Origin of the sequence: Sorangium sp. So ce887 (genome assembly GCF_051521455.1) — a bacterium.
GTDB lineage: Bacteria > Myxococcota_A > Polyangia > Polyangiales > Polyangiaceae > Sorangium.
In genome coordinates, this window is record NZ_CP150354.1 from 2018504 (window position 1) to 2133846 (window position 115343).

The 115343-nt window shown below is 70.1% G+C and carries 85 protein-coding genes and 1 pseudogene (1 of these 86 cut by a window edge); 41 read left to right on the plus strand and 45 right to left on the minus strand.

Annotation, left to right across the window (positions count from 1 at the left end; all coding sequences use genetic code 11):
• The 6 genes from WMF36_RS07610 to WMF36_RS07635 form a co-directional block, all read left to right on the plus strand.
• On the plus strand, positions 1–1122 hold the 3' portion of the coding sequence (locus WMF36_RS07610; RefSeq protein WP_437578940.1) for an amino acid adenylation domain-containing protein. Its footprint begins 11175 nt before the window's first position; only the last 1122 of its 12297 coding nucleotides appear in the window; its start codon lies beyond the left edge, outside the window; it ends in the stop codon at positions 1120–1122.
• Positions 1123–7086, plus strand: a complete 5964-nt coding sequence (locus tag WMF36_RS07615; protein ID WP_437578941.1) for an SDR family NAD(P)-dependent oxidoreductase — start codon at positions 1123–1125, stop codon at positions 7084–7086.
• 27 nt (positions 7087–7113) lie between these two features.
• Positions 7114–8325 (plus strand): acyl-CoA dehydrogenase family protein, encoded by a 1212-nt coding sequence (locus WMF36_RS07620; protein ID WP_437578942.1) that lies wholly within the window; start codon positions 7114–7116, stop codon positions 8323–8325.
• Positions 8322–9386: a phosphotransferase family protein gene (locus tag WMF36_RS07625; RefSeq protein WP_437578943.1), complete on the plus strand. Its 1065-nt coding sequence runs from the start codon at positions 8322–8324 to the stop codon at positions 9384–9386. Before WMF36_RS07620 ends, WMF36_RS07625 begins: the two co-directional genes overlap by 4 nt.
• A gap of 33 nt (positions 9387–9419) precedes the next feature.
• Positions 9420–11915, plus strand: a complete 2496-nt coding sequence (locus WMF36_RS07630) for a condensation domain-containing protein (RefSeq protein WP_437578944.1) — start codon at positions 9420–9422, stop codon at positions 11913–11915.
• A gap of 203 nt (positions 11916–12118) precedes the next feature.
• Positions 12119–13027 carry an aspartyl/asparaginyl beta-hydroxylase domain-containing protein gene (locus WMF36_RS07635; RefSeq protein ID WP_437578945.1) on the plus strand — a complete coding sequence of 303 codons (909 nt, stop codon included), beginning with the start codon at positions 12119–12121 and terminating at the stop codon, positions 13025–13027.
• A gap of 740 nt (positions 13028–13767) precedes the next feature.
• Here the strand turns inward: WMF36_RS07635 and WMF36_RS07640 are convergent.
• The 3 genes from WMF36_RS07640 to WMF36_RS07650 form a co-directional block, all read right to left on the minus strand.
• Positions 13768–14466 carry a GNAT family N-acetyltransferase gene (locus WMF36_RS07640; RefSeq protein WP_437578946.1) on the minus strand — a complete coding sequence of 233 codons (699 nt, stop codon included), beginning with the start codon at positions 14464–14466 and terminating at the stop codon, positions 13768–13770.
• Between the two features lie 93 nt (positions 14467–14559).
• Positions 14560–16239, minus strand: a complete 1680-nt coding sequence (locus WMF36_RS07645) for a rhomboid family intramembrane serine protease (protein ID WP_437578947.1) — start codon at positions 16237–16239, stop codon at positions 14560–14562.
• A 106-nt stretch (positions 16240–16345) separates the two neighbouring features.
• Positions 16346–17119 carry an endonuclease/exonuclease/phosphatase family protein gene (locus WMF36_RS07650; RefSeq protein WP_437581866.1) on the minus strand — a complete coding sequence of 258 codons (774 nt, stop codon included), beginning with the start codon at positions 17117–17119 and terminating at the stop codon, positions 16346–16348.
• A gap of 79 nt (positions 17120–17198) precedes the next feature.
• On the opposite strand from WMF36_RS07650, the gene WMF36_RS07655 reads away from it, so the two are divergent.
• Both WMF36_RS07655 and WMF36_RS07660 read left to right on the plus strand, forming a co-directional pair.
• On the plus strand, positions 17199–17669 hold the full coding sequence (locus WMF36_RS07655; RefSeq protein ID WP_437578948.1) for a GNAT family N-acetyltransferase: 471 nt from the start codon (positions 17199–17201) through the stop codon (positions 17667–17669).
• Between the two features lie 195 nt (positions 17670–17864).
• Positions 17865–18725, plus strand: a complete 861-nt coding sequence (locus tag WMF36_RS07660; protein WP_437578949.1) for an SDR family oxidoreductase — start codon at positions 17865–17867, stop codon at positions 18723–18725.
• A 244-nt stretch (positions 18726–18969) separates the two neighbouring features.
• Here WMF36_RS07660 and WMF36_RS07665 read toward each other — a convergent pair whose 3' ends face one another.
• The 5 genes from WMF36_RS07665 to otsB form a co-directional block, all read right to left on the minus strand.
• Positions 18970–20562 (minus strand): FAD-binding oxidoreductase, encoded by a 1593-nt coding sequence (locus tag WMF36_RS07665; protein WP_437578951.1) that lies wholly within the window; start codon positions 20560–20562, stop codon positions 18970–18972.
• A 122-nt stretch (positions 20563–20684) separates the two neighbouring features.
• Complete coding sequence (locus WMF36_RS07670; protein WP_437578953.1) at positions 20685–21638, minus strand: hypothetical protein; 954 nt, start codon at positions 21636–21638, stop codon at positions 20685–20687.
• A 42-nt stretch (positions 21639–21680) separates the two neighbouring features.
• Positions 21681–22517, minus strand: a complete 837-nt coding sequence (locus WMF36_RS07675; protein WP_437578954.1) for a DUF692 domain-containing protein — start codon at positions 22515–22517, stop codon at positions 21681–21683.
• 862 nt (positions 22518–23379) lie between these two features.
• Complete coding sequence (locus WMF36_RS07680; RefSeq protein ID WP_437578955.1) at positions 23380–24225, minus strand: PPK2 family polyphosphate kinase; 846 nt, start codon at positions 24223–24225, stop codon at positions 23380–23382.
• Positions 24226–24323: 98 nt separating this feature from the next.
• Positions 24324–25130, minus strand: a complete 807-nt coding sequence (gene otsB / locus WMF36_RS07685; RefSeq protein WP_437578957.1) for a trehalose-phosphatase — start codon at positions 25128–25130, stop codon at positions 24324–24326.
• A 305-nt stretch (positions 25131–25435) separates the two neighbouring features.
• Here otsB and WMF36_RS07690 point away from each other — a divergent pair, with 305 nt between their 5' ends.
• On the plus strand, positions 25436–26620 hold the full coding sequence (locus tag WMF36_RS07690; RefSeq protein ID WP_437578958.1) for an MFS transporter: 1185 nt from the start codon (positions 25436–25438) through the stop codon (positions 26618–26620).
• A 93-nt stretch (positions 26621–26713) separates the two neighbouring features.
• Entirely contained in the window at positions 26714–27778 is a 1065-nt protein-coding gene (locus tag WMF36_RS07695) for an ABC transporter substrate-binding protein (RefSeq protein WP_437578959.1), read from the plus strand.
• Between the two features lie 33 nt (positions 27779–27811).
• On the opposite strand, the gene WMF36_RS07700 is transcribed toward WMF36_RS07695, so the two are convergent.
• Both WMF36_RS07700 and WMF36_RS07705 read right to left on the minus strand, forming a co-directional pair.
• Positions 27812–29065, minus strand: coding sequence for an efflux RND transporter periplasmic adaptor subunit (locus tag WMF36_RS07700; protein WP_437578960.1), 1254 nt, complete (start codon positions 29063–29065; stop codon positions 27812–27814).
• Positions 29062–32244 (minus strand): efflux RND transporter permease subunit, encoded by a 3183-nt coding sequence (locus WMF36_RS07705; RefSeq protein WP_437581867.1) that lies wholly within the window; start codon positions 32242–32244, stop codon positions 29062–29064. Before WMF36_RS07705 ends, WMF36_RS07700 begins: the two co-directional genes overlap by 4 nt.
• A gap of 126 nt (positions 32245–32370) precedes the next feature.
• Here WMF36_RS07705 and WMF36_RS07710 point away from each other — a divergent pair, with 126 nt between their 5' ends.
• The gene (locus WMF36_RS07710) at positions 32371–33348 is read left to right on the plus strand and encodes a LysR substrate-binding domain-containing protein (protein WP_437578961.1); all 978 of its coding nucleotides are present in this window, start codon (positions 32371–32373) and stop codon (positions 33346–33348) included.
• Between the two features lie 483 nt (positions 33349–33831).
• Here WMF36_RS07710 and WMF36_RS07715 read toward each other — a convergent pair whose 3' ends face one another.
• Entirely contained in the window at positions 33832–35961 is a 2130-nt protein-coding gene (locus tag WMF36_RS07715; protein ID WP_437578962.1) for a substrate-binding domain-containing protein, read from the minus strand.
• A gap of 476 nt (positions 35962–36437) precedes the next feature.
• Positions 36438–37007, minus strand: coding sequence for a hypothetical protein (locus WMF36_RS07720; RefSeq protein ID WP_437578963.1), 570 nt, complete (start codon positions 37005–37007; stop codon positions 36438–36440).
• A gap of 62 nt (positions 37008–37069) precedes the next feature.
• Between WMF36_RS07720 and WMF36_RS07725 the strand changes: the two genes are divergently transcribed.
• Together WMF36_RS07725 and WMF36_RS07730 are read left to right on the plus strand one after the other, a co-directional pair.
• Positions 37070–38755, plus strand: coding sequence for a hypothetical protein (locus tag WMF36_RS07725; protein WP_437578964.1), 1686 nt, complete (start codon positions 37070–37072; stop codon positions 38753–38755).
• Between the two features lie 246 nt (positions 38756–39001).
• Positions 39002–40243 (plus strand): hypothetical protein, encoded by a 1242-nt coding sequence (locus WMF36_RS07730; RefSeq protein ID WP_437578965.1) that lies wholly within the window; start codon positions 39002–39004, stop codon positions 40241–40243.
• A 50-nt stretch (positions 40244–40293) separates the two neighbouring features.
• On the opposite strand, the gene WMF36_RS07735 is transcribed toward WMF36_RS07730, so the two are convergent.
• Positions 40294–45309 carry a sigma 54-interacting transcriptional regulator gene (locus WMF36_RS07735; protein WP_437578966.1) on the minus strand — a complete coding sequence of 1672 codons (5016 nt, stop codon included), beginning with the start codon at positions 45307–45309 and terminating at the stop codon, positions 40294–40296.
• Between the two features lie 111 nt (positions 45310–45420).
• On the opposite strand from WMF36_RS07735, the gene WMF36_RS07740 reads away from it, so the two are divergent.
• The 5 genes from WMF36_RS07740 (at position 45421) to speB (ending at position 52712) form a co-directional block, all read left to right on the plus strand.
• Entirely contained in the window at positions 45421–46152 is a 732-nt protein-coding gene (locus WMF36_RS07740; protein WP_437578967.1) for a hypothetical protein, read from the plus strand.
• A gap of 105 nt (positions 46153–46257) precedes the next feature.
• Entirely contained in the window at positions 46258–46932 is a 675-nt protein-coding gene (locus tag WMF36_RS07745; RefSeq protein ID WP_437578968.1) for a hypothetical protein, read from the plus strand.
• A 353-nt stretch (positions 46933–47285) separates the two neighbouring features.
• On the plus strand, positions 47286–49406 hold the full coding sequence (locus WMF36_RS07750; RefSeq protein ID WP_437578969.1) for a substrate-binding domain-containing protein: 2121 nt from the start codon (positions 47286–47288) through the stop codon (positions 49404–49406).
• Positions 49407–49480: 74 nt separating this feature from the next.
• Positions 49481–51598 carry a substrate-binding domain-containing protein gene (locus WMF36_RS07755; protein ID WP_437578970.1) on the plus strand — a complete coding sequence of 706 codons (2118 nt, stop codon included), beginning with the start codon at positions 49481–49483 and terminating at the stop codon, positions 51596–51598.
• 136 nt (positions 51599–51734) lie between these two features.
• Positions 51735–52712 (plus strand): agmatinase, encoded by a 978-nt coding sequence (gene speB / locus WMF36_RS07760; RefSeq protein WP_437578971.1) that lies wholly within the window; start codon positions 51735–51737, stop codon positions 52710–52712.
• Positions 52713–52989: 277 nt separating this feature from the next.
• Here speB and WMF36_RS07765 read toward each other — a convergent pair whose 3' ends face one another.
• The 3 genes from WMF36_RS07765 to nrfH all read right to left on the minus strand — a co-directional run bounded on the left by WMF36_RS07765 (position 52990) and on the right by nrfH (position 56647).
• Positions 52990–54303: a M28 family metallopeptidase gene (locus WMF36_RS07765; protein WP_437578972.1), complete on the minus strand. Its 1314-nt coding sequence runs from the start codon at positions 54301–54303 to the stop codon at positions 52990–52992.
• A 265-nt stretch (positions 54304–54568) separates the two neighbouring features.
• Positions 54569–56077 (minus strand): ammonia-forming cytochrome c nitrite reductase subunit c552, encoded by a 1509-nt coding sequence (locus tag WMF36_RS07770; protein ID WP_437578973.1) that lies wholly within the window; start codon positions 56075–56077, stop codon positions 54569–54571.
• Positions 56078–56107: 30 nt separating this feature from the next.
• Entirely contained in the window at positions 56108–56647 is a 540-nt protein-coding gene (gene nrfH / locus WMF36_RS07775; protein ID WP_437578974.1) for a cytochrome c nitrite reductase small subunit, read from the minus strand.
• Between the two features lie 264 nt (positions 56648–56911).
• Between nrfH and WMF36_RS07780 the strand changes: the two genes are divergently transcribed.
• The 6 genes from WMF36_RS07780 to WMF36_RS07805 all read left to right on the plus strand — a co-directional run bounded on the left by WMF36_RS07780 (position 56912) and on the right by WMF36_RS07805 (position 62767).
• A complete protein-coding gene (locus WMF36_RS07780; protein ID WP_437578975.1) occupies positions 56912–57763 on the plus strand; it encodes a phytanoyl-CoA dioxygenase family protein in 852 nt (283 codons plus the stop codon).
• An 8-nt stretch (positions 57764–57771) separates the two neighbouring features.
• On the plus strand, positions 57772–58911 hold the full coding sequence (locus WMF36_RS07785) for a hypothetical protein (protein WP_437578976.1): 1140 nt from the start codon (positions 57772–57774) through the stop codon (positions 58909–58911).
• A gap of 1 nt (position 58912) precedes the next feature.
• Complete coding sequence (locus WMF36_RS07790; RefSeq protein WP_437578977.1) at positions 58913–60157, plus strand: MFS transporter; 1245 nt, start codon at positions 58913–58915, stop codon at positions 60155–60157.
• A 600-nt stretch (positions 60158–60757) separates the two neighbouring features.
• Entirely contained in the window at positions 60758–61477 is a 720-nt protein-coding gene (locus WMF36_RS07795) for a hypothetical protein (protein WP_437578978.1), read from the plus strand.
• A gap of 11 nt (positions 61478–61488) precedes the next feature.
• Positions 61489–62292, plus strand: coding sequence for a hypothetical protein (locus WMF36_RS07800; protein WP_437578979.1), 804 nt, complete (start codon positions 61489–61491; stop codon positions 62290–62292).
• On the plus strand, positions 62267–62767 hold the full coding sequence (locus WMF36_RS07805) for a hypothetical protein (RefSeq protein ID WP_437578980.1): 501 nt from the start codon (positions 62267–62269) through the stop codon (positions 62765–62767). Before WMF36_RS07800 ends, WMF36_RS07805 begins: the two co-directional genes overlap by 26 nt.
• 135 nt (positions 62768–62902) lie before the next feature.
• Here WMF36_RS07805 and WMF36_RS07810 read toward each other — a convergent pair whose 3' ends face one another.
• The 10 genes from WMF36_RS07810 to WMF36_RS07855 all read right to left on the minus strand — a co-directional run bounded on the left by WMF36_RS07810 (position 62903) and on the right by WMF36_RS07855 (position 75251).
• A complete protein-coding gene (locus WMF36_RS07810; RefSeq protein ID WP_437578981.1) occupies positions 62903–63898 on the minus strand; it encodes a zinc-dependent alcohol dehydrogenase family protein in 996 nt (331 codons plus the stop codon).
• Between the two features lie 345 nt (positions 63899–64243).
• A complete protein-coding gene (locus WMF36_RS07815; RefSeq protein WP_437578982.1) occupies positions 64244–67618 on the minus strand; it encodes a hypothetical protein in 3375 nt (1124 codons plus the stop codon).
• A 281-nt stretch (positions 67619–67899) separates the two neighbouring features.
• Positions 67900–68922, minus strand: a complete 1023-nt coding sequence (locus WMF36_RS07820; protein WP_437578983.1) for a cellulose binding domain-containing protein — start codon at positions 68920–68922, stop codon at positions 67900–67902.
• Between the two features lie 807 nt (positions 68923–69729).
• Positions 69730–70848 carry an alpha/beta hydrolase gene (locus tag WMF36_RS07825; RefSeq protein ID WP_437578984.1) on the minus strand — a complete coding sequence of 373 codons (1119 nt, stop codon included), beginning with the start codon at positions 70846–70848 and terminating at the stop codon, positions 69730–69732.
• A gap of 127 nt (positions 70849–70975) precedes the next feature.
• Entirely contained in the window at positions 70976–71629 is a 654-nt protein-coding gene (locus WMF36_RS07830) for a YIP1 family protein (RefSeq protein WP_437578985.1), read from the minus strand.
• Entirely contained in the window at positions 71626–71991 is a 366-nt protein-coding gene (locus WMF36_RS07835) for a DUF2089 domain-containing protein (protein WP_437578986.1), read from the minus strand. Before WMF36_RS07835 ends, WMF36_RS07830 begins: the two co-directional genes overlap by 4 nt.
• A gap of 184 nt (positions 71992–72175) precedes the next feature.
• Entirely contained in the window at positions 72176–73228 is a 1053-nt protein-coding gene (locus tag WMF36_RS07840) for a heparin lyase I family protein (RefSeq protein ID WP_437578987.1), read from the minus strand.
• 231 nt (positions 73229–73459) lie between these two features.
• On the minus strand, positions 73460–74341 hold the full coding sequence (locus WMF36_RS07845; protein ID WP_437578988.1) for a galactose mutarotase: 882 nt from the start codon (positions 74339–74341) through the stop codon (positions 73460–73462).
• Positions 74342–74360: 19 nt separating this feature from the next.
• Positions 74361–74648, minus strand: a complete 288-nt coding sequence (locus WMF36_RS07850) for a hypothetical protein (RefSeq protein WP_437578989.1) — start codon at positions 74646–74648, stop codon at positions 74361–74363.
• A gap of 111 nt (positions 74649–74759) precedes the next feature.
• Positions 74760–75251, minus strand: coding sequence for an LEA type 2 family protein (locus WMF36_RS07855; RefSeq protein ID WP_437578990.1), 492 nt, complete (start codon positions 75249–75251; stop codon positions 74760–74762).
• Between the two features lie 173 nt (positions 75252–75424).
• On the opposite strand from WMF36_RS07855, the gene WMF36_RS07860 reads away from it, so the two are divergent.
• Entirely contained in the window at positions 75425–76387 is a 963-nt protein-coding gene (locus tag WMF36_RS07860) for an alpha/beta fold hydrolase (protein ID WP_437578991.1), read from the plus strand.
• Here the strand turns inward: WMF36_RS07860 and WMF36_RS07865 are convergent.
• Both WMF36_RS07865 and WMF36_RS07870 read right to left on the minus strand, forming a co-directional pair.
• Positions 76325–77326 (minus strand): penicillin-binding transpeptidase domain-containing protein, encoded by a 1002-nt coding sequence (locus tag WMF36_RS07865; protein WP_437578992.1) that lies wholly within the window; start codon positions 77324–77326, stop codon positions 76325–76327. The genes WMF36_RS07860 and WMF36_RS07865 overlap by 63 nt on opposite strands.
• A 29-nt stretch (positions 77327–77355) precedes the next feature.
• Positions 77356–79332, minus strand: coding sequence for a MutS-related protein (locus WMF36_RS07870; protein WP_437578993.1), 1977 nt, complete (start codon positions 79330–79332; stop codon positions 77356–77358).
• A 114-nt stretch (positions 79333–79446) separates the two neighbouring features.
• Between WMF36_RS07870 and WMF36_RS07875 the strand changes: the two genes are divergently transcribed.
• The 9 genes from WMF36_RS07875 (at position 79447) to WMF36_RS07915 (ending at position 88103) form a co-directional block, all read left to right on the plus strand.
• Positions 79447–80436 carry a transaldolase gene (locus WMF36_RS07875; protein ID WP_437487940.1) on the plus strand — a complete coding sequence of 330 codons (990 nt, stop codon included), beginning with the start codon at positions 79447–79449 and terminating at the stop codon, positions 80434–80436.
• Between the two features lie 301 nt (positions 80437–80737).
• Complete coding sequence (locus WMF36_RS07880; RefSeq protein ID WP_437578994.1) at positions 80738–81502, plus strand: class I SAM-dependent methyltransferase; 765 nt, start codon at positions 80738–80740, stop codon at positions 81500–81502.
• Positions 81503–81512: 10 nt separating this feature from the next.
• The gene (locus WMF36_RS07885; protein WP_437578995.1) at positions 81513–82361 is read left to right on the plus strand and encodes a class I SAM-dependent methyltransferase; all 849 of its coding nucleotides are present in this window, start codon (positions 81513–81515) and stop codon (positions 82359–82361) included.
• Positions 82354–83409 carry a polysaccharide deacetylase family protein gene (locus tag WMF36_RS07890; protein WP_437578996.1) on the plus strand — a complete coding sequence of 352 codons (1056 nt, stop codon included), beginning with the start codon at positions 82354–82356 and terminating at the stop codon, positions 83407–83409. Before WMF36_RS07885 ends, WMF36_RS07890 begins: the two co-directional genes overlap by 8 nt.
• Before the next feature lie 156 nt (positions 83410–83565).
• Complete coding sequence (locus WMF36_RS07895) at positions 83566–84567, plus strand: hypothetical protein (RefSeq protein WP_437578997.1); 1002 nt, start codon at positions 83566–83568, stop codon at positions 84565–84567.
• A gap of 162 nt (positions 84568–84729) precedes the next feature.
• Positions 84730–85056 (plus strand): acyl carrier protein, encoded by a 327-nt coding sequence (locus WMF36_RS07900; protein WP_437578998.1) that lies wholly within the window; start codon positions 84730–84732, stop codon positions 85054–85056.
• Complete coding sequence (locus WMF36_RS07905; protein ID WP_437578999.1) at positions 85053–85997, plus strand: SAM-dependent methyltransferase; 945 nt, start codon at positions 85053–85055, stop codon at positions 85995–85997. Before WMF36_RS07900 ends, WMF36_RS07905 begins: the two co-directional genes overlap by 4 nt.
• Positions 85994–87667 (plus strand): AMP-binding protein, encoded by a 1674-nt coding sequence (locus WMF36_RS07910; RefSeq protein ID WP_437579000.1) that lies wholly within the window; start codon positions 85994–85996, stop codon positions 87665–87667. Before WMF36_RS07905 ends, WMF36_RS07910 begins: the two co-directional genes overlap by 4 nt.
• A 250-nt stretch (positions 87668–87917) precedes the next feature.
• Positions 87918–88103 (plus strand): hypothetical protein, encoded by a 186-nt coding sequence (locus WMF36_RS07915; RefSeq protein ID WP_437487961.1) that lies wholly within the window; start codon positions 87918–87920, stop codon positions 88101–88103.
• 118 nt (positions 88104–88221) lie between these two features.
• On the opposite strand, the gene WMF36_RS07920 is transcribed toward WMF36_RS07915, so the two are convergent.
• Both WMF36_RS07920 and WMF36_RS07925 read right to left on the minus strand, forming a co-directional pair.
• A complete protein-coding gene (locus tag WMF36_RS07920) occupies positions 88222–89370 on the minus strand; it encodes a glycoside hydrolase family 5 protein (RefSeq protein WP_437579001.1) in 1149 nt (382 codons plus the stop codon).
• A gap of 488 nt (positions 89371–89858) precedes the next feature.
• Complete coding sequence (locus WMF36_RS07925) at positions 89859–91346, minus strand: carboxypeptidase regulatory-like domain-containing protein (RefSeq protein ID WP_437579002.1); 1488 nt, start codon at positions 91344–91346, stop codon at positions 89859–89861.
• Positions 91347–91763: 417 nt separating this feature from the next.
• On the opposite strand from WMF36_RS07925, the gene WMF36_RS07930 reads away from it, so the two are divergent.
• Positions 91764–93149 (plus strand): MATE family efflux transporter, encoded by a 1386-nt coding sequence (locus WMF36_RS07930; protein WP_437579003.1) that lies wholly within the window; start codon positions 91764–91766, stop codon positions 93147–93149.
• A gap of 83 nt (positions 93150–93232) precedes the next feature.
• Positions 93233–93610 (plus strand): hypothetical protein, encoded by a 378-nt coding sequence (locus WMF36_RS07935; protein ID WP_437579004.1) that lies wholly within the window; start codon positions 93233–93235, stop codon positions 93608–93610.
• A 54-nt stretch (positions 93611–93664) separates the two neighbouring features.
• On the opposite strand, the gene WMF36_RS07940 is transcribed toward WMF36_RS07935, so the two are convergent.
• The 3 genes from WMF36_RS07940 to WMF36_RS07950 form a co-directional block, all read right to left on the minus strand.
• Positions 93665–94303 (minus strand): hypothetical protein, encoded by a 639-nt coding sequence (locus tag WMF36_RS07940; protein ID WP_437579005.1) that lies wholly within the window; start codon positions 94301–94303, stop codon positions 93665–93667.
• A 113-nt stretch (positions 94304–94416) separates the two neighbouring features.
• On the minus strand, positions 94417–95847 hold the full coding sequence (locus WMF36_RS07945; RefSeq protein ID WP_437579006.1) for a sigma 54-interacting transcriptional regulator: 1431 nt from the start codon (positions 95845–95847) through the stop codon (positions 94417–94419).
• 54 nt (positions 95848–95901) lie between these two features.
• Positions 95902–96315 (minus strand): Smr/MutS family protein, encoded by a 414-nt coding sequence (locus WMF36_RS07950; RefSeq protein ID WP_437579007.1) that lies wholly within the window; start codon positions 96313–96315, stop codon positions 95902–95904.
• A 131-nt stretch (positions 96316–96446) separates the two neighbouring features.
• Between WMF36_RS07950 and WMF36_RS07955 the strand changes: the two genes are divergently transcribed.
• Together WMF36_RS07955 and WMF36_RS07960 are read left to right on the plus strand one after the other, a co-directional pair.
• Positions 96447–97022 carry a PadR family transcriptional regulator gene (locus tag WMF36_RS07955; RefSeq protein WP_437579008.1) on the plus strand — a complete coding sequence of 192 codons (576 nt, stop codon included), beginning with the start codon at positions 96447–96449 and terminating at the stop codon, positions 97020–97022.
• Positions 97001–97804, plus strand: coding sequence for an SDR family NAD(P)-dependent oxidoreductase (locus tag WMF36_RS07960; RefSeq protein ID WP_437579009.1), 804 nt, complete (start codon positions 97001–97003; stop codon positions 97802–97804). Before WMF36_RS07955 ends, WMF36_RS07960 begins: the two co-directional genes overlap by 22 nt.
• A gap of 422 nt (positions 97805–98226) precedes the next feature.
• Here WMF36_RS07960 and WMF36_RS07965 read toward each other — a convergent pair.
• From WMF36_RS07965 to WMF36_RS07980, 4 genes and pseudogenes are all read right to left on the minus strand, one after another.
• Positions 98227–99359: pseudogene (locus WMF36_RS07965) on the minus strand (MBL fold metallo-hydrolase).
• Positions 99296–99808: an SDR family NAD(P)-dependent oxidoreductase gene (locus WMF36_RS07970; RefSeq protein ID WP_437579010.1), complete on the minus strand. Its 513-nt coding sequence runs from the start codon at positions 99806–99808 to the stop codon at positions 99296–99298. The pseudogene WMF36_RS07965 and the gene WMF36_RS07970 overlap by 64 nt, the downstream one beginning before the upstream one ends.
• Complete coding sequence (locus WMF36_RS07975) at positions 99765–100637, minus strand: SDR family NAD(P)-dependent oxidoreductase (RefSeq protein ID WP_437480114.1); 873 nt, start codon at positions 100635–100637, stop codon at positions 99765–99767. Before WMF36_RS07975 ends, WMF36_RS07970 begins: the two co-directional genes overlap by 44 nt.
• Positions 100634–101200 (minus strand): TetR/AcrR family transcriptional regulator, encoded by a 567-nt coding sequence (locus WMF36_RS07980; protein ID WP_437579011.1) that lies wholly within the window; start codon positions 101198–101200, stop codon positions 100634–100636. The genes WMF36_RS07975 and WMF36_RS07980 overlap by 4 nt, the downstream gene beginning before the upstream one ends.
• 1599 nt (positions 101201–102799) lie before the next feature.
• Between WMF36_RS07980 and WMF36_RS07985 the strand changes: the two genes are divergently transcribed.
• The 3 genes from WMF36_RS07985 (at position 102800) to WMF36_RS07995 (ending at position 106645) form a co-directional block, all read left to right on the plus strand.
• Positions 102800–103516, plus strand: coding sequence for a PD-(D/E)XK nuclease family protein (locus WMF36_RS07985; RefSeq protein ID WP_437579012.1), 717 nt, complete (start codon positions 102800–102802; stop codon positions 103514–103516).
• Positions 103513–104100 carry a hypothetical protein gene (locus WMF36_RS07990; RefSeq protein WP_437579013.1) on the plus strand — a complete coding sequence of 196 codons (588 nt, stop codon included), beginning with the start codon at positions 103513–103515 and terminating at the stop codon, positions 104098–104100. The genes WMF36_RS07985 and WMF36_RS07990 overlap by 4 nt, the downstream gene beginning before the upstream one ends.
• A 916-nt stretch (positions 104101–105016) precedes the next feature.
• A complete protein-coding gene (locus WMF36_RS07995; protein ID WP_437579014.1) occupies positions 105017–106645 on the plus strand; it encodes a glycoside hydrolase family 43 protein in 1629 nt (542 codons plus the stop codon).
• 88 nt (positions 106646–106733) lie between these two features.
• Here WMF36_RS07995 and WMF36_RS08000 read toward each other — a convergent pair whose 3' ends face one another.
• From WMF36_RS08000 to WMF36_RS08035, 8 genes are all read right to left on the minus strand, one after another.
• Positions 106734–107612 carry a PAS domain-containing protein gene (locus tag WMF36_RS08000; RefSeq protein ID WP_437579015.1) on the minus strand — a complete coding sequence of 293 codons (879 nt, stop codon included), beginning with the start codon at positions 107610–107612 and terminating at the stop codon, positions 106734–106736.
• A 63-nt stretch (positions 107613–107675) separates the two neighbouring features.
• Entirely contained in the window at positions 107676–107840 is a 165-nt protein-coding gene (locus tag WMF36_RS08005) for a hypothetical protein (RefSeq protein ID WP_437579016.1), read from the minus strand.
• 143 nt (positions 107841–107983) lie between these two features.
• Positions 107984–109321 carry an extracellular catalytic domain type 1 short-chain-length polyhydroxyalkanoate depolymerase gene (locus WMF36_RS08010; protein WP_437579017.1) on the minus strand — a complete coding sequence of 446 codons (1338 nt, stop codon included), beginning with the start codon at positions 109319–109321 and terminating at the stop codon, positions 107984–107986.
• Between the two features lie 139 nt (positions 109322–109460).
• Positions 109461–110198, minus strand: coding sequence for an alpha/beta hydrolase family esterase (locus WMF36_RS08015; RefSeq protein WP_437579018.1), 738 nt, complete (start codon positions 110196–110198; stop codon positions 109461–109463).
• Between the two features lie 407 nt (positions 110199–110605).
• A complete protein-coding gene (locus WMF36_RS08020; protein ID WP_437579019.1) occupies positions 110606–111658 on the minus strand; it encodes a poly(ethylene terephthalate) hydrolase family protein in 1053 nt (350 codons plus the stop codon).
• 342 nt (positions 111659–112000) lie between these two features.
• Entirely contained in the window at positions 112001–113257 is a 1257-nt protein-coding gene (locus WMF36_RS08025) for a glycoside hydrolase family 5 protein (protein WP_437579020.1), read from the minus strand.
• Positions 113257–113583, minus strand: a complete 327-nt coding sequence (locus WMF36_RS08030) for a transposase family protein (protein WP_437581868.1) — start codon at positions 113581–113583, stop codon at positions 113257–113259. Before WMF36_RS08030 ends, WMF36_RS08025 begins: the two co-directional genes overlap by 1 nt.
• Before the next feature lie 74 nt (positions 113584–113657).
• Complete coding sequence (locus tag WMF36_RS08035; protein ID WP_437579021.1) at positions 113658–114530, minus strand: alpha/beta hydrolase family esterase; 873 nt, start codon at positions 114528–114530, stop codon at positions 113658–113660.
• Positions 114531–115343: the final 813 nt, after the last annotated feature.

A 115343-nucleotide genomic window follows, 5' to 3' on the forward strand; every position in this document is an offset into this window, starting at 1 on the left:
GATGCAGCAGCTGGCGGAGAGGACGCCGGATTGGCTCTCCGGCTGGTCATCTTGGCTGGCGAGGCGCTCGATCTCGAGAGCCTGCGACCCTGGTTCAAGCGCCACGGTGACCGCGCACCTGAGCTCGTGAACATGTACGGGATCACGGAAACCACCGTGCTCGTCACCTGCCGGCCGCTGGTCGCAGAGGACGTCGACGGCGCATCGGTGAGCCCCATCGGACGTCCAATCCCCGATCTCAGCGTGTACGTGCTCGACCAGAACCGCGCTCTCTTGCCCATCGGAGTCCCAGGTGAGCTCTATGTCGGCGGCGCCGGCGTGGCTCGCGGGTATCTGAACCGCCCCGAGCTGAGCTTGGACAGGTTCGTTCCTGACCCCTTCTGTGGAGACGCCGGCGGCCGTCTTTACAAGTCGGGCGACCTTTGCCGGTGGTTACCGGACGGCAGCCTGGAGTACCTGGGGCGAATCGATCATCAGGTAAAGATTCGAGGGTACCGGATCGAGCTCGGCGAGGTCGAAAATGTGCTGAAGCAGCACCCCGCCATCCATGACGCGGCGGTGATGGCGCGCGACTACGCGCCTGGAGACAAGCGCCTCGTGGCGTACCTGGTGGCGCGTGACGCCACGCCGCCGAGCGTGGCCGAGCTGCGCAAGCACCTGCAGGGCGAGCTGCCGGATTACATGATTCCGGCTGGATTCATGTGGCTCGACGCCCTGCCGCTGTCGTTCAACGGCAAGGTCGACCGCAAGGCCCTGCCGGCGCCCGAGGTGGCGCGCCCCGAGCAAAGCGAGGCCTATGCGCCGCCCCGCACACGGACCGAAGAGCAGATCGCGAGCGTCTGGGCCAGCCTCCTGCAGATTGAGCGGATCGGCATCCACGACAACTTCTTCGATCTGGGCGGGCACTCTCTGCTGTTGGTTCGCATGCACGCACAGCTCCGGAGCCTCGGGCACGAGCTCAAGCTGGTGGATCTCTTCCAGTTTTCTACCGTGAGCCGTCTCGCCGAGCACCTGGAGCGCGCTCCGCCGCAGCCGGCGCGCTTCGAAGCGATCGAGAAGAGGGTCGACCGGGGCCGGGAAGTGCTTGAGCGCATCCGGCGTGAAAAAGGAAGGAGGCGCTGAATGAGTGACTTGCCTGTGGGTTGCACCGCGGTCATCGGCATGGCTGGGCGATTCCCCGGCGCTGCAGATCTCGACCAGTTCTGGACCAACCTCCGCGACGGAGTGGAATCGATCAGGTTCTTCGACGGCGGCGGAGCGGCCGGCGAGGCAGGGGGACATCCGCGCGTCGTCCGCGCAGCCGGCGCGCTCGACGACATCGACAGGTTCGCCGCGGAGTTCTTCGGCGTCTCGCCGCGCGAGGCCGAGCTCATGGACCCGCAGCATCGGCTCTTTCTCGAGAGCGCGTGGGAGGCGCTCGAGAGCGCCGGCTATAACGCCGCCTCCTATCCCGGTCGCATCGGCGTCTATGCGGGCACGGGCCCGAGCGACTACCTGATGAAGAACATCGCCATGGCGCCATCTCTTGTCCACACAGCGGGCGAGTTGCCGATCATGCTCGGCAACGACCCCGCGTTCCTGGCGACACGGGTCTCCTACAAGCTCGACCTCAGGGGACCCGCCATGTACGTGGGCACAGCCTGCTCGTCATCGCTGGTCGCCGTGCAGCTCGCGACCCACGCGCTCGCCACGTACCAGTGTGATATGGCGCTCGCTGGCGGCGTCAGGATCGGCGTGTTCCCGGAACGAGGTTACGTGTTCCAGGAGGGCGGAATCCTGTCCCCCGATGGGCACTGTCGGGCGTTCGACGCGCGAGCGCGCGGAACGGTGCCCGGCAGCGGCGTGGGGGTCGTCCTGCTCAAGCGATTGGAAGAGGCCCTCGCCGACGGCGACGTCATCCTCGCCGTCATCAGGGGAGCTGCCGTCAACAACGACGGCGCTCAGAAGGTTGGCTATACGGCGCCGAACGTAGCCGCGCAGTCCGAGGTGATCGCCGAGGCTCAGGCGGCCGCTGGCGTCCAGCCCAATGAAATCACCTACATCGAGGCCCACGGGACAGGCACGCCCCTCGGTGATCCCATCGAGATCGCGGCGCTGACGCGCGCGTTTGGCGCCGCGACGAGCAGGCGCGGCTTCTGCGCGATAGGATCGCTGAAGACGAACATCGGCCACCTGGATGCGGCCGCCGGCATTGCAGGGCTGATCAAGGTCGTCCTGGCGTTACGCCACAGGCTGTTACCCGCGAGCCTCCATTTTGAGTCATCCAACCCCGAGATCGATTTTGCTGGCAGCCCCTTCTACGTGAACACCGTCCTCTCTCCGTGGGACGCAGGCGCCGCGCCGCGCCGTGCGGGCGTGAGCTCGTTCGGTATCGGAGGGACCAACGTGCACGTGGTGCTGGAGGAGGCGCCCGCGCTCCCGCCATCAGGGCCGTCGAGGCCGTCTCAGCTCTTGGTCCTGTCTGCGGAGACGAGCGACGCGCTGAAGAAGGTGACTGCGAACCTCGCCGACCACCTCCGGCGAAACCCGAGCGTCAACCTCGCCGACGTCGCCTTCACGCTGAGCACAGGCCGCAAGGCCTTCGCTCACCGCAGCGCGTTCGTGTGCCACGATTCGGCCGACGCCGCGGGCGCGCTGAGCACAGCAGATCCGCGTCAGTTGATCGGGTCGGACGTCGTCACCAGGGAGTGTGTCCCAGCGTTCGTGTTCTCCGGGCAAGGCTCCCAGTACGAGGGCATGGCGCGCGAGCTCTACGAGCGAGAAGCGGTGTTCCGAGCCCACGTCGACCACGCTGCGGACATCCTGATGCGTCGTCACCGCGCGTTCGATCTGCTCGGCGCGCTCTATCCGCGCGATCCGCGCGCGGATAAAGCGGATCCAAAGCGGACGCTCGACCGAACCGAGCTCGCGCAACCCGCGCTCTTCGTGCTCGAGTACGCGCTCGCGCGAACCTTGATGGACTGGGGGATCCACCCGCAGGTCATGATCGGGTACAGCATCGGCGAGTACGTCGCTGCGTGTTTGGCCGGCGTGTTTACGCTGGAGGATGCGCTACAGATCGTGGTCGAGCGGGGTCGCCTCGTGGGGGAGCTCCCGGAGGGGTCGATGCTCGCGATCCGCCTGTCGGAGCGGGAAGCGCGCGCGGTGATCGGCGACGATCTGTGCCTCGCGGCCGTCCTCGGACCGTCCGACTGCGTGGTGGCGGGCGAGACGCCCGCGATTGAGGCCCTCGCGCGTCGCCTCGCGGAAGGCGGCATCAGCAGCACGCGCCTCGCGACGTCCCACGCGTTCCACTCCCGGATGATGGCGCCCGCTGTCGATCGCCTGGCCGATGTGGTCGCGGGGGTCAGCCTCCATCCTCCCGCGATCCCTGTCCTGTCGAACGTCACCGGACGGTGGATGACAGCGGAAGAGGCCACCAGCCCGCGCTACTGGGCGGATCACCTTCGGCAGACTGTCCGCTTCGCGGAAGGGATGGTGGAGATGCTCTCGGACGAACGGCGCGTGCTGATCGAGGTCGGACCGGGGCGAACGTTGGCGCCATGGCTGGAGCGGAGCGCTCGTGGCGGCGATCGGCCGCGCGCCGTGTCCCTCCTGAGGCGGCCGCGCGATCCCAGCTCGGATCAGAGCTTCCTTCTTGGCGCGCTGGGGCGGCTATGGCTCGCGGGGCTCTCGATCAACTGGAGCGGGCTGTTCGCCGGCGAGCATCGCCGCCGCAGCACGCTTCCTACCTATCCTTTCGAGCGTCGTCGCTACTGGATCGAGCCTTCGGCGTGGGGCTCCAAGGCGAGCATGCTCGCGCCGGGGGCCGACATCGCTCGTTGGTTCTACGTCCCCGTGTGGAAGCAATCGATCTCCACCCTGGCGCGTGCGGGCCGGCGAACGCCGCGGGCGAGCGGGCGCTCCTGGCTCGTCTTCGGCGGCGAGCGCGGCGTGGGACGCGAAGTCGTCACGCGCTTGCGCGCGTCCGGTGACGACGTGGTGGTCGTGGCGCGAGGCGGGCAGTTCGCGAAGCTCGGAGAGCATGCCTACACGCTCGATCCCGCGCGCCCGAGCGACTACATCCATCTCCTCGACGAGACCCAGTTCGCCAGCCGCTCACGCCGAGCCGTCCTTCATTTCGGCGCCGCGCTCGAAGAGCGCGGGCCCGCGGAGGCCGAGCGCTTCCACGAGCTGCTTGGCCTCGCGCAGGCGCTCGGCGAGCGGCTCGTCCTGTCCTCTCTCGGCGCGGGAGTGGACGAATCGCAAACCCCGTTCTTCGTCGTGACGAGCGGGCTCCATGACGTCACGGGTGGAGAGCGCCCGCGCCCCCACGACGCCACCGTGCTCGGCCCGGTCCGCGTGATCAACCAAGAGTATCCGGGCATCCTGTGCCGCAACATCGACGTCGATCCCGCCGGAGGCCTAGGGGTCGCCCAGCTCCTCGCGGAGATAGAGGACGTGCCGTCCGATCTCCTGGTCGCCTACCGCGGCGAGCACCGTTGGGTCCAGGCGTTCGAGCCGGTCTCGCTCGAGCCGCCCGCTGGCGAACCGCCGCTCCTCCGACGACAAGGCGTCTATCTCATCACGGGTGGTCTCGGCGGTATAGCGCTCGTGCTGGCTGGGTACCTCGCGAGCGCCGTGGCGGCCAAGCTCGTGCTGGTGGGCCGCTCGGACTTCCCGCCGGAGGAGCGCTGGGACGATCTGCTGGCGAGCAGCGGCGGCTCGGGAGCTCCAGAACGCACGCGAGAGCGGATTCGCGCGCTCCGGGCGCTCCAGGCGTCCGGCGCGGAGCTGCTCGTGCTGCGCGCAGACGTGGCCGACGAGGCTTCGATGCGTGAGGTGCGGCAGCGCGCGCAGGGGCGGTTCGGCGCGATTCACGGCGTGATCCATGCGGCCGGGCTCCCGCCCGATGGGCTCATTCACACGAAGACACGGGAGGCCGCCGAGCGCGTCCTGGCACCCAAGGTGCGGGGAGGACACGTCATCGAGGCCGTCTTCGGCGGTGATGCTCTCGATTTCATCGTGCTCTGCTCCTCGATTCAGGCTTACATGGGCGCCCCTGGGAGCGTCGATTATTGCGCAGCCAACATCGCGCTCGACGCGCTCGCGGTGCGGCTGTGCAGGGTCTATGGGCATACGGCGATCTCCGTGGCGTGGGACGGCTGGGGTAAGCTCGGAATGGGCGCCGACGCGTCGGATATGTCGCGCTACCTCCCAGCGGACCTGGCTCGCGGCGGCATGACGCCTGGCGAAGGGATCGAGGTCTTCCGTCGTATCCTGGCGAGCCCTCGGCCTCACGTGATCGTGTCCACCCGCGACTTCGATAGCCTCCTCCAGCGAACCCGGGAAGCCGTCTCCGTGGCCGCGCTGATCGCGCCTACCGAGAAGCGCCTCGCAGGCCGGAACGCGCGCCAGCCCCGCCCCGCGCTGACCAGCGAGTACGTCGCGCCGAAGAGCCCCATTGAACGCGCGCTCGCGGACATCCTCGGTGAGCTCCTCGGCTTCGCGGACATCGGCGTTCACGACAATTTCTTCGAGCTCGGGGCTGACTCGCTCAGTTTCGTGCAGATGGTCGCGCGGGCCCACGAACGAGGCATAAGGCTGGATTCGCGGAAGCTGTTCGAGCTCGACACCATCGCTGCGCTGGCGCCGACGCTGGAACTCTCTCCCGCCCGCCGGACGCCGGCGAAGCGGGAGCTAGGACCGGTCCCGCTCACGCCCATCCAGCGCGCGTTTTTCGCTCAGGGCGTCGACGATGCCCGCCATTTCGATCTCACCGTCGTGCTGGAGAGTCCCGCCGAGCTGGTCCAGGAGCGCATCGAGCGCGCGCTGGAGTGCGTCTTGGAGCACCACGACGCCTTCCGCCTGCGCTTCCGCCGCCATGACGACGAGTGGACCCAAGAGCAGATCGGCGCGACGCACCTCGCCGGCGTCAATTACATCGACCTCGGCGGTAGCCCCCCCGCCGTGCACCAGGCCGCCGCCGCTGCCGCCGCCATGAGCCTGCGGTGGGAGCTCGATCCAGTGAACGGACCGCTCGTTCGTGCCGCCCTGTTCTCATTGGGTGGCGACTGCGGAAGCCGCTTGCTCCTCGTCGTTCATCACCTGGTAGCGGACATCATGAGTCTGCGGATCTTCGTACAGGACCTGGAGCACGCCTACCGGCAGCTCACGCTCGGCCAGCCGGTTCAGCTCCCCGCCGCGACGGCATCGTTCCGGAGCTGGGCGGAGAAGGTGGATGAGTTGGCGCGCGCGGGTGCGTTCCGCGACGAGCTGGATTACTGGCTTTCTCAGGGTCGGGCGGGTGCCGAGGATCTGCCCGGCGATAGCCCTCTCCCGGCAGAGACGAGAGTAGCGAGCGCCTCGCTCGTCCTCGCCGAGGCCGAGACCCGTGCCCTGCTCGAGGCAGCGCGGCGCTTGCGGGTGAGCATGGGTGACCTCTGCCTCTCCAGCTTGGCTCTCGCGCTTGCCGCGCGAACGAATCGGACCGCGCATCTCGTGGACGTGGAGGGGCTCGGGCGTGACGCTGCGCTCGCGGGCGAGGATCTCGACGTCTCTCGCACGATCGGTTGGTTCACTGCCATCTTCCCGATCCTCATCGATCTCGGCCGCGCGCGCGACCTGAGCGAGGCCCTTCCGGTGATCCGCGCACGACTCGCCGAGATTCCGCGTGGTGGTGTCGGCTATGGCGTGCTCCGCTGCATCGACCCGGATCCCGAGATCAGGACCCGGCTGCAGGCGCTGCCGCGCGCGGCGGTGAGCTTCCTCTACATGGGCCACATCGACGCGGGCGGGGATCATGACGCCCTCTTCCTCCCGGTGCGAGAGACGATCGCTCCTGACCCCGACGCGCGTACGCTGGGGGTGTACCGGCTGAGCCTCACTGCGGGTGTGTTCGCCGGTGCCCTCCGTCTCGACTGGACGTACCGTGAGCCAGGCTTCGACGAGGCAGCGGTCACGGAGATCGGCCAGCACATCGCAGGCTCGTTACGAGCCTTCGCCGCTGCACCGAAGCTCACCGAGCCGGCGGAGGCCTCGTTGAGCGCGCGCCAGATGAGATCGCTTATAGCGCAGATCGGCGTCGTCGACGCGAACGACTTTTGACGAGGCGCTTCCTGTGAGGTGGACCACGTGGAGTTCTCGATCCCCAAACATATCGCCGATCTCTCGCAGGAGATCCGTGCATTCATCGACGCCCAGGTCATCCCGCTCGAAGCCGATCTCGCGACGAGACCGTTCCTCGAGATCGAGAGAGCCTTGGATCGCGTGCGCGCTGACGCCAGGAGGCGGGGGCTCTGGCTCCCGCAGCTCCCCGAGAAGCACGGCGGCATGAACCTCGGTGTGCTCGGCTTTGCCCTCATCAGCGAGCAGCTCGGCCGAAGCCCTCTCGGGCATTACGCCTTGAACTGCCAGGTGCCGGACGCAGGGAACATGGAAATCCTCATCGAACATGGGACTCCGGAGCAGCAGGAAAGGTGGCTTCGCCCCCTCCTCGCAGGGGAGATCCGGAGCTGCTTCTCGCTCACGGAGCCGGAGCACCCTGGCTCGAACCCTCTGTGGCTGGATACGACCGCGTCGCCTCGCGACGGCGGGTGGGTGTTGAACGGCCGTAAGTGGTTCTCCACCGGAGCCGATGGCGCCGCGTTCGCGCTCGTCGTCGCCAGCACCGATCCCGCCGCGGAGCCCCATGCTCGCCAGAGCGTATTCATCGTCCCGACCAGCGCACCGGGGTACCGTCTCGTCCGCAACCTATCCATCATGGGGCAGACCGGCAGCGGCTGGACGAGCCACGCCGAGATCGTCTACGAGGACTGTCGCCTCCCTGCCGAGAGCCTCCTCGGGTCGCGCGGCGCTGGCGCCCTGATTACCCAGTCGCGCCTCGGTACCGGGCGCATCCATCACTGCATGCGCTGGATCGGCGTCGCTGAGCGCGCGTTCTCGATGATGTGTGAGCGCGCCGCGCGCCGTGAGCTCGCCCCTGGCGACCCGCTCGGGAGCCGCCAGATCGTACAGACGTGGATCGCCGAGAGCCGCGCCGAGATCGACGCCGCGCGTCTGCTCGTGCTGCATTCCGCCTGGAAGCTCGAGGCCCGCGGGATACACGAGGCTCGGACGGACGTGTCGCTGGTCAAGTTCCACGTGGCGGACGTGATGGCGAAGGTGCTGGATCGTGCGCTCCAGGTGCACGGCGCCTTGGGGATGACAGACGATACCATACTGTCGTTCTTCTACCGTCAGGAGCGCGGCGCGCGGATCTATGACGGGCCGGACGAGATCCACAAGACCCTCGTCGCGAGGCGGATCCTCGCCGGCGCTGGGCTCCGTAAGGACGAGCATCGATGAGCGCGCTGCTGGACGAACCGGCAGAGCCGCGACCCGGCGAGGGGCTCGACGTCGCTGCGCTCGCCGGGTGGCTCCGCGCCAGCGCACCGGAGCGGCGCGGGGCGATCGAGATCGCGCAGTTTCACGGCGGCTATTCCAACCTGACCTACCTCGTGACGGTGGGAGGGCGTGAAATGGTGTTGCGGCGCGCTCCCGACGCGGCCGAGGGGCGCGGCGCGCGTGACGTCATGCGGGAGTACGTTGTGCTCGCGCGGCTTTGCGAGGTCTACCCGCTGGCACCGCGCCCCATCTGCCGCTGCGATGATCGTTCGGTGATCGGCGCGCCATTTTATCTCATGGATCGGAGACGAGGTCTTGTCTTGCGGCGTCAGCTTCCCGCCGGGCTCGCGCTCGGCGTCACGGAGGCACGCCGCCTCTCCGAGGTGTTCATCGACACGTTGGCGCACCTGCACAGCATTGATGGCGAGGCGGCTGGTCTTACCCGCCTGACGGCCTCTGAGGGCTATGCGGGACGCCAGGTGCGGGAATGGATCTTGCGCTACAAGCGTTCTGCGGTGGACTCCCAGGTCGACATGGCTGACATCGCGCGCTGGCTGGAGGCCGAGCTTCCCCCCGACGGCGCGGCGGCGATGATCCACAATGATTACAAGTACGATAACCTCATGTTCGATCCCGGCGATCTCACGCGCGTGGTCGCCGTGCTGGACTGGGAGATGGGGAGCGTCGGCGATCCGCGCATGGATCTCGGAACCGCGCTGGCCTACTGGCAAGAGCGTGACGACCCGGGTCATCGCCTCCTGGCGGTCGGCCCGACGTATCTCCCCGGCAGCCTGACCCGGCGCCAGCTCGTGGAGCGCTACGAGCAGCGGACCGGCCGGCCGGTCGCGCGCGCAGTGTATTACTATGTCTTCGGGCTCTTCAAGGTCGCGGTGATCGCGCAGCGTCTCCATGAGCGATACTTGCGTGGCGAGACGAGAAATCCGCGCCTTGCCGGGCTAGGGCGCCACGTGACGCTGCTTTCGCGGGCGGCGGCCGAAGCGGCGGGGAGCGGGCGCTGCTAAGCCCTGCGGCCCAGGCTTCGGGGGAGATCTCTCATGGACCAAGATCGAATTGAAGGTATCTACTTCCTCTCATCGACGCAAAAGGGCATGTTGCTCGAGGCGCTCTCTTCGCCGAAGTCGGGCATCTGCGTGGAGCAGTGCGTCTTGCATCTGCGCCCCACCGTGGATCGAGAGGTCTTTCTCCATGCCTGGCAGCAGCTCGTCGCGGAGCAGCCGATCTTGCGGACATGCTTCGCATGGATGGACCTGGAGGAGCCACGCCAGGTCGTCCTCCGCTCCGTGAAGGTTCCCGTTCACGAGGAAGACTGGAGCGACCTCCCCGAGGACGCCGTGGAGGAGCGGCTTCAGCGTTATCTCGCCGAGGATCGGGTCCGCGGGTTCCCCCTGAACAAGGCCCCGCTCGTGCGCCTCGCGCTGTTCTGCGCGCGCGGCGGCGGCTCCTGGTTCGTCTGGACGCACCATCACCTTGTCACAGATGGCTGGTCGGTCTCGATTATCCTGAGCGAGGTGCAGCGTCTTTACCTCGCGTTGCAGCAGGGCCGGGCGCTGCTCCCGCCGCGGCGGTTCTACTGGCATTACCTGGCGTGGCTCGAGAAGCAGCAGATGGCCGAGACCGAGGCATTCTGGCGACGCAGGCTGGCTGGCTTCGTCCGACCCAACCGGCTCGGCGTGCCTGCCGAGGCCCTCGGCGCTCTCCCGGCGGAGCCATACGGGGAGCGAGGAGCGGTGCTCTCGGCGGAGACGACGGCGGCGCTCACGCGCCTGGCCCGCGGCCACCGCGTGACCATGAACATCCTGATCCAGGGGATGTGGGCGCTGCTCCTCGGCCGGTATGGGGGCGAGACCGACGTCGTCTTCGGCGCCACGTGCTCGGGTCGGCCGCCCGACCTGCCCGGGGTAGAGCAAATCATCGGGCTATTCATCACTACGCTCCCTGTGCGCAGGCTCATTCGGCCGGAGGCCCAGCTATGGGACTGGCTGTCGGAGGCACATGGCGAGCAGCTTCGCCAGCGAGGCCATGAATATTGCTCGGCGGGGCAGATCCACGCGTGGAGCGAGATGCGGAGCGCTCAGCGCCTCTACGACACCCTCGTCGTCTTCGACAACGTGTCGACCCGATCCGCCGCTCCGCTGGATCTGGCTGCGTTCGTGGACCCGGGGCAATCCCGCATGGTTGGATCCCGGACCAAGCACGCGCTCACGCTGCTCGTGTCGCAGGGTGAGAGCGTGCGCCTGTCCCTCCTCCACGACCGGCGTCGCTTCGCGGATCAGGATGCCTCCCGGATTCTCGATCACCTCTGTCTTTTCGCGTCGATGATCGCGGCGAGCCCAGAGCCCTCGCTAGGCTCGCTGTTGGCCGCGATCCGCGACGACGAGCTCCCCAGGGTGGCGCCGGTCTCACGGAACATCGATCGCGTGTTCGTCCCGCCGCGCGATCCGCTGGAGCGCCGCGTCGCGCGTATGTGCGAGCAGCTCCTCGATGTTCAGCCCGTGGGGGCGCTCGACGACTTCTTCGAGAGCGGAGGGCATTCGCTGCTCGCCCTCCGGCTCGTGGCGTCCCTTCGCGAGGAGTTTGGGAAAGAGGTGCCATTTTCCATTCTGCTGCAGAATCCCACGGTCGAGGGCCTCGCCGCCGCCCTGCGCGTCGATGCTGCCCAGGAGCCCTGGCCAACGCTGGTCGCCCTGCGGGCGCAGGGGTCGAAGCGGCCATTTTTCTGCGTGCCGGGCGCAGGAGGGAGCGTTCTTTACCTCCACCGGCTCGCGACGCACCTCGGCGCCGACCGGCCCTTCTACGGCCTGCAGGCGCGCGGGCTTGACGGCCTCTCCGAGCCCCAGCGGTCCGTCGAGGAGATGGCAATGCACTATCTTGACGAGATCCGGGCGGCGCAGCCGCGCGGCCCCTACCTCTTGGGCGGCCACTCGTTCGGCGGCTTCGTCTCCTTCGAGATCGCTCGCCGCCTCGTCCTCGGCGGGGAGCGGGTGGCGTTGCTCGCGCTCTTCGACACAGTAGCTCCGCTGGAAGGGTTCGCTCCCGAGCCCAACATCGAGACGGAGGAAGAAACGATGAGGGGGGTCGCTGACATGGTAGAGCAGCTTTTTGGCCGGGGAGAGGCGTCCCCGCGCCAGCCTTTGCACGGCGCGCCCATGGAGGTGCTCCGGCGCCGCATCGCGGATGCTCGGATCGCCACGCAAAGCGCCTCGGCAGACCAGATCCGTGGTTTTCTCTCTGTTTTCACCGCCAATCACCGCACCCGCTACCGGCCTACGAGCGGATGCTCGGTGCCGACCGTCCTCTTCCGCGCCACGGAGTGTCTGCAGGAAGCAGGCAGCGCGCTGCCCGGCTCCTCGGGCGACCCGACGAATGGATGGAGCGGACTTTGCAGCGGCCCGGTGGAGGTGCGCTGGGTACCGGGCGATCATCTTTCGATGATGACCGAGCCGCACGTCGGTGTGCTCGCAGCCGCGCTGAACCGAAGCATCGAGAGCATCGCGGAGCGACGTGATTCAACGTCGGCTGCCGAGCCGTGAGACCGCGGAGCAAGGTCCCTGCCAGAGGTCGTCCTTCGACGGGACCCGGCCACCGTCGATCGGCCGCGGCTGTCACCTCGACGTCGCCGGGTGGGGAGGGCACGATGACTCATGGTTTTACCGATGTATTCAAACGAGGCAGAAGCCGGCGGTCGGCCGTGCATGCACGCTGACCGTAGTTTCGGCTCCCAAGACGAGGAACGATGATTACCGATACAGCAGGTTTGATCCGGGAGATCACCGCACGGACTGCGCGCAGCCCACGAAGCTCGGCGCTGCTGTCGGCATTGCTTGGCGCATACCAGTCCTTCGCGCCGCTCACGGAGAGGCTTGTCCGTGTGGCGGCCACCGCCCCGCGATATCGACGGCTCACGGAGTTCACGCTCAACTTGTGCGACTGGCTCTGTAGGACGGGCCGTTTCTCCGCGGGCGGCAGCGACGAGCCGCTGTTTCCCGGGCTCGCGCGCGAAGCGTTCTATGAGAGCGAGGAGATCCCCTGGATCGGCGACGTCGAGCGCGCTGCAGACGTGGTGAGGCGGGAGCTCCTCGCGCTGCGGGGCAAGGAGGCGTTCCGTGTCTATCAGCAGCCGCACGGTGCGGAGCTGCCGGTTCATGGCCAATGGAACACCTTCAACTTCTATCACTCGGGGCATACGTTCGAGGACAACTGCCAGCGGTGCCCTGAGACAACGAAGCTGCTCGCAAGCGTCCCCGGGTGCTTTCCGGCCCCTGGGATCGCCAAATTCTCAGCGCTCGCGCCAGGGACGCACATCACAGCTCACCAGGGGTTCGGCAACTTCAAGCTGCGGTGTCATCTGGCGCTCACCGACAGCCGGGGATGCGAGATGCGGGTGGCAGACGAGGTGCGTGGGTGGGAGGATGGCAAGTGCCTGGTGTTCGACGACTCGCTCGAACATGAGGTCTGGAATCGAGGCAGCCTGACGCGCGTCGTCCTGCTGTTTGATTTCTGGCACCCCGAGCTCGATCTGTACGAGCTTGAGCTCCTTCAGGACATCATTGCTTTTTTTCACCAACTGCGTTTTTTTGATGAATGGAAAGCGAGTCAGACTACGATGTTGCCCGCGCGGGGTGAGGATCATTGGTGGGTTTGACAGGCATCGATCACCTCTCCGCCTCAGCGAGGGCACGTGGTGGTCAACGAGATACCACGAGCCGTGTGTCGTGGGGTGCCGCACTTTCAACGTGAACTTCGGTGCGCCAGGCGAAGCCTGGACGAGGAGGATGCCACGTTGTTGCCGCGTCTTTACGGTAGTGGATATCCCAAGGCGAAGGGCTGCCGGACCTGCTGATGCGGCGAGGGGGCCACGTGACCTACAAGCCGAACCTCCGAGGGGGCGTGTTCGCGGGCGGAGAGCGCCTGACCGGAGAGCCGAGCGGTAGCTCGATTTCTACGTTGAAGTCTCCCGGGTCGCCGGCGCCACCCGTGCCATTCGGAGCGGGAGCATCGCCGCCGCAGCCGGGAGCCAAGGCGACGACCGGCAGCATCGCGGCCATGAGCGCGACGAGCGGGCGTACGGCGCGGATGAGGCGAATCCCGGGGCGCTCGGGGTCGCAGATTCCGAAGGTTCGACGATGCCATAGCATAGGGAGCCGTACGAGATTGGACCGTGCTCCCTCGCGTCCAGGTCCTCCGCAGCGCTCCGGCCCGCTGCGCGGGCGGGCGGAGCTAGAGCACCAATCATGTTGAAACCGGGAGAAATTTCACAGGGAGGCGGGGAGGCGGGGAGGAAGAAAAAAAAGAATCTCTCCCTCTCGCCGTCTCTCCCTCCCCGCCTCCTCGCCTCCCTGTGAAATTTCTGCTTTTTTTCGGGATTTCAACCCGTTTGTCGCTTTAGCCGGGGACCGGGGAGCCCATGAGCGCCGAGAGGCTCTGCCGCTGGCGGCCCGATCCGTCGAAGTTCGACGGGTCGAGCCAGCGCTCGAACGCCGCCTTCGCCGCCGGCCACTCCCTGTCGAGGATCGCGTGCCACGCGGTGTCGCGGTTGCGCCCCTTGACCACGGTGGCCTGCCGGAACACGCCCTCGAAGCGGAACCCGAGCCTCGCCGCCGCCGCCCGCGAGCCGGCGTTGAGCGCGTCGCACTTCCACTCGTAGCGCCGGTAGCCGAGCTCATCGAACGCCCGCCGCATCATCAGGTGCATCGCCTCCGTCGCGGCCGGCGTCCTCTGGAGGAGCGGCGCGTAGTGGAGGTGCCCGACCTCGATGACGCCGTTTCGGGGGTCGATCCGCAGGTAGCTCGCGACGCCGACCGCCCGCCCCGTCGTCCCGTCGATGATCGCGTGGAACAGGGGATCATCGCCCAGGCACGTGGCCTCCATCCAGGCGCGGTAGTCGTTCAGCGTCGCGAACGGCCCATAGGGCAGGTAAGTCCAGCTTCGCCCCTCCGCATCCGCCAGGTTGGCCGCATGGAGATCCGCGGCGTGCCGGTCAGGGTCGAGCGGCTCGACCCGGCAGGCCCGCCCGATCAGGGGCTCGCGCGGCGGCAATGGCCGCGGCGTCCAGCCGGGGAGGGGGTGACCGATCGGCTGCATCAGAGAATTCGTGTGCTCCACAGGGGAAGGCCTCCGCAGGTTGTTCGCTCACCACGCCCGCCGCGGGCGTCGCCCGCCGCGTCCTGCCGCATCTCATCGCAGTCCAATCGTCGCTGCCACCTTGTCCTCGATCCCGTTCCAGGACGCCGGCCGATCCTTCGTCGAATAGGCCTGGAGGATCACCTCGCGGTCCCCGAGCACGAGGACGTAGCTCACCCTCTGCAGCCCGTTCTTGAGCTCGCTCCTGAGGCTCACCGCGGGGCGACCGCCCAGGTCGATGCGCGTGGCCGGGCCCTTCGTTGTGCTGTTCGCCGGCCGGTGCTCGTCGAGCTGCTTGCGCTCCTGCTCGAGGAGCTCGTCCACCTGATCGGGCGCCACCTCGCCCCCGAGCGGGAAGACGGCGAGCTGGAACATCATCGGCGTCTCGGGCAGCCGCCCGTACGTGTGGAAGCGGACGCCGTTCAGATCCTCCACGGACGCGGCCCTCGCGAGCGACTCCGGCAGGTCCAGCGCGACGCCCGTGTCCGCGACCGCGGTGCGCGTCATCGCCGGCGGCGCGCGGAGCTCCCAGGGGCGGCCGGCGGCGAGCGCAACGGCCACGGACACCACCATCGCCGCGGCCGTGAGGGCCGCCGCCACCGCGAGCAGGGGGCGCGGCCTCGGCTCCGCGTCCGCCGCGCGCGCGCGCTGCTCCACCGGCGTGAGGCCCCGGAGCAGGACGGTGACGACGAGCGCGAAGCCGACGACGCCGCCGCCGAGGTGCGCGAGCAGATCGATGCCGGGCTGCAGGCTGTAGATGAGGTTCAGCCCCAGCGGCCACCACGCGCGGCTGCGCATCTGCGCGATCATCGCGGGGGGCAGGAGCCCGTGCGGCCGGAGCGCGATGCCGATGCCCGCCATCATGAGGCCCCAGATCGCGCCCGACGCGCCGACGCTCCATCGGTCCACAAGCATCGCGCTCGCGAGCGACCCGCCCAGCGCCGACGCCCCGTAGAGCAGGAGAAAGCGCCGCGGGCCGAGGAGCGCCTCGAGCATCGGGCCGAACGACCAGAGCGCCAGCATGTTGACGAACAGGTGCACCGGATCGGCGTGCAGGAAGGCCGAGGCGAGGAGCCGGTAGAGCTCGCCGCGGCGCACCGCCTCGCCGCTGTTCGCGCCCATGCGCCAGAGCGCCGCCTCGTGGGTGCCGGAGCCGAAGGCGTAGCTCACGGCGAGGAGCACGGCGCACGCGATCACGAGCGTCGCCGTGACGCGGCGGCTGCCCGTCAGCCGGTCCACGATCGCGCGCTCCTGCTGCGCCAGCGCCTGTCCCTGCGCGAGCGCCTCGTCGATGCCATCGGGGCCGAGCGGGCCCACCTCGCCGAGGCGCCTGTGGGCGTCCTCCAGGGCCGGCAGGGCCGGCCCCTTCACGCGCGTGAGCGCGCCCGTCGCGTCGAGGTGGTGGAAGCCCATCCGCACGGCCTGCACGAGCGGCGCCGCCTTGGTGAGCGCGGCCCGGCCGGCGGCGGCGTCGCCGCCCACCACGACGAAGTGCGCGGGCGGCCCCCCGGGGCGCGCCAGCTTCACCAGGGGCGCGATCCGGGCGTGGAGCGGGTCGGCCGAGGCGTCGCCGGCCGCCGTGATCAGCACGATCCGGAGAGGCGTCGCCCCGCCGACCATCTCCGCCACGGCCGCGTCGCAGCGGAGGAGCACGAAGGCGTCCGGCCCGTGGAGCAGCGCGGCGAGCAGGCGGTCGCGCCGATCCAGCATCTCGTCTTCGGGCGCACGGTCCATGATCGGCTGCTCCACCAAGGTCTCTTCTCCTGCGCCTGCGAGAGGTCGCGCGGCGAGCGTAGCGGAAAGGCGGCGCGCGCTGGCTCACGAAGCGCGCCGCGCGGCCTCAGGCGATCTCGGCGACGACGGCGTGGTGGTCGGACGCGGCGCCGACGTCGACGATGTCGGCCAGCGCGAGCCGCCCGGCGAGCGGCGGCGAGAGCAGCACGTAGTCGGTCCGCGTCTCGACCTGCGCGCCGGCGCGCCCGCGCAGCGCGGTGGCCCAGCGCCCGGAGCGCGGCCGGAGGAGCAGGGCGTCGGACCAGCCGGACGCCTCGAGGGTGTCCATCGTGTCGAATCGCGGCGGGCTCCCGTACTTCTCGATGCCGGCGGTCGCGAGGCGCGCGTCGAGGTCCGCGGGGTAGGGGTCGCGCCGCGAGAGCGCGTTGAGGTCGCCGACGAGCGCCCAGAGGCCCGCGGCGAGCCGGGCGGGAGGCACGAGCGAGAGCAGCCAGCGGGCCTCGCTGACCCGGCGGTCCTCGCTGCCGGCGTTGAGGTGGGTGCCGAGCACGAAGAGCGGCTCGCCGCCGAGCGAGAGCTCGACCTCGACGAGGCAGTGGGCCAGCGCCTCGGGCGCGTGCACGCGCGCCTTCACGAGCGGCGCCCGGCTGACCACGCCGATGTGGTTTCGCCGGCCGCTCGGCCGCGGATTGGCGCTCCCCAGGACGGCGTGCCGCTCGCCCGCGGGCGCGCCGATCGCCTCGGCGACGGCCCGGAGCCGGGCGCCGTCCTCCCAGCCGACGCACTCCTGGAGGACGAGCAGGTCCGGGCGCGCGGCGGCGACGATCGCGAGGATCGCCTCGAAGCGATCCTCGCCGCCGGAGAGGATGTTGAAGGTCATGATCTTCACGGTGGGATCAGGCTAGCTCGTCCGGGCTGAGCAGCTCCAGGGCGCGCTGAATCCGGTGGACGCGGCGCTCGTGACAGAGCACGAATCGGGCATGGCCGAGCGCGCGATGGCCCGCAAGATCCTCCCGATCCGCAGCGACTCGCCACTCTACGCCGGCGCGCTCCGCCTGCGGTACGAGGTCTTCGTCGTCGAGCAGGCCGTGCCCGAGGACATCGAGGTCGACGAGCTCGACGAAGGCGCGCAGCACTTCGTCGTCCTGGACGGCGACGAGGTGGTCGCGACGATGCGGATCGTGCCGTGCGAGGGCGCGCTCAAGGTGGGCCGCGTCGCCGTCCGGAAGGACCTTCGCGGCGCCGGCCTCGGGCGGCGGCTGCTCGAGGAGGCGATCCGCATCGGCGCCGCGCAGGGCGCGCGCGCTCTGGTCCTGAACGCCCAGGTCGTCGCCGCGCCGTTCTATCGCAAGCTCGGCTTCGCCGAGGAGGGGCCGATCTTCGACGAGGCCGGGATCCCGCACACCAGGATGGTCCGGCGGATGACCTGAGCCCGCTGTCGATTGACACGTTGTGTCTGCGCGGCGCGTCCGCCGGAGCCGCCGTGAGACCTGCCTGTCCGCCGGCAGATCGCGTGATCCTTGACGTCGACGCCGACATGCTGGAAAGGCTTGTGTCGCTGCGCGGCTGGCCCGGGAGCGACGGAGCGCTCCCGGGCGCCGCGCTCGAAAGGAACGGGTGCCCCGATGACTGTGCAGCGGATCCTCCTCGCCGGCGCCACGGGCGTGGTCGGCACCGAGCTCTTGCGCTTGCTCCGCGCGCGGGAGCAGTTCGTGCGCACGCTCTCTCGCTCCCAGGGCAACGCGGCGCGCCTCCGCGGCCTCGCCTCGGAGGTCGTCGTCGCCGACGCTGCGGAGCCCGGGGCCGTGAGCGCCGCGCTCGAGGGCATCGATACGGTCATCTCGTGTCTCGGCGCGAATGTGTCGATGACGCTGCGCGAGCGCAGGAGCTACCATGACGTCGATGTCGTGGCGAACACGAGCCTGCTCGAGGCGGCGAAGCGGGCGGGGGTGAAGCGCTTTGTTTACCTCTCCGCGCAACCGGGCCCCGGCTATGCCCACACCCGCTATCTCGCCGCCCATCTCCAGGTGGAGGAGCGCATTCGCGCCTCGGGTCTCTCGTTCTCGTTCGTGCGCCCGACCGGCATCTTCTCCGCGCTGAACGACATGGTCGCGATGGCCCGCGCCGGCGTGGGCACGGTGCCCGGCGACGGCCTGGCGAGGACCAACCCGGTTCACCCGGTGGACGTCGCGGAGGCCCTCGCCGAGGTGCTCGCCGGGGGCCCTGACGTGGTGCCCGTGGGCGGTCCCGACGTCATGACCCGCGACGAGGTGATGCGCCTGGCCTTCGACGCCGTCGGGAAGAAGGGGTATATCGTGCACATCCCCGCGGGGGTGTTCCGGTCCACGAGCGTGCTGCTCGAGGGCATCCATCCGCGGATGTCGGATCTGCTGGAGTTCGTGGCGGCCGTCATGACGTCCGACTCGGTCGCGCCCGCGCGCGGGACACGGCCTCTGCGCGCCTGGTTCGAGGCGCTCGCCAGGTGAGCGCCGCCGTGGCCGCGCGCGGCGCGCGAGCGAGAGCTAGCCGAGAGATCATCGAGCACGTGACGTCGTCGAGCGTGGGCGCCGTGCGGTGCCGAGGCGGGAGATGGTCCCGGCGAGATCGACCATCACGCCGCCGGGCGGGTTGCTCGCGCCATCTGCCGGACATCCAGGGACAGCGCTCGCGTGGCTCGTTGACATGGCGAGCGAGCGCCGCGAGCATCGTGCGGTGACGTGGACGCGCGGATCACCGCGTTCCTGCGCGTCGCCTTCGCGACGCCTCGGGCCAGATGCCCTGCTTGCCGGGCGACAGGATGCCGTTCGGGTCCAGCGCATCTTTTAGAGTCTCGTTCAAGCGCCGGAGCGCGTGCTCGTTGAAGCTGTACTGATCGCCGATCAGGTCCATGAAGGCCAGGTGCGCCCGGTACTCGCCGATCCCCTGCTTCCCCAGTTCCCTGATCAAGGCGTCGAGCAGCGCGGCGGCGTTGCTCGTCTGCTCCGCGTCGTGCTTCTCGTAGAGGATCGGGAAGACGTGGTTCATGTGGCGCACGCTGGCGGTGAAGCCGGCCAAGTAGTCGATTCCGTGCTCGCGGGCCCGCGCCTTCACACATTCGTAAACCCTCACCGCCTCGCGCCCGCTGGACGCTACGATCGGCGAAAAATCGAGGTGCCCACAGTCGTCGCCGCGGAACTTCAGCACATTCAAAGCGAAGAATCCCGGCACGCCCGCCAGGCGGCCGGCCGGTCCCTCGACCTCCCAGGCGTAGAGGCCGTCCGAGCCCGAGGCGAGCTGCTTGCGGCCCATGATCTCCGCGCCGGGGATCCTTGAAAATGCTCGCTGGACGATCTTGAACCGAGCATCCAGCAATTCCTCGTCGCCGTAGAGGCCGAAGCGCAGGATCCACCACCATCCTATGCCCAGATCCGTGCGGATCTTTTCGAGCACCTCATCGGGCATGGCGCCGGGGCCGTCGTACCAGCGCGAGCGCGGATAGCGGTGCGCCACCTCGCGCACGACATTGCCCAGCTGGGCGTTGCTCTGGATGATCTCCCGGCGGCGCAGCGAAGCCAGCACATCGATGGCCGCCTCCAGGTCGGACTCCCTCTGGAAGTGCACGGTGCACGACGTTATTCCGTCCGGCTGCGGCATCAACCAGAGCCCCAGCTTGGTCACGATCCCGAAGTTGGACTGCAGGAACAGCCCGTCCAGCGACGGGCCATACCCGCCCTTGTACACCTGCCAGGTGTTGGCGCCGGGCAACGCACCCATGCCGGTGCGCACGACGTCGCCGTTCGCCAGGACCACCTCCAGCCCGCAGATCTGGGCGGCATGATCGCCGTAGGGGGTGTAGCCGATGCCCCGCTCCAGGGCATTGCCGACGACGCTACCCCAACCCAGCGACGGCGCGGAAATCCACAGCTTCAGCCGATGCTCGCGGAGATACCCATAGAGGTCCACGAACCTCACTCCGGGCTCGACCAGGGCGTAGCCGTGCTCCTCGTCGACCTCCAGGATCCGGTTCATCCGCTGCATGTCCAGCACGATGGCCCCGTTCACCCGCGGCGCCGCGCCCCCGTACCCGAGGTTCCGCCCGGCGGACACGGTCCAGAGCGGAATGCCGTGCTGATTGGCGACGGCCAGGACAGCCTGTGCCTCCTCGACCGACTTCGGCAGCACCGCCCCAGAGCACCGGAAGTCCTCGGAGCTGCCGAATGCATAGGGGTCCTCGTAGGCTGAGAGATCCGAGCCTGGGCCGAGGACCGCGTCGTCGCCCAGCACGGCTGCGAGGTGCCTGTAAGCCGAGTTGAGCCGGCCGGATGAAAGAAATGCTCCGTTCATTGGGTCCTTCGAGGGAGCGGAAACCGCTGCAGGTGCGAAATGAAAATGTCGCGCGGCCCCCCTCATGCCGCGCTCCGCGGCACCGCGTCATCGTCCCCGCCGCACGCGCTCGGCCCGACGCATTACTCGATCGTCACGAAGCTCAGCGCGTAGAGCTTTTGCAGCACCCGGCAGCAATCATGCTCGATGGCGTCCCGCGCGGCGCGATCGATCTGCGGTTCGAGTATCTCCGCGAGGATCTCCCGGGTAGGCTTTCCGCCGCCGGCGTGCATGAGAAACGACTTCATCATCCGCCCCACGCGGGCCTTCTGGACGCGATCGGTCACCGCGATCCTTCCGAACAGGATCAGCGTCGGCGCGGGCTTTGGCTCGAGCGGCGCCTCGCCGTCGACGAGCGTCTGGATGAACGGCAAGACATCGCACGAGAACTCGTGCAGCACGACGTGCCGGCCCGCGCGCACGGCGCCGTCGAGCAGCTGCTCCTCGGTGACGCTCGGCCTCGACGCGTTCCGCGACTTGAAATCGTTCGCGCTCTCGACGCACGCGGCATCGGACCACAGCATGAACTCGGCGCGCTCGCAGCGCAGCACGTCGATGAGGTAGGGGATATCAAGCTCCCCGTGGTCGACGTGCCGCTCGACGAGCTCGGCGAACCAGACGGCGTCGCGGAACGCGCGGATCAGGCGTTCGGACTTGATGGGGCGGTATGTCGCGATGAGGCTCCGCTCCACCTTCCCCAACGCCCTGTGGCGCCGGAGCAGCGCGAACGTGGCGGGGAAGTACGTCTCGACGAGGAAAAAGCGCTTGACGCCCAGCGAGGTCGAAATCCAGCGTAGCCGGTTCCTGTCGAGGGACTGGAGCGCGGACATCTGTCCGGCGCTCAGCGCGCTCTCCTCGGCGAAGCACGCCGGGTTGTCGTAGAAACGCTCGAACGCCAGGGGATCGGTGATCAACCGCGCGAACGCCGTCTGAAACGCTGAGGTATCCGTATCCATCGTCCGCCCCTCCGCTGCGTGATCCATCGTCCGCCCCTCCGCTGCGTGATCCATCGTCCGCCCCTCCGCTGTACGATTCATTGCACGTTCCGTCGTCCGCCCCGCGGCTACGCGAGGAATGCCTTAAGCCAGGATAGCCCTCGCGTGCTCGACCTCTTCCAGCATCTCGGCGAAGTCGTCCGGCGGATTCACGTCGCGCTCGATGAGGATGCCGCGTACGGGCGCTCTCCGGCAGAGATAGTCGAGCAGGTCCCAGACCTCAGGATGGCTGTCGATCGGGTGGCTGTGCGTGTCTAGCCACATCTCGTCTTCGTAAATTCCGCCGGCCAGGTGGACTTGCACGACGCGATCAAGCGGGATGCGGTCGATGAACTCATACGGATCGTAGTGGAGGTTCTGGGAGTTCATGTACAGGTTCGTGAGGTCGAGCAAGATGCCGCAATCAGCCTCGTTCACGACCTTGCTGATGAAATCCGCCTCCGTCATGGTGCCTCCGGGGATCGCCAGGTGATAGGTGATGTTCTCGAGGAGCAGCGGGACCCCCAGCATGTCCTGGAACTGCCGGGCCTTGGCGGCGCAGCGCGCCGCGGAGCGCTCGGTGAACGCGATCGGGGTGAGCTGGCCAAGCTCGATCCGGGAGACCTGCGTGAAGCAGAGGTGATCGCTGTACCAGGGGGCGCGGACTGCCTTCGCGAGCCGCGCAACCTCACCGCAATATTCCATGTCGAGCGGCGCGTCGGTGCCTATGGATAGCTCGAGACCATGGGGCGCTATGGGCAGACGCTGGCTCAGCTCGACCGCGCGCGCGAGCCGCCCCTCCGTCCGCGAGATGTAATGATCGGCGCAGATCTCGATCCAGTCGATCCGATCGCGGTGCTGTTCGATATCGCGCGCGAAAGAGGGCCGGTAGGCGAGCCCAGCGCCGAGGCGCGGCAGATCGAATCTTGGCTTCGCACACATGAGCAGCTCCTTGCGCGCAGGTGAAATGAGGCGCCCAGGCAGCGCAGCGAACGCGCCTGGGCGCCGGCGGCAGGGGGCGCGCCCCCCCGCCGGTTATCGCGATGTCACTCGTCGTTCACGTAGCCGCACCCGCAGCAGTGCAGCGAGACCTCCCTCGTCTCCAGTTCGGCGCGTTCGTCAGGGGTGATCAGCTCGAAATCGAATCCGTTTTTGTCAGTGTTCATGCGATGTTTCTTCCTTCGTCCGAGGCAGGTTGGCCTCCTCGGTCAGGGACAGCTCGGCAGGCGTCTCGTGCGGAGTGAAGCCCGCCCGTTTTGCGCCCACCGACTCTCTGTCCGGGCAAAGGCCTAATCAAGAGCCGTGCCGCTCGAGCAGTCGGCATACCAGGCGTGCATGCACAGCCGCGAAGATGCCGCCCTGCCCTGCGGCGTACACATGGCGGTGGTGGCGTTGAAATGGCTGGGGAACGACTCGGATCGGCGGGGTTCAACGGTCGACTTCGCATGAGAGGTACAGGGGCGGCGGGGCGGGTGTGACGGGTGCTGTGGTCGCCCATCCGCTCGTTGAAGTCCCGCTGAGGAGCGCGAAATCTTACTGAGGAAGGCAAAGTCCCGCTGGAGGAAGGCAAACTCTTGCCGAGGAAGGCCTGCTGAGCGTGGTCGCCGTGGTGAGGTGACGGCCGACGACGAGCTCGGGAAGGTGGTGCGCTGGAACGATCTCCCTCGCCTGCACAACCTCTACTTCGACGCGAAGTGGGAGGAGTGCCCCACGTCGTCGGACAGGTTCGCGTGCGACCCAGCGACCGTGCGCGGCAGCGCGCGCACGCGCCGCATGTCGCCCGAGGATCCCGTCGCTCGCCCGCTCACCCCTTGTGCCGCACGCCCTTCGATCTCCGGTACTCCTCGAGCTCCTCGCGGCCCGCCTTCCCGTTCCGCTCGAGCGTCTTCAGCCAGTCGTCGCGGTATTCCCGCATCGTCTCGGCCACGGTCTCGGCGACGACGAGGTTGCGGTACCACTTGGCGTCCGCCGGGACGATGCACCAGGGCGCGTGTCGCGAGGCGCAGCGCCGGAAGACGTCCTCGTAGGCCTCGGTGTACTCGTCCCAGTGCTCCCGCTCCTTCCAGTCGTTCACGTTGAGCTTCCAGGCCGTCGAGGGGTTCTCCTCGCGCTCCAGGAGCCGCTTCTCCTGCTCCTTCTTGCTGATGTGCAAGAAGAACTTGATCACGAGGGTCCCGTGCTCGGCGAGCAGCTCCTCGAAGTCGTTGATATGGTCGTAGCGCTCGCCCCACAGCGACTTCGGCGCCAGGTCGTGCACGCGCACGACGAGCACGTCCTCGTAATGAGAGCGGTTGAAGATGGCGAACTCCCCTGCGCGCGGCGCGTGCCGGTGAATCCGCCAGAGAAAGTCGTGCTCCCGCTCCTCCGTGGTCGGCACGCCGAAGGAGCTCACGCTGACGCCGCGCGGGTTCAGCGCGCCGACGACGTTCTTGATCGCGCCGTCCTTGCCGGCCGCGTCGCGGCCCTGAAGGACGATGAGGACGCTGTGCGTCCTCGCGCCCCACATGAGCTCCTGGAGCTCGAGCAGCTCCTTGCCGAGCTCCTGGAGCCGCTCGGCCGCCTCCTGCTTTGTCGCGTCGCGCGGCGGGTCGGTCGAGATGTCATCGAGGCGAAACTTCGAATCGGCCTTCGTGAGTCGCGTGATGGGCATGCCCGCGAGCGTACACGATCCTGCCTGGGTGCCTTCCCTGGAGCGACGGCGAGCGGCCGCGGCGAGGCGCGCCGCCGGCCTCGGCGTTCACCGGCCCTTCACGCCGGGCGCAGCGACGCGCTGGTCAGGCCGCCGCGCCGCGCCGCGAGCTCCTTGAGCAGCGCGATCCACGCCCCGGGGTCGCCCAGCGTCAGGTCGGGCTCGACCCCGGCGTCCGGCCGCTCGGACGAGGCGATGTACACCCCCACGCCCCCGTTCGCCCGGGCGTAGGTGATCGCCGGCTCATCGGTCGTGTCGTCGCCCGCGTAGACCACCAGCGTCCCCGGCGGCAGCCGCGCCAGCAGGAAAGAGAGGGCGCCGCCCTTGTCGTGCGCGGCGTCCCTGGCCTCGTGGATGCTGCGCCCCTTCATGACCACGAGCCCCTTCCGGTGCGCCGCGTCCGACCACGCCTCGAGCGCATCGAAGGCCGCCGGCCGATCCTCCGCCGAGACGAGCCGCCAGTGGAGCGCGAGCGAGCAGCGCTTGCGCTCGACCCAGAGCGCAGGGACCCGCCGCGCGATCTCGTCCGCGTCCCGCTCGAGCGCGTCGAGCGCCTCGGCCGGCGCCTCCGCCTGGTACAGGAGCGCCCCGCCCGGCGCCGCGATCTCGGCCCCGTGCTCGCCCACGCGCCAGGCCGCTTCGAGGGCCGCCGTGCGCGCCGCGACGTCGTGGATCGTCCTGCCCGACACGAGCGCCACGGCCGTGCCCGGCGCGCGCGAGAGCGCCTTCAACGCCTTGATGGCGCCCTGGTCGGCGACCGCCCCGCCCGAGACCGCGGCGATCTCGGAGATGGTCCCGTCGAAATCCGTCGCGAGGAGCAACGACGGCGCTGCCGCCGCGCGCTCGATGAGCTGGCCAACGTCCATGCTGTCCGGATCTTACCGTGAGCGGGGCCCCGACTCGAGCCATCGATCATCGAGCGCGGCGGCGTCGTCCTGCTCGCGCCGGAGCAGCGGATCACCACCGCGTGCTGCCAGGGCAGCAGCGCGAGCGCGGGCTGCCTCGAAATGCGGCGCGCGGCGGCGCGGCACGGGCGTTGCTGATCGTCGCCGGCGCTGGCGCTGGCACGCGGTGACGGCTGCTGATCGCTGGCGCGGATCAACAGGACTGCTTCGAGCCGTGCCCCGAGGTCAAGCTGCGCTCCTTCATCGACAAGAACCGCTTTCTTCTGGTGTTCGCGGCGCTGTCCTCGGTCATGGGCATCAGCGTCGGCGTGGCCAAGGTGACCACGACGCTCTACGCGCTGGAGCTCAAGGCGAACGAGGCGCTGCTCGGCCTCATCGCCGGGTCGCAGAGCATCGGGGTGCTGCTCATGAGCATCCCGATCGGGCTCCTCGTGGAGCACCTCGGGCCGGCGCGGCTGTTCGTGCTGGGGAGCCTCGTGGCCGGGACCCTCTACATGGCCTTGCCGGCGGTCCCGTCTCCGGTGTTCCTGCTGGCCTGCACGACGGCGATCAGCTTCTTCATGCCGCTGCGCTTCGTCTCGCTGAGCACCGTGTTCATGCAGCAGCTCGAGACGGTGGGTGAGGGCAAGGCCGGCTGGTACCGCGGCACCCATATGGTCGGCATGTTCCTGCTCGGCCCCATGCTCGCGGCCACCCTCACCAAGGCCCTGGGTTTCCGGGGCACCTACTGGCTCATCGGGGTGTGTTTCCTGGTCACGGTCTTCATGTCGCCGATCGTCTTCGGTCGTTATGCGGCGCGGTCCCCCTCCCCTCGAGCGCTCCGGCTCTCCGGCGTCCGGTCCGACCTCGCCCTGCTCGCGCAGGACATCGAGCTGCGCAGCGTGTGCATGATCGAGTTCGCGGCCCAGTCGGTCAATTCGTTCTTCATGTTCTTCATCATCCCGATCGGCATCACCGTCGCCCAGCTGACGGCGACCGACGCCTCAGGGCTGCTCGCCTGGCAGGGCGTGACCTACATCTTCGCGCTGTTCGCGCTGGGCGGCCTGGTGGGCCGGCTGGGGCACGAGCGCGTCTATCTCGCCAGCTTCGTCCTCGTCCCGAGCGCGCTCTTGCTGCTCGGCCTCTCGCGCGATCTGACCCTGCTCCGGTCCGGTGGCCTGCTCCTCGGCCTCGGCCTCGGCCTCTTGCAGATCGCGAACCTCACCCGCATCGCCCGGATCGGCGCGCGGGTGGGGCGGGGGAAGGTGGCCGGCCTGCACGCCCTTGTGGGGCCGTCAGGAGGTCTGTTCGGCAGCACCGTGGGCGGCCTCGTGGGCAAGAGCCTGGGGCTCCAGTCCATGTTCCTGCTCCTGACCGTGCTCTTCGGCCTGCTCCTCGCCCTGGCGCGCAGGACGTCGAGCGCGGTGGTGGCGGTGCACCCCGCGTCCACCGAGCCCGCGGCCGCCGAGTAGAGGCGCGCGCCGCCGCGAGCGTCGAGGGGGCCCCGGCAGAAGAGAGATGAGCCAGACCAAGCGCCGACGCACGGCGCACAGAGGCCCTGCATCATGAGTGAACTCGACAGCCCAGCTCCGTTCTCCGCCACCCGCCGCGCGTTCGCGGCGGCGCTCTGCGCCGCGCTCGCGCTCGCGGCCTGCTCGAAGGCCGAGCCCGGCGGCGGCAAGGGCGACGGGGGCGCCGGCGACCACGAGGTGCTGGAGCTGCGCTATCAGGGGTTCTCCGGCGTGGTCACGCTGCCCGAGCTGGCGGAGGACCTCGGGTACCTCGCCCCGATCCAGCTGAGCTATGTCGGCAACACGATCAGCGGCCCGCAGGACATCCAGACGGTGGTCACCGGAGACACAGATTTCGGGCAGGCGTTCAACGGCGCCGTGATCAAGCTGATCGCCGCCGGCGCGCCGCTCCGGGCGGTGGTGGGCGGCTACGGGGTCGACGCGAAGCGGTGGAGCGGCTTCTACGTGACCGAGGACAGCGCCATCCGGGGGCCGCGGGATCTGCTCGGCAAGAAGGTCGCCATGAACACGCTGGGCGCGCACCACGAGCTCATGCTGAAGGAGTACCTGTCGCGTCACGGGCTGACGAGCGACGAGATCGCGCAGGTCACGCTGGTGGTGCTGCCGCCCGTGAGCGCGGAGCAGGCGCTTCGGCAGGGGCAGGTCGACGTCTCGGTCCTCGGCGACATCCTGCGCGACAAGGCGCTCGAGCGCGGCGGCCTCCGGGCGCTGTTCTCGGATCACGAGCTGTTCGGGGAGTTCACCGCCGGCAGCTACGTGCTGACAAAGCGCTTCCTAAAGGAGAGCCCGAACAGCGCCCGCAAGCTCGTGGACGCGGTGGCGCGCGCCATCGAGTGGGCCCGGACCACCCCGCGCGAGGAGGTGGTGGCCCGCCTGGAGCGCATCATCGCGCGGCGGGGCCGCAACGAGGACGCGTCGCTGGTCAAGTACTGGACAAGCATGGGTGTCGCCGGCAAAGGCGGGCTCCTGTCGGCCAAGGAATACCAGGTCTGGATCGACTGGCTGGTGAAGGACGGCGAGCTCAAGGCGGGGCAGCTCAAGGCCGAGGACCTGTTCACGAACGAGCTCAACCCGTTCGCGACGACACAGGTCCAGTGACGGCGCAAGCCCCGGCGAGGCCCTCCCGGGGCGTCACGGCACGACGTCGACCGCCATCCCCTCGGTCAGCTCCGCGCTCGCGAGCTTCACGATGCGCTCGCTCCCGTCGAGCCCGGTCGACACCTGGATCGTCGCGCCCGTGTCGCGCTCGACGGTGATGGGCACGAAGCGGATCTTGCCCCCGGCCTCCACGACGGCCACGCGGAGCCCCTTGGCGTCGTTGTAGAGCGCCGTCGCCGGGATCTCGAGCACGCGGTGCGGCGTGGGCAAGGTCAGCGCGACCTCGGCGTACATGCCCGCGAGGAGCCGCCCGTCAGGGTTCGGCACCCGCACCTCCGTGTTCATCGTCCGCGTCGCCGCGTCGAGCGCGCCGGCCGTGCGCGCGATCGTGCCCTGGAACGGCTGCGCCGCGAACTCGCGCACCGTCACCTTCGCCGGGGCGTCGACCCGCACGCTGGGCGCCACGTCCTGCGGGACGCCCACGAAGACGCGCACCGGGTCGGTCGCGGAGATCCGGAAGAGCGGCGTCCCGTTGCCCGCGGTGACCAGCGCCCCGCGCTCGATCGTCCGCGAGGTGACCGTCCCCGCGAACGGCGCGGCGATCTTCGCGAACTTCTTGAGATCCAGGAGGCGCTGGATGCTCGCCTTCTGCGCGGTGATCGCCGCCTGCGCCACGGTGACGCCCGCCTCGGCGACGTGCGCCTGCCCCTGCCGCTCCTCGAGCTCCTCCTGCGGCGCCACGCCCGCGGGGACGAGCTGCTCGTAGCGCTTCACGCTCGACCGCGACACGTCGCGGCTCGCCTGCGCCTGCACGAGGCCGGCGCTCGCTTGAACGAGCTGCGCGCGGGCCTGCGCGAGCTCCTGATCGAGCTCGGGCGTGTCGATCTCGGCGAGGACCTGCCCCTCCTCGACCCTGTCGCCGATGTCCACGGTCCACCTCCGCACGTAGCCGCTCACGCGCGGGTAGACGACCGTCTCCTCGAGGGGCTGGATGCTCCCCGGCAGGGCGAGCGCCCGGTCGCTCGACACAGGCTGCGGCGCGACGACCACGACGCGCGGGGCGGCGCCCTCGGTGGCCCGCACGCCCTCCTCGAGCGCCGCGCGGGCGCTCCGGCGGGGCAGGTAGGCCGCGGCGAACGCGGCCCCGAGCACGACGACGAGGCCCACGCCGAGGGCGACGCCGCGCGTCCGCGTCATCGCGGCGGGCGGCGGCAGATCGAAGCCGAGATCGTCGGCGGGAGGGCCCGGGGGCGGCGCGGGGGCAAGAGCGGGGTCGGGGGGGCTCATAGGTCCTCTGCGAGCAGGTCTCGGGCCGGGGCCTTGTTCCGGAGGAGGCTGTACATCACCGGCACGAAGAAGAGCGTGCTCAGCGTCGCGACGAGCAGGCCGCCGATGACCGCGCGGCCCAGCGGGGCGTTCTGCTCGCCGCCCTCGCCGAGGCCGAGCGACATGGGCAGCATGCCGAAGATCATCGCGAGCGCGGTCATGAGCACCGGCCGCAGGCGCGTCATGCCCGCGGCGAGCGCCGCGGTGCCCGCGTCGCGGCCCAGCTTGCGCTGCTCGTTCGCGAACGTCACGACGAGGATGCTGTTGGCCGTGGCGACGCCGACGCACATGATCGACCCCATGAGCGCGGGCACGCTCAGCGTCGTGTGCGTCACGAAGAGCATCCACGCGATGCCCGCCACCGCGCCCGGGAGCGCCATCAGGATGATGAGCGGGTCGAGCCACGACTGGAAGTTCACGACCATCAGCAGGTAAACGAGCACGACCGCGAAGAGGAGCCCGTAGCCGAGCCCGGTGAACGAGGAGTCCATGCTCTCCGCCTGCCCCTTGAGGGTCACCTTGGTCCCGCGCGGCATCTCGGGCCTGAGCTCGTCGACGACGCGCGCGACCGCGCCCGCGACCGAGCCGAGGTCGGTGCCGTCGACGTTCGCCTGGACGTCGAACGTCCTCGCGACGTTGTAGTGGGTGATGTTCGCCGGCCCCGTCGTGCGCGACAGCGACGCGACGTTCGACAGGAGCTGGGGGCGGCCGTCGCCGGTCGACAGCGGCGTCGCGTTCACGTCGTCGATGGACCCGATCGCGTACTGGGGCGTCTGCACGGCGACGAGGTACTGCACGCCGCGCTTGTCGAGCCAGTAGGTCGGCGACGTCTGCCCGCTCGACGAGAGCGAGACCAGGACGTCGCTCGCCACGTCGCGCTGGGTGAGCCCCATCTGGTCGGCCATCGTGCGGTCGACGTCGATGCGGAGCTGCGGCCTCGCCGGCACCTGCGCCATGTGGACGTCGACCGCGCCGGGGATCTTCTCCATGCGGTCGGCGATCCGCAGCGCGACCGCGTAGGTCTCGTCCTCCTTGCCGATCGGGCCCACGACCTGGACGTTGATCGGCGCCGCGAGGCCGAAGTTCAGCACCTGCGTCGAGATGTCGGGGGCGAGGAAGAAGAACGTCGACTCGGGGTACGTCGCGTTGAGCTTCGCGCGGAGCTTCCGGACGTAGTCGGCGGTCAGCTGGTGGTGCTCCTCGAGCGCGATGAAGATCTGCCCGTCGGCCGACGAGATCTGCGCGCCCTCGCTCAGCGACAGGTTGATGCCGCTCGCCGGGATCCCGAGGTTGTCGAGCATCGTGCGGATCTCGCCCGGCGGGATCACCTCGCGGATGGTCTCCTGGATCTGGGCGAAGCGCCGCTCGCTCTCCTCGAGGCGGGTGCCCGGCGCGCCGCGCACGTGGAGCTTGATGAGCCCGGCGTCGACGGTCGGGAAGAAGTCGCGGCCGAGGAGCGGGATCAGCGCGATCGAGGCGGCGACGAACACAAGGAACGCCCCGACGAACCCGGCGCGGTGCGCGAGCGCCCACGCGAGCCACCCGCCGTACGCCCCCCGCAGCCGGTCGAAGGCGCGGTTGAACGCGGCGAAGGCGCGCCCGAAGAGGCTCTTCGCGTTCGCCGTCCCCTCCGGCCCATGGCCGCTGGCGTGCTCCGCCGCCTCGCGCTCGAGCAACAGGCGCACGAGGGTCGGGACGAGCGTCCGCGACAGGAAGTACGACATGAGCATGGCGAAGACGACCGCCATGGCCATCGGCACGAAGAGCGACTTCGCGGCGCCGGTGATGAAGACCACCGGCACGAAGACGATGCAGATGCAGAGCGTGGAGACGAGCGCCGGGAGGGCGATCTCCTGCGCCCCGTCGACGATGGCCCGGATGAACGGCTTCCGCTGCCCCAGGTGGCGGTGGATGTTCTCGATGGACACGGTCGCGTCGTCGACGAGGATGCCGACCGCGAGCGCCATCCCGCCGAGCGTCATCACGTTGAGCGTGTGGCCCAGGGCGTTGAGGGCGATGATCGAGACGAGGATCGAGAGCGGGATGCTGAGGATGACGATGAGCGTGCTGCGCCAGCTCCCGAGGAACAGCAGGATCATGAGCGCGGTGAGCCCCGCGGCGATGAGCGCCTCGTGCACTACCCCGTCGACCGCCGCGCGCACGAACACCGACTGATCGAAGAGCAGCGAGACCTTGAGCTCCTTCGGGAGCTTCTCCAGCGTGGCCGGCAGCATCGCGTGGATGCGCGAGGTGACGTCGAGCGTGCTCGCGCTCCCGTTCTTGAGGATGCTCAGGAGCACGCTGCGCTTGCCCTCCACGTGCACCATGTTCGTCTGCGGCGCGTTCCCGTCGCGGACGCTCGCGACGTCGCGGAGGTACACGGTCGTCCCGTTGACGGTCTTGAGCGGCAGCTTGCCGAGGTCCTCGAAGGCCTCGGGGCTGCTGTTCATGAGGACGGGGTACTCGTTCTCCCCCATCTTCGCCGTGCCGGAGGGCAGGATGACGTTCTGCAGCCCGAGCGCGGCGTTCACGTCGCGCGGCGACAGCCCCCAGGCGAAGAGGCGCTGCGGGTCGATGTCGACCATGATCTGGCGCTGCTTGCCGCCGTAAGGCCAGGGGATCTGCGTGCCCCGGATCGTGGCGATGTCGGCGCGGATGAAGTTGACCGCGTAATCGAAGAGCTGCTGCTCGCTCAGCGAATCGCTCTCGAGCGCGGCCTGGAGGATGGGCACGCTGGAGGCGCTGTAACGGATGATGAGCGGCGGGCTGATGCCGGGCGGCATCATGCGGATGGCGGTCTGCGAGACCGCCGTGACCTGCGCGGTGGCGGCCTCGATGCTGGCGCCCGGCTGGAGGTAGATCTTGATGATCGCGATGCCGGTGAGCGACTGGCTCTCGATGTGGTCGATGTCGTTGACCGTGGTCGTCAGGAAGCGCTCGTAGTTGTTGACGATGCGCTTCTCCATCTCCTCGGGAGGGAGTCCGCCGTAGTTGAAGATGACGGACAGGACCGGGATGTCGATGTCGGGGAAGATGTCCGTCGGCATCCGGGTGATGGTGAACACGCCCAGGATGACGATGAGCATCGACATCACGATGAACGTGTACGTGCGTTGCAGCGCGATCCGGACGAGCCACATGGGCCATTTCCCGTCCCCCTCCGGAGCGCCCCGGCCGGGGCGGCGCCCGGAGGGCAGGCTTCGCATTTAGGGTGCCCCAGACGTTCGTCCAATCTATTCTTTCGTATCACACGATACCTTCAAGGTATGGATCTGCGCCACCTCCGGTACTTCACGGCCGTCGCCGAGGAGCGGCATTTCGGCCGCGCGGCGCAGCGGCTCGGCATCGCCCAGCCCCCGCTGAGCCGGCAGATCCAGGATCTCGAGTCCGAGCTCGGGTTCTCGCTCTTCGATCGCTCGCGGCGGCGGGTCGAGCTGACGCCGGCGGGCACGGTCTTCCTCGCCCACGTCCGGCGGGTCTTCGACGCGCTCGAGCTCGCGGTGCACGAGGCCAGGCGCGCGAGCGTCGGCGAGACCGGGCGCCTTGTCGTCGGGTACCTGTCGTCGCTCGCCTACAGCGGCATCACCGAGCTGGTCCGCGCCTTTCGCACGGACTTCCCGTCGGTGGAGCTCGCGCTGCGCGAGATGCCGCCGCAGGAGCAGATCGACGCGCTCAAGGACGGGCGCATCGACGTCGGGTTCGTGAGGGCGCCGCTCAACGACGCCCGGCTCGCCTCCGAGTGCGTCCGGCGCGAGCCGCTCCTGGTCGCCCTGCCGGCGGATCACCCGCTCGCGGGGCTCAAGCGCATCCCGCTCGAGCTCCTGTCGCACGAGCCGTTCGTCGTGTTCCCGCGCCAGCGCGGGTCGGCCTTCTTCGACCTGGTGATGGGGCTCTGCCGCGAGGCGGGCTTCTCTCCGCGCATCGTGCAGGAGGCGCTGCACCTCGACATCCTGAGCCTCGTGGCGGCGGGCTTCGGCGTCTCTATCCTGCCGGAATCCATCAAGAATATCCGGCGCGGCGGGCTCGCGCTGCGGCCGATCGTGGGCGCGCCGTCGACGGTCCTCCTCGTCGCGTGGCGCGCCGACGACGCCTCGCCCACGCTCGGGCAGTTCCTCTCGTTCGTGCGGCGGGTGGGCGTCAGTCGGAGCAAGCCGCGCGCGCCGCGCCGCGCACCCGGCGAAGGCGAGCGCGGCGCGCCGGCCCGCGGGGCAGGGGCGGCGGAGCCAGACGTGGAGGCGTCGTAGAGGAGCCGAGCGCGCGCCTGCCGTTCGGAGCCCGACGGCGGGGTGAGCTCATCGGGCTTGCGAGCAGCTCTCGACTTTCTGATCGACCGAGTCGCACACTACCAAGCACACATCGATGGCACGTCGGCAACAGCCGTCGGCGGTACACTGCCCAGCGCGCCCTGCAAACCCGCCGTTGCACCGGACGACCCAGAAAGGGCAATCCTCGGTGGTGCTGCACTCGATGGGATCCTCGTCGCACTCCTCGCCTGCGCACCCGCTGGTGCTTGTGACGAGCACGCCGACGTGCATCGCGACGGCCGCGAGCGCTGTCGCGGCGGACAGACGTACAAGGTTCGACATGGCTTGCTCCTCCGGGGGGCAGCCTCCTCTACCCGGCGCGATCAGGTCAACGACAATGTGGACCCACGCACGGCGAGGTCAGCGCCGGTCCGCCGCGCAGGCGGCCGCTCCGGGGAGCGCCGGGCGCTGCCGGGCGGCGGCTCAGGCGCGGGGCACCCGGGGTCCGGTGATCGGCTGTCGCCTGCGGCGCAGCGCCGAGAGCGCGCTGGCGACGGTCGGGTAAAGCGTCATCCCCTCGAGATCGATGCCGAGCTGGGTGAACTCCTGCGCGACCTGCGGCCGCATCCCCACGACGATGACCTCGGCGCCGAGCAGGAGGGCGGCGCGGGTCGTCTTCCTCAGCGACGCTGCGACCTGCATGTCGGCGAAGGGCACGCCGGTGATATCCATCAGCAACACCTCGGCTTCCTGGCGGCTGAGCTCCGCGAGCACCACCTCGAGCACGTGGCTCGCGCGCTCCAGATCGATGGCCCCGACGAGCGGCACGAGCAGCACCCCCTTGTCGAGCGGGATGACCGGGCACCCGATCCGGCGCACGGCGTCGGCGAGGGCGCGCTCGCGCTCGTAGGCGGCGCGCGTCTGCTTCTCCTGCTCGATCAGCGACTCGATCAGCGACGCGCGCTCGAATGTCGCGGTGAGCATCGCCACCCACATGTCCATGTCCCGGTGATCCAGCCCGAGCGGGCTGCTCACCGGAGCGCAGATGGCCAGGACGCCGCGATCCTCACCCTGGCTGCGGAGCGGGATGAGCCGGATGACGTGGTCGCCGTCGACCTGGACTGCGGCAGGTAGCCAGTCGCCGCGCGGGAACTCCGCCGTCGCGATGCGCGTGTCCGCCGCCGGCGAGGCGATCGGCATGCCGGGGCAGGAGCTCTCGACGATCCGCAGCATCGGACCGGCGTCCCCGGGCTCTTCCCACACGGCGAGGCAGCCCCAGCTCATCTGCACCGCGGAGAGCCAGCTCAGCTTGCTCCCGCCGTTGTCGGCGTGCTCGAGGAGCGTCTCCCGGACAACGAGGTTGATGTCGAGGAGGCTGTTCAGGTAATCGGCGCGGGTCGCTTCGAGCGCCACCCGGCCTTCCATCATGTCGTGGCGAGCCCTCCTGATGTAGCCCGTGACGCGCCGCTTCGCGGCGGCGTCCCCGGCGCCGCGGAGCATCGCCTGGCCCGCTTGCTCCAGCCGGTCGATCATCGCCAGGAGCAGGTCGATATGGGGCATCTGCTCCGCGGCCTCCCGCCATGCCCGCTCCAGCGCCGCCGGAGGGGGGCCAGGCCTCCCCTGGGCGGCCGCCTCGAGCCCGAGGACCACGTCCGTCACGCCAGGCCAGGTATCCGTCGGCGGCGCGCTCCGGTCGAGCGCCGACGAGAAGGTGGCGAGAGCGACCAGCTCCCGAGCGAGCGTGTCGGCCTGGTCCGCGGCGCCCTCGGCCGACGCGGGCGCCTCGCGCTGCTCCGGGGCGGGCGAGCAGCCGCACGAGCGGCGCACGACAAGGAGCGTCGGCGCGATGTGCCCCGCGCTCGGGACATCCCGTCCAGCGAGGAGATCGATGAGCAGCTGGGCGGCCGTCCTGCCGATCCAGTCGAACCGCTGGCGGACCGTGGTCAGCGGCGGCGAGGCGTACCTGGCCGCCTCGATGTCGTCGAACCCGACGAGGGCGAGGTCCTCGGGGACGCGGACGCCCGCCTCGGAGAGCGCGTCGATGGCCCCGAGCGCCCCCTGGTCGGTGGCCATGAACATCGCGGTGCAGGACACGCCCGATTCGACGAGGCGGTGCGCGGCGAACCGCCCGCTCACCCTCTCGTTGTTCGGGAGCTCGATGACGAGGGCGGGATCGAATGGAATCCCGCGCTCCTCGAGCGCGTCCCGGTAGGCCTGGAAGCGCTGCCGGATATCCTCGTGCGCCATGTTGCCCGCGAAGACGATCCGCCTGTGCCCGTGCTCGATCAGGTGACGCACGGCCGCCAGGGCGCCGCCGTGGTTGTCGGGCAGGACGTACGGGCAGCGCCCGTCCCTGGAGCGCGCGCTGAGGGTCACGACCGGCCGGCCGTCGTCGAGGAAGAGCTCGATGTCCGTCGGATCGATCAGGGCGATCCACCCGTCGATCGGGTCCCGCGCGAGCTTCAGCCGGTGAACGTCTCGCGGCGACGACTTGACGGCGATCACGCGATATCCGGCGTGCCCTGCGGCCGACTGGATACCGCCGAGCACCTCGCAGAAATACGTGCCCCAGATGTCGTGACACATGAGGCCGATGGCTCTATCGAGCGACATGGTGGCAGAATCCTCGGTTGTCCCCAGCACCGGCATTCCGCCGCGCCGCCGTCATAAACCGGTACGTTTAGCACGGAACGCACGCGTGCGTCATGCCGCTCGGCGGCGCGGTTACGGCGGAGGCACGGCGGAGGCACGGCGGAGGCGCGGCCGGGGCTCACGCGCCGTGCGGCGAGCGTTGCTAGAGCGACAAACGGGTTGAAACCCCTAAAAAAGCAGGAATTTCACAGGGAGGCGGGGAGGCGGGGAGCGAGAGACGGCGAGAGGGAGAGATTCTTTTTTTTCTTCCTCCCCGCCTCCCCGCCTCCCTGTGAAAATTCTCCGGGTTTCAACATGATAGGTGTTCTAGTACTACAGCCGCACGTCGGTGAGCACCGAACGAGCTGGGCTCCATCCGTGTGCGGAGGAGCCAAGCGTCACGATCGTCCGCCCGCTCATCGAAATCCGCGGAGATTCCGCGACGTGCGGCTGTAGTACTAGGAGTCGCCCGTGAACGGGAATGCCTGCTGCTCGAGGGGCACCCGCCCCTTGCGCTTCGGCCGGCGCGGCGGCGCCCCGGCGTCCGGCTCGGCCGGCGCTGCCTCGGTCCGCTCGGAGCAGCGCGGGCAGAGCGCCGGCGGGGGCTCGTCCGGCTCCGGCGCGGCGGCGGCCCGGGGCGGCTCCGGCGCCGCCTCGGGCACCGATGGCTCGACCGGCTCCGGCTCGGCCCTCTCCAGCTCGGCGCGGCCGCGCGCGTGCTCGGCGGTGACCAGGGCGCGGAGGGCGCGGGCGGCGGCCCGGTGCTCGGCGGCGGCCCGGCGCAGGCGCGCGACGAGCTCGAGCGCGGCGCGCGGCGGCGCGTGGAAGCGGGCGCGCTCGCGGTGAGCGCAGCTGTCGTGCGCGCCGCCGCTGCTGCCGCAGTCGATGCAGATCCGATCGAGCGAGAGCGGCTCTCCTGCGGCGGAGAACGCCTCGTCCGCCGCGGTGTCGTCGGGTGGGATCGCGTCGACGGGGTCCTCGTCGGGCGGTAGCTCTTCGACGACGGCGGCGGCCTTGCGGGAGCGCATGCCTGTCGGCTAGCAGAGGAATGAACGGATGTACAGTGCATGCGGCGTGATAGCCTGCTGCCATGATCCTCCTGCTCACGCCGGTCGCGCAGAGGAGCGCGCTGACCCGGCGAGCCCGGCTCGCGCGCGCGGCCTGCCTCGTGGGGGCGGCCGCAGCCTGCCTTGCGCTCGGCTGCCAGGGAATCCTCGGCATTCACGATGTCTCGCTCGACGGTGCCGGCGGCGCCGGCGGCAACGGCGCCGGCGGTGACGGCGGCGCCGCGTCGGGCGAGGGCGGCAGCGGCGGCGGGCCCGCGCACGGCAGCGGCGGCGGGGCGCCCCAGTCGGGCTTCTCGATCGCGCTCGACCCGGCGGCGGCGCGCGTCGTGCGCGGCGGCTCGGCGGAGCTCACGGTCACGGTCACGCGCTCGAGCGGCTTCGCGGGCGACGTCGAGCTCTCGCTGTCGGATCTGCCGAGCGGGGTCACGGCGAGCCCGGTCGTGGTCCCGGGCGACGCGACCACCGGCGTGCTCACGCTGGCCGCGGAGCCGCTCGCGCTCGTGGGCGGCGCCGCGCCGTCGCTCCGCGCCAGCGCGTCCGGGCAGGAGGACCGCCTGCTGCCTGTCTCGCTGCTCGTCGCCGACCCGCCGGGGACGCTCGATCAGTCGTTCGACGGCGACGGGATCGCCACAAGCGGCACGCCCCACGAGGCGCGCGCCGTCGTCGTCCAGGAGGACGACAAGATCCTCGTCGCCGGCATCGACGGAGACACCTGGGGGCTCGCGCGTTTCCTGCCGAGCGGCGCGCTCGATCCCGAGTTCGGCGCCGGGGGCCTCGTCGTCGGCCGGGAGGGAGCGGTCGCGTCGCTGGCCCTGCAGCCGGACGGGCGCATCCTCGCGGTGGGGACGCGCAACGACCAGCTCTCGGTCGTCCGGTTCAACGCGAGCGGCGGGATCGATCAGGCCTTCGGGGCGAGCGGGGTCGCGGCGCTCGGGCCTCAATCGATCAGCAGCTCCCGGGGCTTCGACGTCGCCGTCCAGGGCACCGGCGCGATCATCGCTGTCGGCGTCGGCCCCGGCAACAGCGGTATCGTCGTGAGGTTCTCTTCCACGGGTGACCTCGACCCGAGCTTCGGCAGCCTCGGCGTCGTCTCCATGGAGGAGCGTCCGCTGCGCTCGGTCGCCCTCGGCGAGGGCGACCACATCGTGGCCGGAGGGAGGGAGCGGACCGCCGGCCCGAGCCTCCTCGCGGCGCGGCTCGATCGCGACGGGAGCTTCGATCCGGGCTTCGGGACCGGCGGCGTCGCCTATCTCAGCGCCACGCCGTACACCGACAGCGATCTCGCCCTCGGGAGGGACGGCAAGCCGGTCGTCGTGGGGTACGCGCTCGACGGCGTGAACCTGTACGCGTTCGGGCGCTTCAACGCGGATGGCTCGGCGGACTCCACGTTTGGCGCGAGCGGCATGGTGACCGCGAGCACGGGAGAGACCCAGTACATGCGAGGCCATGGCGTCGCCCTCCAGGCAGACGGCAAGATCCTCGGCGCGGCCTCGGGGGGCACGTCGGCCTCGGGCCTGACCGCCAAGATCCTCCGGCTCCTGCCGGACGGCACGGCGGACGCCGGGTTCGGCACCTCGGGCGCCGTCGTGCTGGACGACCATCCGGACGCCAACTACCTCTACGCCGTCGCCGTCCAGCGCGATGGCCGGATCGTCGCCGCCGGGAAGCGGTCGAGCCTCGGGCTCATGGTGGTGCGCGCCTGGGATTAGCGCCGTCGCCCAAGGTCGAGGGCGCTGCCGCCGATGACAGGCCTGCGGGGAGGGCGGTGGCATGGCGGTCGAGCTCATGTGATAACGTGCGCCCATGAAGCGCTGCACCCCCGCATTTTCCGGCCCGAGGACCCGCGGAGGAGACAGGAATCGAGATATCCACTTGCCATACCCTTCGAGTTGTCCTCGAGCTAACCAACCATTCATCCTCTCCTCGCCACAAGAGAGAGCACCTGGAGTCGACCGATGCGAACACGCCTGCTGGTTCTGATTTCTTCCTCTGTCGCCGCTGCGCTGGTCGCCTGCGGCCCACCCGGTGAGGACACGACGTCGGCGGGGGCTGGCGGCGCCTCCGCGACGGGCACCACGACCGGTGTCGCCGGCGGCGGAGGCGGCGAGTGTGAGCTCCTGCCCGAGATCATCGACGCGGACACGGCCGTCGGCCCCGGGTGTGTGCGCCTCGATCGCACCACGGTGGGAAGCGCAACGCTGACCATTGCCCCCGGAACGACGATCCTGGTCGGACCGTCGGGGTACCTGTCGCTGGGCAATGAGAGCGGCTCTACCCTGGTCGCCAGGGGCACCGAGGACGACCCGATCGTCTTCAGGTCGGAAGCGGACTCGCCCGCGCCGGGCGACTGGCAGTGCGTCTACCTGGGCGCCGGGGCTGCGGCTTCCGAGCTCGAATACGCGACGTTCGCGCACGGCGGGCAGCCCTGCGCGGCGACGGGAGCGAACCCCGAGGCGGCCCTCGTGGTCATGGCGCCGGTACGCAGGATCGCGCAGGTCACGGTCGAGGACAGCCGGCATCACGGCATCCTCATCGGGCCTGACGCCGGCGTGCGCGCGTTCGAGCAGAACACGTTCTCCCGCAACGGCAAGGCGTCGATCAACGTGGCGCTCCGGCAGGTGCTGAGCCTCGGGGCGCCGAACACGTTCTCTGACGCGGACGACTTCATCGAGATCGACAGCACGTTCTCCCTGGAGGCGGACGGCACCTGGCGCAAGCAGGCCGTGCCGTTCCGCGCGGGGGGCCTCCAGATCAACCCGGACAGCGAGGTCACCATCGAGGCGGGGACGCGGATCGAGCTCACCGGCGGCAGCATCGAAGCGTTCTCCGCCACGCTGAACCTCGCCGGCACGGAGGAAGAGCCCGTGGTGATCACGTCGGCTCATCCGGAGCCGCAGGCCGGGGACTGGGGATGCCTGATCTACAGCAGCGCGAGCGAGCTCACGCCGACCCTCGATCACGCCATCATCGAGTATGGCGGCAACGGTCAGGGCTGCTCGGGCTCGAACGAGCCGACCTTGCTCTGGGTGCCGCCGACGGCCCGGATCACGAACAGCGTGTTCCGGCACAGCGAGGGGACAGCGATCAAGGGCAGCGGAGAGTGCGACACGGCGGCGTGGTGCACGAACCAGTTCGAGGCCATCGCGTCCGGCCCGCTCGAGTGCGGCACCGCGAGCGACGAGACCGCGTGCCCGTGAGCTGACCCCGCGGCGCCGGCCGCGGCGCCGTCCCGCGACACGGCTGACGCTCACGCCTTCCGCAGCAGCCCGTAGCGCGCGAGCTTCCGGTAGAGGGTCATCCTCGGGATCCCGAGGCTCCGCGACACCTCGCACACGTTCCAGCGGGCCAGATCGAGCGCGGCGCGGATCCGCTCCGCCTCGGCGCCCCGGTAGTCCGCGCGCGACCGGGATCGCGGCGCGGGCGCCGCCGCCGGCAGCAGGATGTCGGCCGGGCCGATCTCGGGGCCCGGCGCGAGCACGCACGCGCGCGAGAGGACGTTCTCGAGCTGCCTCACGTTGCCGGGCCAGCCGTACGACATGAGCCGCCGGAGCGCGCCCCGCGACAGCCGGAAGGCCGGGCGGCCCTGGCGCGCCGCGAGCTTCTCGACGATCGCCTGCGCGATCGCCGGGATGTCGTCCGGCCGCTCGCGGAGCGGCGGCAAGCGGATCTCGATGACGCTGACCCGGTAGTAGAGATCCTCGCGAAAGCGCCCCTGGGCGACCTCCTCCCGCAGATCCCGGTTCGTCGCGCAGACGACCCGCACGTCGGCGACGGAGAGGCTCCGGTCCGACCCCACCGGGCGGATCGAGCGCTCCTGGAGCGCGCGGAGCAGCTTCGCCTGCACGCCGACCGGCATCTCCCCGAGCTCGTCGAGGAACAGCGTGCCGCCCCGCGCCGACGGGAACAGGCCGCCGTGATCCCGGACGGCGCCGGTGAAGGCGCCCTTCACGTGGCCGAAGAGCTCCGACTCGAGCAGCGCCTCGGGCAGCGCGGCGCAGTTGACCGCCACGAACGGCCCCTCCCGCCGGGGCCCGCCCGCGTGGATGGCGCGCGCGACGAGCTCCTTGCCCGTGCCGCTCTCGCCCGTCACCGTCACCGTCACGTCGCTCTCCGCCACGCGCTCGCAGAGCGCGAGCACGGCGCGCATCGGGGCGCTCCTCCCCGCGATCTCCGGGAAGTCGCGGCGCGCGTCCGCGCGGGTCCGCTCGAGCTCGTGCGAGAGCCGCTCGATCTCGTCGGCCTGCGAGCACATGAGCTCCGCGACCCGGCGCTGCTCCTCCTCCAGGGCCCGGGTGCGGTCCCTGAGCTCGGCCATCAGCCTGCCGTTGTGCAGCGCGACAGCGATCTGGTCCGCGAAGGCGCCGAGCAGATCCGCGTCGCCCTCCGCGAACTTGCCGCGCTGGAACCGGTTGTCGAGGTAGACGGCGCCGAGCACCGCGCCGTGCGCGCGGATCGGCACGCACACGATCGACCGGAGCCGCAGGGCGTGCACCGACGCGTTGCCGTGGAACCGCTCGTCGGCCAGCGCGTCGACCGTGAGCACGGCCTCCCCGCGCTCGACCACCCGCTTGGCGATCCCGTGGCTGAACTTGAGCTGGCTCTTGCCGACGCGCTCGCGGTCGAGGTTCCGCGCGACGGCGACCTCGAGCCTGGCCTTCCCTCGGTCGTCCGGAGAGGACGGGCGCGACGGCGACGCGAGGATCACGAACCCCCGCTCGGCGCCGGTCAGCTCGATGGCCGCGTCCATGGCGAGGCGGAGCACCTCCTCCGCGTCGAGCGTCGAGCTCAGGCGCCGGTTGACCTCGAGGAGCTTCAGCACGAGCTCCATGCGGGCGCTGCCTGCGCTCGCCACCTGCGCGGGCCCGCCGCGGAGCGCGGCCCGCCGCGGGTGTCGCCAGAAGGCCTCGGCGAGCTCCGCCGGGAGCGTGCTCCCGATGCGCTCCCAGCACTCGATCGCGGCCGTGCGGTGCCGCTCGGCCAGCGCCGCCGCCGACCTGCGGCGGAGCACCTCGGCGGACACCTCCTCGTGCTTCGCGTGGAGCTCGAGCTGCGCTACCCGCGCCACGAGGCCCGCGCCCCGCTGCACCTCCTTCAGGGCCGCGTCCGCGTCGCCGAGGGCCAGCGCGAGCTCCGCGCCCGCCGTCGCGTGGCGCAGCGCGAGGTCCGCCGCGTCGGTCTCCCGGAGCAGCGCCGCGGCCTCGGCCAGCCGGTCGCCCGCCGCGGCCCTGTCCTGCGCCGCGAGCGCGACCTCGGCGGCGTGGATCGTCGCCTCGCACGCCTCGCGCTTCGATCCGCGCGCCGCGTGGCCGGCGCGGGCCTGATCGAGCAGCCGCGCCGCCTCGCCGAGCGCGCCGCGCGCGGCGGCGATCTCCGCGGCGAGCCCGAGCGCCGCCACGGCGATCTCCTCGGGGACCTTCGCGCTCTCGGGCGCACGCGGGGCGCGGAGGCGCGCCACGCCGAGCTCGGCCCGATCGAGGAGGCCGACGTCCGCGTGGATCTTGGCGAGGTTGAAGCGCAGGGTCGCCTCGGTCCGCTCCTTGGCGAAGGCGATCGCCGCCCGCAGCCCGCGCTCGTAGCAGCGCAGCGCCGCGCCCCAGTCGCCGAGCTGGTGCCGCGCCGTCCCCAGGTTCAGCGCGGCGGTCGCGAGCAGGTCGCCGAGGCCCTCCGCCTCGGCCAGGTCGAGCGCCTCCTGGAACCCGCGCGCTGCGAGGGCGGCGTCCCCGGCGCGGTAGGCGTGGAGCGCGTGGTAGCTGAGCGTGCGGGCGCGGGCGCGGGGCGAGTCCGACGCGGGCCGCAGCGCGATGGCGCGCGCGAGGCTCCGGAGCGCGCCCTCCTGGTCGCCCAGGTACCCGAGCGCGAGGCCCAGCGTCTCGGCGATCTCGGCGGCGGACGAGGCGTCGGCGCGGCCCGGCGCGAGGGCGCCGCCGAGCTCGCCCGCCGCGAGCGCGTCGCCCGCCGCGAGCGCGTCGCCCGCCGCGAGCGCCTCGCCCGCCGCGAGCGCCTCGCGCGCCTCGCGCCGGGCCTCGTCGTAGCGGCCGAGGCGCAGCAGGCAGCGCGCCGAGAGGCTCGCGAGCCGCGCGCCCGGCGGCCCGGGCGAGAGCGCCCTCGCGCGCTCGAGCTGCCCGAGCGCCCGCTCGACCTTGCCGAGCTTCTCGTAGCAGCGCGCCGCCCGGTACGAGAGCTCGGCGCCGACGTCGGCCGGCGGCCGCGCGCGCCTCGCCCGCGCGAGCAGCGAGAGCGCGCGCCTCGGGTCGCCGGCCGCCTCGATCGCGGACGCGGCGGCCACGAGCGTCCGCGGCGCCGGAAGGACCTCGCAGGCGGCGTCCGCCGCGCGCACCCAGGCGCGCGGCGCCCACTCGAACATCGGCTCGGACGCGGCGAGCGCCCGCCGCGCCGCCTCGTGATCGCCGGCCAGGACGAGCGCCCTCGCCCGGTCCGCGGCGCGCTGGCTGCGGAGCGCCGGGGCGAGCGCCGCCTCGCCCTCGCCGGCGAGGTGGCCCGCCATCGCCCGCGCGACCTCGCGCACGGCGCCCGCGTCGAGCCAGGGCAGCAGCGCCCGCGCCTGCCCGGGCTGGCCGAGGCGGAACCCCTCGCCGTCGAGCCGCGCGAGCCCCGCGGCCTCGAGCGCGTCGAGCGCCGCGCGCCCCACGCCGAGCGCCGCGGCGGCCTCGGGCCCGAGCGGGTCCGCGACCGCGAGCGCCGCGAGGGCACGCGCCTCCTCGGGGGCGAGGGCGTCGACGCGCCGGCGCCAGAGCTCCGGGGTGCCCGTCGTGGTCACGCACCGATCGAGCTCCGCCTCGCTCAGGCTGCGCTGCCCCAGGGCGGCGCAGATCTCCTTGAGCGCGCGCGGGCGGCCGCCGCTCGCCCGCAGGAGATCCGACACGCGCGCCGCCGTGGCCAGGGGCGCCGTCCACACCCGGACCGCCGCCTCGCCGAGCGGGCCGAGCGGGAGCTCGACGACCGCGCCGCCACCCACGTCGAGCCGCTCGGCGGAGGCGACGAGCCAGAGGAGGGCGTCTGTCGACTCGGCCGACCGCACGAGCGCCTCGAGCAGCGCCCGGTCGGGCGCGCCCAGCCTGTCGGCGTCGTCGATGGCGAGCACGAGCGGCCGGTGCGGCGCCAGGGGCGGCGCGTTCGGTTGGTTCGATTTATTTAATGTGGACGTAATTTTTTGACCCTGTGGAACGCCGACCGACCGCCCGGCCCCCGCGAGCTCGCTGCGGGCGTCGAGCAACGCGTCGACGCCGGCCGGGAGCGAGGCGCGGCCGAGCGCGCGGAGCAGCAGCGCGCGGAGCGGATCCTCGCCGCGGGGCGCGCCCTCGAAGACGGGCACGCTGAGCTGCGCGCGCCACTTCAGCTCGCGGAACAGCCGTGACTTGCCGGCGCCCTCCTCGCCCGTGATCACCACGGCGCGCGGCCCGCGCTCGCCGCGGAGCAGCGCCGCGAGCGCCGCGCCGAACGCCTCGACCTCGCGCTCCCGGCCCACGATCTCGCCCGGCTCGCTCACGACGGCGGGCGCGCGCCGCGGCACGCCGCCGGCGGAGAGCGCCTCCAGGACCTCCTCGACGCCGGAGGGCCGGCTGGCCGGCTCCTCCGCGGTGAGGCGCCCGGCGAGGCGGCGCAGGGCGGCGGGAGGCGCCCCGGAGAGGAGCGGGAACAGGGCCTCGAGCGTCCGCCCCACCGCGAAGAGATCCGAGCGCGCGCTCGGCGGGGCCCCCCGGAGGAGCTCGGGCGCGAAGTACCGCGCCGTGCCCGAGAGGTCCCCCGCCTCGGCGCGCATCCGCCGCGCCGCGCTGAGGTCGATGAGCACGCCCGCGCCGTCGTCCCGCACGAGGACGTTCTCGGGCTTGAAGTCGCCGTGGACGATGCCTGCGCCGTGAAGCCATCCGAGCGCGTCGAGCGCGTCGAGCAGGACGGGCAGGGCCGCGCCGAAGGCCCGTCCCCGGGCGTGCTCGGCCAGCGTCCGGCCCCGGATGAGCTCCGCCGTGGTGTACGTGAGCGGCGCGCCGCCGCACGTCGTCCGGGCGAAGTCGTACGCGCGCGGGAGGCGCGGGTGCGCGCAGGCCGAGAGCAGCGAGAACTCCCGCCGGAACGCCTCGGTCGCGCCCGCGGAGTCGAAGCGCAGCGACTTCAGCGCGACGTCGCGATCGAAGAGCCGATCGCGCGCCTCGACCACCGAGCCGAGCCCGCCTCGCCCGAGCGCGCGCACGACGTCGTAGCGGCCGTCGACCACGGCGCCTGGCGCAAGGCCGTCATGTACCATCGGTACAAGATGGTACAGAATGGTACAATAAAGGGCCAGGATTCCCGCGATTCACGGCGCGGTCGCGCTGGCACGGCCGTTGAACAGGACGCTGCACAGGATGTTGAGTCGATGAACCGCGTTCGACGGGATGGAGGCCTGATGCGCTGGCTCGCGGCTCTTCTCGTTGCTTGTGTCGCCGGGTGCGGGGTGAACCCCATCCCGGAGCCGCCCTCCGCGCCGGCGCTCGCCGGGGACCTCGTCGGCGCGTTCTGCGATGGGTGCGACGGCGCGCCGGTGCGCCTGGATCTCGCCGGCGGGCCCGGGAGCGTGAAGGACGCCGAGCTCGTCTGGGCGGTGAACCTCGACGGCGCCGGGGCGCCGGTGGTCGCGCCGGTCGCGGACGACGGGAGCTTCGCGCTTCAGATCGACGCCGTCCGAGGGGACGAGCTGCGCGTCCAGGCGCGGCGCGGCGCGGCCCGCTCCGAGCCGGCGGATCTCGTCGTCGCGAGCGGCGTCCTCGAGCGCGCGCCCCGCCCGCTCGCCGACTGTTTCCAGGTCGAGCCGGAGCTCGCCTTGCCCGGGACCGCTGCCGGCGCGGAGGTAAGCCGCACCCTCCGGCTCGTGCACACCTGCGCCGCGCCGCTCGCGATCGACGCGATCGCGCTGCGCGCGCCGGCGCCCGGGGTCCTCCTGGCGGGAGCGACGGCGCCCGTGGTCCTCGAGGCCGGGGAGGCCACCGAGGTCCGCGTTGTGTTTCAGCCGGTCGAGGACGCCGCGCGCGAGGAGGTGCTGCTTGTCGAGGTCTCTTCTCCGGAGGTCTCGCGGCGGGCGGTGACGCTCTTCGCCCGCGACGCTCCCTGAACCGGCCCGAGCTCTCTGCTCCTCCCCCGGGGGCCCGAGGTGGGCCCCGAGGGGGAGGTGCATCTTCACGGATCAACTCTCTCGAAGAAAGAAATGGAGACGAACATGCGAGTCTATGCCTTGTTGTTCCTTGCGGGCTCTTCGATCGTCGGACAGCTCGGGTGCGGCCCCTCGCCGGGCGGCGGCGGCGGGAGCTGCCCGGATCCAGGGGATCCCAACGTTCATTACGTGTCTCGCGAGCCGGAGTGCCCCGGCGTTGATTTCGCCTGTGGGCCGGAGCAGAAGCCGTTCTCCGTCGAGTGCGGGTGCGGTTGTATCGGCCCTGCGCCGGCCTGCCCGGATCCGAGCGACCCGAAGGTCCTCTATGTCTCTCACGATCCGGAGGAGTGCACCCGCATCGACTTCGCCTGCTCGCCGCCCGACACGCTGTTCGGCGGCGAGTGCGGCTGCGGCTGCATCGCCCCTGAGCCGCAGGCCTGCCCGGACGCGAGCGATCCGAGCGTCCGCTATGTGTCGCACGATATCGAGGAGTGCCACCTCATCGACTTCTACTGCGCGGAGGAACAGACGCTCTTCTACAACGAGTGCGGGTGCGGCTGCATCAGCCCCGAGCCGGAGGCTTGCCCGGACCCGGGTGATCCAAACGTGCGCTATGTCTCCAAAGATCCGATGGAGTGCATGCTCCTCGACTTCGCTTGCTCGCGGCCGGAGACGCTCTTCTCCGGCGAGTGCGGGTGCGGCTGCATCGCCCCGGATCTCCCTGTCGCCGGCGTTCGCTGAGGCGCGCGACCCCACCCGCGCTCAGCCGCCTTGACGGCGGCGCTCGCGCGGACGGCCGGCGCGCCCTGCCCGGCGAGATCGCCGCGCCCTGATGAGCCCCTCCGCCGGCCTCGCGCTTTGCGTGGGGCTCCCCACAAGCCAACGAGCCACGGTCGGCGCGCGCCCCCGGCGTCGCGCCGGAGCCTCGGTGAAATCGACCGTCCTGGCGTGGCCGTGCAGGATTATTTACATGCGCGCACCGGGGAGCATCGCGCCGGATCGAGCGGTCCGGGCCTGGCGCCGAAGTTCTCCAGTTGCTTCGTCAAGGTCGGTGATAGGCTCGCCCGTGGGATACGGGGGAGGGCACGACCGGGATGAGCAAGAGGCATGTCGACCAGCGCACACGGAATGTGATCGGGGTCGCGGCGGTCTTCATCGACAACTCCTTCAACGCCGTGGCATTCGCTGGCATGCACCGCGCCGCGCGCGAGCGCGGCTACGAACTCCTCCTGATGTACGGGCCGCCTCGGGCCGTGATCGAGCGCGGGGTGGGCCTCGACCGGGTGGCCGGGTGGATCGCGATGTACACCATTGACGGCCTGGAGGAGCTGATCTCCGACGGAAAGCCGGCAGTGATCTTCTGCGCGCCTGCGCTCGGCTCGCGCTGTCCGGTCGTCCGGGCCGAGAACCACGATTCGATCCACCGGATGGTCGATCACCTCGTCGGCCTCGGCCACCGCCGGATCGCCTACATCGGCAAGTCGTCATCCGGCGACTTCATCGAGCGGGGCGCGGCGTTCGATGAGGCGCTCCGCGCGCGCGGGCTCGACACCGATCTCAACCTGCTCTCCGACTTCCACGAGTGCACCATCTTCTACACCGAGCAGCGCTTGCGGGGGGTCCTCGAGCGCGACGGCAAGTTCTGCACCGCGCTGGTGGCGGGGAACGACGAGATGGCGATAGGCGCCATCAACGCGATCCGGGCGCGCGGCTACCGCGTGCCCGAGGACATCGCGGTGGTGGGGTTCGACGATATCACCGCCGCGCAGCACTGCGACCCGCCGTTGACCACGATGCGGCAGAATCCCGAGCTCCTCGGGAGCATGGCCGTGCAGCGGCTCGCCGATCTGCTCGAGGGCCGTGCTCCGGATCGGCTCGTGACCCGCATCCCCGCCGAGCTTGTGCTGCGGCGCTCGTGCGGCGGCGGCGCTGCGTGGGAGGCCGCGCTGCACGCGGAGCCGGTCGGGCCCACAGGCGACTGGCGGCGAGACCTCTGCCGGCAGCTGAACGACGTGCTCGCGGGGGGGATGCCGTCGCCGCTCGAAGAGGCCCCCCTCGTCTGGCCGGAGGTCGAGGGGGTCGTGCGGAGCCTCGACGCGGCGCTGACCGGGGCGGAGCCGCCGGACGTGACGGCGCTCGAGCGCGCGTTCGGCGCCGCGGTCGCGTACAGCGACAGGATCGAGGTCCTCCTCGCGATCGTGAAGCGGATCGAGCGGGCCGCCGCGCAGCAACTCGCGCTCGCTCCGGGGCCGGACGCCGCGCTCCGGGTGGCGACCTTCCTCGATCGGGCGCGCCTCGCCCAGCAGCGGGCGCTCGCGGCGTGGGAGCGCCGCAGCGTGCAGAGCCTCGAGCGGCTGGTCCGCGTCAACATGGAGACGAGCATGCTCCTCGCGTCGAAGCAGGCATGGCTCGACGATCGCCTGGGGTGGCTGCGACATACCTCGATGCGCGTGGCGTGCCTGGCGCTCCCGGCGGCGCATCCTGGCCCGGGCGGGCCCGAGCTCGTCATCGACAGCCTGCGCGCCGTCGGGCCGGGCCATCAGGCGCTCGCGGGGCAGCGGGTTCCGGCCGGCGTCTTCCCGCCGCCCGAGCTGTTCGAGGCCGCCTCGCCGGACGAGCCGAACGGCTACCTCGTGCTGATCCCGATCGTGAACGGGCGGCGCGACTGGGGGACGCTGGTGCTCGGCGGGCTGAACACCGAGAGCTTCGCGGACAACCTCCAGCCGGTGAGCATGTGGACCCTGCTGCTCACGGCGGCGTTCGAGCGTTACGAGCTGGAGACCGCGCTGCAGGCGGAGCGCGACACGCTGGCCGCCGCCTACGAGCGGGAGCGCGCGCTGTCGAGCACGGTGCGGGAGCTCGGCTGTCCAGTCATCCCGCTCTTGCCCGGGGTGCTCCTGATCTCGCTGATAGGCGGGATCGACGCGTCGAGGGCGCAGCAGATCCTGGAGGCGGTGCTCGAGGGCGTTTCGCGCGAGGGGGCCCGGTGGGTGGTGCTCGACGTGACCGGGGTGCCGCTCGTGGACGCGGCGACCGCGGGGTCGCTGGTGCAGACGGCGCAGGCGACGCGGCTGCTCGGAGCGCGCGTGTGCCTCGTCGGCGTGGGACCCACGATGGCGCAGCGCATGATCGCCCTCGGGATCGAGCTGAAGGGCATATCCATCTTCCAGTCGCTGGCCGCCGCGATAAGCCACCTGACGGGGCGCGCTGGCTGACCGATGTTCCCGGACGCGTCGTCGATGGGGGTGGTAGGCTCGCCGGCGTGATGCGGGGGGAGGGCACGAAGGGGATGAGCACGAGGCATGTCGGTCAGCGCACCTCGAATGTCATCGGGGTCGCCTCGGTCTTCCTGGACAACTCCTTCGATGCCATGGCGCTCGCTGGCATGCACCGCGCCGCGCGCGAGCGCGGTTATCAGCTCCTCCTGAGCCAGGGGTCGCCCCGGTCCATCGTCGAGCGCGGGGTGGGCCTTCGCCAGATCGCCGGCTGGATCACGATGTACACCATCGACGGCCTGGAGGAGCTCCTGGCCGGCGGGGCGCCGGCCGTGATCTTCTGCGCGCCTGCGCTCGACGCGCGCTGTCCGGTCGTGCGGGCCGAGAACCACGACTCGATCCGCCGGATGGTCGATCACCTCGTCGGCCTCGGCCGCCGCCGGATCGCCTACATCGGCAAGTCGTCATCCGGCGACTTCATCGAGCGGGGCGCGGCGTTCGATGAGGCGCTCCGCGCGCGCGGGCTCGACGCCGGCCTCAACCTGCTCTCCAGCTTCGACGACTGCACGAACAGGTACACCGAGCGGCGCCTCGGGGCGTTCCTCGAGCGCGACGGCGGGTTCTGCGACGCGATCGTGGCGGGCAACGACGAGATGGCGATCGGCGCCGTCAAGGCGATCCGGGCGCGCGGCTACCGCGTGCCCGAGGACATCGCCGTGGTGGGGTTCGACGACATCTGCGCCGCCCAGTACTGCGATCCTCCGCTCACGACGATGCGGCAGAGCCCGGAGCTGCTCGGGAGGACGGCCGTCGAGCGGCTCGCCGATGTCATCGCCGGCCGCGCTCCCGAGCAGCTCGTGACGCGCGTCCCCGCCGAGCTCGTGCGGCGGCGCTCGTGCGGCAGCCCTGCGTGGGAGGCCCGGCCGTCCTCGCCGGAGCTCGGCGGGGAGCGGGGCGACTGGCAGCGCGACCTGGCCCGCCGGATGAGCCGGCTTGTCGAGGGGCCGTCGCACTCGCCGCCCGGAGAGGCGCCCCTCGTCTGGCCCGGGGCCGAGGTCATCGCGCGACACCTCGGCGCCGTGCTCGCCGGGGCGGAGCTGCCGGAGGTGGGGGCGCTCGAGCGCGCCTTCGGCGTCGCTGTCGCGCACAGCGACAGCCGGATCGAGGTGCTCCTCGACGTCGTGGAGCAGATCCATCGGACCGCCGCGCAGCAGCTCGCGAGCGCGCCGGGGCCGGACGCGGCGCGCCGGACGGAGGCGTTCCTCGACCGCGTGCGCCTCGCGCAGCAGCGGGCGCTCGCGGCGTGGGAGCGGCGCGGGGTGAGGAGCCTCGAGCGGCTGGTCCGCGCCAACATGGACATGAGCGGCCTGCTCGCGTCCAGGCGGAGCTGGAGCGACGATCGCCTCGGGTGGCTGCGGCACACGAGCGTGCGCTTCGGGTGCGTCGCGGTCTGGGCGAGCGATCCGGGCCCGGGTGGGCCCGAGCTCGTCATCGACAGCGTGCATACGACCGATCCGGACGTGGCCGCGCTCGTGGGCCGCCGGTGCCCGTCGGACGCCTTTCCGCCGCTCGATCTGTTCGATGCCGCCTTGCCGGACGAGCCGAGCGGGTACCTCGTGATGGTCCCGATCGTGAGCGCGCAGCGCGACTGGGGGATGCTGGTGCTCGGCGGGCTGCACACCGAGAGCTTCGCCGACAACCTCCGGCCGCTGACCATGTGGGTGTCGCTCCTCGTCGCGGCCTTCGAGCGTCATGACATGGAGACCGCGCTGCAGGCGGAGCGCGACATGCTGGCCGCCGCCTACGAGCGCGAGCGCGCGCTCGCGAGCACGGTGCGGGAGCTCGGCTGTCCCGTCATCCCGCTCTTGCCCGGGGTGCTGCTCATCTCGCTGATCGGCGCGATCGACGGGGCGAGGGCGCAGCAGATCCTGGAGGCCGTGCTCTCGGGCGTCGCGCGCGAGGGGGCCCGGTGGGTGCTGCTCGACGTGACCGGCGTGCCGCTCGTCGACGAGGCGACCGCGGCGGCCCTGGTGCAGACGGCGCAGGCCACCCGGCTGCTCGGAGCCCGCGTGAGCCTCGTCGGGGTGGGACCCACGATGGCGCAGCGCATGGTCAGCCTCGGGATCGAGCTGCACGGCATCGCCATCTTCCAGTCGCTCGCCGCCGCGATCCACCGGTTGACGCGGACATGAAGACGAGCAGGCGGAGAGGGCAGGTCCGGGCGCGCCGCGCCGCTGCCGGCCGGCGCCGGCGAGGTTCCCGGATCCCGCCGCGTGGAGCATGGTATCTCTCGGCGTCGGTTCATCCGGGGGATGGGAGCAAGTCGAGATGGAGGATAGCGCGCGCGGCGATCATGCGTTCACGACCGAGGGCCTCACCGGCGTCGCGTACGAGCCGTCCTACGCGGGCGCGCCGTCGTTCCTGCGCCGGAAGTACTCGCGCGATCTGGCGGGGGTGGACGTCGCGGTGACGGGGCTGCCGCTCGACACGGCGACCACACAGCGCCCCGGCGCGCGCTTCGGCCCGCGCGCCGTGCGGGAGGCGTCCGCCATGCTCGCCTGGGGCCCCCCGTACGGCTGCAAGGTCAGCCCGCTCGATCGGCTGGCGATCGTCGACTACGGCGACTGCCAGTGGGATTTCGGCAGGCCGATGGAGGTCCCTGCCGCGATCGAGGCGCACATCGCGGGGATCCTCCGCGGCGGGGCCGCGCCGCTGTCGATCGGCGGCGACCACTTCGTCACGCTGCCCGTGCTGAGGGCGCTGCACAAGCAGCACGGCACGCTCTCGCTGATCCACTTCGACGCCCACTCGGATACGTGGAGCGTCGGTGACGACGCGGAGAGGATCGATCACGGCACGATGTTCTTCCACGCCGCCCGGGAAGGCATCGTCGATCCGGCCCATTCGGTGCAGATCGGGATCCGCACCTACAATCCGGAACCGCATGGATTCCAGATCCTCGACGCGCCCTGGGTCCACCGGAACGGCGCCGCGGCCGTGGCCCAGCGCATCCTGGAGGTGGTCCAGGGGCGCAGGGTCTATGTGACGTTCGACGTGGACTGCCTGGATCCTTGCTTTGCGCCGGGCACGGGCACCCCCGTTTGCGGCGGGCTCAGCACCGCGACCGCCATCGAGATCCTGCGCGGGATAGCGGGCGTGGATGTCGTCGGCGCGGACGTCGTCGAGGTCGCGCCGGCCTACGACACCGCGGGCATCACGGCGCTGGCCGCCGCGACCATCGCCTACGAGCACCTCGCGCTGTACGCGAGCCGGCCGGGCGCCGCCGCCGCGGCACCTGCCCCCTAGCGCTGGCAACGCCCTTTCCGGGGAGCTGCCGACCTGCCACGTTTGCAAGCGCCGATCTCAGGATTGAAAGACAGTGAGCGGTTCCCACGGGGACGATCCCGCGAAATGCGCCAGGAACACCCTGGCCCGCATCCTGCTAATGTGGACAGAGCAGAGCGCCCGTGATGGCTATCCCCCCCCTGCCGTCGAGCGGGCGCTCTGTTTTTTTTGCCTGCCGTGGGGCGCTCGCGCATCACGGGCCCATCGGGGATGAGCCTCGCTGCGCGGCGGTCTCATGCTACTCGATCAGCAGATCGGCCGCGGCGAGGCCGACGGCCTGGGTCAGCCGCCGCATGTAGTCCCAGTTGAGCTGATCGACCGTGTCGCAGCGCTTGTGGTAGCAGGGGTTCCCGTCGTCGCCGAAGAAGTCCTGTGACACGGCCACGGCCGGCGCTCCGTAGCGCCAGAACGCCGCGTGATCGCTGCGGTTGGTGCAGGCGTCCGTCCGGGTCAGGCCGAGCCCGCCGCGCGTCGCGGCCGCCTCGACCTGGGCGGCCAGCTCGGACGACGTGTTCTCGTTGCAATGGATGACGTGATAGTGCCCATCATCGTTGGAGTCGTATCCGGTCATCTCGAGATCCAGGACGCCGACGACCTGCTCCAGCTGCCCGTTCTGGTCGAGCATGCGCGCATAGGCCTTCGAGCCGAGGAGGCCGTTCTCTTCCTGATCGAAGGCGACGACGCGGAGCCCGATGCTCAGGCGCGCGTCCTTCAGCGCGTGGGCGATGGCGAGCGACGACACGACGCCGGAGCCGTCGTCGTCGGCGCCGGCGTTGTTGACCGAGTCGTAGTGGGCCGAGAGGATGAGGACGCGTGACGGATCGGCGCCGGGCTTGTCCGCCGTCACGTTGATCCCCTGGCTCCAGCCGCTTCGATAGGGGTGCTCTTGCACGGTGAACCCCAGCGCCTCGTACTGCTGGCGCAGCCAGGTTCGGGCCATGGAGCGCCCGCTCTCGGAGCCGCGCTCGCGGAGGACGACCGAGCGGCCGCCGAGGGTCACGGGCGCGGCGCCGGAGAGCTCCTTGAGGCGCGCCTCGAGGAACTTGGCGTCGATGTGGATGTCGGCGGCGTCGCCAGCGAACGCCGCGCGCCTCCCGGCCGGGGCGGGGGCTGCCTGTCGGCTGCGCGTGGGCGACAGGACCACTTCGGTCTCCGCGATCGGCTCTGCGTGGTATCGGTGCGAGCCGAGCCAGTCGTGGGGCTCGCGGCCGGTGGGGATGGCGACGACGGCGAGCCCGCCGACGCGCGCGCGTTCTCCCGGGAGCGCCGCGGCGGGCAGCGGCCCTTCGACGACGTGCAGAGACGAATCGCGCTCTTCCTTCAGCGCGACGCTCTGCCAGGCGTCCTCGACGGCGGCGCGGGTCACGACGACCTGGCCAGCCTCGGTCGCGAGCCGGTTGAGGAACGTGCTCACCGTATCCTTGCCCACGTGCGAGACGTGGATCACTTCAGCTGTCGGCGCGCCCGCGTCTCCGGACGCGCACGACGTCGAGAGCAGCGCAAAGACGGCACATCGAGCGGCGGCGCTCGAACGATTGCGGCATGTTGCCATGGTGTCTTCCCCTTCCGCCGCCACCGTACGGATCTGAACTGAAGGATCCAAGCACTATCTCGTGACGAGACGGTCATTTGAATCGAGCCGCTTCAGATGCATGGAGGGACACAAGTGCTCCGTTGGAGCTACGGAATCAAGGCCCAGCTCGCCGGCCCGGAGGATGTTTTGGGAAGAGCCCGCTCGGCGGTGAGGCTCTCTTCGTCCGCTCTCCTTCCGCGCGACGAGCGCACCCGCGAGAGCTCGTGTCTCGTGTGACGAGGGCTCAGCGACCCCCGGCGTCCGCCGCAGCGGGTTCGCTCGGCGTCGCCGATCCCGCGTCCGCCTCCGCACCCGCCGGCGCCGCGATCGCCCCGGCCGCTCCGGGCGGGGCGCCGTCGCGCAGCGCGAGCTGGCCGCGGCGGCAGGTGTCGATGGCGGACGCGAGGATGCGCATCGCCTCCTGGGGCGCGTGGAAGCCGGACGAGTTCTCGGCCTCGGCGAAGTCGACGAAGAACTGGCACTTCCGCTGCGCCGCGCGCGCGTCCGCGAGCGCCTCGTCCGCCATGCCCGCCTCCTTCGCGCGGCGGATATCGCCGATCAGCGCGGTCACGGCGTCCATCGCCCGGTTGCGCGTCTCGAAGTGGCGCTCCTGGATCGTCTCCACGCGCTGCCGGAGCTCGTCCTCGGGCCACTTGTGGCACGTCTGGCACGCGCGGTTGATGTTGAGGAGCGGGCTCTGGATGTGGTGATCGGTCACCTTCGCTGCCCCCACCCGCTGGTACGGCATGTGGCAGTCCGCGCAGGCCACGCCGGAGCGGGCGTGGACGCCCTGATTCCACATCTCGAACTCGGGGTGCTGCGCCTTCAGCACCTTCGCGCCCGACTCGGCGTGCGTCCAGTCCGAGAAGCCCGTCTCCTCGTAATAAGCATAGATCTCGTCGACCTTGATGCCCTTCGCCCACGGGTACACGAGGCGCTTCTCCGGGCCCTTGAAGTGATACTCCACGTGGCACTGGCCGCAGACGTACGAGCGCATCTCCTGGCGCGTGGCCATCGTGTTGACGTCGTAGTCCTTCTCGCCCATCGACGCCTTGAGCGCGCGGATGCCCTCGAGGAACCCGGGCCGCGTCACCCTGAGCTGCATCGACTCCGGATCGTGGCAATCGATGCACGAGACCGGGTGCGTCACGAGCTTGCGCGCCTCGGGGAACGGCATCTGGTTCATCGCCTCCCACCCGCGCATGAGGTCGCCGCCGCCGAGCTTCTTGTACGGCACGTACACGGACGCGTGACAGTGGATGCAGGTGCCCGGCTGCTTCGTCGCGGCCTGCCGCTCGGTGTACACCTGGTCCTCGAGCATGTAGGCGTGCCCGCGCTCCTCGCGGAAGTCGCGTGAGAAGGCGTAACCGGCCCACATCGTCTTCAGCCGCCCGTCCTCCTCGAGCTTCGACTGCGCGACCACGCTGCGCGGATCGGCCTCTGTCGGCGTGCGCGGCACGGCCTCGCTCCCGCCGAAGCGCGTGCGCTTCTGGTCGACCGTGCGCCGGTAGCCGTCGTACTGGATGGGGAAGTTCTTCCCCCAGATCGCGGGGTCGTCTATCGTGTCGTCAAGCTCGACGACACGATAGAACGGGCTCTTCGCCTCCTGCTTGTGCTCGAAGATGTTCACGAGCAGCGCCGCGAGCCCGGCGGTCGCGACCGCCGCGGCGATCGTGATGAGCGGCAGGTAGCGCCGGAGCGCCGGCTGCGGCGGGCGCTTTGTCGTGGATCCTTCGTCCTTCGGCTCCGTCATCGTCTCCATTCCTCGTGCGGCGGGCGCGCCTCAGTGCAGGTGGCCCACCGATTCATGGCAGCGCACGCACGAGAGCCGGGGCGCGCCGCGGTGCTCGCTGTCGATCGCGTGCACGACGTCTCCGTGGCACCCGCGACAGGCCTCCTCCGTGATGCGCAGATTGCTGGGCTTGATCCGGATCGGGTCCGGGAAGCGACCCGTGGTGAAGCCGAAGGAGTGCCAGAACCCGTTCGACGCCTTCGTGGCATACTTGCCCAGGAACGTGTGGGGCGCGTGACAATCGTTGCAAACTGCCACGGCGCGGTGGCTCGAGCGCTGCCACCCGGCGAACTGCTCGTTCATGATATGGCAGTTGGCGCACGCCGCCGGGTCGTTCTGCAGGTACGAGGCGCCCTTTGCGTAGATGAACGTGTAGCCGCCGAGCCCGGCCGCCGCGCCGAGCGCGACGCAGAGCGCGAGCGGCAAGGCCCAGGTGAAGGCGCGCGTGCGGCGCGCTCTCTCGCGGACCGGGGGCTCCGGTGGCTCGCCTTGCTGTTGCCCTTCGGTCACGGGCTCCGCCTGATGGGTCATCGGTCGCGGCGCCGGTTTGCAAGGCAGGTGCCACCGAGCGCCGGCAGGGCGATGATCGACGGCCCGGCGGCGCGGCGGGCGCCGTGCGGACTCGGCACGAGGGCCGTGCGCCGGGAGCGCGGCGCCGAAACCGCATCCGAGGTTGCAAACCGTGCGCCGAGGTGCAGATTCCGCGCCGGCGGGGGCTCCCGGCGGCGGCTGTTCCCGCCGCGGCCCGGCTGCGCTAGTGGACCCGGGCCTGTGACCCGGGAAGGAGACGCTTCAGTGCACGCCCCGCAGCCCGCCGCCGACCTGCCTCCGGCCAACCACCGTATCCGGCTGCCGGACTTCACGCTGGGCGGCGCGCTCACGGCCGAGCAGCGGGATTTCCTCGACACCCACGGGTTCATCCGCTTCCGGGGCTTCGCCGGCCGCGACACGGTGCGCTCGCTCGTCGAGGAGGTGGAGGCCATCGATCGCCGGCTCATGGCGGAGGGGAGGACGCACATCAACGGCGTCCCGCTCATTCTCGGCACCCGGAAGGACGGGTCGCGCACCATCCAGCGCATGGTGTTCGCGTCGCTCTTCGGCGAGCGCCTCCGCGCGTTCCTGCGCGACCCGCGGTTCGGCGCGATCCTCGACGTCGCCGGGCCCGGCTACCGGATCGCCGAGCGGGAGCGCGACGGGCTCGTCATCAACCATTATCGTCACGAGGAGGGGTCGACGTACCAGCGCCTCGGCTGGCACACGGACAGCCTGCGTGACGTGTTCTATCTCGAGAAGCCGCGCCGCTACCTGAACGTCGGCTTCTATCTCGACGACTCGCCCGTCTCGAAGGGCGGCGTGCGGCTGATCCCGTCGTCGCATTGCCAGGGCCTCTTCGAGATGCTCACCCGCAAGGCGTATTTCCTCGACCACCGGCCCGACCCGGACGAGTACGCGCTCGAGGCCGAGGCGGGCGACCTCACGATCCACGACGGCCGCATCTGGCACCGGGTCGCGCAGGCCACGGCCACGGGCGACGCGAGCCAGCGGCGCGTGATGTACCTGCCGCTCATGTGCGGCCCGCTCAAGGAGAAGCACGAGAACAGCCCCACGCCGCTGTATTTCCGGTTCAAGCGGCTCGCGGGGTACTGAGCGCCTCGATGTCGATCACCATCGAGGAGGCGAGGAGCAGCGCGGATCTCACCGAGATCCTCGACCTGCCGCTGCGCCTCCACGCGGCCGATCCGGGCTACGTGCCGCCCCTCCGCCCGCTCGTCTTGCGGCGGCTCGACCCGAGGAACCCCTTCTTCCGCGAGGCGAGCCTCCGTCTGTTCCGCGCGCGGCGCGGGCGCGAGACGGTCGGGACGCTCTCGCTCCTCGTCGACGGGCGCCACGACCGCCACGGCGGCGAGCGCACGGCGTTCTTCGGCTTCTTCGAGTGCGAGCGCGATCCCGAGGCGGCGCGGGCGCTCTTCGGCGCGGTGAGCGAGCGCGCGCGGGCGCTCGGCGCGACCTCGCTGCGGGGCCCGCGCAACGTGACGCGGGTGGAGGACATCGGGCTCCTCGTCGAGGGGTACGGCTCCCGGCCGCCGATGCTCGCGGGCCATCATCCGCCGTATTACCGCGAGCTCGTCGAGGCCGAGGGGTTCTCGAAGCGCTATGACATGCTCGCCTACGACACCCCGCTCGTCGACGCCGCGGGCCGCCCCCGGGAGCTCCCCGAGGCCCTGCGCCGGAAGGCCGCGTCGGTGAGCCTTCCTGGCCTCGAGGTGCGCAGCGCGGCGGTTCACCGCATCTCGCGCGACATGGAGATCGCCCACGCCGTCTTCACCGAAGCGTACCGCGGCGTGCCGGAGGTCGTCCCGATGTCGCGCGCCGAGCTCGTGAGCCTGGGTCGCGCGTTCGTGCTGCTGGCGGGCCCGCGCCTCGTGCAGATCGCGACGGTGCGCGGCGAGCCCGCGGCGTTCGCCGTGTGCCTCCCCGAGCTGAACGAGGCGTTCGCGGCGGCGCGCGGGCGGCTCCTGCCGCTCGGGTGGGCGCGCGTCGCCTGGGCGCTCCGCCGCGTCCGGACGGCCAGCTTCAAGCTGATCGGCGTCGTGCCGGCGTTCCGGTCGACGGGCCTCCACGCGCTCCTCGTGCAGCGCGTGGTGGACGGCCTGCGGGCGGCCGGGTACGAGCGGCTCGAGGCCTCGTTGATCCACGAGGACAACGCCCCGATGCGGCATATCGTGGAGTCGGCCGGGTGCGCCATCTACCGGCGTTATCGCGTCTACGAGCGCCCGCTCGGAGGGAACAGGTGATATGACGACCGCTGCCCCGCACCCGAAGACGCCGTTCACGCCGTACCAGCGGCGGCTGTTCTGGTTCCTCAGCGTGGCCTCGTTCTTCGAGGGCTACGACTACCTGGCCCTCACGCAGATCTTGCCGAACATCGGCGCCGAGATGGGCCTCGCGGCCCGCCACGAGGGGCTCCTCATCGGGGTCATCAACTCGGGGACGATGATCGCGTACCTGCTCGTGCGCAAGGCGGACCAGTGGGGCCGGCGGCGGGTGCTCACGATCACGATCCTGGGCTACACGCTCTTCTCCGTGCTCACGGGGTTTGCGCCGAACGTCTATGTCTTTGCCGTCCTCCAGCTCCTCGCGCGCATCTTCCTCATCGGCGAGTGGGCGGTCAGCATGGTGTACGCCGCCGAGGAGTACCCGAGCGACCGGCGCGGCATGGTGATCGGCGTCATCCAGGCGTTCTCGAGCCTGGGATCCATCGTGTGCGCCGGGGTCGTGCCGCTGCTCCTCTCGACCTCGTACGGCTGGCGCAGCGTCTATTTCGTCGGCGGGATCCCGCTCCTGGTGATGGCGGTGGTCCGGCGCGGCCTGCGGGAGACGGCGCGCTTCGAGCAGGCGGCGGCCGCTCGGGAGGGGGAGGGCGCGCAGCCGCTCATGCGCATCTGGCGCTCACCGCACCGCGGGCGGATGCTGCAGCTCGCCCTCATCTGGGGGCTGACGTACGTTTGCACGCAGAACGCGGTGACGTTCTGGAAGACGTTCGCGATCCGGGAGCGCGGCTTCAGCGACGCCGAGGTGGGCGCCAGCATCACGTTCGCCGCGGTGGTCTCGATGCCGCTCATCTTCGCCTCGGGCAAGCTGCTCGACGTGATGGGCCGCCGCGCGGGCGCGGTGATCATCTATGTGCTGGCGGCGGCCGGCGTGCTCGGCGCCTACTCGCTGGGCTCGCGCGCCGGGCTCACGGTCGCGCTGGTCTTCGCCATCTTCGGCGCGAGCGGCGTGCTGCCCGTGCTGAACGCGTACAACTCCGAGCTCTTTCCGACGCACCTCCGGGCCGACGCGCTCGCCTGGTCCAACAACCTGCTCGGCCGGATCGGCTACATTCTCTCTCCCATCGGCGTGGGCGTCGCCGCGGAGCAGATGGGCTGGGGGCGGGCGGTGTCCGCGACGGCGATCTTCCCGGTGATCGCGCTGGCGCTCATCCTGTGGCTCCTGCCGGAGACGCGCGGGAAGGAGCTCGAGGAGACGGCGCGGGTGTAGTCGCCACGGTGGACTTTTCGGAGAATTCACAGGGAGGCGGGGAGACGGGGAGTAAAATCTCAGGAAAACTCCCCGCCTCCCCGCCTCCCTGTTCAATTTCCCGCTGTAAACGGGCACAAAATGAGCGGATTCCCCAGCCCCCGGTCCTCTGGTGGGGTGAGCCTCCACCTGGCGGCCGCGACCTCCAGGCCACGGCCTCCGACCCGGCGTCTCTGGCATTCCAGCCGACGTCTGGGCAGGTTCGATCCGGCGCTCGCTCCGCGATCGATCGCCGCTAATTAAGGTCATTCCGTGGCGATCGCGGCCGCCGGCGACGCCCCGCCCGGCCGACCCGCCGTGCTCGGAGCGCATGGATCGAGGATTGCAACTGAGGGATTGAGAGACGGAGGAGCGCGCTGGCGCTGTCGAACGATTCCCATCTCGAGTCGAGGGATGGGAAGAGCGCCTGCCCAGCATCCCCATCTCACGCGCGTGAAACCAGCGCGCAGAGCTGACGGCGTCGAGGCGCTGCGGCCGAGCGTGCGGTCGAGGGGGCGAGGGTCGCCCTCGCACGAACACAATCCGAGGTGAAGCATGTCGTCGGTCTCCATAAGAAATTCGATGATACTCCTCTGCGTCGCCCTGTCCGCGGGCTGCGCCGCGCCCGCCGAGAGGGACGCGCCGGAGGACACGGCGGTCGATTCGCAAGCCATCGAATGCGGCAAGGACTGCATCCAGGCGATGGTGAACAGGCAGCTCGCGCTGATGGGGGAGTTCGACAATGACGCCGAGTTCGACGCGTCGCTCCGGGAGCTCGTGGCCGCGGGCCCGGCGGTCGTCCCGGTGGTCGTGGGCGTCTATAAAGAGTGGTCGGTGTCCGCTTCGCCGGACCCCACGGTGCCGGCGAGGCCTGGCGAGATGCGCTGGCGGGCGGCTCATCTCCTCGGCCTGCTCGGCTTCCGCGACGGCATCGACCCGCTGAACGCCATCGCCACGAGCCCGCTCCCCGAGCCCGGCAAGGACGAGCACCTCTTCGCGGATGAATACCGCGTTCGCCTGCGTGCGATCGTCGGGCTCGAGCGCCTCCACGCCGCGGACGAGCTGAAGGCCATTCACTCCGCCGGCGACCTCCTGCGCACCCCGGCGGCGGCGAGCCTCTACGCGCTCGGGATCGACGTCGGCGGGATCAAGCTGGTCGATGCGCGGAAGGCGCTCGCGGAGGACATCGCCGATGCAAAAGATTACAACCCGAACCTCGGTCGACCGGCGCAGCCGGACAAGCCCGGGGATCGGAAATTCAAGGTGACGCCTCGGACCGACACGCCGTCCACCGCTCGATGAGGGGATTGACCATGAGAAACACGATCAGCGCCATTCTTGCGTCTTGCTTGCTCCTTGGTCTCGCCTCCGAGGCCCGCGCCGACACCTGCGACACGGTCAGGTCGACCGACCCCGGGGTGATGCAGGGCTTCTGGTGCACGCAGCCGTGGATCGACTTCTACTGGGATGCGTACGACTTCGACAAGGGGGACTGGGATAACGGCTTCGGCTGGGAGGCCGCGTGCGACCGGAGGAGGCCGCTGGCGCGCACGTTCCAGGCGATCCAGCTCGTCAACTACGCGTCGCCGAACGAGGCGCTCAAGACGAACGATTTCAGCGGCAACTTCCTGCGATGGGCCGGCAACTACACCATTCGCGAGTTCGACGAGCTGGACGCGCGGTGCGGGGACGGGTCGAAGCGAGCGCACACGACCTGGGGCCCGATCATCGACAACTACACGGATCTCTACATCCCGTTCTTCTACGACGAGAACGTCGTGGAGCGCGCCGGGACGCTGGTCCACGAGGCGCGCCACGCGGACTGGTGCGGTCACAGCGGCAACGATGGCAGCAACGCGTGTCCCGCGAAGAGCGACTCGTGCGACGAGAAGTACATGGACGGGTGCTCGGGGATCGGGTCGCCCAGCGGGAGAGGCGCGGCCGGCTACCAGGTCCTCTGGCTCTGGTGGTATGCTTTCGAGGCCGACGCGCAGCACAGCTCGTCGACGATGAAGGCCTTCGCGCGAGACGAGGCGAACCGGATCCTGAACACGATGCTCGACGTCGACCCCTGCTTCAACATCACGAGCAATGGTAGCAAGATCATCACGTGCTAGGAGGGCGGCGCTCGCCGGCTTCCTGTGGGGCGCGCTGTGCGTCGCCGGGTGCGCTGGTCATCCGGGCTCCGATATCCCGCCGGCGCCCTGGGCCCAGCTCGAGATGTACCGCGGCGCAGGCGAGGAGACCGTCCTCTGGATCGAGCTGAGCGGCACGTTCGAGGGCCACACGGGGCAGACGTCGCTCCGCGGAGAGCTCAGCGCCGCGCAGCTCGCGGGCCTCCGTGAGCTGTTCGGGGACGAGCGGATCGCGATCTACCGGAGCGACGCGCTGCCCACCGACGGGAGCGTCGACCTCACGGGCACCGCCGAGCGGCCGATCTTCCGCGTCGTGGTTCGCGAGGAGAGCGACCGGATCCGGGCGGGCTCGGAGAGGCTCCAGGCGTACTTCGCCGAGGGAGCGCAGCACGCCGAGACGAACCAGATGCTGCTGGTGGTCAAGGAGATCATCGCCCGGGCGACGCAGGTCCCGTAGCTCCGCCCGCCAGAAGGCCGGCCAGGGAAGAGTTGCTGGGTTGCGCGAAGAGCAAGACCGTTTACGTGGAAGATTCTCGCCGTACGACGGTGTGAAGCGCGGCGTGGGGCGCCCCGCGCGCCGGCTCCTCCGCATTCACGACGGCACGAGCACCGCTGCCCCGGAAAAGCGGCCGTTCCGCAGATCGTCGAGCGCGTCGTTGGCTGCCTCCAGCGGGTAAACGTTCACCTCCGTCCGCAGCGGGACTCTCGGCGCGAGCGCGAGGAACTCCTCGCCGTCCCTGCGTGTCAGGTTCGCCACCGAGCGCAGCACCCGCTCGCCCCACAGGATCGAATAGGGGAAGGAGGGGATATCGCTCATGTGGATTCCGCCGCACACCACGGTGCCGCCCTTGCGCACGGCGCGCAGCGCGGCCGGCACGAGCTCGCCGGCCGGGGCGAAGATCAGCGCCGCGTCGAGCTCCTCGGGCGGCGCGTCGGCGGAAGAGCCCGCCCATTCGGCTCCCATCGCCAGCGCGAACGCCCGCGCCGCGTCGTCGCCCGGCCGGACGAAGCCGAAGATGCGCCGCCCCTCGAAGCGGGACACCTGCGCCACCAGGTGGGCGGCGGCGCCGAACCCGTAGATCCCGATCCGCTCCGCGTCTGCCGCCATGCGCAGCGTTCTGTACCCGATGAGCCCGGCGCAGAGCAGCGGCGCGGCCGCGAGGTCCTGTAGGCCCGCGGGGACAGGGAAGCAGAAGCGCGCGTCCGCGACGGCGAGCTCCGCATAGCCCCCGTCGATCTGGTATCCGGTGAAGCGCGCCCGGTCGCAGAGGTTTTCCCGCCCTGCGCGGCAATGCGCGCACGCGCCGCAGGTCCACCCGAGCCAGGGCACGCCCACGCGCGCGCCCCGCGCGAACCGCGGCGCTTCGCCGGGCGAGGGCACCTCCTCGATGACCTCGCCGACGATCTGGTGCCCTGGCACGAGCGGCAGCCTGGCCTCCGGCAGCTCGCCGTCGACCACGTGCAGATCGGTGCGGCACACGGCGCAGGCGCGCACGCGGAGCAGCACCTCACCGGGCCCTGGCCGCGGGGCGGGCCGATCCTCCAGCACGAGCGGGCTCTTCGTGGCTTTCAGGACGAGGGCGCGCATGGTTGTGCGCCCAGGGTAATCCGCGTCCGCCGAGGAGCACGCGACGGCTCGTCTTTCCGTTGTTTCCGGGCGGCGCGCGCGGCTGCGCACCGTTCCGGGAGCGCGGGTGGCACGCTCGACGAGGCGATCCCCACGTGGAACGAGCTCGAGAGCGACCACCCGACGTTCCGCGGGGCGTTCGACTGGCAAATCCGACTCGATGGGAGCCTCGGGGGGTCGTTCGCCGACCGCATCGGCCCTCTCGTCGAGGACTGAAGCCGAGATCGCGCCGAGCGTGGCCGCCGGCGATCGGCCGCTCGCGCTCGCGGCGCCTCGGCGCACCGGAGCCGACGGCGAAGTGCGTTCTCAGGGGTTGATCGTGGCGACGAAGCTATGGAGACCCGCTGTGTAGGGGATCGGGCCGGTCCCGAAGTCCGCCTGCATGCTCGTGAAACCTGTGATTGCGACGGTGCCATTCGGAGACAGAGCGATGTCTGTCAGATAAAGGCCGGCCCCAGCACCCGGTAGAGAGTGGAAATCGAAGGACCAGAGCGATGTCCCGCTGTCATCGAGCTTGGCAAACCCCTTGGGCCCGGCGACGAACATACCGCCGGCAGGATCGAGGACGACCTTGTTGTGGTAGGGGACCGCGCGGCTGAAGATAACCTTACCTGAAGCGTCCAGCTTGAGCAGTATGGGAGACGCCGCCAGCGCACGGCCGTCGATGTCGACGGTCTCATCCACTAAGCCCGTCACGATCACCTCGTTCGCCGGGTTGACCGCCAGCGAATAGGCCGAAGTGTCGCCGAAGAGCTGGTGCTCGGACGCGAAGCTCCGTTGCCACAGCAGAGCACCCGTCGGCGCAAGCTTGGAGACGATGAACCTGGCCGAGGGATTTTCAGCCCAGATAACTCGGTCTGGGATCGCCACGAGCACGTTGTCGGCGCTGTCGACCGCGAGGCCTCCCTCGCTGACGCTGCGGGCAGATCCTCCTTGACCTGTCCTCCAGAGGAGAGAGGTGCCTCCGGCGCCAATCTTTGCCAGCCAATAATATTCATCCGCGGCGTAGAGTATGTACATGTTGCCGACGCTATCGATGGCGATTTGCGCCACTTCGTGGGGAAGGAAGCTGTCGGAGCTGACCTGGAAGCCATCGCTCCAGACGTGGTTGCCTTCAAGATCGAATTGAACCGCGAAGAGTGCGGACCGTTCGGCGGATCGGATGGCACCCCTGCCGAAATCTGGACCTGGATCCGCGGCGAATATGTCGCCTTCGTAGACTCCGGCGAGGAAGATGTTTCCGCTTTCGTCGATGGTCATGGCGGTGCTCTTATCATCGTGCTCGGTCCCGAAGCGCCTGCTCCAGATCAGCGAGCCGGAGGGAGCGAACTTGAGGAGGAAGATGTCGGATTGCCCTGCGCTGGTGAGAGGGCCGGCGCCGAAGTCGACGGTACCCTCGAAGTCGCCGGACACGTAGTAGTTTCCCCATGCGTCGCTCACGATGGACTGGGCCATGTCACGGCCAGGACCGCCAACTCCCCGTGCCCACGGCGGGACTTGGGGGCAATGGGGCACGCCGTCGCAGCTCTCGTCCACCGGCGTGGCGCAGAGCTCTGCAGCGGGGGTCACCTCGCCTGTACAGGGGCCGTAGCCGAGGCCATCGGAGCGACAGGTCTGCGTCCCGGTGGCGCACGGCCCGATGCCAGGGGTCCCGGCGGGGCCCGTGTAGCAGATGAGGACCGAGCCCGGCGTGCAGCCGCCGCCGCTGCCGCCCTCGCCGCCAGCGCCGCCCTCGCCGCCAGCGCCGCCCTCGCCGCCAGCGCCGCCAGCGCCGCCAGCGCCGCCGCTCTCAGCTTCGCAGTCGCCCTCGCCGTCGTCGCAGAAAAGGTCGAACGTGGCGACGAAGATGTCGCTACCTGCTGTGTAGGGGATCGGGCCGGTCCCGAAGTCCACCGACGCGAGCATGCTCCCGGCGACTGCCGCCGTGCCATTCGGAGAGATCGCGATGTCCTCCACGAGAGGATCAAAGCTGATCGATCCGATCTCCGTCCCGCTCGCGTCGAGGCGGGCAAGGCCGTGACCGGCGACGAGCATGCCACCGTCAGGGGCAAGGGTGATCTCGTCGCCGAAGCGAACCGATCGGCTGAAGAGATGCTGACCTGCTGCATCTAGCTTCAGGAGCACCGGCCCCTCGGGGAGCGCACCGCCGCCGAAGTCGACGGTCCCGTCGGTGAATCCCGTCACGAGGACCTCGTCCGCCGCGTTGACCACGACCGAGGCCGCTGCCGCGACGGATCCGCCGGTCGAGCTGGACGCGAACGAGCGTCGCCACAGCAGGGCGCCTGTCGGGGCGAACTTGGAGACGGTGAGCTCGAGCGGATCGGGGTGCAGCTCGGTAACCGGGCGCTCGGTCGCCACGAGCACGTTGCCGGCGCTGTCGATCGCGAGGCTTGCTGCCCCGCTGATGTCGTCTCCTGACAGAGGCTCTTGCCAGGAGAGGGCGGCACCGCCGGCGCTCACCTTTGCCAGATAGGTGGCATGGGGAGGAAGGGAGGGATCATAGGCGAGACTGTAGAGCATGTACACATTGCCGGCGCCATCGACGGCGGCTTGCGCTACCTTCACGGGGTAGGCGCCGGACTGGTCGGCCTGGAACCCGTTGCTCCAGATGTGGTTGCCTTCGGAATCGAACTGGGCCACGAAGAGCGCGGCGCCGGGGAAGTACTGAGCGTTGGGGGGCGCGAGAGGCTTTCCTCCGAAATCTGGGCCTGGTACCCAAGGAAACGTCATGCCGCCGTAGAGGCCAACGAGGAGAATGTCCCCGCTCTCGGCGACGGTCATGGTGGCGCTCTCATCGTCGTACTCGGTCCCGAAGCGCTTGCTCCAGATCAGCGAGCCGGAGGGGTCGAGCTTGAGGAGGAAGATGTCGGATTGCCCTGCGCTGGTGAGAGGGCCGGCGCCGAAGTCGACGGTCCCTTCGAAGTCACCCGAGACGTAGTAGTTGCCCGAGGCGTCGCTCACGATGGACAGGCCGCTGTCGTGGCCGGGGCCGCCGTATCCCCGCGCCCACGGCGGGACCCGGGGGCAATGGGGCACGCCGTCGCAGCTCTCGTCCACCGGCGTGACGCAGAGCTCTGCAGCGGGTATCACCTCGCCTGTACAGGGGCCGTAGCCGAGGCCATCGGAGCGACAGGTCTGCGTCCCGGTGGCGCACGGCCCGATGCCAGGGGTCCCGGCGGGGCCAGTGTAGCAGGCGAGGACCGAGCCCGGCGTGCAGCCGCCGCCGCCGCCGCCGCCGCCGCCGCTGCCGCCGCCGCTGCCGCCCGCCCCGCCGTCGCTGCCGCCGCTTCCGACGCTGGCGCCGCCGCCGCCGTCTGTGCCGCCGCTGCCGCCGCCGCCGTCTGTGCCGCCGCTGGCGCCGCCGCCGTCTGGGCCGCCGCCGCCGTCTGGGCCGCCACTGGCGGCCGCGCCGCTGCTGCCACCCGCGGGTTGGCAGTCATCTGCGCCGAGAAAGTCGAGTGCATGGCGAGTGCATGGCGTGGTACCACCGTCCGCGCTGGTGTCGCCGCCGTCCCCTGTCGCGCCTCCGCCCACCATTGGCCCGCACGCCGTGGAGGCGAGGGCAGATACGATGGTCAAGGCGGTCGAGATACCGAGGTTTATTCTGGGTGGCGCTGATCGGAGACGCACAAGATCTATGGCCATCTCAGCTTCGTTGCTCGGCATGGACAGAACATTCATGGCCTGCCATGAGGGCCCGACGAGAGGCCGGGCTGGCGAAGAGCCGCCCGCTTGTCGATGAGCTCAAGAAGGTGGCGAGCGCAAAATTCGTCTTGGGCGAGTTGCGACCGGTCTCGTTGCAGACCAGAAGCTGCCGCCCTCGGCGGCCGCTCGCGCCCGGCGCCGTGAGTCCGAGATCCGCCCCGGGCGGGGCGATCCACGGGAAGGCGCCGAACGCGCGGATGGACCGTGCACGCGCTGCCAGCGGGGTGTGCTGCGGGCTGTCCTGGGCTGAGCAGAGCTCAGTCGGTGGGGGCGCCCGCGCAGATCCAGTCGTTGATCGTCTTGATCTCGGCGTCGGGCAGCGACGAGCCCGGGGGCATCTTGCTCTCGTCAGGGTCGCACAGGCCGACATCCTTCAGCTTGTTCATGAGATAGCTGCTGCTCGGCATGAACGGCACGACCAGCGCCTGCTCGCGGGAGCAGGAGGCGGCGTCCTGATCGACGAGCGAGCCGACCGCCACCATCGTGCGGAGGTCGAGCCCGGCGGACGGCGACGTGGGGCTCCCGTGACAGAACTGGTTTGAGCAGCTCCTCTCCAGGATCGGCGCCACATCGGCGAAGGTCGCGGAGTCCGGGCCGCAGTTCGGATCGAGCGGAGGCGCGCCGCCTGCGCCCGTGCCGGTGGTGGTGGTGGTGCCGCCGCCTTCTCCCCCGGCGCCCGCGGTGGTGGTGCCGCCGCCTTCGCCTCCGGTGCCCGCGGTGGTGGTGCCGCCGCCTTCGCCTCCGGTGCCCGCGGTGGTGGTGCCGCCGCCCTCGCCTCCGGTGCCCGCGGTGGTGGTGCCGCCGCCCTCGCCGCCTGCGCCCGTCGTGGTGCCGCCACCCTCGCCTCCGGTGCCCACGGTGGTGCTCCCGCCGCCCTCGCCACCGCTGCCGCCGGTCCCCGTGGCGCCGCCCGACCCAGCGCTGCTGCTCGCCGACGTGCTCGTGCTGGCGTCCGAGCCTCCGCTGCCGTCGACCGATACGATCGTGGGCCTCCCGGTGCCGCTCGCGCAGAACCCCCACATCGTCGAGGCGCCCACCGCCAGCGTTCCGTTGTAGCCCTCATTGACGGCGTTCATCTGCCCGTTCGACTCGGTGATGCGCGCATTCCACGCGTGGTTCAACGTGGAGCCGTTGAGCCCGATGACCAGGCCCCAGGCGGTCGTCTCGCTGCTGCCCGTGTTCCTTATCGTCACGCTCGCGCAGTACCCGTTTCCCCAGTCCGACGGCACCGTGATCTCCGCCGTCATCGTGCCGTCCGGGCTCACCAGTCCGGAGCTCAAAGAATCGCTATTCTCATCGTTGCGAGGTCCAGCGCTGCAGGCGAGCAGGCTGCATGCCAACGAAGCAGAGATGTAGACAAGTAAGCGATTGGTACGCATTAAGGTTCTCCATGTCAGCTCAGCGGATTCGCGGGGTTCTGCTCAAGATGGATAAGTGAATCAAAAGACGCCCACGAGCTCCGCCGCTTCTTGGTGTAAGTTCGTCATTCCCTGCCGGTGATCTCTTGATCACGGCTGTGCTCGCCGGGTTATCCCGGCCGCGCGACGGCATTGTAGTCGTCCGCGCGCATCTCGCACATGAAATCACCGCGCGTGATGGGCTCAAACACGCAGTGATATCGAATTATCTCATGCGCGCTCCTTTGCAATTGCAAGCAGCGCGCCGGACCGCTCACCCGCTGCCTGCCACGCTGGGCTCCGCAGAGGCCGCCAAGTCGAGCTCGAGCCGCGGATCGAGCAGCACGGACGCGGGAGCCGTCCGGCGCGAAGGCGGCCGCGGTGCGGGCTGCTGTGGACGCGGGGACGACGAGGTCGAGATCGACCCGCAGAGGCCGCCGGCCGTGGGCGCCGCCGCCGGGCAACCAAGGGCTGGACCCCCCACGTTCCACAAAGACATCCACAGCCCGAGCCGGAGGTCACATGAAGTTTCGATTGTCCTGCCCCGCGGTAACATTCTTCCTCGCCACGTCGCTCCTGTCGTCCTGTGGCTCGAGGATCCGTCCGTGCGCTGGTTCTACTTCCAGGATCCGGACGGAACCACGCTCGAAGCGCGTTGTTGCCAGTCGCTGATCGATCGGGCTCGCCGCGTCACCCCGCCGGCAGGAACGCTTCGAGCTCATCGAGCACGCGCGGAACGACGGGCAGGCTCGGATCGGTATACGCCGCGTTCTGCGACGCATTCGAGAGCGTCGCTTCCTTGAGCGTGTGGCTCATCCCCTCGATGAGGACGAGCGCCGCGTCCGGCCGCGCGCCGGCGAGCAGCTCGGCGTCCTGCACCTGGACCTGGATATCGGTCGTCCCTTGCAGCAGGAGGACCGGCGCGGTCACGGCCTTGAGCTCCACCGCGGGGTCGAGCTTCATCCAGGAGATGATGTACGGCTGCACGCTCGGGCGAAACAGGCTCAGGAACAGCTCCGTTTGCGGGACATCCTCCACGAGCTCGCCCTCCTCGAGCCGGTCGAGGATCGCGTACGCCTTCTCGCGATCCTCGTCCGGCAGGCCGGAGAGCTGAGCGCGCAACACATCGCCGATGGGCCGGCCCGCGCCGGCGATCGAGACGTAGCCGTCGATCTCGACCGCCTGGGCGACAAGCATTCCGAGCAACGAGCCCTCGCTGTGCCCCACGACCGTGACCGTCGCGAACCTCCCGTCGTCGCGGAGCGCCTTCACCCACAGGCCCGCGTCGTCGGCGCCCATCTCGAAGCGCATCTCCTGCTCGGTGCGGGGCGCGGCGGAGACGCTCCCGCCGATCCCGGCCTTGTCGTAGCGGATCGACGCGATGCCCCTGTCCCGGAGGCCTTCCGCGAGGAGCTTGTACATGTCCGAAAGGATGCCCCCGGCGGCCTGGTTGCCGTCCCGATCCGTCGGCCCCGAGCCAGGGAGGATCACCACCGAGGGAAAAGGCCCGCACCCGGCCGGCACCTCGAGCGTGCCCGACAGCGTGCCGCGCGCGTTCTCCACCAGGAGGTCGACGCTGGCCGCCTCCGGACACGCCGGCTCGTTCGGCTCGTTCGGCTCGTTCGGCTCGTTCGGCTCGTTCGGCGCCGGGTCTGTCGCGCCCGGGAGCGCGCCGTCTCCGCCGGGAGACGACTCGCCCTCTCCGGCTCCGCAGCCTGCGCCGAAGGGCGACCACGCGAGCGCGGCCGCACACGACAGGACGAACACGGCGCGGCGCGCCGGGACCGGGAGATTCGAGCGCAGTGACATGACGATCCTCCGAGAAGCAAGGGAGAGAGCCGCGCCGCGAGGGCGCACCGGTGCGTCTTCGCGGCCGAGCGAGCATCGCTGGGCGCGCGCCGCGTGAACCGGGCGGCGCGCGATGGAATGGATGGAGTCAGCCGAGGTGCGCGAGCGCGACCTTCGAGACGATCTCCGAGACGAGCACGAGGCCGATGAGCCCTGCAATCAGCCGAGCGCCCCGCAGCCCGGAGGCGTTCTTGAAGCCCTGGGTCAGGAGCGTCAGGAACCACACGAGGCACAGCGTGGCCAGGACGGCGGACACGGCCAGCTCGGGCGTGAGCCTGGGCGCGCCCGCCGGCGGCTCCGGGGCGAGCAGGCCGAGCGCGATCGCCGCGAGCGCGAGCGGCGCGCGCGAGAGCCCGATCACGCCGAAGAAATCGACGATCCGCACGCGGCACCGCAGGAGCCGCGCGTACGCCCAGAAGAGCAGGGCGGGCAGGGGCCACACGACGACCTGCTCCAGGAGCGCCGTCGTGTACGGGATGACCTGTGGCGCCGTGTGCAGATCGAGGAAGCCGTCGAAGCGAACGCCGAGCCGCGTGACGGCGACGCTCAGCGCAGCGACCGCGAGCCCTGCCACGGCCGCGGCTTCCCCGCCGAAGCGCTCGAACGGATCCAGCGCGAGCCGCCATCCGGTCCGGGGAGGCCGCGGCGACAGCGTCGCCAGCAGCCGCTCGCCCTCCGCAGGCTTGATCACGCGGTCGCGTACGAGCGCGCGCACCCTCTCGTCGGGCGTGGTCATCATCATAGCCCCACCTTTCTCAGCGCCTCCTCCGCCTCCTTCGCGGAGAGCCGCCCATGCTCGAGCGCATCCAGGATCTCGTGCCGGCGCTGCTGAACGTCCTGCTCCAGCGCTTCCAGCCGGCCGATGATCTCGTCGAGCCGGTTGCGCACCGTCGGGTAGCTGATCTGAAGAAGCTGAGACATCGCCTTCAGGCTCCCCGACGACCGCACGAAGGCGGTCACGAAGGCGAGATCGTCCGGCGACAGCTGGAGCAGCGCCGGGATCTCGAACTGACCATCCAGGTTGGTTCCACAGGCCTGGCAGCCGAGCCGCGTCGCGCGCAGCTCGCCGTCGCAGCTCGGGCATCGAACGACAAATCTTGCCACGGGACGAGGTTATTATCGCCCGACGATCAACAATGTCAATGTGTGGATAAACAAAATTGATTCAAAAATCAATTTTGTGAGGCGCGGCCGAGCTCGTGGCCCGCGCGGCGCCGCTCGCGCCGGCTCAGCGCCGCTCGCGCCGGCTCAGCGCCGCTCGCGCCGGCTCAGCGCCGCTCGCGCCGGCTCAGCGCCGCTCGCGCCGCCGCGCGAACGCGAGCGCGACGACGAGCCCGGCGACGGCCAGCGGCGCGGGGCCCGCCGGCGAGCCGGCGGCGCGGCAGCTGCAGCCGCCGTCGTCGCCCTCCTCGTCCGCGCCCTCGTCCGAGCCGCCGGTCCCCGCGCCGGTGCCGGTGGCGCCGGCACCGGAGGTCGCGCCCGCGGAGGTCGACGTGACGGAGCCGCTCGCGGCGCCGCCGCCTGCGCCGCCGCTGCCGCTCGTCGCGCCGCCCGCGCCGCCCGCGCCGCCGACGCTCTCGTTCCCGCCCGTCCCCCCGCCGCCCGCGCCCCCGGCGCCGCCTTCCCCGGAGGAGGGCAGTGCGGGACGGACGTCCTCGAGGGTGTCCCCCTCCACGGCGTCATCGAGGACGATGATGGGGCTGTCCCTGAACTCGGCCGGGTTGCGCAGCAGGCCGATCTGCGTGAAGTGCGCGTTGCCGTCGGCGAGGGTCTGCGCCTGGCCCCCGGTGACGACCTGCTCGCCGTCGAACCACACGTCGACGGAGCCCTGGCTCGCGTTCGTCGACCACTTGATGTGCAGCGCGATGCGGTGCCACACGCCGGGCGTCACCGCGGAAGCCGCCTCCCAGTGCACCTTGTTCGCGGGCTTGCGGGTGGCGAAGCTGATCTTCTGTCCCACGACCTCGAACGACATCACCTGATTGTAGGTCTGGTCCGACTCCCAGTACCCGATCTGCGTCGGCGGGTCCGCCGCGAGCGCCTCGGGGAGATAGAAGCTCCAGGCGAAATACGTATCGTCGCCCTCGGCCGTGCGCCCGGCAGCGGGCTTGTGGTTCAGCTCGACGCGTTTGATGCCGTTGTTGGGCCACACGGCGTCGTTGGTGAGCTGGATCTGCCCGGCCCGCGTGCCCTGCAGGACAGGCGACGTCACCACCGAGATGCGCTCGCCGTTCAGCGACGTTGTCCACTGGGACAGGTCGCCCGTCTCGAAGTCTCCGGTCCAGACCGGCGCCGCCGAGGCGCCCGTCGTGACGGTCACGGCCAGCGCGGCGGCGGGCAAGGCGGAAAGCAGGAAGCGCGACCGCCGCCCGAGCAGCGCTCGGCAGCGAGCAAGAAGGGTACGATGTGCGGTAAGGTGAGCTGTTGAAGTCATGGCCGGAATTCCATGACGTTTCCGTCCCGCCGTCAACCGCGAAGCCTCCGAGCCCAGCGGAGCGGACGCCGCTCGGGCCGCCGGCCCTTCACGAAGGTCGCGAGGGGGGGTTGCGGAGGAGGCGCGGCCGCGGGCGCCTCAGGTGGAGAGCTCGATCCACAGCGCCTGCGTCTGCCGCGACGGCAGGTGGATCAGGCGCTCTCCGGTGTTGAGGGCGTTGCCGGGGCAGGTCCAGGGTTCGAGGCAGACGAAGTCCTTGCCTTGCAGGGTCCACACGACCCAGTGGGTGAACTCGGGCGATCCGCGGACCGCGATGCGCGCGGCCGGGGGGCCCTCGATCGAGAGCGCGCTCTCGGTCGAGCCGTGGTCGAGCAGGTGGAGATCGACCTCGGGCCGGGTCAGGTCGAGGCCGGAGAAGGGCACTTCCTGCTTCGTTGTGTTGTCGAACGCGCGCGTCGCCCGCGTCTCGATCGAGGCCCCGGGCTTGTCGGCTTGCGAGACGGCGAAGTAGGGGTGGAACCCGACCCCGAAGGGCATCGGCGGCGCGCCCTCATCGCTCTCGTTGGTCACGCGGACATCGATCCGGAGCGCCGTGCCGCGCAGCGTGTAGGTGAGCTCGGTGCGGAAATCCCAGGGGTACTGCGCGCGCGTCGCCTCGCTGGAGCGCAGCGCGAGCCGGGCGTAGGCGCCGCCGGGCGCGGCGGTCCCGTGGTCGTCGAGCGACCAGGGCAGGGTGCGGGCGAAGCCGTGCTGCCGCATCTGGCCGTGCGCGCCGGAGGACGACCAGGCGTCGCCGGCGAGCTTGCCCGGGGATGGGAAGAGCACGGGGTTGCCGCCGCGCACGTTGGCGCTGCGATCCTCGAAGGTGGCGCGATCGAGGTAGAGCAGCTCGCGCCCGCCGAGGGTCAGCTCCGCCAGGATCCCGCCGCGCGACGGCGCGAGCACGGCGCGGCTCGAGGCGCCGCTGTCGGCGAGCTCCACGGTGGGGATCGCACCTTCGATCTGCTTCACGCTGAACATGACGCCTCCGCTCTCTCCATCACCTGCGCAGCCACTCGAGCAACCCGACGAGCAGCGCGAGCGCCGCGATCGGCAGCGCGATCCACCCGAGGACCGTCGCCCAGCCCCGGCGGAGCGAGCGGCCGCCGCGATCCTCGCACGCGAGGCAGATCGCCCAGACGCGCGCGCCGCCCTCGGTGAGCACGCAGCAGTCGCCGCACACGGGCGTGTGGCAGCGCGCGCACGGCCCCGCTGCCTCGGCGCCGCAGCGCCCGCAGCGCGCGACGGACCCGCCGCCGCCGTCGTGGAAGATCAGGCCGCCGGACATGGGGCTGCGCTACCCGGCGGCGAGCACGGGCTCATCGAGCGACCGCGAGCGCGCGGCGAGCACCGTGGCGAGCACCGTGGATCGATGGCCTCGTCGACGGGCACGGGCGCCTCAGCGCAGGCCGGGGAGGGGCAGGCCCGGCAGCGAGTTCCCGAGCACCGTGACGAGCTGCTCCTGCGTGATCGTCCCCGCGAGGCGGAACGGTAAGTCCACGTTGAGCGTCTCCCCGCCGATCGCGACGGTGCCGTTCACCTGATACGGCACACCCCGGCTCTGCGCCGCCAGCGTGGCGATGCTGGTGAGATCCTGCCACTTCACCGAGAGCGGCGCGTCGATCCGCGTCCACTTCTTCGCGGCCAGCTTGAGCGGCGTGGGCACGGTGACCGTGCCGACGTCGATCTTGCCGTCGAGCAGCACGGTCGCCTTCATCGAGCGCGTCGTGAGATCGATGCTGTTCGGGTTGTACGCCTGGATCTGGACCCGGAGATCGATGCCCTGGGCCGTGACGGCGGTCACCGCAGCGACCTCGGGCCTGAGCGTCGGCGGCTCGGGGCGCGAGCACGCGACAAGGGACAGGGCGGCGGCGAGGAGCAGCGATCGCACGGGGGAGATGTTGCGCGGATCTCCATGGAGCTCAACGGAAATCGGGCGCGCCCCCGGCCGCGCCGCGCGCCGCGCGCGGTCCGCTGTCCGCCGGCGAGCGGGCGGCTCCGCCTCGCGCGCCCGCCCGCACCTCCGTCCGCGCGGGAACCCTCCCGATCTGCTATTCCCGGCGTATGGGCATCCTCCCGCTGGCCGAGCGACTCGCCAAGAGGGCGCTGAACCGATCCGGGGTGCAGAGCCGCTGGGTCGACACGTCGGTCTGCCGGCTGCACCTCTACGATGCTCCGGGCACGGGCCCGCTCCCGACCGTGGTCCTGCTCCACGGCATCGGCTCCTCGGCGCTCCCGTACGCGCCGGTGCTCCAGCGCCTGCGGCGGCGCGCCCGCCGCGTCATCGCCGCGGAGGCGCCGGGGCACGGGTGGAGCGCGACGCCCGCGTCGGCGTTCACGCCGGAGTGCCTCACCACCGCCATGAACGAGCTGCTCGACCGCGAGCTCGACGAGCCGGCCGTCGTCGTCGGCAACTCCCTCGGCGGCGCGGTCGCGGTGAGCTACGCCCTGAGCTCCCCGGACCGCGTGCGCGCGCTGGTGCTCGCGTCGCCGGCCGGCGCCTGCATGGAGCAGGACGAGCTCGCGCAGCTGCTCGGCACGTTCAAGCTGCGGTCGCGGGCCGACGCGCACGCGTTCTTCGCGCGCCTTTACCACCGCGTGCCGTGGTTCACGCCGCTGGTCGCCGGCGACGTCGTGCGGATGTTCTCGCGCGAGACCATCGTCTCCTTCACGAGCTCGACCCGGTGCGACCACGCGTTCACGCCCGAGCAGCTGCGGTCCCTGTCGATGCCGATCCTGCTGATCTGGGGCCGCTCGGACCGCCTCATGCCGGGCGGCAACCTCGAGTACTACCGGCGGCACCTCCCGCCGCACGCGGAGATCGAGGAGCCCGAAGGCGTCGGCCACTGCCCGCACGTCGACGACCCGCGCCGCTTCGCCGAGCGGGTCGCCGCGTTCGCGCGGGAGGTGCTCGCGAGGCCAGCGGGCGCGCCCGGGCCGGCGGCTCCCGGCGCGCCGCCCGCGTCAGGCGTCCTCGGGGAGCGCGCCGTGCCGCTTGAGCAGGGCACGGGTCAGGCTGCGACGTAGCGGCATGATCCGCTTGCTGTCGCTGCTCTTGCCGAGGAGCACGGTCGCGTAGACGTAGGTGTCCGCCCCGCGCTCGACGTAACCGACCAGCCAGCCGGTGCTCGATCGCTCGTCGACCTCCATCCCCGTCTTGCCGCGCAGCGTGTACGCCGGCGTCTGCTCCAGCACGATGAGCCGCTTCACGATGTCCAGGCTCCTCGCCGAGCAGGGCAACGAGCCGGCGTGGAGCCGCCGCAGGAAGTCGATCTGCTCGTGCGGCGAGATGCGGAGCCCTCCGGTCAGCCAGAACCTGTCGATGCCGCCCGAGATGTCGCGGTTGCCGTAGCCGAACGCGTCGAGGTGCGCCTGCATGCGCTCGGGCCCGATCCGGCGCGCGACCTCCTGGTAGAACCAGACGACCGAGTGCTTCATCGCCGACGCGAGATCGTGATCGCGGTTCCAGTCGGGGATGCTGCGCTTCACGCCGTCCCACCGCAGCGAGAAGCGCTCATCCGGGATGACCCCGGTCTCCAGGCCGATGAGCGTGTTCGGGATCTTGAAGGTCGAGGCGGGGACGTACCGCGCCGCCGCGCGATCCGGGTTCACGACGCGGGTGACGCCCCGCGCGGCGTCGAAGAGGACGAACGCGCCGTCCACGCCCTCCGCGCGGAGGAGCGCCGCCCCGCCCTCGTCGACCTCGGTCCTCGCCGCGGGCGCCGCGGCGGCCGCGTCCGCCTCCGGCGCGGCCGCCGGCGCGGCCGCCGGCGCGCCCTGCCCCGGGGCGGCGGGCGGCGGCGTCGCTTCGCTGCCCGGCGGTGGCGGCGGAGGTGGCGCTGGCGGCGGCGGCGCCGTGGCGCAGGCGCTCGCCGCCGCGAGGAGCGCCGGGAGAGCGCAGCCGAGGAGGGGACGCGCGGCCGCGACGGCGCGCCGCGCGAGGCAGGAGGAAGGCAGAAAGAGCATGGCGCCCCCAACGCGGCCGCGCGCCGCGCTTATTCCCGCGCCGCCGCCATCTCCGGCGCGGCGGCCGTCGCCGGCGCGGCAGCCGTCGCCGGCGCGCGCTCGCTCTCCGAGAAGTCGAGATCGATCCCCACGATCTTCATGAGCCGCAGCGCGTTCGCGCTCGTCACGACGCCGGGCTTCAGCTTGTAGTCGAACGTCATCCGGTCATCGACCACGAGCTCCTCGAAGTGCATGTTGCGCACGCGGCCCGCGGTCTCCTGCTCCAGCACGGAGATCCCCATGTCGTGGGACGACACCGCGCCGATGGCCCCCCGCTCCACGATGTGCCTCACGACCGCCCTGGCGCCGATCTGGCGCTCGCGCGCGTTCGTTCCGTGGAGGATCTCGTCGAGCAGGAACAGCACCGGCTCGCCGCCGTTCACGCCGTCGACGACGCGCTTCAGGCGGGTCAGCTCGGCGTAGAAGTGCGAGACGCCTTGCTCGAGCGAGTCCTTGATCCGCATGCTCGTCCGGACGCGGACCGGCCACAGCGACAGCGACGACGCACAGACCGGCGCGCCCGCGAGGGCGAGCACGGCGTTCACCCCGACCGCGCGCAGCAGCGTGCTCTTGCCCGACATGTTCGAGCCCGTCACGAGCAGCGCGGCGCCCGCGCCCTCCAGCGAGACGTCGTTCGTCACCCGGCGGTCGCGCGGCAGGAGCGGGTGGCCGAGCCCCGTCGCCGTGAAGCGCGGCTCGCCGTCCTTCACCTCGGGGTAGGCGTAGTCGGGGTTCTCGTGCGCGAACGTCGCGAGGCTCGCGAGCGCCTCGACATGCCCGAGCGTCCGCATCCACGCCTTGACGTGCCGGCCCGCGCGCAGCTTCCACCGCTCCAGGGCGAGCGCGCACCACACGTCCCAGAGCAGGAAGATGTCGGCGACGAGATGGATGAGCCCGCTGTGACGCAGGTCCGAGTAGCCCACCCGCGTCTCGAGCGCGGTCATCTCGCGCGAGGCGAGCGCCCCCGAGGGGCCGGCGAGCTCGGCCTTGAGCTCGCTCAGGAGCGCCGACGAGAACGCCTGCTGCTCGATGCGCGCGAGGAGCGGCCGGTACCGCGCGAACGGCGCCTCGCGCGACGACGCCGCGGTGAGGATCGGCTCGATCGCGGGCCGCAGCAGGAGCAGCACGAGGAGCTGGGCCGCGAACGGCAGGAGCCAGGCGTGGCGGAGCAACCCGAGCTGCTCCACCGGGACGATCTGCGGCGCCGCGAGCAGCGCGAGCGTCAGCGGCACGAGCACCTTCGCCGCGGTCAGGAGCGCGCTTGTCGGCAGGCCGCCGACGCGCGCCTCGGCGCCGAGCAGCGACGGGGGCGCCTCGGCCCACGCGATCAGCGGCCCGGCCTCGCGACCGCGCGCCCCCGCCTGGATGCCCACCACGGCGAGATCCTCCCGGAACGCGCCGAGGCCGGCGAGCTCGCGCACCGCCTCCTGCCGCGCCGCCACGCCGGCCGCGGGAGAGGGCTCCGTGAGCCAGGCCGCGAGCGTGGCCTCGCCCTCGCCGGTCTGGGCCACGTCGAGCAGCTGGAACAGCGACGCCTGCCCGAACACGTCGAGATCGCCCGCGTAATCGTGGTCCGCCGCGCCGAAGCGGTCGCCCCGCTCGGGAAAATCGGCGAAATCGCCGGCGACGCGCCGCTTGCCGCGCACGTAGAGGCCGATGCGCTGCTCGAGCTCCGTCATCCGGGTGACGAGGCGCGCGTGCGCCACGAGCAGCCCGAGGAACACCGCGGTCACCGCCCCGGCGGCGTACGCGACCCACCGCGGCACGTCGCCGAAGAGCGCGTACCCCCCGGCCACGGCCGCGGCCACGAACGAGACCCCGCGCAGCAGCGAGAACGTCCTCGACCGGCGCTCGAGCGCGCCGGCCTCGGCGCGCAGGACGGCCAGGCGATCGTCATAGGCGGACAGGACGCCCTGCGCGACGGCGTTGGGGGGCGGCTGCACGACGGCGTTGGGGGGCGGCTCCACGGGGCGCTGTCCATAAGCCACCGCCGGCCGTGCATCCAGCGGCAGGGGAGGGCCCCCGCACGAAGGCCACGAAAGCTTTGAAGCGTCCTGCCTGGCTGCTCGTACAATGGCGCCATGGACCAGAACCTGCTGGAGCGCCTCAAGGCGTACACCGTCGTCGTCGCCGACACCGGCGACATCAACTCGATCGAGAAGTTCCGCCCGCAAGACGCGACGACGAACCCGTCGCTCATCACCGCGGCCGCCCAGATGTCCGAGTACGCCGACATCGTGAGCGGCGCGCTCGCCTGGGCACAGAAGGAGGCGGGCCAGGGCAAGGAGCCGGGCGACGCCGTGAGCCTCGCCTTCGACCGGCTCGCCGTCGATTTCGGCTTGCGCATCCTGAAGATCATCCCCGGCCGCGTCTCGACCGAGGTCGACGCGCGCCTCTCCTACGACACCCAGGCGACCCTCGAGAAGGGCCGGCGCATCGTGCGCCTCTACGAGGAGGCCGGCGTCTCGCGCGAGCGCGTCCTCATCAAGATCGCCTCGACGTGGGAGGGCATCCGCGCGGCGGAGGTCCTCGAGAAGGAGGGCATCCACTGCAACCTCACGCTGCTCTTCGGGCTGCACCAGGCGATCGCGTGCGCCGAGGCGGGCGTGACGCTCATCTCGCCGTTCGTCGGGCGCATCCTCGACTGGTACCTGAAGGACACGGGCCGCGCGAGCTACGCGCCCGCCGAGGACCCCGGGGTCGTCTCGGTCACGAAGATCTACAACTACTACAAGAAGCACGGCTACAAGACCGAGGTGATGGGCGCGAGCTTCCGCAACCTCGACGAGATCAAGGAGCTCGCCGGCTGCGATCTCCTGACGATCTCGCCGAAGCTGCTCGCCGAGCTCGCCTCCGCGCGCGGCGAGCTGCCGAGGAAGCTCGACCCGGACGCGGCGCGCGCCCAGCACATCGAGAAGATCACGATGGATGAGGCGACCTTCCGCGCGATGCACAGCGCCGACCGGATGGCGAACGACAAGCTCAGCGAGGGCATCGACGGCTTCGCGAAGGCGCTCGCTGCGCTCGAGGTCCTGCTCCGCGAGCGCCTGCAGAAGGGGGCTGCCTCCTAGCGCCGGCGGCGTGAGCGCGGCCCGCGGGGCGAAGCGTCGAGGGCACGCGACCCCGCGCCCCGCGCGGCCCGGCTGGCCACCCAGCTGGCCCGGGTAGCCCGATGGACGGCGGCGTGGGAAGAAGGCGGAAGGTCGGCTTGCGCGTGGGCCTCCCGGTCTTCTAGGATTCGCGCAGCTGGATGGCACACGGGTCACAACACGGGTCGCATTGGATCCTCCGCACCGCGGCGGGTCCAATGTGGTCCTCCGAGGAGGCTCGGCGTGGAGCCGTCCCTTCCGTCATGGCAACGAGGAGGCGACGTTGAAGCTCACGTCACAGGATTACTGGGAGAACCATTGGAAGGGCTACGCCGGGGCCGAGGACATGGGCGGCGGCTGCGAGCTCTACGACGACATCGCTCCCTTCCTGCCGCGCGGAGAAGGTTTGTCGTTCCTCGAGATCGGGTGTGCGCCGGGCCGCATCCTCGCCGACTTCTGCGGGCGCCTCGGGTTCACGGCCCACGGCCTCGACTACGCCTGCGACCCGACCGTCGTCGCAGACGAGCTCACGAAGCGCGGCATCAAGGTCGGCAAGATCGAGAAGGGGGACTTCTTCTCCTGGAAGCCCGAGGAAAAGTTCGATATTGTAGCTTCCTTCGGGTTCATCGAGCACTTCGATGACGCGGGGTCGGTCGTGGATCGGCACTTCGAGATGGTGAAGCCGGGAGGCACCGTGGTGGTGGCCATGCCGAACTTTGCCGGCGGGCAGAGGGCGCTCCACTGGCTGTTCGATCGCAAGAACCTGAACGGCCACAACACCCGCATCATGAACCTGCCGTTCCTCGAGGCCGCCGCCCGCCGCAACGGCGCCGAGATCGTCCAGGCCCGTTACACAGGCGGCCACTTCGATTTCTGGTTGGACGACGAGGCGCCGCTCCTGGCGCGGCGTGTCATCTGGAAGCTCGTCCGGCCGCTCCAGGCGCTCGCGCGTCGGGTGGTCCCGGGCGAGACGAACCCCTGGTTTTCCCCCTACCTGGTCGCCATCTACAGGGCGCCCATGCGGTCCGTGGGAACGCCCGACGCTTGATCCTTCCCCGATGAGCGATCCCAGTCCGAACGTCATCTCGCCGCCAGCTGTCCGGGACGCAGACGCCGACCGCCGCTTCCGCGAGTGCGTCCAGCGCCACGGCTGGGATCCGGACGACACCTTCGTGGGGGGGTATGTCGACTGGGAGTGGTGGCACAGCCGCCACGCCTACGACGATCTCTTCACCTCGGTCCGCGGCAAGAAGGTGCTCGAGTTCGGCTGCCACCTGGGCGGGACGGCGGTCGTCCTCGCGACCCTGGGCGCGGACGTGACGGCGATCGATATCGACCCCACGTACGTCGAGCTGACCCAGCTGAACGCCGAGCGCCACGGGGTGTCGGACAGGGTGCGCGTCCTTCACGTCCCCGACACGACCTCGCTTCCGTTCGCGAACGAGGAGTTCGAGCTCGTCTCCTGCAACAGCGTGCTCGAGTACGTCCCGCCCGGGCTCCTGCCCGCCGTCCAGCGCGAGATCGACCGGGTGGTCGGGCCGTGGGGGTTCATCGTCATCCTGGGCACGAGCAACCGCCTCTGGCCGGTCGAGCTCCACAGCCGCCGCGTCCTGATGAACTACGTGCCTCGCCCCTTGCACCCGCTGTTCCCGGGCAAGTCGCTCTACAGCGTATTTCCCTGGCAGCTCCGGCGCGGGTTCGGCGACTATGCGGATATCTCGCAGCAGGATCGGGGCCGGTTGATCGTCGACCTGAAGGCCAAGATGGGCATGTCCGGGCCGCGGCTCAGGGCCTTCTCCGCGGCGAACCGGCTGCTCGGTCCGCTCGGGATGCACGTGGGCTTCGTGGCCCCGACGATCACGATGGTGCTTCAGAAGCGTGGTGAGGGAGGAGCAGGCGATGGCTGACGGGAGGACGCGGGTATACATTACCGTGGACGTGGAGTGCGCCGAAGAGCGCATCACGGGCGACAGCAAATCTCCCGCGATGGGCTACGACCTCCGCATCTGGGGCCGCTTCGTCAACCAGCGCGAGCCGCTCGGCATCGAGCTCATCATGCGCGAGCTCGAGGCGTGCGGTCAGCGCGGGACGTTCTTCGTCGAGGCGATCGGCTCGTACAGCTTCGGGATGGACGGGCTCACGAACGTGTGCCAGGCGCTGCACAGCCGGGGCCACGACGTGCAGCTGCACGTGCACCCCGTGCAGCGGCGCGCCGACTGGCACACCCGGGGCGAGGCCCGCGTCTCGGACGACATCGCCGACTATCCGGTCGAGGAGCAGGCGCGGCTGCTGCTCGAGGGGCGCGACCTGCTCGTGCGCGCGGGCGTCCCGGCGAGCGAGCTGCTCGGCTACCGCGCCGGCAACTTCGGCGCGAGCAACGACACCTGGCGCGCGATGAAGCTGGCGGGGCTCGTGCTGAGCAGCAACTACAACCCCTGTTACTTCAACAAGAACTGCAAGATGCAGTATCCCGGCGCGCGGCTCGGCCTCTTCGAGACGCCCGAGCGGGGGGTGTACGAGCTGCCGGTCACGAACTTCATCGAGCCGACGAAGCGCTTCAGGCACCTTCAGATCACGGCGGTGACGCTCGACGAGATCAAGCACTGTCTCCTCCGCTACCGCGCGCTCGGGGTCAAGGAGGTCACGCTTGTGACCCACTCGTTCGAGTTCTACTTCCTCGACTCGGCGGAGGCGCGCCGTGGCTACCTGAACCGGCTCAACATGGAGCGGCTCCGCGGGCTCTGCCGCTTCCTCGAGGAGAACTCGAAGGATTTCGAGGTCGACACCGTGGGCGCCCTCGCGCGCCGGCTCGCGGACGCGGCGCCCGATGCGCCCAACGCGGACGACAGCGAGCCTCCCTCGCTGCAGTTCCCGCACTCCAATGCCATTCACCACGCCCGCCGCGTCGTCGAGCAGGCGTACAAGCGCGTCGCGCAGCGCTTCACGTTCGGCTAGGCCGGCCCGTCGGGGGTCTGGCCAGCTGGCCCAGGGACGTCCTCGCCCCTGCGCCGCCTCGGGCCGCCTTTGCAAAGCGCGGCCGGCCGGCGTGTTATCGGCGCCGCCTGCTGCGTCGGCGGCCCTCCGGCGGCGCTCCGGTGCTAAGTAGCGCGCATGCGGCTCATCGGACAGATCCACGTTTCGCTCAAGGGCAGCCTCATCCAGCGCGACCCCACCCTGTGGGAGAAGCTGAAGCGCGGCTTCGGCGCCAGGGTGGACCTCGACACGGATCGCATGCGCGTCGAGCTGGAGGCCACCGCCGTGATCGACCAGGTGCGGCGGGCGCTCGTCCAGCTCGGGATCGGCAACGCCCTCTCGCTGGTCATCGACGATACCGTCATCTTCCAGGACACCGACGGGAAGCCGGACGATCTCCCCGATCTCGTGCTCGCGCTGTCCGAGCACTCCGCCGTGTTCGGGCGCGGCTTCAGCGAGCTCAAATTCGCCGCCGAGCACGAGGAGGCGGGGCTGCACCTCGTCATCGAGACGCGCGCCCGCACCGAGCACGCCGAGGACGAGCCGGCGGGGATCGTGTCCGTCGGCGGGCGCGTGCGGGATCTCGAGCCGCGCGCCGGCGAGTCCGCGGAGGACTACCGCCGCCGCGTCGAGCCCCTCGCGAAGGATCCGGCGCTGTTCGAGACGGCGCGGATGCAGTTCGAGTCCTTCGTCGGGCGGCTCGAGGGCGCCCTGAAGACGTCGATTCCGGAGGCGCGCGTCGAGCAGCGCCACGCCGAGGCGCGCGTCGTGCACGCGCCCCAGGGCGACGGCGCGGCTGCCGGAGGGCAACCGGCGAACCCCACGCACCCCGCCTACGACCCGTTCGTGGCCTATTACCCTCCCAGCCCGCTCGGAATGATGCTGGACGTGATGCTCATCTCCTCGTTCATGCACATGATGTCGCCTCCCCACGTGCTCTTCGTGAGCCCGGCGGGCACGCCGCTCGGCACCGCGCAGGAGGCCGCCGCGGATCCTGGCCTCTTGAACAACGCCGATCGCGTCGGCGACGACCCGGGTGCCGGCGACGAGGGCGACGGGCCGGAAGGCGGCGAACCGTGGGGCGATGACGGCGGCGGGCTCGATGACGGCGGCGGGATCGACGGCGATTTCGGCGATTGAGCCGCTCGCGCCGGGCCTGCGAGCGAGCGGGCTCGTCCTGCATGGACGGCGAATGGCAGTCATGGTACTGCCCATTACGGCCGTGACCGGCGCTGGCATGGAGTACCTCTCGCGCCGGCGCGCTGAAGGTCGCGCGCGCCGAAACCTGAACTGGAGAGCGCGATGAAGAAGAGCGAGGCGGCGCTACAGAAGCAGCCGCAGGCGGCGGGCGGGGGAGATCCGGAGATCGCCCGCGAGGTCCGCGCCATCATTGCAGAGCGATGTGGGATGAGCGTCGATGCCGTGACTCCCGACCTGTCTCTCGAGAACGGCCTCGGCGTGGATTCGCTGGCGCTCATCGAGGTCAACGTGGCATTGGAGGAGCGATTCCAGATCGTGGCGCCCGATTTCGCGGCGCCCGATCAGGCGCAGATCAGCACGGTCGGTGACGTGATCGCCTTCGTCGAGGCGCAGCTCGCGGCGCGGGGCGGCCGGGGAGGGGCGCCGTGATCGCGCCGCGCACGCGCGCCGAGCGCGAGGCCGCCTCCCGGACGCCCGAGGAGCAGCGGGAGCACGAGCGGCGGGAGGTCGCCGCCCATTACCAGAACGACCCGGAGATCTTCTCCATGGTCCTCGACAGCCGCCTGGCCTATGCGACGGGCATCTTCCTCGATCCCGGGGAGAGCCTCGAGACGGCGCAGGAGCGGAAGTACGACTGGGTCCGCCGCGAGCTCGACATCCACCCCGGCGAGCGCGTCCTCGACGTGGGGTGCGGCTGGGGCTCGAACCTCATCTATCTTGCCGAGCACACCGGCGGGAGCTTCCAGGGCGTCACGCTGAGCGACAAGCAGCGGCAGGAGGCGCTCCGCCGCGCCGACCGGGTGGGCATCGCCTCGCGGGTCCGCATCGACCTCGCCCATATCGAGGACGTCGACCTCGAGCCCGAGTCGCTCGACGCCGTGCTCTTCGTGGGCAGCATCGTGCACATGCACAACCGCGAGCGGATCCACAAGAAGATCGCCGCCGCGCTGCGCCCGGGCGGCAGGCTGCTCATCTCCGACTGCTATTTCCCGGCGCGCGCCCGCGGCGACCGGGAGAGCGCTGCCACGCAGTACATCTTCGTCCAGGCGCTCGGCTACTGCCGCCTGATCTCGCTCGCCGAGGAGCTCGGGATGATCGAGCAGGCCGGCCTCGATGTCCGGCGCGTCGAGGATCTCACGAGCTCGTACGTGCACACGGTCGCCCGATGGATCGACAACGTGCGCTCGAACCGCGCCCGGATCGACGCGCGCGCGCCCGGCTTCTCGCGGCTGCTCCAGACGTACATGACCGTGGGCCGGCTCTCGTTCGCGCGGCGCACCGCGCTCGAGTACATGATCGTGGCGACGAAGGCCGGCGGCCGCGAGCGCCTCGGCGTCGCGCCCTCTCCCGAGCCGGGGCGCGGGCCGTGAGCCGCGCGCTCGCTGCGCGGACGGTCGCCGGCCTGCTCAGGGCGCGGGCCGAGGCGACGCCGGAACGGTTCGGCTTCTACCACAAGCAGCAGGGCGAGTTCGTCGGCTGGTCGTGGGCGGAGTACTGGCGACGCGCGTGCGCGGCGGCCTCGGGCCTGCTCGCCGCGGGGGTTCGCCCGGGCGACCGCGTGCTCCTGCTCGTGACGGACGTCGAGGTGGCGGTGCCGTGCCTCTTCGGCGTCTGGGTGCTCGGCGCGGTGCCGATCCAGGTCGGGGTGCCTTACCGGCTCACCGACGTCGCGGCGTTCCTCGGCGAGCTCCGGCGGACGGCCGCCCGCGTCGGCGCCCGCGCGCTCGTGGTCTCGTCCGCGCTGCTCGGCTTTGCGCAGGGCGAGGGCGGCGCGGACGACCTCCTGCAGCTCGCCGCCGAGCCGCTGCTCGACGCGCCCCTCGCCGCCTCGCTGCCGGATCCGGAGCGCGCGCCCGGCCCGGCGCTCATCCAGCTCACGAGCGGCAGCACCGGGCACCCGCGCGGCGTGGTCATCCCGCACGAGCGGCTCATGCTGCACCTCGACGCGATGAGCCAGCGCCTCCCGGTGCGCGGCGAGGGGGCGGGGGGCGTCTCGTGGCTGCCGCTCCACCACGACATGGGGCTGGTCGGCGGGCTGCTCTTCCCGCTCTTCAACGACTTTCCCGTGCACATGCTCTCGCCGCTCGAGTTCCGGACGCGGCCGTTCTCGTGGCTCTCGGAGATGTCGAGCCTCCGGGGCGCCATCTCGCTGGGGCCGCCGAGCGCCTATTCCATCTGCATCGGGCTCGCCCGTCGCGCCGTCGAGGCGGGGCTCGACCTCGGCGCGTGGCGGTGCGCGATGGTCGGCGCCGAGCCGATCTCCCCCGCCTTGCTCCGCCGCTTCGCCGAGGCGTTCGCGCCCTGCGGCTTCCGCCTCGAGGCGTTCTTCCCTGTCTACGGGCTGGCCGAGGCGACGGTCGCCGTGACCTTCCCCGAGCTGCTCGCCGCGCCGCGCTTCCTCACGGTGGATCGCGGCCTGCTCGAGCGCGAGGGCCGGGTCGAGGAGGCCGCGCCGGGACCTCTGTCGCTGGAGCTCGTCGGCCTCGGCAGACCGATCCCGCACACCGAGCTCCGGATCGTGGACGCCGGGCAGAGCCCCGTCCCGGAGCGCACGGTGGGGGAGATCGAGGTGCGCTCGGAGACCGTGATGGAGGGGTATTTCAACGACCCCGAGGCGACGGCCGAGGCGCTCGTGGGCGGTTGGCTGCGCACGGGCGATCTCGGGTTCGTCGATCGCGGAACGCTGTTCGTCACCGGCCGGAAGAAGGAGGTGATCATCAAGGGCGGGCACACGATGATCCCCGCCGTGATCGAGGAGATCGCGTCCCGGGTCGACGGCATCCGGGCCGGATGCGTGGTCGCGGTGGGGATTTTCCTCGAGGAGCGCCAGACCGAGGCGGTCTATGTGGTCGCCGAGACGCGCGTCGAGGTCGCCGAGCACGCCGGCCTCACCGAGCGCGTGCGCGAGGCGCTGCGGGCGAACGGCGTCACCATCGACCAGGTCGTCCTGCTCCCGCCGGGCGAGCTGCCCAAGACGACGAGCGGCAAGCTGCGACGCCGCGAGGTGGCGGAGCGGCTGCGCGCGGGGGCGCTTCGCTGAAGGGCGCCGGCTCCCTCCACGGGGGCCCACGGTGGGGCTGAGCCCGGACCCGGCACAGCCCAGCTCCGGGCTTCCGGGCCGAGCTGTCGGTTTGCCGATGTTTGCCGATGGACCGTCCTCCAGAGGTCTTTTCCGTTCGCCTCAACGATGGACAGACTCGTCGTGGCTCGGCCGATTTCGCGGGCGTCGCACGGCTGCGCGCGATAAATCCAGGAATCGCTCTCCGGAGCACAACCGAACGGGACCGTCCATGTCGAGTCGCCCGAGAGATCACAAGTCCACCTGTTCCGCCTCGCTTTCGCCCGAGGCGCGCGCGTGGGAGCTCGAGCAGCTCCGGGCGCTCGGCCTCGAGGACGACGACTGGAGCTCGGGCGACCAGTGCCCCTTCTGTGCCGGGCAGCCCCTGTCCGTGGAGAGCAAACGAGAGCGCGGGTGATCGGCGCGGCGAGCTCGCGCTCGGCAGGCGCGCCGGCGGCCTCACCGGAGGAGCGGAGCCGTCCTCCGGCGCCTGCGTCTCGCTGTCGAGGGCGAGCGCCCGGGGACCGGCGCGCGGATCACTCGGCGATCTTCGCCTTCACCCACTTGCCCGACTCGGTGAGGTCGTTGTCGGTCCAGTTGCCCATGGTGTTGGCATTGGGCTTGAGCGCGGAGCACGCCTCGTCCTTGTCGCCCAGCGACCAGTTGGCCCAGCCGATGTTGTGCTTGTCCAGGAAGTCGAGCCAGGTCCCCGCCTGCGCGAAATCGAGCGCGCCGTTGCCGTCGGCGGCGCAGGTCCCCCACTCGGTCACGAACAGCGCCAGCCCTTTGTCGATCGCGCGCTGGGCCTTTTCCCGCAGAGCCTCCCTGTGCGTCGTGGCGTAGAAGTGAAGGGTGTACGCCACGTTCGGGTCGTTGATGGGGTTGTCCGCGGCGATGTCCGCGTCCTGCGACCAGTTCGGCGAGCCGACGATGATGAGGTTGTTGGCGCCCTGGCCGCGGATGTCGGCGATCACCGTCTCGGCGTACGCCTTCACGGTGCCCCAGTTGTTCGTGTTGAGCGGCTCGTTGAAGACCTCGAAGATCACGTTGGGCACGTTCTTGTAGGTCTGCGCCACCTCGCGGAAGTAGCTCCTCGCCTGCTCCAGGTGGTCTTGCGCGTTGTGATCGTGCCAGTCGAGGATCACGTAGACGCCCTTCGCGATCGCCGCATCGGCGATGACCTTCGCCTTCGCCTTCTCGGGTCCCATGTTCGCGAGGTAGCCCTCTCGCCCCTCGATGCCCATCGCCGCGCGGATGACGGTCGCGTTCCAGTTGTCTGCGACCGAGTTGACGACGCTCGCGTTGTAGTAGTTGCTCCACTGGCTCCAGAACAGGCTCATGCCTTTGAGCTGGACCGGGACGCCGTGCTCACCGACGATGTTGCCGTCCTTCACCTTGAGCTGGCCGTGACGCTCGACCGGCGTTCCGTCCGTGGGCACCACCCCGGAGCCCGTGCTCGTCGTCGACGAGGTCACCCCGGTCCCCGTCGTGGTCGAGCTCGCCGAGGTCCCGGAGGTCGCCGAGGTCGCCGAGGTCCCGGAGGTCGCCGAGGTCGCCGAGGTCCCCGAGGTCGCCGAGGTCCCCGAGGTTCCCGTCGTCGTGTCACCGCCGCCCGCGCCGCCGGCGCCGCCCGCGCCGTCGTTTGTCGACGCGTCACCGCAGCCGACCAGCACGGCTGCTTGCAACGCAACCGCGGCAAGACCGAATGACCACTTCGACCTGCCAAGCACACCGCGAAGCGAAACGCTCTTCATCTTGTCCTCCAAGGGAAGTCACCGTATGGCGCGGCATTAAAAGGGCAGTCCAGCGCCATGGCAAGCCCTCTGCGCGATAAAAGTAAACAGTAAAGACTTAGTTTGATGATGTGATCCAAAGCACAATGCTGCCGCGTGCAACTCTCGAGGGCGGGCCGCCGTCAGCCACCAGCGAGGGCGTGAGGCGAAGCCTTCACGGGCGCCGATGTGCCCGAGCTGCGGTGTGCAAGCAATTGAAATTTTCCGCAAGATACATGCCAGTCCGCTGGACCCACGGCTCGGTCGCTGCCGCCCCTCGTCTGTGGCCTGCGCGAGCTGTCTTCCCCGCGGAGATCCACGCAGGCTACGGTGCTCCCCTCGGTGGTCGGGCGACCACCCTGGGCAACCGCCCATCCATGCGCAGGGCGTCAAAAGAGCCGTCACCTCGGCACGGGCACAGGCGGCGGCTCGTCGTCCGGCGTGATGCAGGCCGACAGGTCGAACAGCATGAAGAGCAGCGCCTTCTCCTGGGCCGTCAGCCCATGGATCTCCCCGTCGCGGTCCTCGCACCCGCTCGGGAACGGCGCCCCGGCGACGTCGCTCGCCGCCACGTGGATGTCCGTGTACACGAACCGGCCGCACTGCTGTTCTTCCGGGGAGCCGATCGGCGTGTTGAACGTGAAGTACTTCACCCCCGCACGCGCGTCGAACTCCGGATCGGCGTCGTTGTAGAGCCACCGCGTCGCGATCTCCTCGTTCACCGAGTTGACCCAGTGCTGCGGATCGTTGATCTCGATCTGCCCGGGCACGGCCGACGCCTCCACGGTGACGAGCCAGTCCCGGAGCGCCATGCCCTTCGGGAATGTGGTGTCCACCAGCACGGGGAGCCCGTTGTCGGGGTCGCTCTCCTCGTCCCATTCTGCCGTGTCCGGGAACCGCTCCGGCCCGAGCCGCAGCCAGGTGTTGTGCCAGTGCGACGCGAACACGCGACCTCCCGCGGAGGCGTAGTCGAACATCGCCCGCCGCGCCGTCTCCGGCTTGTCGGCCACGAACGCCGACCCTTCGCACGACAGGATCACCATGTCGTACTGCTGCAGGTTGTCGAGCGAGCTCCAGAACTCGCGCGCAGGGGAGAAGGCCGCGCCGTCGTTCAGCCCGTCGCGGTACCGGCCCGTCGCGCTGTCGCCCTCGATGGCGCGCCCGACGAACAGGTTCACCCGCCCGTCGCCCGTCTCCGGCGTGAACTCCGACGCATCGATACCCATCTTGTAGAGGAGGCACTCCAGCACGTCCATGCCGCCGGTCGTCAGCGCGATCCTCGGGAGATGGCCCTCCGACTTGCTGCGCGGCAGCCGGACCTCCTTGTCCACGGTCGGGTTGTCGACGCACGCCTCGACCCTCGGCAGCGTGATCTGGCGCCGCCATTTGCCGAGCTGGACGACCAGCGGGATGTCCTCGCCGACCGGCACGTCCTCCAGCACGAACCGCCCCTTCGTGTCCGTCAGCGCGGTCGCGATCGGATCTCCCGAGAGCGTCACGTTGCACTGATCGCAGCTCGCCCCGTCGGTGATCGGATCGAGCTCCCTGTTCGGGACGTAAACGATCACGTTGTACAGCGGGAGATTGCCCGCGGGCTCGTACACGGTGCCGCTCACGGTGGTCTTGCCGCCGGCCGGACAGGCGACCTGCTGGCATTCGAGCCCCTCGCACCCGCCGCTCCCGACGCTGGAGCCGCCGCTCCCCGCCAGGAATGGGGTCCCCCCGAAGCCGCCCCCTGCGCCCTGGCCGGCGCCGCCGCCGCCGCCGCCGCCGCCGGACGTGCTCGCGCTCGTCCCGATGGGATCGCCGCACGAGCACCCGGCAATCGCGGCCGGCGCCATGGCCGCCGCGGCCAGGAGCCATCCGGCGCTGCTATGCAATTTCAGCATTCGACACCTCCGGGCGCGGAGGCGCGAGGGTGCCCCGCTCTGCCCATTCCGAGGGTAATCGAGACGAGGGGGAGCCGGGAAGGGACAACCCTGCAAGGAGGCGAGCGCGGACACGTTTTGCCGTCTCGCCGCGCTCTCGCCTCTCCTCACGTCGCCGCGAGAGCGCGGCGCCGAGCCGTCCGGCGCCTCGACCGCCGCTCGGCCGCTGCGACGCGACCCGAGCGGATCGTGAGGAGAGGGGCGACAGCGGCCCCGGCCGCCGTCCCGTGGACCACAGCGCCACGGGGCTGCGGCGCGACGACCCGATGACCGCGCCCCGTCCTCGCTGCCGGCGCGGCGGACCGCGCCGGGGCCGGCGCCCCTCCGGCCGTGTTCCGCCATGGCGAGAGGCACCCCGGCAGAGTAGGATGCGGCGCTTTGCAATCAGTCCTTCCTGCTCCTTCTCTTCCTCGCCCCCGCCTGCTCGAGATCACCTGGCCCATCTTCAGCGAGCACCTGCTGCACATGCTCGTCGGGGTGTTCGGCGTGTGGCTGGTCAGCCGCCTCTCGGATGAGGCCGCCGCGGCGTACGGGCTGTCCAACCAGATCATGTTGACCTTCATGATCACCTTTCGCTTCGTCAGCGTCGGCGCGAGCGTGGTGGTCACTCAGTACCTCGGCGCGCGCGACCGCGCCGGCGCCGAGCTGGTCGCGCGGGCGTCGCTCGCGGCCAACCTGTGGCTCGGGGTCTTCAGCTGCGCCGTCATCGCGATCGGCGCGAGGCCCCTGCTCGAGCTGATGCGCCTGCCGCCCTCCCTGTTCCCGATCGCGCAGCCGTATCTGATCGCGGTCGGCGTGATGCTGGCGTTCGACGCGGTGACTTTCTCGCTCGGCGCGGTGCTGCGCGCGCACACGTACACCCGCGACACGCTGCGCCTCATCGTCGTCATGTACGTCATCCAGCTCTCGCTCAGCCTGCCGCTCATGTTCGGTGTCGCCGGGTGGCCTGGGCTCGGCATGAACGGGCTCGCGCTCGCCGCGGTGATCGCGCGCGCGTGCTCCGTCTGGATGCACCGGCAGCTGTGGATCGTGCGCCTCCGGATCCGCCCGACCTTCGAGGACTTCTGGCGCATCCGCCCCGATCGCCTCCGCGAGATGCTGCACATCGGCCTGCCGGGGGCGGGCGAGAACGTGGTCTATCGCATCAGCTTCATGATCATCCTCGCCATGGTCGCCAACATGGGGCAGACGGCGCTCACCACGCATACGTACACGATGCAGATCGTGCACTTCCTGCTCCTGTTCGGCCTGGCGCTCGGCTTCGGGACCGAGATCGTGGTCGGGCACCACATCGGCGCCGGCGAGCTGCACGGCGCCGATCGCCAGGTGCGCGGCGGCCTGTTGGTCGGGTTCTGCGTGTGCGTGGCCCTGGTGCTCGCGATCGCGCTGATCGGCCCCCACCTGCTCGGCCTGTTCACGAGCGATCCGGAGGTGATCGCCACCGGCTCCAAGCTGCTCTGGCTCACCCTCCTTGTCGAGCCGGGCCGCACGATCAACCTGGTCGTCATCAACGGCCTCCGCGCCGCCGGCGACGCGCGCTTCCCGGTCGCGTTCGGCGTCTTCTCGATGTTCGCCGTGGCCGTCGGGCTGTCCTGGCTGCTCGGCGTCTACCTCGGCTGGGGGCTCGTCGGCGTCTGGGTGGCCTACGGCGCAGACGAGTGGATCCGCGGACTCGCCATGTCCGCGCGCTGGCACTTCCGCGGCTGGGTGCCCCACGCGCGGCGCACCCGCCGTCGCGTGCGGCTCCACAGCCGCCCGGGGTGATAGCCGGTCGAGCGGCGCCACGCCCGTCTCCGCTTCGAAGTGGCATGTCCATTGCTCCACCTCGCCATCGAAGGAGACACGCCATGGCTCAAGACGAGCGCCCGATGCAAGGACGAAGTCCCGACAGTCCCGCCGCGAGCCCGCCCGGCTACGGCGGTATTTCGGAGGGGACCGTGGGCGACCCGAGCGCAGCGGGGCAGGGTGGAGCGCCCGCGCCCCCGGCGGCGCCGCCGCAGGGCGAGGGCGCCCCGGGCGCGCGCGAGCCGGCGGCGCGCGGCCAGGACGTCGACGAGGGCGACGCGGCGCCGGAGCCCGTCGATATGCCGCGCGGGGGCGGATCGCCCAACGAGGCGATCCCTGGCGTGCTCGACGGGAGCAAGCCGCTGAACCCCGAGTCGAGCGCCGACCACAAGAGCAGCTGGCCCGACGAGGGCGGGACCGGCGAGGCAGGCGCCGGATAGAGGGAGCCGGGGCGCTCCCGCCCCGCGCCTCGTCGCACGGGATCGGGAGCGTGGTCAGACAGGAGCACTACCCACCTTCTCGGTCACCGCCATGCAGAGCGCGGCCACGCCGCGCCTCGGCACGGTGACGAGCTTGTCGCGGAACGCGGCGCGCTGGTCGGTGTAGAGCTTCGAGACCTTGTGCGAGAGGATCGTCGAGCTCCAGACCGCGACCACGTCGGCCCAGCGGAGATCGGCGTCGGCCTTCGTCGCGTTGCGGTGGCCTTCGCCGTCCACGATGCGGATGTCGACCTCGCCCGCGAGCAGCTGCCGCAGGTCCTCGGCCGTGCCCGGCCCTCCGCCGACCACGAGCAACCTCCGGAGCCCCCGCGCATGGAACGCCCCGATCATCGTGAGCGCCGCCCGCTTGTTCGCAGAGCTGCCGCACATGTCGCAAACTGCGTCGGCGCCGACCTCGACCACGCGGAGCCCCGCCTTCGCGGGGAGCTTCGCGCACTCGGCGCAGCGGCGCTCGACCGGCTCCGGCGCCGGCGCCGGTGGCGGAGGCCGGGCGAGGGCCTGCTGCGCCCGCTCCACCGTCTCCGGGGGGAGGAAGTCCGCCGGATGCCGGATGTCCGCCGCAGGCGCTTGATCCGCGAGCCAGACGAGCAGCTCTGTTTCAGAAATGTTTAGAGATTTTGCGAGGTTGCGCACACGAACGGATCGCGCCATTTCGCCGCGACTGTGACATGGGCGGGGCGGCGGCGCCCTGTCCTATCGCGGGGGGCGGCCGCGGGGTCGCCCCGATCGGTGAGGCGCGACACTTCTCAGTCGAGGGCGGCGGCGCGGCGGAGCCCGTGGCGCTGGAGGAGGCGGTGGAGGTACATCCGGTCGAGCCCCGCCTTGCGCGCGGCGCGGCTCACGTTGCCGTTCGACCACTCGAGCAGCGCGGCGAGGTAGTCCCGCTCGAACCTGTCGATGATGGCCTCCTTCGCCTCCTTGAAGGGCATCTCGATGTTCGCGGCCGGCGCCTCGCGCGCGGCGTCCGGAGACGCGGAGCCCGGCGACCTGGAGCCCGGCGGCGTGGAGCTGCGCTCGGACGGCGCGGTCGCCCCCATGGCGGCGCCCTCGCCGAGCACGACGCGGCGCTCGACATAGTTTCTCAGCTCCCGCACGTTGCCGGGCCAGTCGTAGCGCTTCATCTCCTCGATGACCTCGGGCGAAAAGAGGCCCACCTTGTCGGCGGCGCCGAGCTCGTTCAGAAAGCTGTGGACGAGGAGGCCGATGTCCTCCTTGCGCTCCCGGAGCGGCGGGACGCGCACGGTGAGCACCGAGAGGCGGTAATAGAGGTCCTCGCGGAATCGACCGCTGTTCACCTCGCGCTCGAGGCGCCGGTTCGTGGCGGCGATCACCCGGATATCGACCTTGCGCACCCGGCTCTCGCCGAGCCTGCGCACCTCGCGCGAGGCGAGGGCGCGGAGCAGCTTCGGCTGCATCTCCAGCGGCAGCTCGCCGATCTCGTCGAGGAAGACGGTGCCGCCGTCGGCCTCCTCGAAGGCGCCGGCGCGGTCGCGCGAGGCGCCCGTGAACGAGCCGCGCACGTGGCCGAACAGCTCGCTCTCGATGAGGCTCGGCGAGATGGCGCCGCAGTCGACGATGACGAGCGGCTTGTCGGCGCGGGCGCCGCGCTGGACGAGCTCGGTGGCGATGACCTCCTTGCCCGTGCCGTTCTCGCCCTCGATGAGCACGTCGGGCGCGCTCTTCGCCACGCGATCGAGGATGTGGAACAGGCGCCGCATGGGCACCGACACGCCCTGGAGCGCGCCGAAGCTGACGGCGCGCGCGAGCTCGGTCTCGGCGACGGCGTCGGCGTCGCGGATGCGCACGACCGACTCGCCGAGCTCGATGCGGCACTCCGGCAGGAGGGCGTCGGCGTCCCGCACGCGGACGCCGGCGATGGTGGTCCCGTTGAGCGAGCCGACGTCCGTCAGCCGGAACGTCGACTTCACGCGCTCGAGGATGCAGTGGAAGCGCGAGACGGCGCGGTCGGCGAGGACGAGATCGTTGCTCTGGTGGGAGCCGATGCGGATGAAGTCGCCGTCGAGCACCATCGCCCGGCTCGCGGGCTTGCCCCCCTCGCGCTCGACGCACAGCTCGATGCGGGGCACCGCCACCACCTCGGCCTTCATGCGGGGCTCGGTGGCGGCCGCGAGGCTGGTCGGGCCGGGGTCGTCGGGCGTGGCGGGGGGACGCGACATGCGCGCCATCTTACGCGGGAGCCCGCGGTCGTTCCAGGTGGCCTTGCTGACGCCTCACGGCGAGACGTCGCCGCCCGCGGCCTTGAGCCACACGACGGTCGCGCCCCACCCGCCGCGCGAGGCCGGGGCGTCGCGGAAGCCGTCGACGGCGGGGTGGCGCGAGAGGACGCCCTGCACGATGCGGCGCTGCACGCCCTTGCCGCGGCCGTGGATGATCCGCACCTCGCAGAAGCCGCGCCGCTGCGCCTCGTGGAGGTACTCCTCGACCACCGAGGCGACGTCGCGCGGGGCGAACGTGTGCAGGTCGATCGCGTCCTCGATCGGCATGACCACGACGTCGTCGCCGCCCGGCGCTCCGGGCGGCTCGACCTCCGCCGGCTCGACGTCGGCGACGGTGTCGATGTCGGGTGACGCGGGCGCGCGGGGCGAGAGCGCGCGGTCGAGCCAGGCGAGGAGTCGGCGGAGCATCCGCGCGGTGTAGCCGAGCCCGCGGCGGCCGCCACGGCGCGCGGCGTCGAGGGGTCGCGCGGCGTCGAGCGGCGCCCGCGCTGATAAATCACATTGCATATATGCCACGTGTGTCTTATGGTTCGGGTGTCATGTCTCTCCGCGGCGCCATCCTGGGCTTCCTCTCGCTCGAGCCGACGAGCGGCTACACGCTGAAACAGCGGTTCGACGGGTCGGTGCGGTCGTTCTGGTCCGTGACCCAGAGCCAGATCTACCGGGAGCTGCACGCGCTGGAGCGCGAGGGGCTCGTCGAGGCCACGACGATGCCCGGGGACGGCAAGCCGGACCGGAAGGTGTACTCTCTCACGGAGCCCGGCCGGGCAGCGCTCAAGGCGTGGCTCGAGGAGCCGCTCGAGCCGCTCCTGCTGCGGCACCCGCTCTTGCTCAAGCTCGTGTTCGCGGCGCAGGTGCCGCCGAAGAAGCTCGACGAGCTCCTGGCGAGGTACGCCCGCGAGATCGAGGCGACGAGGGTCGATTACGAGGAGAGGCTCGAGGACGAGCGGATCTTCGCGCTCGCGCGATCGGCGCGCGAGCACGACATATGGCGCCTGAGCATCGAGCACGGGATCGCGTGGTGCGACGCGGAGCTCCGGTGGCTCGAGCGCGCCCGCTGCGAGCTGTCGGCGGAACGAGGAGGGCAGAAGAGATGGAACCGAAAGACAAAGTGATCATCGTGACGGGCGCTTCCCTGGGCATCGGGCTCGCGGGCGCGAGGGCGCTCGCCCGCGAGGGCGCCCTCGTGGTCCTCGCCGCGCGGTCGATGGCCAGGCTGTCGGCGGAGGCCGACAGCATCGTCCGCGGGGGAGGGAGGGCCCTGGCCGTCGAGATGGACGTCACGTCCGACGCCTCGGTCGGGGCGGCGGTGGCGTCGATCCTGGAGCGGTTCGGCCGTATCGATGTCGTCATCAACAACGCTGGCAACGGCGGCAAGATGTCTCTCTGGGAGTCGACGGACGCGGCGTTCACGCGCGCGATGTTCGACGTCCACGTGTTCGGGATGGAGCGTGTCACGCGGGCTGTCCTGCCGGCGATGCTGGCGCAGGGCTCGGGCACGGTCGTGAACATCGCCTCGACGGTGGCGTGGGTCCCGATGCCGGCCGCCGCCGCGTACTCCGCGGCGAAGGCGGCGGTCGTCGCCTTCTCCGAGTCGCTGCGCGGCGAGCTCGAGGGGCGCGGCGTCCGGGTGACCGTGTTTGCCCCCCCGCACACGAGCACCGCCGCCGGCAACGACTGGCCACTTGAGGGGCCGCAGGTCTTCGCGCCCGAGTGGGTGGCCGAGCAGCTCGTCGAGACGCTCCGCCGGGACAGGCGCAGCTTCCTCGCGGGCGCCTCCAACCGCAGCCTGCTCGTGCTCCAGCGGATCGCGCCCGGCCTCGCGGCCCGCATCATGAAGGACATCGGGCTGCGCGCCGGGGCGAAGAGCGCCGCCATGATCCGCGGCGCCGCCTAGCTCCGTCCGCCAGAAATCCCGCCAGAGAAACCGGTCGATGACGAGCGGTCGCCGGAAACAGTAGAGACTTCCATGGTTTTTCCCTGTTTCGCCGCCGAGGACGGCTCCGGTGTGGCCCAACGGGGCGCCCTCTGCCGTCGCGTCGCCCGCGGTGAAGGGCCCGCGGCATCACCGATCGGGGTCGACGCCTGGCCTGGCGGCGCAGCGCCGAGGGATTCTCCTGCGCTCGCCGCCCTGTTGCCGGGCCCTTCGATGCGCTGCCGCCTGTTTCGGGATCGTGCCTGCGTCCCCGCACTCTTCCGGCCCAACGACTGGAGTCATGGGGTGTAGAGCGTCAGTAAAAGTTACTGTCGCTTCGTCCAGGGCAGCCGCAGTTCTCGATGAAACATTGGTTGAGTTGGACATCGGGTCACCCGTAGCTGTTACGGGTGCGGTTGAAGCTGCTCGGCCAAGGGGCGGAGAGGCGCCTCCCTCGACTTGAGGTCTCGCCACCACGGCGTTGGGGCATCGAGCTGCGAGGGTTCGACGACCTGACCGAGGCTCGGTGTGACAACCCGTAGGCCCTGTTCGGCCGCGAGTCGCACGAGCGTCTCCGCAGGCTCATCCCACGCGTGGAGCGCAAGATCGAAGGTACCCCAGTGCACCGGCAGCAAGGTCCCGCCGCCCAGCATCTGCAACACGTTGAGCGCGTTCTCGGGCCCCAGGTGAATGGCCTCAAAGCCTGGGTGGAACGCGCCGATCTCGAGCATGACGAGGTCGAACGGCCCGTACATCTGGCCCGTCTCGCGGAACTGTTCGGTCAGCCCCGTGTCGCCCGAGAAGAAGACCTTGTGCCGATCTGACTGGATGACCCATGACGACCAGAGGGTCGCGTCCCGGTCGCTCAGGCTGCGACCTGAGTAGTGCTGGCTTGGGTCGCGATGAAGCGCAACCCGCGAACGTCGCATGATTCACCCCAGTCGAGCTCGTGAATGCGCTCTGGCGCAATTCCCAGCCGCTCGAGGTGCGACCCCACCCCAAGCGGCGTGACGATCGGGATCGCCGGCATGCGAGCGAGACCGGCGATCGTGGTCGCACACAGGTGGTCGTAGTGGTCATGGGAGAGCACCACGGCATCGAGCGGAGGTAGCTCTCCGAGCCCTGCCGGCACGGAGTGAAAGCGCTTCGGGCCCGCGAAGGAGACCGGGGATGCCCGCTCGCCGAAGACGGGATCGGTCAGGACTCGATAGCCGTCGATCTCGATGAGCACGGTGCTGTGGCCGAGCCACGTCGTGCGGAGCCCGGAGCTGACCGGACGACCCCATGCTTCGTGGGGGCGCGTCGTCGGCAAGGGAGCTTTCGGTCTACGTCGAGCCCCCCCGAAGAGGAGCTCGGGGAGCATCGGAAGGACTCCGGTCGTCGACGCCCTCCACGGACCCAGCGGGTTACGAAAGACGTCGCCGTCGAACTGCCTCGACGAACGAACTCGTTCCAGACGAAGACCATGAAACCTCATGCGTTGCCTCTCGCCGCCCGAGCCGCCGCCTCGGCGCCGAGCTTCTCGCTCGACGTCCATAGGTCGGCCGCGAGCTTCGGATCCATCGCCTGCTTCTGCGGGGTCGCCGGCCGTCGCTTCGAGATGTACTCGCCCTTGAGCGACGCCGCCTCCGGCGAGGTCGGCGTCTTCGCGAGGTCGAGTTCTCCGCGCGCCTGCATGGAGCTTGAGGTCGACACGACGCGCGCGCCGGGGGTCTTGCGGATGAGGGCAAGCAGCGAGGTCGTGAACAGGAAGTACGCGAGGTGGTCTAGCGCGAACGTCAGCTCGAACCCGTCGGGCCCTATCGTCGGCTTCTTGAAGGTGGCGCCCGCGTTGTTCACGAGGACGTCGAGCCGATCGTGCTTGGCCTTGAACTCCACGGCGGCGCGCCTCACGTCGGCCATCCGCGACAGGTCGCAGAGAAGGATGTCGAGGTTCGGGTGCTCACTTGCTCTCCTTGGGAAAGTGGGGACGCAGAGCAGCGGCAAAGAGGAGGTCGAGTATCCGGTCGGGCAGGATGCGCACCAAGGTGAGGAGTGCGGCCTCGCGGCCGACGGTGTAGCGAGTGCGCGGCTTGCGCGCCGTCACTGCCTTGGCGATCACCTTGGCCGCAGCGTCAGCCGGCAGGCCCGACTTGGTGTGGTAGGCGGTCTGCGCGATGATGGCTTGCACCAGCCCGCCGTAGCGCTGGCTTTGCTCAGGCGTCATGGTCGACGCCACCTCATGGGCGCTGGCGATCGCCCGGCCGGGCATCTCCGTTCGCACGGCGCCCGGTTCGACCACGACCACCTGGACGCCCAGCGGGGCGATTTCGCGTCGCAAGGAGTCACTGACCGCTTCGAGCGCGAACTTCGTGCCTGCGTACGGACCATAGGTGGCCATGGCGACCTTGCCGCCCACGGAGCTGATGTTGACCACGCGACCCTTGCTGCGGATCAGGGCCGGCAGGAGTGTCTGCGTAACGGCGATGTGGCCGAAGAGGTTGACCTCGAACAGGCGTCGCCACTCGTCGATCGCGAAGACCTCGACCGGTGCGTTGACCGCCATGGCGGCGTTGTTTACCAGGGCCCGCACTGCCCGGCCCTGCGGGTCCCCGTGCACCCGAGTCGCCAGCGCCCGGATGTGGTCCGGGTTGGTGATGTCGAGGATCAGCGGCTCTATACCTGGCCCCCGGATTGCGTCGGCGTCCCGGTCGCGCCGGACACCCGCGAGGACGTGGAACCCCCGCCGAGCCAGCTCGCGTGCCGTGGCCGCGCCGATGCCGGTAGACGCACCGGTTATAATGACGATCTCTTGGATTTCAGGTGACGCTGTCATGACCGCGCTCCTTTCTTCGACGAACGAGGAGCGAAGCGCGCTGCGAGGAGCTGCGTCCGCTGCTCCAGCACCTCCATCGACGGTCGGTCCGAGAGCAACCCGTCGAGCGCGAGGAGGAAGACCTTGGCGCTCTCCTCATCGCCCAAGATGGCGCCCACGCACTCGAGCGTGATCTTGCGATAAAGTGCCTCGCTCTCGGGATCGATGCGCTCGCACGCCTCGATGAAATCGCTCCCCATCGGTGCCCCGACCATCTCAGCCCAGGGCTCGATCGCCAGCAGACGGCAGACGCTGAGCAAGCGCTCATAGGCGCTCCCCGGGCCGTTCGCCGCCTCCTTCGCGGCGGGGTGCCGAGAGACCAGCCAGTCCACGAATACGGCCCGGTAGATGTCTTCTTTGTCCTTGAAGATCCGGTAGAGCAGCGTGCGCGAGAGGCCGGCGCGCTTGGCGATGTCCTCGAAGGCCGTCTTCGTGAAGCCGAAGTTGAGGAAGCACCAGCGCGCGGCGGTCAGGATCCTCGCGCGGCGGGCGGCCGCCTCGTCGTCTGTCGTCGTCGCTTGCATGAAGACATTGTGACAAGTTGTGCATCAACTGTCAACACGTTCCCGATGGTCCCAAGACTGGGCAGTCGGGGAGGTCTGTCTGCCGGCTGCCGGCCTTGCGGATGTCCCCCTCGCCGTCGCCGCGCGGCTTTGTCCACCCCGGAGGCGAGGCGCGCGGTCCAGCTGCTCGGTGCCCAGGTGGACTGCCTCTCTGTTGCGACCAATGACTGCAGCCGCGCAGCGAGTTCGCTTCGCTTCGTGCCCGATGTGGGGCGCTCGTCAACGAGCTCTTCGCCGGGCGAAGCCTGCGCCTTCGCCTCGCCAAGCTTTTCCCCCTTCGTTCGAGCCATCGGCGCGTAGGTAAAAGAAGCCGGATCGCAGCGCGAAGAAGTGTAGCGCAGCAAACCGAAAGGGTGGGACCGCGAGCGTCGTGATGGCTCCCGTGGTGCGAGCCGCGCTGGCCGCACGGCGCCGACACCGCACGCCGCACGCCACGCGGTGAGGGCGCGTTTTCGCCGCGAATTTCGACACCCCGCCGGCAGCGAGTCGACGCGAGCGGCGGGCTCGACGTTCGGCCCAAGCTTGCTCACCCCTCCGGTGCCACCGGCAGCCCGAGCAGCTGACCGATCGCCTCGTGCACGACCCGGGCTGCCTCCGCGTCCCCGAGGGCGACGGCTCGGCTCAGAGTGCCGGCGAGCGACGTAACCACAGCGGCCCGAGGCGATGGATCGACCGTCGCGAGCTCCCCGGGCCCAGGGCTCGGCGGTTGGGCCCGGGTTGGGTCCATGCCACCCGAGGGGGTGCGATCCGTCGTCACGCCCTCCCTGAATCCCCGGGGACGGATCGCGACGGTTCACCCCCGCGGAAGAGTCCCGCCAGAGAAACCGGTCGATGACGAGCGGTCGCCGGAAACAGTAGAGATTTCCATGGTTTTCGCCTGTTTCGCCGCGGAGGGCGGCTCCGGTGTGGTCCAACGGGGCGCCCTCTGCCGTCGCGTCGCCCGCGGTGAAGGGCCCGCGGCATCACCGATCGGGGTCGACGCCTGGCCTGGCGGCGCAGCGCCGAGGGATTCTCCTGCGCTCGCCGCCCTGTTGCCGGGCCCTTCGATGCGCTGCCGCCTGTTTCGGGATCGTGCCTGCGTCCCCGCACTCTTCCGGCCCAACGACTGGAGTTATGGGGTGTAGAGCGTCAGTAAAAGTTACTGTCGCTTGACAACCGTTTCCGCTACCGGCTCACCCTTCGCCGCGCCGCTTTCCTTGGCACCTTCGCCGACTCCTCGCTCTGTCTGGTCCTGGTCCGGCTCGCCGACGCGCTCGCCGTCGAGCCCGGCGTCCTGCTGCGCCGCGCCACGCTGCCCGAGGTGACGCGCGGGAGGCCGCCGCGCAGCCCGCGGGCGAAGCGACAGCCGTCGGGGTAGGCCGGCCGCCGCCATGGGCTGACCCCCTCGCCCTGGCTCCAGCGTCCGTGCGGCGTTACGCGAAGCGCTCGGCGTTGACTGTTGATCCGGCGCGGGCGTAACCTGATCGCACCGCAGGCCGACCGGTCGCCACCCGCCATGGCCACCTATTCATTGGGCGGTCCAGCGGCCCGTGGAGAGCACAGGAAGGAGGAGCGAGGTAGATGACAATCTTCGTGTCAGCGCCTGATGCAGACGAGCCCGGGGTCGCCGGCCTCGACGCGGAATCGCGCGCCATCGTGGCAAGGGAGCACGAGAACCACGTGGCGCAGGTTGCCGTGTGGGATGCAAAGCTCGCCGAGATCCGCGCCGAGCAAGAGGCGCTCCTGAGAGATGGCCACTGGATAGGCGGACGGGACGACCTCCTGAGCATCCTCGGGCAGAGCCGGCAGGAGCCGTATCACGCTACGCTGCTGGCATGGCTGCTCGATCCCCAGGGTCGACATGGCTTCGGCTCTGGCTTCCTCGAGGCGTTGCTCCGCCGCTGCACAGCCGATCCGCCGGCCGAGCTGGACCGCGCCCGGCCCGCGCTCGAGGTGAGCCGGGGCAACGCCCGCGCCGATGTCGTCGTCGCTGGGCCTGGGCTCTACCTCGTGATCGCGAACAAGGTCGATGCCCGTGAACAGCCCCAGCAATGCGATCGCCTTTACGAGAGTTTCTGTCGAGACCCAGGTGCGCTGTTCATCTTCCTGTCGCCATCCGGACGAGCGCCCGTGACAGCCACGGGCGGCGCGCGGGAGGCGTTCAAGCCGATGAGCTACGCCGATATCGCGGCGATGCTCCGCGACGCGCTCGCCTCGGCGCCGGGCAAGGACGCGACGGCGCATGGGCGCGAGGCCGCCTCCAACTATCTCGCCACCCTGGAGAGGGAGTTCCAATGAACCGCATCGACGATCCGCGTGCCGTATTCTACCTCCGGCATCAGGCGCTCATCGAGGAGTTGGCCGCCCTCCGCGAGTCCGCCGCCGACCTCGCGCACGCGTTTCTATGCTCGTGCGCAGATGGGATCGTCGAGCTTGCCTACGAGCTCTCTCCAGACGTGGAGGTTTACAAATTCATGGAGGAAGACGAAGACTGGCCGAAGATCCTGCTGGTCTTGCCAGAATGGTTCGTGTCGCGCGAAGGCGAGCGCGTCCCCAGGGTCGGGATCGGCCTGGAGTGGAACAAGTCGAGACGTTTGAACTTCACGACCTCTCCTGCTTGCGCGTTCACAGGCGTATGGGTGGATTTCGACATCGACGGCGGCAAGGAGCTGTCGAGGAAGCTTCGTGCGGCCTTCGGAGAGGCCGGCGTCCTCAAGAAGCACAAGCTCGCCTCCAGCGCCTGGTGGCCCGCATACCGCTACGAGCCCGCGACAGGCGAATACTGGAACGACCTCGTACCCTACCGCGAACACCTCGTCGAGTCAGTGCGGTCCCACTGGACGGAGTTCGAGACCCGGGTCCGGGAAGTGCTGGCGGCCTGAGCGTCCAGCGCGACGAACGGGCTGAAACCGCCTGAAAAGCGCAGAGCTTCGAGTCGCCAGGACGCCGAGAGCGCAAAGAAGAGAATCCAATTCTTGGCGTCTTTGGTGCCTTGGCGGTTGAGTTCTCGCTTGATCAACGCGATCGGTGTTTCAAGCGGTCAGGCGCGCGCGCTTACGAGCCAGCAGGCCGCGGTGAAGCGGGCCGCGCCATCGCGAACCTACGGGTCGAAGGCAGCGCGAACCACCTCGGCCGTCCGGGCGCGCGCTACATTCAACAGATCGCGGCACCCGCCGAATCCGCCGAGGAGCAAGCGGGAAGAGCGCGGCATGCAAGCGAGAGGAGAGGCCGCAAGGGCGCAACATCCGGCGTCTCCTGATCCGGTGAAGGGCAAGCGCGACCCCCATCGCAGCTCGGCTATGTGACCGTTCACATAGGCGACGTAAATCCAAATCGGCCGATGATGGGGCGAGCTCTTGGCCGGAGCGCGCGCTCGAGTCGCCGCGCACGAGAGGCGATACCCAGGGCGCCGGCCGCCTGCGGCGTCGAGCGCCAGCCGTCCGTGCGCAGGTCGGCATCGAGCGCATCGGGCCGGCGATCACCGCGGTCCGGCGCCCACCCCCCCTCCCGTGGCCCGGCGCTCCGGAGGAGCCCGCCAGCGTTGTCCTCCCTCCGGGCTCGAGGATCCCGCTCGGGCCGGTCGATTGGGTTTGACACAAGAAATGTGATCGTTCACATTTCGAAAGGGGTATACTTGTGCTTTGCCCTGAGGGGTCGTCCTGCGTGCCTTTGCGCGGGCTATCCTCTCATCTGATGGCGCCTCCGTCGAGTCAGCACCAGGGGTGCGGGGCGCCAGCAATTCCGCTCGCGAGAGGATTCAACGTGCGCTTGAACACAACGTGGTACCGAGCAAGAAGAATGACCCTGTCGGCGATGGCGCTGGCCATCGTCGCCGCGATTCCGTCCCCCGCTCGGGCGGACAACCCGATCGTGCAGACCTTCTACACGGCCGACCCCGCTCCCATGGTGCACGAAGGCAGGTTGTACCTCTACACGTCCCACGACGAGGACGTGTCGGTGAACAACTTCTACACCATGAACGACTGGAGGTTGTACTCCACCACGGACATGGTCAACTGGACGGACCACGGCTCGCCCGCGAGCTACAAAACCTTCAGCTGGGGAACCGGCGATGCGTGGGCGCCGCAGGGGATCGCCAGGAACGGCAAGTACTATCTATACGTGCCGCTGAACAACGCCACCGGCGCGAGGATCGGCGTGGGCGTATCGGACAATGTGGCAGGCCCGTTCATGGACCCGCTGGGAAAGGAGCTGGCCGCGACCGGCTCCGGCAACATCGACCCGACGGTGTTCGTCGACGACGATGGACAGGCCCACATGTACTGGGGGAATGGCACCCTCCGGCACGTGAAGCTGAACTCGGACATGATCAGCACCTCGGGAAGCATCACCAACGTGCCGTTGAGTGGCTTCACCGAGGGGCCGTGGCTCCACAAGCGAGGGTCGCTGTACTACATGGTCTACGCCGCCATCGCCGGGACCGAGAAGATCAGCTACGCGACCAGCAACAGTCCGACCGGGCCCTGGACCGTCCGCGGCGACGTCATGGACGCTGGCCGAACCTACACCAATCACGCCGGCATCGTCGACTACAAGGGGCACTCGTACTTTTTCTATCACAACAACGCATTGCCGGGCGGCGGTGACTTCAAGCGCTCGGTCTGCGTGGAGGAGTTCACGTACGGCGCCGACGGCAGCATTCCGAAAATCTCGATGTCCACGAAGGGACCGTCCGCCGTCGCCACGCTGGATCCGTTCAGCCAAGTCGAGGCCGAGACCATCGCCTTCTCGTCCGGGCTCAAGACCGAGGTGTGCACCGACACCGGCGCCGGCATGAACGTCACGTCCATCAGCAATGGCGACTACATCAAGGTGAAGGACGTCGATTTCCTGGACGGCGTGACCTCCTTCGAGGCTCGGGTATCGTCCGCAGCCAGCAACGCGAAGATCGAGCTCCACCTCGACAGTGAGACCGGCACGCTGCTCGGGACGTGTGACGTCTCGGGCGCGTCGTCCTGGACCACCAAGACCTGTGCGGTCAGCGGGGGCAGCGGGAAACACGACTTGTTCCTGAAGTTCGTCGGTGGCAACGGCGACCTCTTCAAGTTCAACTGGTGGCGGTTTACCGGACCCACCATGCCGGATGGCGGGGACGGCGGAGGCGGTGCCGGCGGCTCGGGCCAGGGAACGGGCGGCGGCGGTGACAGCGCCGGCGCTGGGGGCACGACCTCGGGCAGCGGCGGCAGCGCCGACGCCGGGGGCACGACCTCGGGCAGCGGCGGCTCGGTCACCGCTGGCTCGGGCAGCGGCGGCAGCGCCGGATCCTCCGGTGGGAACGGCGCGGCGGACGCCGACCCAGGCGGCTCGTGCTCCTGCCGGACGGGCGCGAGCACTGGGAAAGGCGGACTCGCCGCCGCTCTCTGGCTGATCCCTGCTGCGCTCGTTCTCCGGCGTCGGCGCCGGTAGGCGCTCGCGATCCGGTGACTGATCGCTGCGAACGGCCGGCAAGCGGCTGGACCCTGCCCGCCGGCCGGGCGCGGACGGACCCGCAAGGTCACCGCTCCCCGGCGGTGGCCACCTTTCTCGCTGCAACGATCCGGTAGGACAGGCGGCCGAGCGCATACTCGAGCCCGCGCTCGAGGCTGCCGCGCGTCGTGATGCGGCCGAGGTCGACGTCGAGCCCGACCAGGGTCTGCGCCGCGGCGGGGCCCATGCCGACCAGCACGCTCTCGCAGCCGAGCAATGCCGCGGCTTGCACGGTGCGCAGCAGGGCCTCGGCGGCCATGGTGTCGACGAGCGGGACGCCCGTCACGTCGATGATCACGAAGCGCGCGGAAGCGTCGCCTATCGCGGCGAGGACGCTCTCGGTGACCTGCGCGGCCCGCTCCTGGTTCAGCGCGCCGACGAGCGGCAGGAGCAAGATGCCCTGCCAGATGCGCACGACCGGCACCGCGAGCTTTTCGAGCAGCGTGCGCTGCGCCTCGATGATCCCGAGCTGCGCGCGATTTTCAGCCTCGAGCCGCTCGGCCGCGACGAGCTTGCCCTTCATGTTCGTGATGTCCGTGATGATGCCGCAGAGCCCGACCACCTGCCCGGCGTCGTCGCGCATGGGGTACTTGCGTGTCCACATCGTCCGCTCGACGCGGTCGGCGCCGGTGACCACCTCCGGGTTCTCGTCGTGCTCGCCCGTGTTCACGACGAGATCGTCGTGCTCCCAGAAGACTTCGACCTGCTCGGCGGGCCAGAACCCCCTGTCGTCCTTGCCGATGAGCTCCTCCCGCGGGTACCCGACGAGCTTACAATACCCCTCGTTGACGGCGACCCAGCGATGCGCCCGGTCCTTGACAAAAAGGGGATCGGGCACGGTGTCGAGGATGCGCTGGAGCAGCTCGACGCGGCGCCAGGTGAAGGGATCGACGGGAAGGCTGGTCATTGCAACGCTGTTTACCCCCGCCGGAAACATACGCTCCCATCATGCAAAGGAACGCCCTCCGGCTCAAGAGCTGCTCCGGCCGCCCGGCAACTTCGGCTTCGCGCTCACCGGGCTCGAGGGGGCGCTCACGCCGAGCGGGCTCGGCTCGAGCGTGGCCCAGCGCGGCCCCGACGGGCCGCTCTCGGCCGCACCGTCCGTGCTGGCGCCGGGGCGGGGTCTTCGTCGCACGGGACTGGCGGCTTGGCCGGTCGGCAACCGGCAGTCGGTGCCCGAGGTCGAACTCAGACAGGGCAGTTCGGCCCGTCAGAGCGGGCGCGCCATGTACCGTGTCCCCGGAACGGGGTCATGCCGGTAGGTTTCATCCTGTGCGCTCAGCGCGGGCGGCGCTTCGAGCGACCGAGCAGCAATCCCAGTGCCGCGACGAGGAGCCCCGCTTGGGCGCCAGAGTCTCTCGCGTCGTTGCCCAGGGCGCAGCTGCAGCCGGAGCTCGAGCTCTCTCCTCCCGTCGAGCCGCCAGTTCCCGCGCTGGCGTCTTGCCCGTTCGCCCCCCCGGACCCGGTGCCAATCGCGCCACCGCTGCCTGCGCTGCCGCCAGCGCCACCCTCCGTCACCCCGCCCGCACCTCCGGCTCCGGCCGCGCCTCCCGCGCCTCCGGCTCCGACCGCGCCACCGGCACCACCGGTTCCGGCCGCGCCACCCGCACCACCGGTGTCGCCACCACCGGGAACAGCACCGGGACAAGCCGCCGTCTCTGGATCCTGACCACCGGCCTTGTCGAGGCCGAAATAGGCGGCGACGGCGGGTCCGTCGAACGGCACAGCATGCCCGACGCCGTCCATCGAAAAGGTCTCGTAGACCGTGTAGCCGCAAGAGCTCTTCCAGGACTGGCGCGTGGTTCCGGTCCTCGGAGCGTCGGTCTCATCCGGGGTTTCGTTCAAACCCAGGAGGTTCGTCCACTCTTTCACGTCTTCAGCCATGTTCTTGTAGCTGAGGATCGTGTCGGCGGTGCCATGCCAATGCTGCAGGCGCGGGCGATGGCCGGTGTAACCGGGATAGTACGAACGAACGAGGTCTCCCCATTGCTGCCCGGTCTTCGTGACGTTGCCGCCCCCGCAGGGCCCGCTCCACTGGGCATTGCTCCCCGTCCCGGTGACGTCGTTGTAGCCCTCGGCCCAGCAGCCACACGGAACGCCCATCAGCGACACGCCGGCCATGAACACGTCGGGGTACACACCCAACAGCGCCTCGGTCATGATGCCGCCCGATGACCCGCCAACCGAGTACACGCGGCCCGCATCGCCGTCGTACTTCGCGAGCGTGTATTTTACCATCTGGACGATGGCTCCGGTGTCGCCACCACCGTCGTGTTTGAGCGATCTCGTCGATCCCGCGTCCCAGCAGTTCTGCCCGGTGGCCTCCGGGAAGATCATGATGAAGCCACTGGTGTTCGCTATAGAAACCAGGCTCGACATCTCGCCGAACGTCCCCGGGCCCGTTCCCTGGCAATGATGGGGAGCGACCACGATGGGAGGCTTGGTCGCCAGCGTGTCAGGCACGTAAATGTACGAGTTGACGTAGCTGGGGAGGCCGTCCACCCCCCATTCGCTCTGGTTGACCTTTTGCAGCGATGCCCCGCGCGCAGGCAGCGCAGCGAGCAGCGCCAACGAGAGCGATGCGAGCCCGAGGACGTGACTTTGGAATTGGTCCATCGGGCAGAGATGCTACACCAATGCTAACCTGGTACGCAAGCCAGCACCGCTCTGTCTCGCGGGCATGGGAATGAGCAGTCGGAGCGCGATGCCCAAGTGCTTCGCTGTCTCGATAAAATCCGCTATTATGAAAACCGCTCTAGAATTGACTCAGGAAAGTCCAGACTTCCTGGGGCATCCACGACATGTTCTGCCCGGCGTCGTTCGGCGACGGAGTATGACCGCCGTCGTAATCACACCAGCGGGTGGGGTGACCCGCCGAGCAGCCCTTGTAGTCTGAGCAGGCGTGGCCACCTCTGGGCGCCTTGGCCAAGGTCTCCACCGTGCATCCATTTTGCTTGGCGAAGAAGTCGCTGTTGGAGGTTTGTCCGGCTCCGCCGCTCTCCTGCTGACCGAGCGAAGACATGAAGGCGACCGGCTGACAGCTCGCGGGCCGGGCGACACCGCCGCCGGAGTGGACCACCGCGGCGCGGTAAACGTTCGGACGCGCGCAGGCCAGCGTCCACGCCATGGCGCCGCCCTGGCTGAAGCCTTCGAGCTCGATGCGCGAGGTATCGATGCAGAGATCGTCTGTGACCTGCTCGAGGATGTCGTCGACGAAGGTCACATCGTCGTCGGCTGACCAGAACCCGCCGACCGCGTCGGGCGCGATGAAGATGGTGCTCCCTTCGGAGAGCGACCAGAGCCCGAAGTACGAGGGAGCAACCTGGCTGCTGTCGCCCGTAGCCCCGTGGAAGGAGAGAATGAGCCGGTACGGGTGGCTGTTATCGTAATCGTCGGGAACGCGCAGGGCGTACTTGCGGCTCTTCCCGCCGCTCAGCACGGCGCCAGCGCCGTTCTGAAGCGTGCGCATCTTGCCGCAGCCGGCCGACTTCATCACGTCACCTCCGTCTCCACCTCCGCTGCCGCCGGCCCCGGCTGTGCCGGCACCGCCCGCGCCGCCCGCGCCGCCCGCGCCGCCCGCGCCGCCCGCGCCGCCCGTTCCGCCCGTTCCGCCCGAGCCCGCTCCACCCGCGCCCGCTCCGCCGCTGCCGGCTGCATCGCCGCTGCTCGTGCCACCGGAAGCAGCGCCACCGCCGGAGCCACTCGCGGAGGTTTCACCGGCGGCTGATCCGCCAGCGTGGCCGCTGTCGCTACAGCCGAGGCTGAGAGCGGCGCAGAGGCCCAAGCCGCCCCAGATCGGTCGCAGCCAGCGCGAGTGATGGTGAATGCGATCGTCGCCCACAGAGCCAACACTGGATGACATGGGTGCGCTCCTCCGTTGACATCCGACTTGACGCGAGGTCATTCCCAGCTCTTGCGCTGGGGATTCACCCAGGGTGAGGTGCACATCACGCAATCATCGCCGTAGAAATAGTGCTTCCCACCGGTGTCGTTGTAGATCCAGTAACGGAGCCAGGCCACGATCGCCGGCCGCTGGACGCCCCCCACGTCGCGCGTGATGTACCCATGATCCGCGCCCATCACCGTCGCCAGGAACGTCTGGGTCTGGGACATGTCGTAGGTCTTTTGCTGCATTGGCAGCCCGATCGTGTCCTGCGTTCCGCTGGTCTGCAGCATGGGCCCGTGCAGGGCCGCTGTCGCGACGTGGCCGTGGATCGAGACGACGGTGGCCACGGCCTCATGACCGCCGAGCTCCACGGCGGCGGTACCGCCGACCGAGTAGCCCATGGAAACGGCATGCTTCACGTCGATCTTGCCCTGGTAGACGCTGCCCGCCTTGCTGTTTTGCTCGATGATCCAGTCGAGCCCCTCCAGCATGGCCTCGCGGTTGCTCGGGGCGTTGGGACCGCCCGTGAGGAGATTGGCTCCAACCACCACGAAGCCGTGAGAAGCGAAGTTCGTCAGGAGATCCGTGTAGCTGGTCACCTGCGTATTGATCCCGGGTCCAAAGATGATCGGCGCGTGCAAGAAGCCGTCATCACCCAGGCGTTCAGGCCTGAAGATCGTGTGGTTTCCGCTGGGCCCCGAGCTCCGCTCCACAGTCGTCGCGAACGGACCCTCGGCCGAGTAATCCGTGATCGGCGGGAGCGGCGAACCACCGGCCCCGCCCGCTGCATCGCCGCCGTCACCTGCTCCGCCCGCGCCCGCGCCCGCGCTCGCGCCTGCCCCGCCCATTCCACCGTCGCTGATGTCGGCGCCGCCGCTGCCACTGGCGGCGCCGCCTGACCCAGCGGTTACGCTGGTCGACGCCCCGCTGGTGGCTGACACGCCCGAGCTGCCCGCACCGGCAGCTTGTGCCTCGTCGCCGCTACCTTCGCTGCACGCCAGCAGCGCGACGCTCGAGAGCAAGCAGAAGACATTGAAGCGCCTGATGGCTTTCTTTTCGTTGTACACGAGGCCTCTCTGGTTACGTCACGCCAGCGCGAAACGCTCGCTTCAGGCCGACGATGGCGAAATTGGCAGACAGGTGGTTGCCAGGCGTTCCGCACTTGGCGTGCGCCCTGACGTCATCCCAGCCGAGCCCGACTGCTGCTCCTTTTCCCCCTGCGTGCGCCTCGTCTGGAGCCATGGCGCGACCGTCAAGGTGAACGCGCATGAGCACGCAGGGCCCGCTGCGCATGACGGCCTATCCAGGGCAAGGCGCAAGAATATCCGGAGCGCTCAATGTGAGCGCTCACATGGCCGGCGTCAATCAAAAACTGGCGCGCGACGATCGTCGGCGAGCGCGAGGTCGTGCTAAGGGTCGACGGCGTCTATGACGGCCTGCCACTCCGTCGAGAAAGAGCCGTCCGTGCGCTTGATCTCCGACCCCGTGTCCCACAGCACAGGAACGATACCGCGAGACTGCGCCGCCTCCACCACCGACTGCATCCACAGCCTCCGCGAGGCCGGCTCACGGGGGTAGTTCTGGCCCGGCGTGACGGCGAACTCGCCGAGGATGATCGGGATGCTCCGCTGAGCGCTGAACGCGCCAAGCTTGTCGAACAGGCTCTTCAGCTCGGCCTTCTCGGGATCCGTGCCCCACGTCGTCTTGGGAGAGCCCCAGGTCTCCACCGTGTCGAGGCCGCAGAAGGTGTAGGGCGTGTAGTAGTGGATCGAGAGGAAGAGGCTCTTCGTGCCGGCCGGATCGGTCGGCACCTTGAAATCGCTCACACAGGTCCTGTCGATGTCCGTCACGAAGCCGGCGATGAGCAGGGCGCGGCTCGTGTTGTACCCGCCCTTCTCGCGCACGGTGGTGACGAAGAGCTGGTTCATCTCGTTCAGGGCGGCATAGTCCGGCGTCCCCCCGTCGCGAACGCCGTTGACCCAGTAGTTTCCCTCCTCGTTCATCCCCTCGAAGATCAGCTTGTGACCGACGCCGCTGAAGGCCGTTGCGATCTGGGTCCAGTAGGACGCGAACTTGCTTTTGACGTCGTCGGTGAGCTTGTGCTTGTCGGCGTTGGCCTCGTTGTAAATCCAGCCCCCGTCCCAGTGGATGTTCACGATCGAGTACATGCCGGCGGTCTCGATCCAGCCCACCACCTCCTTGACTCGGGCCATCTTTGTAGCGTCGATCGTGCCGTTGACGGCGTAGGTGTCCCAGGCCACGGGCACGCGCACCGTCTTGATGCCATGGCTGGCCATGCCGTTGATGAACGCCTGCGTGATCAGCGGCTGGCCCCAGCCCGTCTCCCACTCGGTGGTGTTCTCCAGCGTGTTGCCGATGTTGGCTCCGATGCCCATGTCGGAGACCATGGCTGCGGCCTCCGCCGGCGTCGCCGATCCGCCGGTCCCGCCGGAGCCCCCGGTTCCCCCCGTGCCGTCACCGCCCATGCCGTCACCGCCCGTACCGGCACCGCCCGTGCCGGCACCGCCCATGCCGGCACCGCCCGTGCCGGCACCGCCCATGCCGGCATCGCCCGCGCCGGCGCCGCTCGTGTCCGTGCCTCCGCTGCTGCCTCCGGCGTTCCCGCTCGTGTTGCTCTCCGAGGAGCACCCCAGCGCAACGAGCATCAACAAGGGGGTCGTGAGATTGAACCAAGACGTGGCTGCAGAGCGGCAGACTTGAAGAAAGGCCATGAACGACACAATATCTTAGTCCGCCGCGAACGACAAGGACGCGCGTCCGGCGGAGCCAACGCAGGGAGCCGCTCGGTGAAGATCGCGCGCTGGCAGTTGGGCTGCTTGCACCGGAACCGCCGGACCTGCACCTGCAGTCGGACAGGCACCCCCTGACAGGGCAGATCGGCCAGGGTGCGCCGATAGCGGCTCTGGATGCGATTCGACCCGCATCCACAGTCCGGACAGCAGGCTTCGGCGTCGCGCCTGCGCAGGGTCAGCTCCCCTGCAGGCGAGACGCCCCGAGCGCGGCGCTACGCGCGGGCGAGGGTCCCGTCCGCGGCGAGGACGTCGGTCAGAACTGCTTGAAGAACTTCCACGACTCGATGGGAATCCAATTCGGATTGCCGTCGATGTTCGTGTGCCCGCCGCCGAAGGTGCACACCCGTGTCGGATGTTCCGGATCGCAATCCTGGAAATCGTAGCAGCTGTACGCGCCGTTTGAAGTCGGGATGTCGTTCGGAATCGTGCAGCCGTTGTCTTCGGCTTTTTCGAGGGCAATGAACTTGGCTCCTCTTTTTTGAGATTCGTTGTTCACCCAGGGGCAAGTCCCGTCGCTCATGCCCGTCGTGTGCATCCAAGCAATGGGCTTACGTGTCTTTTCAGGCAACCAGATGTTGTAGTTGGCCGGGGCGATGCCCACGGCCGCACGGATTTCCGCTTGATGGTTCGTCGACAGCGAATAGGTGATCATCCCTCCGAAACTGAAGCCGGTCGCGAACACGCGGGTCGTGTCGTAGCAGACACTTTCATTCATGAGCGCCATGATGTCGTCGAACAGCGCGTGGTCCTTCTCTTGCCACGTTGCACCGTCCGAGGAGGGGGCCACGAAAATGGCTTGCTCTCCGTCGGCCTCCATCTGCGGTTTGAGAAAGTAGAAGTCTTGCCCCTCGACGTCTTGCCAGCGGCTGCCGATCCAGTGTGAGGTGTAGAACAGCCGGTAGGGCTTGTTCATGTCGTAGTTGCTGGGCATATCGACGTAGTACACGCGATTCTGGCCCGAACTCGAGATCGTATACTCCTTGGTCGTCAACGTGGTTGCCTTGCCGCACCCCGCGCTCGGCACAGGCGCGTTCCCCATGGGAATGGCTCCTTCGGGCCAGCCACCCGTGCCATCACCGCCGCTGCCCGAGCCGCTCGTCGTGCCTCCCCCGGTTCCGTTCGGCACACCCCCCGAACCACCTCCGCCCGAGGCAGCTCCGATCGAGGCATCTCCGCCTGTGCTCTGGGCACCCCCCGAAGACATTCCGCTCGAAGCGCCCCCAGTGCCGGCCGACGCTCCGCCCGAGGTCGAGCCAGAGGCCGTGCCAGATCCGCCGTCATCGCTCGAACATGCGACGATGAGCACGCTGAGAGCGCTCACACTGAGAAAGAGACTGCTTGATTTCATAGAGACTCCTTGGAGTGGGTGTCGAGCCGACTTCACGAATCTGCGCTCCACGCGGCGGCGCGGGAGCGAGCTGCCCATCGGAGTGGATCTCAGAAGGACGCGTGATCGGCTGATTCAAGATTCGGAGGGATAAACAGCCTTCTGCAGGGGAGAAAAGGCGCTCCTCCCAGAAGAAGAGAACGGTCGCACGCGATCTGGAAGCGTCACGCTCGACAAGGCCGCCAAGGAAGCGCCTCCCTGGGGCGATCAGATCCGGTACGGCATTGACGAGAACGCCGCGAATCAGTGCGTCGCGTCCGCATTCCATGAGTACGGGTTTGGGGAGTGTATTTCTTACAAGGTTCCTTTCTTCCTTTCTTACATCCCTTGATCGGCAGCCCGATCGTGTCCTGCGTTCCGCTGGTCTGCAGCATGGGCCCGTGCAGGGCCGCTGTCGCGACGTGTCCGTGGATCGAGACGACGGTGGCCACGGCCTCATGACCACCGATTTCCACGGCGGCGGTACCGCCGACCGAGTAGCCCATGGAAGCGGCATGCTTCACGTCGATCTTGCCCTCGTAGGCGCTGCCCGCCTTGCTGTTTTGCTCGATG

Bases quoted from the DNA above. Each gene is read 5' to 3' on its own strand.
- WMF36_RS07640 (WP_437578946.1), bottom strand. From the start codon at position 14,466: ATGCAGCCGATCGGTCACCCCCTCCCCGGCTGGACGCCGCGGCCATTG.
- speB (WP_437578971.1), top strand. From the start codon at position 51,735: ATGGAGGATAGCGCGCGCGGCGATCATGCGTTCACGACCGAGGGCCTC.
- WMF36_RS07925 (WP_437579002.1), bottom strand. From the start codon at position 91,346: ATGCTGAAATTGCATAGCAGCGCCGGATGGCTCCTGGCCGCGGCGGCC.
- WMF36_RS07700 (WP_437578960.1), bottom strand. From the start codon at position 29,065: ATGAGCCCCCCCGACCCCGCTCTTGCCCCCGCGCCGCCCCCGGGCCCT.
- WMF36_RS07625 (WP_437578943.1), top strand. From the start codon at position 8,322: ATGAGCGCGCTGCTGGACGAACCGGCAGAGCCGCGACCCGGCGAGGGG.
- WMF36_RS07805 (WP_437578980.1), top strand. From the start codon at position 62,267: ATGGTAGCAAGATCATCACGTGCTAGGAGGGCGGCGCTCGCCGGCTTC.
- WMF36_RS07990 (WP_437579013.1), top strand. From the start codon at position 103,513: ATGAACCGCATCGACGATCCGCGTGCCGTATTCTACCTCCGGCATCAG.
- WMF36_RS07745 (WP_437578968.1), top strand. From the start codon at position 46,258: ATGCGAGTCTATGCCTTGTTGTTCCTTGCGGGCTCTTCGATCGTCGGA.
- WMF36_RS07675 (WP_437578954.1), bottom strand. From the start codon at position 22,517: ATGTGTGCGAAGCCAAGATTCGATCTGCCGCGCCTCGGCGCTGGGCTC.
- WMF36_RS07845 (WP_437578988.1), bottom strand. From the start codon at position 74,341: ATGTTCAGCGTGAAGCAGATCGAAGGTGCGATCCCCACCGTGGAGCTC.
- WMF36_RS07995 (WP_437579014.1), top strand. From the start codon at position 105,017: ATGACCCTGTCGGCGATGGCGCTGGCCATCGTCGCCGCGATTCCGTCC.
- WMF36_RS07815 (WP_437578982.1), bottom strand. From the start codon at position 67,618: ATGAATGTTCTGTCCATGCCGAGCAACGAAGCTGAGATGGCCATAGAT.
- nrfH (WP_437578974.1), bottom strand. From the start codon at position 56,647: ATGACCCATCAGGCGGAGCCCGTGACCGAAGGGCAACAGCAAGGCGAG.
- WMF36_RS07860 (WP_437578991.1), top strand. From the start codon at position 75,425: ATGGGCATCCTCCCGCTGGCCGAGCGACTCGCCAAGAGGGCGCTGAAC.
- WMF36_RS07935 (WP_437579004.1), top strand. From the start codon at position 93,233: ATGGCTCAAGACGAGCGCCCGATGCAAGGACGAAGTCCCGACAGTCCC.
- WMF36_RS07720 (WP_437578963.1), bottom strand. From the start codon at position 37,007: ATGCGCTCCCGCAAGGCCGCCGCCGTCGTCGAAGAGCTACCGCCCGAC.
- WMF36_RS07960 (WP_437579009.1), top strand. From the start codon at position 97,001: ATGGAACCGAAAGACAAAGTGATCATCGTGACGGGCGCTTCCCTGGGC.
- WMF36_RS07725 (WP_437578964.1), top strand. From the start codon at position 37,070: ATGATCCTCCTGCTCACGCCGGTCGCGCAGAGGAGCGCGCTGACCCGG.
- WMF36_RS07825 (WP_437578984.1), bottom strand. From the start codon at position 70,848: ATGTCACTGCGCTCGAATCTCCCGGTCCCGGCGCGCCGCGCCGTGTTC.
- WMF36_RS08015 (WP_437579018.1), bottom strand. From the start codon at position 110,198: ATGAAGTCGGCCGGCTGCGGCAAGATGCGCACGCTTCAGAACGGCGCT.
- WMF36_RS07660 (WP_437578949.1), top strand. From the start codon at position 17,865: ATGACTGTGCAGCGGATCCTCCTCGCCGGCGCCACGGGCGTGGTCGGC.
- WMF36_RS08010 (WP_437579017.1), bottom strand. From the start codon at position 109,321: ATGGACCAATTCCAAAGTCACGTCCTCGGGCTCGCATCGCTCTCGTTG.
- WMF36_RS07915 (WP_437487961.1), top strand. From the start codon at position 87,918: ATGTCGAGTCGCCCGAGAGATCACAAGTCCACCTGTTCCGCCTCGCTT.
- WMF36_RS07630 (WP_437578944.1), top strand. From the start codon at position 9,420: ATGGACCAAGATCGAATTGAAGGTATCTACTTCCTCTCATCGACGCAA.
- WMF36_RS07895 (WP_437578997.1), top strand. From the start codon at position 83,566: ATGCGGCTCATCGGACAGATCCACGTTTCGCTCAAGGGCAGCCTCATC.
- WMF36_RS07755 (WP_437578970.1), top strand. From the start codon at position 49,481: ATGAGCACGAGGCATGTCGGTCAGCGCACCTCGAATGTCATCGGGGTC.
- WMF36_RS07890 (WP_437578996.1), top strand. From the start codon at position 82,354: ATGGCTGACGGGAGGACGCGGGTATACATTACCGTGGACGTGGAGTGC.
- WMF36_RS07650 (WP_437581866.1), bottom strand. From the start codon at position 17,119: ATGACCTTCAACATCCTCTCCGGCGGCGAGGATCGCTTCGAGGCGATC.
- WMF36_RS07710 (WP_437578961.1), top strand. From the start codon at position 32,371: ATGGATCTGCGCCACCTCCGGTACTTCACGGCCGTCGCCGAGGAGCGG.
- WMF36_RS07985 (WP_437579012.1), top strand. From the start codon at position 102,800: ATGACAATCTTCGTGTCAGCGCCTGATGCAGACGAGCCCGGGGTCGCC.
- WMF36_RS07715 (WP_437578962.1), bottom strand. From the start codon at position 35,961: ATGTCGCTCGATAGAGCCATCGGCCTCATGTGTCACGACATCTGGGGC.
- otsB (WP_437578957.1), bottom strand. From the start codon at position 25,130: ATGGACGTTGGCCAGCTCATCGAGCGCGCGGCGGCAGCGCCGTCGTTG.
- WMF36_RS07770 (WP_437578973.1), bottom strand. From the start codon at position 56,077: ATGACGGAGCCGAAGGACGAAGGATCCACGACAAAGCGCCCGCCGCAG.
- WMF36_RS07850 (WP_437578989.1), bottom strand. From the start codon at position 74,648: ATGTCCGGCGGCCTGATCTTCCACGACGGCGGCGGCGGGTCCGTCGCG.
- WMF36_RS07750 (WP_437578969.1), top strand. From the start codon at position 47,286: ATGAGCAAGAGGCATGTCGACCAGCGCACACGGAATGTGATCGGGGTC.
- WMF36_RS07810 (WP_437578981.1), bottom strand. From the start codon at position 63,898: ATGCGCGCCCTCGTCCTGAAAGCCACGAAGAGCCCGCTCGTGCTGGAG.
- WMF36_RS07980 (WP_437579011.1), bottom strand. From the start codon at position 101,200: ATGCAAGCGACGACGACAGACGACGAGGCGGCCGCCCGCCGCGCGAGG.
- WMF36_RS07945 (WP_437579006.1), bottom strand. From the start codon at position 95,847: ATGTCGCGTCCCCCCGCCACGCCCGACGACCCCGGCCCGACCAGCCTC.
- WMF36_RS07730 (WP_437578965.1), top strand. From the start codon at position 39,002: ATGCGAACACGCCTGCTGGTTCTGATTTCTTCCTCTGTCGCCGCTGCG.
- WMF36_RS07670 (WP_437578953.1), bottom strand. From the start codon at position 21,638: ATGAATCGTACAGCGGAGGGGCGGACGATGGATCACGCAGCGGAGGGG.
- WMF36_RS07615 (WP_437578941.1), top strand. From the start codon at position 1,123: ATGAGTGACTTGCCTGTGGGTTGCACCGCGGTCATCGGCATGGCTGGG.
- WMF36_RS07950 (WP_437579007.1), bottom strand. From the start codon at position 96,315: ATGCTCCGCCGACTCCTCGCCTGGCTCGACCGCGCGCTCTCGCCCCGC.
- WMF36_RS07975 (WP_437480114.1), bottom strand. From the start codon at position 100,637: ATGACAGCGTCACCTGAAATCCAAGAGATCGTCATTATAACCGGTGCG.
- WMF36_RS07830 (WP_437578985.1), bottom strand. From the start codon at position 71,629: ATGATGATGACCACGCCCGACGAGAGGGTGCGCGCGCTCGTACGCGAC.
- WMF36_RS07695 (WP_437578959.1), top strand. From the start codon at position 26,714: ATGAGTGAACTCGACAGCCCAGCTCCGTTCTCCGCCACCCGCCGCGCG.
- WMF36_RS07885 (WP_437578995.1), top strand. From the start codon at position 81,513: ATGAGCGATCCCAGTCCGAACGTCATCTCGCCGCCAGCTGTCCGGGAC.
- WMF36_RS07785 (WP_437578976.1), top strand. From the start codon at position 57,772: ATGTCGATCACCATCGAGGAGGCGAGGAGCAGCGCGGATCTCACCGAG.
- WMF36_RS07645 (WP_437578947.1), bottom strand. From the start codon at position 16,239: ATGGACCGTGCGCCCGAAGACGAGATGCTGGATCGGCGCGACCGCCTG.
- WMF36_RS07665 (WP_437578951.1), bottom strand. From the start codon at position 20,562: ATGAACGGAGCATTTCTTTCATCCGGCCGGCTCAACTCGGCTTACAGG.
- WMF36_RS07705 (WP_437581867.1), bottom strand. From the start codon at position 32,244: ATGTGGCTCGTCCGGATCGCGCTGCAACGCACGTACACGTTCATCGTG.
- WMF36_RS07955 (WP_437579008.1), top strand. From the start codon at position 96,447: ATGTCTCTCCGCGGCGCCATCCTGGGCTTCCTCTCGCTCGAGCCGACG.
- WMF36_RS07865 (WP_437578992.1), bottom strand. From the start codon at position 77,326: ATGCTCTTTCTGCCTTCCTCCTGCCTCGCGCGGCGCGCCGTCGCGGCC.
- WMF36_RS07735 (WP_437578966.1), bottom strand. From the start codon at position 45,309: ATGGTACATGACGGCCTTGCGCCAGGCGCCGTGGTCGACGGCCGCTAC.
- WMF36_RS07900 (WP_437578998.1), top strand. From the start codon at position 84,730: ATGAAGAAGAGCGAGGCGGCGCTACAGAAGCAGCCGCAGGCGGCGGGC.
- WMF36_RS07790 (WP_437578977.1), top strand. From the start codon at position 58,913: ATGACGACCGCTGCCCCGCACCCGAAGACGCCGTTCACGCCGTACCAG.
- WMF36_RS07635 (WP_437578945.1), top strand. From the start codon at position 12,119: ATGATTACCGATACAGCAGGTTTGATCCGGGAGATCACCGCACGGACT.
- WMF36_RS07740 (WP_437578967.1), top strand. From the start codon at position 45,421: ATGAACCGCGTTCGACGGGATGGAGGCCTGATGCGCTGGCTCGCGGCT.
- WMF36_RS07680 (WP_437578955.1), bottom strand. From the start codon at position 24,225: ATGCCCATCACGCGACTCACGAAGGCCGATTCGAAGTTTCGCCTCGAT.
- WMF36_RS07795 (WP_437578978.1), top strand. From the start codon at position 60,758: ATGATACTCCTCTGCGTCGCCCTGTCCGCGGGCTGCGCCGCGCCCGCC.
- WMF36_RS07875 (WP_437487940.1), top strand. From the start codon at position 79,447: ATGGACCAGAACCTGCTGGAGCGCCTCAAGGCGTACACCGTCGTCGTC.
- WMF36_RS08000 (WP_437579015.1), bottom strand. From the start codon at position 107,612: ATGACCAGCCTTCCCGTCGATCCCTTCACCTGGCGCCGCGTCGAGCTG.
- WMF36_RS07765 (WP_437578972.1), bottom strand. From the start codon at position 54,303: ATGGCAACATGCCGCAATCGTTCGAGCGCCGCCGCTCGATGTGCCGTC.
- WMF36_RS08025 (WP_437579020.1), bottom strand. From the start codon at position 113,257: ATGCTCGTTGCGCTGGGGTGCTCCTCGGAGAGCAACACGAGCGGGAAC.
- WMF36_RS07800 (WP_437578979.1), top strand. From the start codon at position 61,489: ATGAGAAACACGATCAGCGCCATTCTTGCGTCTTGCTTGCTCCTTGGT.